Here is a 99555-nt window from a genome sequence, read left to right on the forward strand (position 1 = left end):
CCCGGACAGACCGACATCCCGCTGTTCCCGGCGACGGTCGACCTCACGGCGTTCGTTCAGGTGTTCCAGCAGGTCCCGTTCGCGCGGTTCATGTTCAACAGCCTCTTTTACGCGTTCACGGTGACGGTGTTCGTGCTCCTCGTCGGGAGCCTCGCCGGATACGCGTTCGGCCGCCTGGAGTTCCGGGGGAAGACGCCGCTTTTGTTCTCGCTTCTGGTGCTCAGCTTCTTCCCGCCAGCGACGCTTTTCATCCCGCTGTTTCGGGCGTTCAACCAGCAGGTCCCGATGCTGGGACTGTTCACGCTCCCGGTGGAGCTGTACGGGACGCCCGGAGCGGTCGTCACGCCGCTCAGCGCGTTCACCATGCCGCTGGCGATCTTCATCCTGACCACGTTTTACGGCCAGATTCCCGACGGGCTAGAGGAGGCGGCACGCGTCGAGGGGACGACGCGCATCGGCGCGCTGTTCCGCGTGATCATGCCGCTGTCGGCGCCGGGCGTCGCGACCGCCGGGATTCTCACCTTCATCACCGTCTACACCGAGTTCTTCTTCTCGTACCTGATGACCGGCAACAGCGCCGCGGAGTGGGCGCCGGTGGTCGACGGCGTCCTCGCGTTCCAGACGCAGTACACCGTCCGGTACGACCTCCAGGCGGCGGCGAGCCTGATCGCGATCGTCCCGGTCGCGATCCTCGTCGTCGTCGCACAGGACAAGATCATCAGCGGCCTCACGCAGGGAGCCCTCAAGGAGTGATACCAAATGGCACGAGTCAAACTCACCGACGTCACGAAACAGTACGACGACGTAACGGCGGTCGACAACATGAACCTCGACCTGAAGGACGGCGAGTTCATCTGCCTCGTCGGCCCGTCGGGCTGCGGGAAGTCGACGACGCTCGAAACGGTCGCGGGCCTCACCAAGCCCACGTCGGGCGAGATCCTGATCGGCGACCGCGAGGTGACGAACCTCCCGCCGAAGGACCGCGGCATCGCGATGGTGTTCCAGAACATCGCGCTGTTCCCGCACATGGACGTGTACGACAACATCTCCTTCGGGCTTCGGCTGCGGGACTTCCCCAAGGAGGAGATGGATGAGCGGGTCGACGAGGCCGCGCGGGTCGTTCGACTCCAGGGGATGTTAGACCGGATGCCGAGCGAGATGTCCGGCGGCCAGCGCCAGCGCGTCGCGATCGCGCGGGCCATCGTCCGTGACCCGGACGTGTTCCTGATGGACGAGCCACTGGCGAACTTGGACGCCAAGCTGCGCGTCAACATGCGGACCGAGCTCCAGCGGCTCCACAAGCAGCTGGACACGACGATCATCTACGTCACGCACAACCAGGCGGAGGCGATGACGATGTCCGACCGGATCGCGGTGCTCAACAAGGGGGAGCTTCAGCAGATCGCCGCGCCGCTGACCTGTTACAACCAGCCCGCGAACCGGTTCGTCGCCGGCTTTATCGGCTCGCCCTCGATGAACTTCTTCGACGCGACCGCCGGCGACGGCTCCCTCGACGCGAACGGCTACTCCATCTCCTTCGACACCGCGGCGGTCGACCGTCTGGGGGCCGACGACCCGGTGGAGGTCGGCATCCGCCCGGAGGACATCTACCTCGAGCACAACAGCGTAGAGGCCGAGGACCCGAGCCGGACGTTCTCGGTCGAGACCGACGTGCTCGAACCGATGGGCGACGAGATATTCGTCTACCTGAAGCCGATCCTCGAATCATTCGACGAGGAGACCGCCGACTTCGAGGAGCGCCAGGGGCTGTTGATGAGCGTGGACCCCGCGACCGACATCGGCGAGGGGGAGCACGTCGAGGTCGTCTTCGACCGGGCCCGGATCCACCTGTTCGACGACCAGACCGGCGACGCGATCTCGCACGGCGTCGTCTCCGACGCGGACGTCGAAGCCGGCGACGACGGCGTCCAGGTCGACTGAGCCGCTCACCCATCACCACCAGCTTTTAGAGCCGGTACACGGCGGCCTCGTACGGCCGGAACGCACTTCCCGTCGGGTCGGTCGGCGACTCGTCGTAGTTCCCCGCGAGCGTCTCGACGGCGGCCGACTCGATCGCGTCCGGTTCGATCGCGTCCGGTTCGAAGGTCGCGGCCTCGTCGGACCAGTTGAGCACGATAAACAGGCGGTCGCCGTCGAGGGTTCGGGTGTACGCGTAGATGCTGGGGTGGTCCGGCAGGAGGAGGTCGTACTCGCCGTACACGAGGGCGTCCTCCTCGTGTCTGAGCTCGATCAGTCGGCGATAGTAGTGCCAGACGGAGTCCTCGCGGCTCCGCTCTTTCTCGACGTTTATCTCGCCGTAGTCGTCGGTGACCGGGAACCACGGCTCGCCGTCCGTGAAGCCGGCGTGTGCCCCGTCGGACCACTGCATCGGCGTCCGGGCGTGGTCGCGGCTCCAGTAGTTCACGAGGTCCGCGACGTCAGCGAAGGAGTCGACGCCGTCGCGGCGGCGGAGCTCCTCGACCGACCCGATCGTTTCGACGTCGTCGATCTCGTCCAGGCTCTCGAACTCCGCGTTCGTCATGCCGATCTCGTCGCCCTGATACACGTACGGCGTGCCGCTCAGGGTCAGCAGGAACGTCGCCAGGAGCTTCGCGCTCTCCCGTCGGTACTCGCCGTCGTCGCCGAACCGGGAGACGATCCGCGGCTGGTCGTGGTTCCCGAGGAAGACGGCGTTCCACCCGCGGCCCCACAGCCCCTCCTGCCAGCGGTCCATCACGCGTTTGAACGTCGGCAGGTCGAACTCCCGCGGGCCGCTGGGGTCCCAGACCCCCTCGGCGCCCGCGTCGACCTCCATGTGCGCCGACTGGAAGAGCATCCCGAGCCCGACCCCGTCGTCGCCGAGGTAGCTCGCCGCCGTGTCGACGTCCGTGTGCGACATCTCGGCGACGGTCATCACGTCGTGCCCGGCCGTCGTCGCGACGATCTCGCCGAGGTACTCCTCCAGTCGCGGCCCGTTGAAAAAGTGCTCCTCGCCGACGACGTCGGCGTCGGGGTCGCCGTCCGGATACCCCGCCGGCTTCGAGAGGAGGTTCAGGGCGTCCATCCGGAAGCCGTCGATATCCTTGTCCAGCCACCACTGGATCATCTCCGTAACGGACCCGCGGACCCGAGGACTCCGCCAGTTCAGGTCCGGCTGGTTCTCGTGGAAGAGGTGGAGGTACCACGCGCCGCGCTCGTCGTCGTAGCTCCATGCCGAGCCGCCGAAGAACGACTCCCAGTTGTTCGGCGGTTCATCGGGAGAGCCCTCTCGCCAGTGGTAGTAGTCCTCGTACCCCGCTTTCTCGCGTCGCGACCGCTGGAACCACTCGTGTTCCGCGGACGTGTGGTTGACGACGAGGTCCATCACGAGGCGGATGTCGCGGTCGTGAAGCGCCGTCCGAAGCGCCTCCCAGTCGGCCATCGTGCCGAACTCCGAGTCAATCGCGCGGTAGTCCCGAATGTCGTAACCGTTGTCCTCCTGCGGCGAGTCATACACCGGACAGAGCCAGACGACGTCGATCCCCAACTCGTCGAGGTAGTCCGCTTTCTGCGTGATTCCGCGGAGGTCGCCGATCCCGTCGCCGTCGGAATCGTTGAAGCTCCGCGGGTAGACCTGGTAGACGACGCTCTCCTTCCACCAGGACCGATCCGGGTCCGTGACGTCCCCTCCGGAGGTCATTGACGGCGAGACGCGCCGCGATGGGTCGGTGTGGATCTCTCCTCGCGCTGTACCGGCGTGTGGTCGACGATGTGACATCGGGGCGAACTCATACAACTCACATCCGAGTATATTTGTAAAAACATACTGGTCGCGGGGGTAGCGCCCACGGACCGTACCGCTCGTGAACCGAGCACCGGCTGCTCACCCCACGCGCCCGAGGGTGTCGCCGGTCGATAGCGACCGTCGCTCCGACCTCAGCGCCGCGAGCGTGAGTCGCTCGGGGTCCGCTCGCGCCCTTGGCCGAATTTTTATATTTTTCATACGTGTGTCTCCGAGTATGGTAGCGCATGACGCGTGAGATCCTCGTCGCCGGCGAGACCCTGATCGATTTCATTCCGGACCGCCCCGGACGGCTCGCGGACGTGGAATCGTTCTCTCGACGAGCCGGCGGGGCGCCGGCCAACGTGGCGGTCGGGCTTGCGCGGCTCGACCGGACGCCGTGGTTCTGTACCGCGCTCGCCGACGACCCGTTCGGCTCGCATCTCGCGCAGGTGCTCGACCGCGAGGGCGTTCCGAACGACTTCGTCACGGAGGTTCCGGACAGCCGGACGGCGCTGGCGTTCGTCTCGCACGGTCCCGACGCCGACCGCGAGTTCACCTTCTACCGCTCGGACACGGCGGACAGGCGCCTCGACACGAGCGTCGTCGGCGACGACGTCCTTGAGTCGGTCGAGGTCGTCGTCGTGGGGGGCGTCACGCTGACCGTCGAGCCGGCGCGGTCGGCGACGTTCGACCTCGTCGAGCGGGCCCGCGACCGAGACTGCTGCGTCTTCTTCGATCCGAACGTCCGCCCCGAGCTGTGGGAGACAGATCCGGCGCCCACGATCGAGCGAATGCTCTCCGAGACGGACGTCCTCAAAGTCACCCGCGAGGACCTCGAGGGCGCCGGCCTCCCGACGACGATCACGGACGTCCTCGCTACCGGACCGGATGCGGTGTTCCTGACAGAAGGCAGCGCCGGCGCGCGGCTGGTCGCCGACGAGGACTCGCGGTGGACCGCCGGCGAGTGGCACCATCCCGGCTACGAGATCGAGGACGTCGTCGACACGACCGGCGCCGGCGACGCCTTTTCGGCCGGGGCGATCGCGGGACTCGTCGACGGCGACGACCCGGGCACGATCCTCGAGTTCGCCAACGCCGTCGCCGCCGCGTCGACAAAGCGCCGCGGTGCGATGGCCGCGCTTCCCGACCGACGGGTCGTCGAGGAGCTGCGCGACGGGTCGTGATCCGCTCTACGTGAGGACTTCGGATACGCTGCCGTCCGCGCTCACTCGGCGGGTTCCGTCCCCGCCCGTAGCGACGGGTAGTCGTCGACGTCCGTGATGTCGGTGATAACGATCCGAGTCGCCTCGACGTCTTCGACCACGGCGTTCCAACCGCCGACGCTGATCCGGTCGGTGCCGGTGTCGACGACCATCAGCACCTGCCCGGCTACCTGCGTGTCCGACTCTCTGTCGCCCACGTGCGACCGGACTTCTTCGACGGTCCCCGCGATCGTCCGCGGTTCGCCGGTGGAGACGTCGTTCCCTTCGACGCGGACGGTCACGGTCGCCTCGGACTCAAAGAGGGGCCGCGCTTCGCGCACCAGCTGACGGATGTCGACGTACTCGATCGGCAGCGTGTCCTGCCCTTCCGAGTATATTGTCGTCCCGTGTTCCCACAAACACGTCATGAAGAACCAGTGGAAGACGAAGGTGTACTCCTCGTCGTTGACGAGGACGCCGGTCTGATTGACCGCGTCCGGGTGATGGGAGAAGCAGGCGCTCTGTCGGTCGACGGACGCGACGAACGGCGCCGGGAGGCCGCGGTATCGCGCCTCCCGACAGATCCCGGCTAGCGATTCGACTGTTGGCTGATCGCCAGTCGATTCCGTGTTAACAAGAATATACACGGCGACGCCCCGCTCGTGCGCCCGTTTTAAGGGATCACGAAGCTTCTCGAGTTGCTCGGCCGTCACGGAGACGTACACGCGGGTTTCCGCCTGTTCGATGAACAGCCGCGCGCGGTCGAGAACTGTCTGGAACTGCTTAACGATGCTGGCAGTGGATTTTTCGAGCGGCGGCTGTTCCCATCGATCCTCTATTTCGGTAGTCGCCCACTCCAACTGGTCGATCCTGTTTTCGAGGTCTTCGAGTACCTTCGCAGGGCCGTGTGCCCGCACTTTGATGGTCCCCTGCTCGTATTTCTCGACGTAGCCGCGCTCGGCCAGAGCGTCGATCACGTCGTAGACGCGCGGCGTCGGGATGTCGCTCTCGTTGGCGATCTCGGTCGCCGTCGCGGTCCGCAGATCGAGGAGCGCGACGTAGACCGCCGCTTGGTACGGTGACAGGCCGGCGTTTTCGAGCGTCTCCGTCAGGGAGTCCGCGTCCATACCTCCCTCTACGCGGGTAGCGAATAAGTATCATCGTACCCGACGAGACAGGGAGAGGGGTGGCACGCACCGCGAGCGAACGTCGGGACCCGGGACGTGTCATGTCGCACTGAACTCGGCCTCACTCTTTTGGCACACCGGAACGACTCGGCGCGTATGCCCTCCGAGAGCCGAAAACCTTCCGCCGCCGACGCCGTCGACACCGCCGAGAGCGTCTCGGCAGTCGACGACGGCGGCGGTGTGGCCGAGGGGTCCGAAATCCCCCGCGACCCCGAGACGACCGCCGAACGCGATCCGATCGAGTGGGGGCCGGTCCGCCACGACCGTCTCCGCTCGCTCGCGGCCGGGGCGACGGCCGGGGTCGTCGGGGCGGTCCTCGTCTCGATCGGCGCCGTCGGGGGCGCCGCGCTCACGGGCGCCGCCGCCGGCGAACTCAGCCTGCCGAGCGTCGGGGTCGCCGAGGCCGCCGTCGGCGTCGGGTTCCTGTTCGCGCTCGCGGTCGCCACCCTCCCCGCACTGTACGTCTGGTACCGCGAGACCTCGGTCGACGAACTAACCGCCGCTCGGCTTCGCGAGGCCGCCGGCGCGCTCAGCCCGGGCTGGACGCTCGCGGGATTCGGCGGGGTCGTCGCCGCGGCGTTGGCGCTCCCGACCGACTTCCTGCCCGCCTTCTGGTCGCTGTTCTGGCTCGTCTGGTTCGTGCCGGCCGCCGTCCAGTCGTCGGGCGTGGCCGTGCGGGTCGACCCGGCCGAGCGGACGGTCGAGCGGACGTATCCACGTCAGGATCGGACCCGGAGCGACGACCTCGGCTCCGTGGTCCGAACGCGTCGGCTCGACCTCCCGTGGACGACGCTGTTCCTGCTCGCGTACCGGGGGAACGCGTGGTACCGGTCGACGCCGTGGCTGTTCGTTCCGGTCGAGCGCGCCGACGAGGTCGAGTCGACGCTCGACGCGGTGCTCTCGGCGAGCGACGGCCCGGATCGCGCGAGCGTCCCGGAGCGGCTCACCCTCGCGGCCCTGGGCTCGTTCTCGCTCGTCGTCGGCATCTTGATGGCGGTCGCGACCGGCGAGGGCGCCGGCGGACTGGCGCTGTCGCTGCTCACGGCCCCGTTCTCGCTGCTGTTCCTCGCGCTGGCCGCGCGGCTGTGAGCCGGCGACGAGCCCGGGCCGCGGTCGCGCTCGGCACCGGACGTGACACCCCTCACCACGCGACTCATATAGCCGCGGCACGTAACGCGAGCATGGACAGACAGCGTCTGGAACGCGCACTCGAAGACGAGTTCGGCGGGACCGAGCCCGAGCGGCGCGCCGTCTCGCGGTCGGCCCGCGACCTCGTCGACTCCGGGCGGCCCTCCGAGGACCGCGGCCACGGACTGACCGTGACAGGGGTGGTCGGGCACATGGAGGACGCGCCGGACGGCTCCTCGCTGGTCGAGCGGTGGAACTGGTGGATGGGCGCGCTCGACGCCGCCTACGGCGGGTACGACTACTTCACGGTTCGGTTCGTCGAGGGCGACGAGGCGACCGGCCTCCGCCGGTAGGGCGAGGACGGTTTTTCGACCGGCGACCGCCGGCGATCGGAATCGACCGAGAGCGGTGCGAAGCTGTCCACTTTCACTTTCACTCCGCGGATGGCTCGCTTATAGGTGCGTTCCGGACCGACGTGGAGACATGAGCGCAGTCACCGCCGACCGACCGCGGTACGCGACGCCGACGCGCGTGGACGTCACCGACTGTCGAACCGACCGCCTGCCGGACCGGGTCCGGGCGAACCGCGTCGACGGCAGCGAGGTCCACCTCGAGCGCCGCGGCGGCCGGACGTTCCTCGTCACGCGACCGAACGAGTGACCGCCGCTTCCGAGCGGTAACGAAGCGAGAGCGATAAGAGAGCGAGAACCGTCAGCGAGGACCTCAGTCGTCCGCCGGCAGCTCAGCGCGAGCGAGTTCGCCGTCGCCGAGCCGGCTTTCGAGGCCGACGCCGAGCGACTCGTTCGTGCGCGCGACCGACTCGGCCGCGTCGACGTCGCTCGCCATCGCGCGGATCGCGTCGACGTTCTCGGGGACGACGTCGGCCTCCTGGTGGACGTTCTGGAAGAGGTAGAGGTCTCGGCCCGTCACGCTTATCGACTCCTCCCAGACGCAGTTCTCCCAGAGGTCGCCGCGCGGGCGGCCGGCGTCGGCGGCGTACTCCTTCAAGGCGCCGGCGCCGTCGATGCCCGCGGCCTCGGGGACGAGGAAGATCCGGCTCTCGTCGGCGAGCAGGTCGCGGACGGCCCCGGGGTCGGGGGCAGTCTCTACGGTGACGTTGACGCTGTGGGTGTGCATCCCGGTGACCGGCGCCCTCAGGGCCGCGGTGTCGACGGTCACGTCGGGGAGGATCTCGTTCACGTCCGGGCCGTGGTGGGAGGGGACCGTCGCCGGGTCGGGGACGATGTCGTTTATCGGGCCGCGGTCGGTCTCGTTCGGGTCGCCGCCGCGGCGCACGAGCGTGACGCGCGCCTTCTCGACGCCGTACGTCTCGTCAAGCGGCGCGAGCAGCCGCGAGAGCGCGGTCGTGTTACAGGAGACGACGCGGACCGAGTCGGCGCCGCGGGCGGCCTCGAACCGGCCGCGCGCGTTGAACGAGGCCTCCGCGACGTCGGCGTCCTCGCCGCCTTGGAACACCGCCCGCGTGTCGTGCGCCTCATAGATGGGCGCGTTGCGCTCGCCGACTCCGGAGGGGGCGCAGTCGACGATCACGTCGACGGCGTCGAGCAGGTCGCCGAGCGCGCCGGCGAGGCCGACGCCGGCGGCCGCGAACTCGTCGACGCGGTCCTCGACGGCCGCGTACAGGTCGTATCCGCGGCGGGACGCGGCCTCGACGCCGTAGTCAGGCGACGCCTTCGTCACACCGACGAGCTCCATGTCGGGCTGGGCCGCGACGGCGTCCGCGACCCGCTTACCGATCGTGCCGTAGCCGTTGACGCCTACGCGTATCATACCTCCTTGTCGCTCGGGAACCGGTATAATCTTTTCGAGGTTCGCAAAATGAAATTAACTACCCCACGAGTAATCGATCGGTTAATTCGACGCCGAGCGGCACCGGACGTAAATAATTCAATTACGGAATGGAGTAAAATCGTCGATGACAAGGCCTAACGCCCGGCCGAACGGAGTCGCGGCCATGGCAGCCGATCTCTCCGACGCCGCGGCGACCGCGGTCGAACAGTGTCTGAACGTCTCCCCCGACGAGTCGGTCGTCGTCGTCACGGACGACGAGCGCGAGCCGATCGGCGAGGCGCTCTACGCGGCCGCGAGCGACGTCACGGACGACGCGACGGTCCTGCGGTACCCGCCGGCCGAGCAGCACGGGACGGAGCCGCCGGCGCCGGTCGCGGCCGCGATGAAGGCGGCCGACGTCTTCCTCGCGCCGACGACGAAGAGCCTGAGCCACACCCGCGCCCGCGGCGCGGCCTGCGACGCCGGCGCGCGCGGCGCGACGCTCCCGGGGATCACCGAGGACGTGTTCACGACCGGGCTCGACGCCGACTACGCCGCCATCGACGCCGCCTGCGACGACGTACTCGACCAGGTCGCCGGCGCCGACGAGGTGCGCGTCACCGCGCCTGCGGGCACGGACATCACGTTCGGGATCGGCGACCGCGAGTGGCTCGCGGACACCGGCATGGTCCGCGAAGCCGGCGACTTCTCGAACCTCCCCGCCGGCGAGGTGTTCATTGCCCCCGAGACCGCGACCGGCACCTTCGTCGTCGACGGGACGATGATGCCCCACGGCCTGCTCGACGACGGCCAGACGCTCGCGTTCGAGGTCGAGGACGGCTTCGTGACGGACATCGCCGACGACGCGATCCGCGCCGACGTGGAGGCCGCCGACGACGAGGTCGGCGACGCCGCGTACAACCTCGCGGAGCTTGGAATTGGGACGAACGGCGGCGTCGACGAGCTGGTCGGCTCGGTCCTCTTAGACGAGAAGGCGGGCGGCACCGTCCACATCGCCATCGGCGACAACGCCGGGATCGGCGGCGAGACCGACGCGCCGCTCCACCTCGACGGCATCATCCGAAACCCGACCGTCTACGCCGACGGCGAGCCGGTCGACCTGCCGAGCGCGTAAGACGGCCCAGATTGAGTGTCTGATTTTTCACTTATAAATAAACGGTGCGGTGGCGCGTGCCGACGAGCGCCCGGAGGGCGCGAGTCGCACGCGCGAGGGAGTCAGTCGGCCGGAGCGAAGCGGAGGCCGACTGACGAGGCTGGGGAGGTGGGAGGTGCGGTTGCGGTGCGGGGCGGGACTCAAAGGGGCGGCCGTGAGGCGGGCGCAGGCGACGTAAGCACCACAGCGAAGGAGCGATAGCGACTGAGCGAGGAGCGCAGCGAGCGTGCGCCCGCCTCACGGCCGGGGATTTGGAGGTGGCTGCCACCAGTTTACTGACTTTCATTTATATCCGAACGGCCGGGGCCTTGGAGGTGGCTGCCACCAGTTTACTGACTTCCATTTATATCCGAACGGCCGGGGATTTGGGGACGGTCGCCCACAATTCGCCGGCAGCCATTTATAAGAGGCCGACGCCAGACACGGAAGATCTCAATACCCGATCAACGACTTATTCCACGACCGCGAGCGCCACGCCGTTCACGTCCCTGACGCCGACCACTTGGTGGCGCCAGCCGTCGCCGGCGTCGACACAGAGCGTCCCCGCCTCGGTGACCGCGACGGAGACGCCGGGCCCGTAGCCGAGCGCCACAGCGGCCTCGTCAACGGGTAGCTCCGCGACCGCCCACGTCTCCTCGCCCCACTCACCGGACGCGTCCGAGTGAACGAGCAGGTCCCCGTCGACGACCGCCATCGCGTGGCCGTCGCCGTCGGCCGCGACCGCGTCCGCGGCGGCCTCCCGAGCCGTCATCCAGCCGTTGCCGAGCCAGTAGAGCCCCGCGCCGGTCGCTGCGAGCGGCATCCCGGCGCCGGCCACGTCGCGCGCGTCGTCCAGCCCGACGTCAGTGAGCCCGTCCTCGCCGACCCGAAAGACCCCGTCCGCGGCCGCGACGAGCGCGCCGTCGACCGCGCGCGGGTCCGCGACGCTCCCAAAACGCGTTGTCGACGCGATCGCTACCCCATCGTCCGCGAACGCGACGCGCTCGATCGCGCCGTTCTCGCGCGCGACGATCACCCCCTTACGACCGCTCGCGACACCGACCGCGACCGCCGGATCGTCGTCGACGAACGCGAACTCCGGGTCGTCGCCGACAGCGGCGACAGAGAGACCGTCGGGCGCGGCCGCGACGACGAGGTCCGTACCGTCACCGCGCGCGAGGACGGCAACGTCGCGCGCGGGGTCCCGTGCGACCATGTCGAACGCGCCGATCTTGTCGGCCGACAGCGAGACCCGGACGATCCCAGCCCCGGTCGCGACGTAGGCGTCGGTGCGGCCGGCGCTGCCCGCGTACACGCGCTTTTCGTCGATCGAGATGTCGTCCTCGGCGGGAGCCATCGGGAGGCCGTTCTCCGCGGCGGGACATAAGCCCCGCGCGAGCGTTCCGACGGCCATTTGGTCGCCCCCGACGAACCGCAGTCCGTGCAATCGGTCGCCGCCGACCTCTCGACCCTGCTCGCGGACGTGGTCCCCCGGCTGGCCCGGATCACGGCGTTCATCGCGGGCGGCGTCTTCGCCGCCAACGTCGCCGTCGCGTTCGGGCTGGTCCGGTACGTCGCCGGGATCGCGGGATGGCTCACGCGGCCGGCAAACCTCCCGGACGAGGTCGGCACGGCGATCCTCACGACCGCGGCGTCGACGACCGCGGGCTACGCCACGCTCGCGGAGTACCGCGAATCGGGGCTGCTCGACGACCGGGCGACGCTCGTCGCGGTCGTGATGAACACGTTCTTCGGCTTCGTCCAGCACGTGTTCACCTACTACGTCCCGGTGTTGATCCCGATTCTCGGCGTCACTACCGGCGGCGTCTACGTCGGCGCGCGCGCCGGCATCGCGCTGCTCATCACCGTTACGGGCGTCCTCGCGGGCGGACTCCTGCTCTCCGAGTCCAACGTCGACCGCGCCGCGCTCGCCGACGTCGACGCGACCGGCCCGGAGGCCGACGAGCGCACCTCCCGAGAGCGCGTCCGCGACGCCGCCGGGAAGTCGTGGAAGACCCTCCGCCGGATCGTCCCGCGGCTCGCGGTCGTATACACGCTGGTCATCTGGCTCGTCACGACGTACGACGTGACGGCGCTGACGAGCGTCGCGGAGCCGATCACGAGCGTGCTGGGCCTCCCGGGCGCTGCGGTGCCCGTCATCGCGGTGTTCACGCTCGACACGACCGCGGGCGCGGCGACGCTCGCCGGGGCGGAGGCCGGGGTCTTCACCACCCGGACCGCGGTCGCGTCGCTGCTCATCGGGAGCATCCTCTCTTTTGCCGTCTCGACGTTCCGGCGCTCGATCCCGTTCCAGTACGGGATCTGGGGCGCCTCGTTCGGCACGAAGGTGATCGTCGTCAACACCGCCCTCAAGCTCGTCTTCATCTCGGCGACGGTCGCGCTGCTGCTCGCGCCGGTGTGGTGAGGCGGTCGCCCGCGGGCGCCGACGATCGCGCCGACGGCGGCGACCGACCGCGCCGGCGACGCCCGAATCAGTAGGTTCAACACCGCCCCGGACCGATCGGCGCGCATGGCCCTCGAAAAGGACGTGGACTGTCCCGCGTGCGGCGAGACCCGTTCGTTCTACCGGACCGCGGCGATGACGCTTCACCTCGGCGAGAAGACGAAGTGGCGCTGTCCCGACTGCGGGTACGGCTACGTCGAGATCGACGGGATCGACACGCTCCCGGCCTGACTCGGCTGGCACCCGCCCTTCCTCGTCACCCCACCACGCCACAACACTCAGTAGCCCCGCGGCTGAGTCGGATCGCATGAACCGGACACGGCGACGGTCCGCGGAGGCGAGAGCGTGTGGTCGGTGAGGCGCGCGACCCCGAGAGCGACGTGGGCCCGCTCGACGGGCTCACCGTGCTGGACCTCTCGCGCGTGCTCGTCGGGCCATTCTGCACGATGCAGCTCGGCGACCTCGGCGCGGAGGTGATCAAAGTCGAGCGACCCGGGCAGGGCGACCAGACGCGGACGTGGGTCCCGCCGGCGTTCAGCAAGGGCGACGACGAAGGGAAAGAAAGCGCCTACTACGTCAGCGTCAACCGCAACAAGCGCTCGATCCAGCTGGATCTCACGACCGAAGCAGGCCGTGCGGTCGTCCGCGACCTCGCGCGCGAGGCCGACGTGCTCGTCGAGAACTTCCGGGTCGGCAAGACGGAAGAGTGGGACCTCGGCTACGGCGACCTCGTCGACGAGAACCCCGGACTCGTCTACTGCGCGATCTCCGGCTACGGCGAGTGGGGGCCCGACCGCGACAGGCCCGCGTACGACATCATGATGCAGGCACGGGGCGGCTTCATGTCCTTCACGGGCGTCGAGGGCGGCCCGCCGGTCCGGATCGGCGTCGCGCTCGCCGACGTCGGGGCCGGGATGTACGCGACGCAGGCGATCCTCGCGGCGCTGCTCGAACGCGAGCTGGGCGACGGTCGGGGACAGAAGATCGACGTGAGCCTGCTGGACGGGCAAGCCGCCTGGACGAGCTACATGGCGACGAACTACTTCGCCAGCGGCGAGCCCCCGGGCCGGATGGGGAGCAAACACCCGAACATCGTCCCCTACCGGGCGTTCGAGACTGCGGACGACTACGTCGTCGTCGCCTGCTCGTCGGACCGGTTCTGGCCGCCGCTGTGCGAGGCGATCGACCGCCCCGACCTGCTCGCAGACGAGCGGTTCGAGACGAACGAGGGGCGCGTCCGGAACCGCGAAGAGCTCGACCGCGAGCTTGAGGAGACGTTCGCCGCGCTGTCGACCGACGAGGCGGTCGAGCGGCTGGACGAGCACGACGTGCCCGCGAGCCGCGTCCGCGACGTGAGCGAGGTGTTCGCCGACCCGCAGATCGAGGCGCGCGGGATGCTCGCCGAGGCGGAACACCCGACCGCCGGAACCGTGCGGTTCCCCGGCTCGCCGATGCACTTCTCGCGGACGCCGACGACGGTCCGCCGCCATCCGCCCGCGCTCGGCGAACACACGGAGTCGGTGCTACGGGAGTACGGCTACGGCGACCGCGACATCGACGAACTGCGGAGCCGCGGCGCGATCTCGGAGTAGCGATATCGGAGTAGCGATACCAGCGAGCGCACGGCGAAAAAGAAGAGCGCACGGCAAAAATGATGCCCAGATGCCGCGGCGACCGCGGGGACGCCCGGCTTACAGGATCCCCGCCTGCTCGGCGCGCGCGACGATGCCGCGGGCCATCTTGTCGGTCGCCTCGTCGACCATCTCGCCGTCGACCGAGACGGCGCCTTTGCCCTGTTCTTTCGCCTCCGCGTAGGCGTCGACGATCTGACGCGCCTTCTCGGCCTCCTCGGGCGAGGGCGCGAACGTCTCGTTGGCGGGCTCGATCTGGCTCGGGTGGATCGCCCACTTGCCGTCACAGCCCAGCTGGCTCGCCCACCGACAGGAGTCGCGGAACCCCTCCGCGTCCTCGATCTCGGCGTACGGGCCGTCGATCACCTGTAGCCCCTGCGCCTTCGCCGCGTGGGCGATGCGCGCGAGCTGGTAGTGCCAGTAGTGGCCGGGGTAGCCGCCGCCGGAGCCGATGGTGAGCCCGGCGGCGCCGACGTTGGCGGTGTAGTCGCCGGGGCCGAAGACGAGCGACTCCAGGCGGTCGCTGGCGCGGGCGATGTCGGCGACCTTCGTCATCGCCTCCGGCGACTCGATCTGCGCCTGGAGGCCGATGTCGCCGACCGGCAGGTCGTTGTTCTCCTCGACCTGCGTCAGCAGGTTATCGACGGTGGCGACCGTCTCCGGGTTGTTCGCCATCGGCACCATGATCGTGTCGAGGTACTCGCCGGCGCGCCCGACGACCTCGATCACGTCGTCGTAGAACCACCTGGTGTCGACGCCGTTCATCCGGTAGCAGGGTCGGGTGTCGGACCAGTCGTACTCGATTAGCCCCTCGATGACGTTCTCGCGGGCGTCGACCTTCGCCGCGGGCGCGACGGAGTCCTCCAAGTCGAGGAACGCCTCGTCGGCGCCGGAGTCGGGCGCCCGCTCTATCATCTTCGGGTCGGAGCCCGGCGTCGCCAGCTGGCTCCGCCGGAGCGTGACGTCGTCCGGCCCGCCCATCAGTCGTCGCCCTCCGAGGCCGTGATCGGGTCGTTCTCGTCTTCGGTGAAGCCGGCCGACTCCTCCTGGCGCCGCCGCGCCTCGGGGTCGAACTCGGCCTCGACCTCCTGATACCGCGGGACGAAGGATAGCTCGTGGTGGCTCTCGGTCTCGTGGCCGATGTACCGCTCCTCGAGGTCGAACTGCGCCGCCTCGTCGTTCTCTGCTATGTTCGCGAAGTCCTCGTAGGCGGCGTGGGCGCCGGAGTGGAGCCCGTACAGCGTGATGAAGATGTACTGGTAGCCTAAGTCGCCAAGCTCCTCGAACGTCAGCGGGTCCTCTTGGGCGCCCCACTCGAACGAGGAGGAGTAGTTGAAGGCGAGATCCAGGTCGGGGTGGGTCTCGTGGATCGTCTCGGCGTACTCGATCGCGTCCTCGCGCGAGGGGTCGGGCATCTCGGGCCAGACGAGGTCGACGCCGGCGTCGGCGTAGATCCGGCCGCGTTCGAGGTGCTCCTCCCAGTCGCCGTTCGCGGAGCCGTACGCGTCGGTGCGGGCGATAATGACGGTGTCATCGCTCTGCTTGGCGTCGACGGCCGCCTCGAACCGCGAGCGGGCCTGCTCGCGGGAGACGATCTGCTTGCCCGCGATGTGGCCGCAGCGCTTTGGCGAAGTCTGGTCTTCGATGTGGACGGCGGCGACGCCGGCCTTCTCGTACTCGCGGACCGCGCGCCGGACGTTGTGGACGCCGCCGTAGCCAGTGTCGCAGTCGGCGATGACGGGGAGGTTCGTCGCCTCGACCATGCGCTTGGCGTTCTCGACCATTTCCGACATCGTGACCATCTCCAGGTCGGGGAAGCCGAACTGGCCGAGGACGGTCGAGTAGCCGCTCATGTAGGCCGCGTCGAGCCCGGCCATCTCCGCGAGGCGGGCGTCGAGCGCGTGGTAGATCCCGGGCGCGAACGTGTACTCCTGCTCCTCGAACAGCTCGCGGAGCCGCCGGCCGGCCGGGTTGTCGATATCTCTCGTGAAGACGTCGTCGTCGAGTTCGTTGGGATTCATCGGATTACTGCGTGGAATCGTCGGCTGCGGTACGGTTCGTCGTCGCGCGTCGCCCGTCGGCTGCGGTACGGTTCGTCGTCGCGTGTCGCCCGTCGGCGCGGCGGCCGCCGTCGGTGCGGGCGGCCGATGCGAACGTCGTCGGATCCGGTCGCGGGCCGTCGCCGGTGCCCACCATGGGGACGGAACGGCGCGTCGCGTTCGCCCTCATCGCGACCCCCCGTCGGTCCGCGTCCGCGAGGCGGGACGCAGATCGGGGACGAGCGGCGCGTCGCGCTCGCCGTCTGTCGGCGGACGCGTCGGCCGACGGTCGTCGGTCGTCGTCGGCTGTTGAGTGTCGGTCGCCGGCGAGGAACCGGGCGTCCGCGTCCCCGTCGTTCGGCGGGTCGGGATCGTCGGGACCAGCGGCGCACCGGCCTCCTCGGTGAGGGGCGTGCGGCCGGGGATCGTCCGCGGAGAAGTAGTCGTCGCGTTCGACTCGGTCGGTCGATCGGTCGTGTTGTCGGTGCGTCGGGTCGTGTCGTCGGGCGTGTCGTTAGGTGTCGTCATCGGGTCGTGTGGGCGGTTGCGGCGGTCGTCTGGTGATCGAGTCCGTGCGTTGGGTCGCTGCGTGTCCGTGTACGGATACTACCATTGCGACCGAAGCAAATCGGAGGAGGATAATAAACATAATGATTGATAATGATAATATTCGTTATGTTGTTTTATCCGATTAAATGTTCCATGACAACACGCATCGTGATTTGGAGATTCGGTGCGCGTGACGGGAGCGCCGGCGACGTCGTTGGCGGTGTCGGCGGCGCCGGCGGCGAGGGCGACAGCGGCGAGAGCGCCAGTGGCGTGGGCGACAGCGGCAAAGACGCCGGTGGTATGGGCGACGGCGGCCCGGACCGATCGCTTATTGGCTCCACGCGCGGAGCGTGGGGTAGTGAACGAGCGCGACGCCCTCCGGGCCCTCACGGCCGACCTCTCGCACGCGGGCGACGACGCGGCCGTCGTCGACGGGACGGTCATCACGACGGATATGCTCCACGAGCGGACCGACTTCCCGCCCGGGACGACGCGGTACACCGCCGGCTGGCGCGCGGTGGGCGCGTCGCTGTCGGACGTGGCCGCGATGGGCGCGGCCGCCCGGGCCGCAGTCGCCGTCTACGCCGACGAGGGGTTCGACCGCGAGGAACTGACGCGGTTCGTCGCGGGCGCGGTCGACGTCTGCGAGGCGGTCGACGCCGAGTACGTCGGCGGCGACCTCGACGAGCACGTCGAGTTCACGACCGCGACCACCGCGATCGGGGACGTGACCGACGCAGGGCCGGTCACTCGCGACGGCGCGCGGCCGGGCGACGCGCTCTGCGTCACCGGCGGGTGGGGCCGGTCCGCGGCGGCGCTGCGGCTATTTAAAAAGGAGGACGACGAGGCGTTCGAGCGCGCCAACGAGCTGTTCCGGTTCACGCCGCGCGTGGCCGACGGGCTGGCGCTGGCCCCGAGCGCGACGGCGATGATGGACTCCTCGGACGGGCTGGCGCGCTCGTGTCACCAGCTCGCCGAGGCGAGCGGGGTCGGGATCGAACTCGAGCGGGACGCGGTTCCGGTTCATCCGGCGGTCGAGGAGGTGGCCGCGGATTCGGCGGAGCGGTTCGAACTCGCGGCGCACTTCGGCGAGGACTTCGAGCTGTTGTGTGCGGTGCCGGAAGCGGAGGTTGATGCGGTCGAAGCGGCGTGTCCCGCCGGGTTGACGCGGATCGGGACGGTGGTCGAGGAGTCTGATGAGGGGGGCCCGCGCGTCCTCGCGGACGGCGAACCCCTGCCCGACCGCGGATTCACGCACGGCGACGAGTAAGTCGGCGAAGTCCCGGTCACTCACTTATAAATGATCGACCGCAGAGCGACGGTGAACATCACCGAAGCCCCGGTCGCTCGCTTATAAACGGTTGACTGTGGATCGGCGGCAAACACCTCCAAAGCCCCAGCCGCGAGGGACCCGTACGCTCGCTGTGCTCCTCGCTCAGTCACTACGCTCCTTCGCTGCGGTGCTTGGCGTCGCCTACGGGTCCCTCGCGGCTGCCCCTTTGAATCCCGCCCCGCACAGCAACCGCACCTCACACCTCCCCAGCCTCGCCGCTCGCGCCTTTATAAGGCGCTCGCGGCGTCCCTCGCGCGTGCGGTTCGCGCCCTTCGGGCGCTCACCGGCACGCGCCACCGCAGAAATTCACCGCTTTTCGCGACGTCTATCGCAGGAACTCGATCGCGGCGCCCTGCCCGAAGCCGACGCAGAGCGTCGCGAGGCCGCGCTCGGCGTCCTGTTTTTGCATCTCGTGGAGCAGCGTGACGGGGAGCCGCGCGCCCGAGGCGCCGAGCGGGTGGCCGAGCGCGATGGCGCCGCCGTTGACGTTGTACTTGTCCTCGTCGATACCGAGTTCGCGCCGCGAGTACTCGCACTGGGAGGCGAACGCCTCGTTGAGCTCGACCAGGTCGTAGTCGTCGATGTCGGTGCCCGCGCGTTCGAGCAGGCTGCGAGTGGCGGGCACCGGGCCGATCCCCATCACGGTGGGGTCGACGCCGGCGACGTTGTTCGTACCGACCTCCGCGAGCACGTCGAGGCCGTGCTCCTCGGCGAACGCCTTGCTCGTCACGACCGTGAGCGACGCGCCGTCGGAGATCTGCGAGGAGTTCCCCGCGGTGACGGTGCCGTCGCCGGTGAAGGCGGGCGAGAGGCCGGCGAGCTTCTCGGCAGTCGTGTCCGGGCGGATCCCCTCGTCCTCCTCGACCAGTCCGTCGTCGGTCTCGACGGGGACGATCTCGTCGTCGAAGCGGCCCGACTCGGTCGCCTCCGCGGCGCGCTGGTGGCTGCGGGCCGCGTACTCGTCTTGCGCCTCGCGGCTCACGTCGTGCTCCTCGGCGACCTTCTCCGCGGTCATCCCCATCTGCAGCTGGAAGATGTTGTACGCCTCGGACAGCTCGGGGTGGAGGTGCTCGTAGGAGTCGCCGTCCATCGGGACGCGGCTCATGTTCTCGACCCCGCCCGCGATGATACACTCGCGGTTGCCCGCGGCGATCGCGTCCGACGCCGAGATGACCGCCTGCATCGAGGAGGCACACCACCGGTTGATCGAGGTGGCGGGCACCGACTCGCCGAGTTCGGACAGGAGGGCGATGACGCGCGCGACGTTGTTGTCCTGCTCGGTCCGCTGCTGGGCGACGCCCCACATCAGGTCGTCGACGTGGTCGCTGGTCAGCCCCGTCTCCTCGAGCGCGTGGTCGATGAGCGTCGTCGAGAGGTCCTCGCTGCGGACGTCGGCGTAGACGCCCCCGTCTCTCCCCTGCGGCGTTCGGTATGCGGCCGCGATCACGGGCGTAGTCTCGTCTGTCATGAAAGATAACAGGTGAGTCGGCCTATTAAAACGCCGTGGAACGAGCGGGAATCGATCCGAAGTTTATCGTTTATTTTCGAGGAGGCCCTCGCCGGTCATCTTCGCGGGGTGGTCGAGCCCGATCAAATCGAGCAGCGTCGGCGCGATATCACAGAGCGAGCCGCCCTCGCGGATCGCGTTCCCTCCGTCGTCCCCGTCGGGCGTCAGGTAGACGAACGGCACTGGGTTGAACGTGTGGGCGGTGTGGGGATCCTCGGGAGTTCCCATGTCGTCGGCGTTGCCGTGATCGGCGGTGACGAGCGCGTGGCCGCCCGCGTCGGCGACGGCGTCGAGGAGGCGGGAGAGCTGCGCGTCGACGGCCTCGACCGCCTCGATAGCGGCATCGAAGTCGCCGGTGTGGCCCACCATGTCCGGGTTCGCGTAGTTGAGCACCATCAGGTCGGGGTCCTTCTCGTCGATGATCGCGAGCGCCTCGTCCGTGAGCTCCGGCGCCGACATCTCCGGCTGCCGGTCGTACGTGGGGACGTCGGGGCTCTCCACGATCTCGCGCAGCTCGCCGGGGAACTTCACCTCGCGGCCGCCGTTGAGGAAGTAGGTCACGTGGGGGTACTTCTCCGACTCCGCGATCCGGAGCTGCGTGAGCTCCGCGTCGGCGACGACCTCGCCGATCGTGTCCTCGGGGATCGCCGGCGGAAACGCGACCGGGAACGTGAACGTCTCGTCGTACTCGGTCATCGTCGTCATCCGAACGTCGGGCTGGTCGAGGTCGAACGGCCACTCGGGGCGAGTGTCGGTCAGCATCCGGACGAGCTGGCGGGCGCGGTCCGCCCGGAAGTTGAAGAAGATCACGGCGTCGCCGTTGTCGAGCGCGGGCTCGCCGTCGACCAGCGTCGGCACGATGAACTCGTCCGTCTCGCCGCGGGCGTGGGCCTCTCGGGCGGCCGCGACCGCGCTCTCGGCGCGGGAGGGCGCGTCGCGCTCGACGATCGCGTCGTACGCCTTCTTCGTCCGCCCCCAGTTCTCGTCGCGGTCCATCGCGTGATAGCGCCCCGTGACGGTCGCGACGTGGCCGGTGCCGCGCTCGTCGGCCTTCGCGGTCACCTCGGCGAGGAACTCGTCGGCGATCTCCGGGGCCGTGTCGCGCCCGTCGGTGAACGCGTGGCTCGTCGCCGGTACCCCCGCGTCGGCGGCGGCGTCGATCAGCGCGAGCAGGTGTTCGACGTCGGAGTGGACGCCGCCGTCGGAGACCAGTCCCATGAAGTGGACCCGGCCGCCGGTCGACTTCGCGTGCGCTACGGCCTCTGCGATGGCGTCGTTGTCGGAGAGCGATCCCGCTTCGAGCGCGTCCGTGATCCGCGTGTACGCCTGTTTGACGACCCGGCCCGCGCCGATGTTCAGGTGACCGACCTCCGAGTTCCCCATCTGTCCCTCAGGGAGCCCGACGCGCCGCCCGTGAACGACGAGCCGACCGTCGGCGCCGCGGGCGGTCGCCTCGTCGAACGTCGGCGTGTCGGCGACGGCGACCGCGTCTCGACCCGCCGGGCGTCCCGAGGGGTCGACCGTCTCGCCGTCCTCGCCGTCGCCGCCTCCCGCGCCGCTCCCGAGTCCCCAGCCGTCGAGGACGATGAGTGCCGTCTCCATACGACCCGTTTCGCTCCCCGGACTAACTACTCTTCGCTCCGGCCGACCGGTCGGCGAGGACGCCGCGACCCGTCGTTGCCGGTCGCGGCGTGGGAGTCGCGGATTCCCTCGAGGGCGTGGGACCGGAACCGCGCACCGGACCTATCACCTCTACGTAACTATCCGATATTCTTATTATCCGAAAATCGAACAATTTTCGCATGTCAGAACCGGTCCCCTCGATAACTCGTCGCCGACTGCTACAGACTGCCGGAACCGGAGCCGCGGTTTTGGCCGGTTTAACGCCTTTTACCGGGAGAGTTTCGGCACAGGACGGCGGCGGGAGACTCGTTTTCGAGCAGCAGGAGTCGGACGGGGACTCGATCACCGTCACGTCGGTGTCGGTTGAAAGTGAAGGAACACTGATGATTCAGGATCAGGTCGAGAGCAACAACACCATCTTCGCGACGGAGTCCCTTCCGGCCGGAACGGACGAGACGGACCTAGCCGTCGAGTTGGACGAGCCGCTCGAGGAGACCCAGGTCCTCGAGGCCTGGCTCTGGGACGGAGCGGTCCACGACTCGGAGGTGATCACGGTGAAACAGGCGTTGGTCGCCGTCGGCGAGGAGCTCGACGAGACGGTGGGGATCAGCCTCGTCGAAGCGGACCCCGAGTCCGGGTTCAACTACCCGTACTACCTCTTCAGCCCGACCGAGGCGCGCGACGGCTCCATCCCGATTCTCGTCGAATCGAACAACACGGGGACCGCGACGGACGACTTCGAGGAACACAGGTCGGCGGCCAAATCGCTCGTTCGGCGCGGGTCGTCGAGGCCGATCAGCGAGGCGCTCGGAGTTCCGCTCTTGGTGCCAGTGTTCCCGCGTCCGACCGAGGAGCCGGTGGACTGGTCGCACTACACACATCAGTTGGACAGGCAGACGGTAGCCATCGACGGCGGTCCGTTGGAGCGGATCGACGAACAGCTCCTGCGGATGGTCGAGGACGCGAAGGACCGGTTGGCGGGCGACAAGTACGCGTTCACCGACGAGATCATGCTCAACGGGTTCTCCGCGTCCGGGAACTTCGCGGACCGGTTCGCGGTGTTACACCCCGATCGCGTGCTGTCGGTCACCGCCGGCGGACTCAACGGCATGGCGCTGCTTCCACGCGAGGAGTGGAACGGGCACACACTGGAGTACCACGTCGGCATCGCGGATCTGGAGGCTCTCACCGGGGAGCCCGTCGACGTCAGCGGGCTCGCCGAGGTGAACCAACTGCTGTACATGGGGGCCGAAGACACCAACGACACGATCCCGTACGACGACGCTTGGAGCGAGGACCTGCGGGAGTTGGCTTTGGCGGTCTACGGCGAGGACATGATCAACGACCGGTTCCCGCGGTGTCAGCGGGCGTACGACGACGCCGGCATCGAGGCCCAGTTCAGGATCTACGACGACCGCGGGCATCGCCCCGCGGACGCCGAGGACCTCGTCGAGTTCCATCGGCGGAGTCTCGCCGGAGAGGACGTCGGCGAGTTCGGGGAGCGGCTCGGGATCGTGGGCGACATCCAAGCCGCACCGACCGAGCCCCGCGTCGGCGACGCCGTGACGTTCGACGCGAGCGACTCCCGACCGAACACGGGCGAGCTCGTGAGCTACTCGTGGGAGTTCGGCGACGGAGAGACGGCGGCCGGTGAGACCGTGACGCACGCGTACGAGGAGTCCGGGTCGTACCGGGTGACGCTCTCGGTGACAAGCGATCAGGGGACGACGAGGGAGACGACGCTGGAGATGACCGTCCGGACCGCGGACGGTGACGGCGACACAGAGGATGCGTCCGCCGAGCCGGAGATCACCCCATCGTTCACGGTCTCCCCGAGTCGGCCGTCGGCCGGGGAGGAGGCGGCGTTCGACGCCGGAGAGTCGAGCGCGGAGGGCGGCGAGCTCATCAGTTTCACGTGGGACTTCGACGACGGGAACACCGCCGCGGGCACCGACCCGCGGCACGCGTTCGGCGACCCCGGCACGTATCGGGTCACGCTCTCGGTCGTGAGCGACGACGGGGGCTCGGCGGAGACCACGAACGAGGTCACCGTCGAGGAGGCGACGGACGGCCGGCAGACCGAAGACGCCGACGGGTCCGACTATTCGACGCCCGGATTCGGGGTTCCCGGGGCGCTCGCGGGCCTCGGCGGAGCGGTTCATCTGCTGCGGCAGCGGTTGGTCGAGGCGGACGACGACCGGTCCGACTGATCCGTCTCGGGTAGATCAGCCTTTTACCTTCTCGACGCTAACCAGACGTTAATGGACTCCGCGGTACTGCTCGATCTCCTCGGCAACGAGAACCGGCGGCGCATCCTCCGGCTTCTCGCCACCAAGCCCTGCTACGTCACGGAGATCTCGGAGTACCTCGACGTGAGCCCGAAGGCGGTGATCGACCACCTGCGGAAGCTGGAGGAGGCCGGTCTTGTCGAGTCGACGACGGACGACCAGCGGCGGAAGTACTTCCGGATCGCGCGCAGCCTCCGCCTGGAGGTGAGCGTCTCGCCGTACGGCTTCGGCGCGAAGAGCGCGTACCCGGCGAAGAACAGCCTCGACATGTCGGGGCGCTGTCCCCACCTCTCTATCGAGACCCCCGACGGGTCGGGGGAGACCGGCGACCTCGCGGAGCTCGCCGAGGAGTTCGCGCGCCTCCAGGACCTCGACCGCGAGCTCTCGCTCGCCCAGCGGTGGGTCCAGGGGCGCGTCGAGGACGCCCTCGCCGAGATCGACGAGCGCCTCGGCGGGCAGGCCGACAGCCGCTTCTTCGCGGCCGTCATCGCCGCGGTGGTCGAGACCGACGGCACGCCGGCGGCGGTCGCCGACGAGGTCGGCGCGCGGGAGTCGACGGTCGAGGGCGCGCTCCGCCAACTCTCCGACGTCGGCGTCGTCGCGCGCGACGCCGACGGATACCGGGTCCGGTAGCGGGCCCAACCCCCCGCACCCGTCCGGGCGAATCCAGCGAACCGAACCGCTTCCGGAACCTTTTGGCGCGCCGCCGGGAGAGAGCGGACGTGAGCCGCCTCAGAAATCTCTCGCTGTTCTTAGTCCTCGCCGCCGTCTGGGGGTCCGCGTTCGTCGCGATCAAGGCGGGGCTGGCGTATTTCCCGCCGGTGACGTTCGCGGCGCTCCGGTACGACGTGGCCGGCGTCGTAATGCTGGCCTACGCGGCGTACGCGGTCGACGACCCGATCCCCCGCGGCCGCGACCAGTGGCTGGAAGTCGCCTCCGGCGCCGTGTTCATCATCGCCGCGTACCACTCGTTCCTGTTCATCGGCGAGACCGACCCGGCGGTGACGAGCGCCGTCGCGGCCGTCATCGTCAGCCTCTCGCCGCTCCTGACCACGGTGTTCGCGCGCGCCCTCCTGCCCGCGGAGCGGCTGACCGCCGTCGGCGCGCTCGGCCTGGCGATCGGGCTCGTCGGCGCGGTCGTCCTCGCGAACCCGGACCCCGCGAACCTGACCGGCGGCGGCACGGGCGCGAAGCTGCTCGTGTTGCTCGCGGCCGCCTCGTTCGCGCTCGGCTCCGTCCTCTCGCGGGCCTCCAAGGCCGACATCTCCATCGAGACGATGGAGGCGTGGTCGATGCTGCTCGGCGCCGGCCTCACCCACCTGCTCGCGTTCGGCCTCGGCGAGTCGGTCGTCGACACGGTCTGGACGACGGAGTCGCTGCTCGCCCTAGGCTACCTCTCGGTCGTCGCCAGCGGGATCGGCTTCCTCATCTACTTCGACCTGCTAGACCGGCTCGGCCCGATCGAGATCAACCTTGTCTCCTACGTCGCGCCGGTGTTCGCCGCCGTCGTCGGCTGGCTTCTCCTCGACGAGGGGATCACCGCAACGACGGTCGCCGGCTTCCTGATCATCTGTGTCGGCTTCGGCCTCGTGAAACGCGACGCTATCCGCGACGAACTGCGGGCGGCCGGCGTACTCGGCTGACCGCCGCGGCCCCGACGCCCTCCCGGCCCGCTGCCGTCCCGCCGCAACCGTCTTGTCGGCTCGGCGACGACTCTCACGGCGTGAGCGCCGACCAGATCGATCCACAAGCGAAGCGCGCCGCGGCCCGAAAGTCGCGGATTCCCCTCCCGCACGGAGGCTACAAGCTGAAACTGCTCCGGCTCCTAACCGACCCCCTGACGCGGCTCCAGAACCGGAACCCGCCGAGCGTCGGCGCGACCGAGTCGGTGAGCGTTCCCGGCCCGGAAGGGGATCTCGACGCGCGCCTGTACCTCCCCTCCGGCGACCCGCCCTATCCGACCGTCGTCTTCTTCCACGGCGGCGGGTTCGTCCTCGGGAGCGTCGAGACCCACGACCGGCTCTGCCGCCACCTGACGCGAGAGAGCGGCTGCGCCGTCCTCTCCGTCGAGTACCGCCTCGCACCCGAACACCCGTTCCCGGCCGCCGTTGAGGACGCGTACGCCGCGGTCGAGTGGGCCGCGGAGTCGACGGACCGGCTCCGCGGGACCGGCGACGTCGCGGTCGCGGGCGACTCCGCCGGCGGCAACCTCGCGGCCGTGACCGCGCTGATGGCCGCCGAGCGGGACGGTCCCGATATCGAACACCAGGCGCTGCTCTACCCCGGAATCGGCGTCGACCCCGAGCAGGAGTCGGTCCGCGAACACGCCGGGATCGTCCTCTCGCGGGAAGATATCGAGTGGTTCTCGGCGGCCTACTACCGGAGCGATATCCACCGCCGGAACCCGTACGCCGACCCGATCAACGCCGGCGACCTCTCCGGCGTCGCGCCCGCGACGGTCGTCACCGCCGGGTTCGACCCGCTCCGCGACGGTGGAAAGGCGTACGCCGAGAAGCTCGTCGCGGACGGCGTGGCGACGCGGTACGAGACCTACCCCGCGATGGTTCACGGGTTCATGACGATGCGGGAGGTCGACCGCGCCCTCGACGCGGTCGCGAGCGTCGGCGCCGACCTCGCTGACGCGCTCGACGGCTGAGTCCCCGACGTTCGACGCGAGCCTCCGAGCTCGTCGTGCGAACGGTTCTCAGAGCGCCGGTGGGTTTTATTCGCGCGTCGTCGTCTTCGCCGGTATGTTCCCGGAGACGATCGAGACGGACCGACTCCGACTCGAGGTCGGCGGCCCCGAAAACGTCGACCTCGACGAATGCTACCGGATCTGTTCGTCGGATCTCGGCATCGACGAGGTGACCGAATACGTCACCTGGGACCCCCACGAGACGAAGAAGGAGACGCTGGAGTTCCTCGAACGGAACCGCGAGCGGTTCGAGGAGGGTGAGGCCGCGGGCTACGTCATCCGACCCCGCGAAGGCGAGGACGGCGCCGGCGAGATCGCCGGCTTCGGCGGCTTCCACGTCGACTGGGAGAAACGGACCGCCCTTCTCGGTACGTGGCTCCGCAAGCGGTTCTGGGGCCGCGGCTACTCCGGCGAGCGCGCCGCCGCGCTCGTCGAGGTCGCGTTCGACGACCTCGACTTAGAGGTCGTCGCCGTGAGCCACCACCTCGACAACGAGAAGTCGCGGCGCGCGATCGAGCGGTACGTCGACAGGCTCGGCGGGCGGCGGGAGGGGCGCCTCCGCAACGCGCTCGCCTTCCCTGACGGCAGCGTCCACGACGAGGTCCGGTACACGATCTCGCAGGCGGAGTGGCGGGAGGCGACCGCCTGATCGGCGACGGATTTCGCCGCGATCAGGAGGTTTCGACCGTCGTTCCCGTTGAATTACGGTGTCGATCCCGACCCAACAAACACTTACGGCGCCCGAAACGACAGCGAGCGCATGTCCCCGTCATCACCCGGTGGAACGACCGCGACGACCGGTTCGGATCCGAGCATCACCCGAGAGGCGACCGGGGGTGCGGTCGCCGGCGCCGCCGCCTACCTCCTCGGCTACCTGTCCGTCTACCTCACGCAAAGCGGCCGGATTGAGGAGGGGCTCTCCGGGCTCAACTTCCTCGCCGACCTGTTCGGGGGCGACCCCATCTCGGCGTGGCAGGTGTCGGGCTGGCTGTTCTACAACGCCCACTTCGTCGAGACCGTGTCGCCCGGAGTGCTCGGCGGCACGTCCTCGCGGAACCTCCTCATGGAGGCCGAGGGCGCGGGGTTCCTGCTCTTCGTCCCGCCGGTCCTCCTGTTCGTCGCGGGCCTCGTCGCTGGTCGGGTCGCCGGCGCCGACTCGCCCCTCGACGGCGCTCGCTCGGGCGCGCTCGTCGCGGCCGGCTACCTCCCGCTCGCGGTCGTCGGCGCGTTCCTGTTCCGGTACTCTGTCGGCGACGGGAGCGTGGCCCCCGACATCGTCACCGCCGTCCTCCTCGCCGGCGCCGTCTACCCGGCCGTCTTCGGCGCGATCGGCGGCGCGGGCTCGTCGCTGTTGAGCGACTGAATCGGACCGTCGACACGCCCCCGCGCCGTTCAACGCCTCAGTACGCCTCGTCTTCGGGGTCGAACCGGTCGCCGTACTCGCGGGCGGGGTCGACGGGCTGCCCCTCGTCGGTCTCGGGCGCGACGTAGTTGATGAACGACTCCACGTCCGGCTCGCGGACGCGTACCTCGACGTCGATCTCGCCGAGCTCGTCGGGTTCGCCGACCGCAAAGTTGACGACGCCTTCGAGCGCCGCCTGCTTCTTCAGGGAGAAGGCGAACCCCTCGTCGGTGCTGTTCTGCCGGAAGACGCGCCGGGCGGTGTCGAGGATCTCCTGTTCGTGGAGGACGTCGGAGAACGCGTCGAGGCTGTGCGTCTCGGAGACGAGCCGCCCCTCTTTGTGGACCGGCTCGGCGTCGGGGAAGACGTTCTCGACCGCGTCCGCGACCCGGTCGGTCACCTCCGTGTCGTGGACCGGCGCCTCGATCCGGACGTCGACGCTGTAGATCACGCGCCGTCACCCCCGGCCTCGGGCGCCTCGGGGTCGGCGTCGACGGCGTCGGGAGTCTCGCCGGCGTCGGCGTCCTCGACTCCCAACACCTCGCGGACGCGCTCGCGGAACGCCGCGAGGCTGTCGGTGTTGTCGATCTCCACGTCGGCCAGCTCTAAGGTCTCGCCGAGCCCGAGGTCGATCTCGCGTTCGTCGCGTTCGCGGAGCGCCTCCAGGTCGGAGTCTGAGTCGTCGCGGCCGCGCTCGTCGAGGCGCTCGGCGCGGACCTCGAACGGGGCACGGATCGCGACGAGCGTGAAGTCGTCGCCGAACGCCTCGCGGAAGCGTTCGAGCTCGACGGTCGAGCGGAGGCCGTCGACGAGGACGGTCTCGCCGCGGTCGCTCTCGGCCGCGGCCTCCCGAATGCGGGGGAGCGTCCGCGCGGCGATGGCGTCGTCGCCCTCCTCCTCGCGGAGCGTGCCGGCCATCCGCCCGTGGTGTTGCGCCGGGTCGAGCCCGCGGCGGCGACACTCGGCGCGGATCACGTCGCCCATGACGACGACGGGGATGTCCGCCGCCTCGGCCACGTTCGCCGCCTCCCCCTTTCCGCTGCCGGGGAGGCCGACGGTTCCGATGACGTTCATTACCGGCGGATACTCCGCTCGCGGACTTAGGTCTGCTGTTGGCCCGCGGGCGGCGCGAACCGCGGGCGTTTTTTAGACTGGGGGATCAGGAGTTGATGAGGGCACATAGCTCAGCCCGGATAGAGCGTCGGACTTCTAATCCGACGGTCGTGGGTTCGAATCCCACTGTGCCCGTACAGCGAGGAGCGAAGCGACGAGCGAACCGGCACGCAGGGGATTCGAACCCTATCAGTCGCGCGCAGCGAGCGGTGCGAGGTGCGAGCGAAGCGAGCACCTCGAAAAGCGAGCGGCGAAGCCGCGAGCAGTGAGCGAGCACGTCTGATTTTGGTTCGAATCCCACTGTGCCCGTGCCGAAACCGTTGGTTCTTGGGTTGTCCCAAACTCCAATAAACGGCTTCAAAAGGCGATTTACTACTATATTCTCAATCTGAGCTAGAATCCGTTATTTGGATTCTGTCCATCAACTTCCCCTCGGATCCGACACTATCTCGGCCATTTTTTCGACTCTGGAGTCGTCAGTCGCTCCAAGCGGTCGACGACCTTGCGGTCCGTGAGGTCCGCCGGAAGCCGATCAAACAGTTTTGTGATGAGTGTGTTCTTTGCTGTGTGACTCGGTTATTGGTTCCTACTCAGCGCTTTGGGCGACCGAGATGAACTAGGATATTCCCAGAGACTTTTCACGTTCCGCTGAGTCTCTTTAGATAACCAATATGTCTAATCGCCCGGAAGAAATCAAGAACGAGCTTCAAGGAGACGGCTACCTGAAAGATCTGAGAGAGAGGGTCAACGAATCGGTTCAGGAAACAAGTGAGAAGGCGATTGAGAAGTTCGAGGAGAATAATCGTGAAATTACAGCAGAGTACCTCCAAAACCATTTTAGTGAAGTCATTATCGGCCTAATTGGCTATGAGACGGATATCTTCGAAAGTAGGTCAAATGAGGTCTATCCTCAAGCTCTGGTCAAATTTCTTGAAGAGGAATACAACTCCGGACAAGCTACTGTCTCATCCTACGCAAAATCTGGAGACCCTGAGCTTACGGAATACTCCGCAATTCGAGAGACGTTTCGCGACATTGAGCAAGAGTTCAACGCTCATGACGACTTCTCGGAAGTTTTCAAGCGTGCGATCCCGGAACTCTACTACTTGATCAAGCCAATTGTCCAGTCTGCGGGCCAGTCCAGTTTCAAGCGTGCTGGGGGCGCTTTTCGACAGCAATTCATCAACCTCGTAGAGATATCTGGCTATAATCTTCGGTCACAGACCAGTGAGGGGAGTGGTTATATTCTAATATTCTCTCCAGAAAATGAAGACGAAGCAAAGGAGATTTATTTTGGATTCCATACAACTCTCAAGGATCGTTTTCGTGCTACCTTGCCTGGCCCCGACAACATGCCGAACTATCTAGTCACAGCGGCGGGGGCAGATGCAATCAGTAACAACGATTCTGAAGATATCACCGCAGATCGGTTGGACCAAATCGCAGACGCAGGCGCGAAATTAATCGCAATTGACAAAGAAGCCGATCGGTATCCAAACAGGAACAAAATTATCAGCTACGAGACGTTTATTACAGAAGAACTGCCCAGCTATTTCGATTAGTCCTCTAAAACAGCGAAACCACATAGATAAAAAATAGGACTTCGGACGAAAACCGTTATACCTGGTCGGAGATTATCGATTGGTAGCATGGGCGAGTCGCTGACGTGTATTGACTTATTCAGCGGGGCTGGTGGGCTCAGTCTCGGTATGCAGCGGGCAGGCCTCGAGGTGCTTGCCGCCACAGATATTCACGAGACTGCAGCGAAGACTTATAAGGAGAACATTGGCTCGGAATGTGTCACCAAAGATATCCGTGACCTCTCTCCTAACGAGTTCTTTGAGCGTGGAAACTTCGAACCAGATGAAGTCGATCTGGTTGTAGGGGGCCCGCCCTGTAAAGGATTTAGCACAGCCGGCCCATTTGATGTTGATGACCCGCGGAATGACCTCTTTCGCCAGTATTTGGAAATTGTTGAGGAGATTCAACCAGATGCCATCCTGATGGAGAACGTTAAAGGGATACTGTCAATGCACGATGGGGCTTTTAAACAACAAATCCTAGAACATACAGACGAACTCGGCTACAATACGGACTATATGAGGCTCAACGCGGCGAATTACGGAGTCCCTCAACTCCGAGAACGGGTGTTTTTCATCGGATATCAGAATGGTGAGAAAGTTTCTCGGCCAGAACAGTCACATACAGGATCAAAGCAGAAGCGTGTTACAGAGTACGACGCTGATAGCGATTTTAAACCATACGTCACAACTAAGTCCGCAGTTAACGATCTGGCATTCCTTGGGGTGGGCGAAGAGAGTTTAGAATATAAGCGAGACCCTGAAACAGATTATCAAGAGCGAATGCGAGGTGACCAATCCGAACTATATAATCACAAAGCGCCCAATCACAGTGAGCGAATACAGGAGCGATTCGCCAAGTTCAGGCCGGGTGAATCAGTGGATGATGTCGAATCCAGAATTGGGGCCGATAAGATCAAGACTAAGAAACACACCATTCAGAAGTGGGATCCAGAGGCTCCGACAAATACAGTTACAACGCTACCAGAAGACTTCATCCACTACGAGCAGAACCGAATTCCGACCGTGCGTGAGTTAGCCCGTATACAATCATTCCCCGACTGGTTCGAGTTCAAAGGCCCGAGAACAACGGGGGGTAAACGGCGGAGTACAGCATTACCACAGTATTCTCAAGTTGGAAACGCTGTGCCACCCCTCCTCGCAGAAGCCCTTGGAAGAGAGATTCGTGTAACTCTACTTGGAGAGAAAAAGGTCGCACAGTCATAGATTAGGATTGCGAAGCTGCCGCCTGTAGGAGTTTGGAGAATTTATGGAAGTACGGTTAGAATATCACGCAAAATATAAGTGTTTAAGAAACTGTTAAATATGGTATGCCAGAGATATCGGACTATATCCAGGATATAAACAAGAGAATCTTCCTTCCCGGACTCCAACGAGAGTATGTCTGGTCTGAAAAGCAGACGGAGAAACTCTTTGACTCTCTAATTCGTGGGTATCCAGTCGGCCAAATTACGCAGTGGGACGTCGCACACACCGATACCGATTATTATCCGTATAAGTTCATCCAGAAGTACGTCGACGATCGACGCGCTGTACCAGAATCCCTACGGGAGAAGGGCTACAGGAAATATAATGAGGAGGCGAGCAAAGACCAATCAAACCTTAGTTATCTCGTAATTGACGGTCAGCAGCGTCTAACATCTCTATTCATTGGACTTGTTGGACAGCGAATCCGATATACAAAGGGAAAGGGAGGAAAACGCTCGAATATCCAACACTGGTCATCTAGAGAACTGTGTGTCAATCTTCTCGGTCATCCAGACTTTAATGACGATCAACTATCTGGTGATTTTGAGTTTGAATTCAAACACACAGATGATTTTGATGACAAGTCTGGTTTCGGATTTACAGAGAATACTAAAGGAATAGAACGATATTGGTTCCCCCTACCTAATATGATGAATGAGAATCGTGAGGTCAAAAGCTCAAAGGAATTGATGGATATTACAGATGAAGAACTAAATAAGGCGAATTTATCGGAGGAGCGTCGACGACATTTGAAAGAAATTCGATCTCGCGTCATCCCCGAAATCAAATCCCAAATACTAAATGAGAAAATTAAGAGCGAAGAAGTGAAAAAAGAGGCGTCCGATATTAAAGAGATATTCCAACGTATCAATATCGAGGGTGAGGACCCTGATCCCCACCAATTGCTCCTTTCTAGGATGATGAGCACCTGGCCTTTCTCAGAACCCGAGGACGAGAAAATAAATCCCAGAGAACTGACCGAGAAGTGGGTACCAAGCTTCCAGCAGGAATATGAAGCATACAATACGAAAATTGACCGAGAGCTCTTTATGCGGTACTCGATGTACATTATTGGAAAGACACTAAAGACAAATCCGGTCACAGAACTTGGTGAATCTGAGTTACTTGAAATCAGGGATAAATGGCTTAGAGATGGTCCTAAAGTCTCTAAGCATGAGTCAGGAGACGGAATATGGTTCTGTTACGGTCTCGATGCAGCATTGAAATCAGTTACCAAACTCGGATTCACTTCCGGCTCAATGTCCACAATGGCGATCATCGCTGCACTCGGCAAATTCTATTACTACAATCCTAATGCAGATCCTGATAATGAGGAGAATCTCAGATCAATATACAATCTCCTCTCGAGACTACTACTATTGAAATCCTCCAAAGGTTCAATTAGTCGGGTTGAAGCAACTCGCATCTCTAATTTTATCCACGAAAATATAGACAAGGATTACACGATATTCCCAACTGATGAAGTCTTAGACTATCTCATGGACTACGTGGACGCTGAGATCACCGCTGAGATAGTGGAAAATATTGTTGAACAAGCAGAGTACCAGAATGCCACCTCAAGCAGTATCTTCTCAAATTGGGATGTCGCAGCTATTCTGGATTTATCGACCCCGTACGCACAATATACGTCAGTCGACAAACTCGAAGTTGATCACATCTACCCCGAAGCCAGAGCAAGCGAGATCGCCAACGAGCTCGGTGTTGATGAAGAGGAGATCAACATCCACCGCATCGGGAACCTACAATTGCTACCCCGTGAAAAGAACCGCCAGAAGAGTGATAAACCACCCATCAAATGGCTACAGAATGGCCTTGGTGACGTAGAGAAGGACGAAATCAAACGGGTCAACAACTTCCCTGACGAGTACCCCTCAGTCGAGAATTATCAGGAATTCGTCGAGGCTCGTGAGAAAAAAATAATTGAAGCCGTCACAGAAGAAGTTCAGTCATAGACTCTGGATACTTCCGTTACTATTGGGGTACAAAATAGCTTCACCATTAGCGGACTCCAGTAGTATCATTTTCGTATAACAATCAGAGATATCGACTGGAAAACCGACGCTGCCTGACGGTTGTGAACAGTTCGAAAGCAACGACTCCGACAGCGATGGGCCTGTTGTAGAAATTACCTCAGTCCGCCGCGCTCGGCGTCCCCAAGTACTTCTCGTTCAGTTCGTACTCGCCGTCCTCGCCCTCGACCAGGTACTCGCCGTAGTAGGGCACGCGGTTCGCTACCACTTCCTCGAAGGTTGCCGCGATTTCCTCGCGGGTCATCTCGCCCATCGAGCGGAGGTCGTCGTTGCGGTTGAGACACCCCTTCAGGTAGCCCTCGTGGGTGACGCGGACGCGGCCGCAGTTGGCGCAAAACTCCTCGTTCTCGACGGGGTCGACGATCTCGACCATGCCGCCCGTCTCGTCGTCGCTCTCCTCACCGACGAAGTAGCGCTTCCGGTCGTGCATCTCGCGGTGTTCGACGCGGTCGGCCTTCTCCGCGAGCCAGTCGTGGACGCGCCCGATGTCGACGTTCCACTCCGGCTTGCCGGTCAGCTCCGGCATGTACTGGATGAGCTGGAGCTGGAGCCCCTCGTTGTCGGCGACGTGCTCGACCATCTCCTCGACGTAGCCCGCGGTGTGCGTGAACACGACCATGTTGAGCTTCACGGGGTCGAGCCCGGCGTCGACGGCGGCCTTCACGCCCTCGAGGACCTTCTCGTAAGCGCCCGATTTGGTCACCTCTGCGAAGTCGTCCGGGTCGAGCGCGTCCTGCGAGACGTTGACGCGGTCGAGGCCGGCGGCCTTCAGGTCTTCCGCGCGCCCGGGGAGGAAGGTGCCGTTCGTCGTCATCGAGACCTCCATCGAGTCGGGCGTGCGCTCGATGATCTCCTCTAAGTCCTGTCGGAGCATCGGCTCGCCGCCGGTGAACTTCACGGCGTCGACGCCGTACCCCTCGACGACCTCTAAGAAGCGGACCACGTCGTCGGCGCTCATCTCCTCGTCGCTTGGCTCCATCGGCCCGCGCGTGTCGCCAAGCCCCTCGTTGTGGCAGTAGACGCAGTCGAAGTTACACCGGTCGGTGAGCGAGATACGCACCCCCGTCACCTCCCGTCCGAAGTCGTCCGCGAGTAGGCCGGCCATGGCAGAGGGAAGCGACTACGCGCGCTTAAATATCCGGGTCGAACGTGTGAGTACGTAACAGCCAGTGGTTACGTCGCGGTCACAGCGCGGCGAGCAACCGGCGACGAGTCCGACCTCAAAGCTCCACGCGGAGCCCGTCGGTCGCGGCCCGCACCTCGCCGTCGAAGCCCGCCTCGCGGACGCCGTCCGCCATCTCGCGCTCGCGGCCGCCGGTGTGCGGGTAGAGGTGCGAGAGGAGGAGCGTCCCGATCTCCGCGTCCGCGAGCGACTCGCCGAGGCTCGTCGGGTTCGGGTGGTTCGACACGTCGACGTCGTCCGGGAACGAGCAGTCGTGAACCAAGAGATCCGCGCCGTCCGCGAACCGCGCCATTCCCGCGAACGCTTCGGTGTCGCCCGAGAGCGCGAGCGGCCCCTCAGCCGGCGCCGCGTCCGAACTCGGCGGCGAGAAGCGGTAGGCGAACCCGTCCATCGAGTGGCGCGTCTCACGGGCCGCCACGTCGAACCCGCCGGCGGCGAACGGGCGCGACGCCGACACCTCGCGGACCGCTAGGTCGATCCGCCCGTCGAGGTAGTCGTGAACGTCGAGCAGGCCGTCGACGAGCGACTTCGTGCCCGCGGGGCCGACAACTTCGAGGTGCTCCTCGCCGGCGAGCCAGCGCGCCTTCAAGAGCGGGAGGAGCGCCGCGACGTGGTCGAGGTGGTGGTGGGTGAGGAGGACCGTCGAGACGCCCTCGTAGCCCGTCTCGGTGCCGGCGAGGCGCTGGAGGACGCCGCTGCCGCAGTCGACGAGCAGCGACCGGTCGCCGTCGTCGAGGAGGTAGCCGGCCTGCGCGCGGTCGGGGACCGGCATCGCGCTGCCGGACCCGAGCACGGTGAGTTCCATGGGGACGGATCGCGGCTGGACCCACCTAATTGGCTCGGACGCGCGGCGAGCGGCCGGGGGGCGGTCGGTCCGCTCGGGGACGCCTGACGAGCGGACTACTTGATGAGGAACACCGGCACCGACGCGTCGTCGGCGACGCGGTCGGAGACGCTGCCGAGCGACTGAATCCGCTCGCGCGGCGTCTTCCCCTCCGGGCTCATCACGATCACGTCGATCCCGTTCTCCTCGGCGTACGCGACGATCTCGGCGTCCGGCGTGCCGTGCGCGACGTGCGTCTCGGCGTCGAGGCCGGCCTCGCTCGCCGCGTCGGCGACCGCCGCGACCGCGGCGTCGCCCTGCGATTCGAGGTCTTCGACTATCTCCTCGTGGAGGTCTCCCGAGTTGGCGGTGGTGACTCGCTGGTCGACGACGTACAGCGCGTGGATCGTCGCGTCGTGGTCCGTCGCGAGCCGGAGCGCGTGGTCGAGCGCGCGGTCGACTGCTTCGCTTCCGTCGGTCGGCACCAGAATCTCGTCGTACATGCGCGAGCGTTCGCCCGGTATCGGCTTAACGGTGGGGCCTCGGTGTCGGCGTTCGGGAGCGCCGCGCCGCCGAGCTGCCGTCCGGGAGCGCCGCGCCGCCGAGCCGGCGCCGGAGGCGGGGCGCGCTACTCGCCGCGCCAGCGGCCGCCGAGCGCCCCGCGTTTCATCGTGTCGGCCTCGCCGTCGCGGAAGACGCTGACGCGGCCGGTCTCCTCGCTCAGCGTCACCGTCGCGACGACCTCCGGCCGGACGGAGGTCTCGATCGCGCTCATATGCCGCGATCCCATCCACGGCTCGTAGCTCACGTCGTCGACGAGGTCGGCCTCCTCGTCGCGAGTGCCGAGGTCGCGGAACCGAACCATCTGACTTTCGACCTCGCCGTCGACCGCGACGACGACGCCGCCGTCCTGCGCGACGCTCACCGACTCGGCCGCGGCGGCGACCCCGTCCGCGTCGAAGACGGACTGGCAGGTGTCCCGCGGCCAGCGGTTGTCGCCCATCGGGTCCGCGTAGGCCCCGTAGTCGCTGTCGCCGATGACGGCGAAGTACAGTCCCGGCCCCTTCACGTGCGGCTCACCCCACCCGTCGAAGGAGACGCTGACGTGTTCGGCGCAGTAGACCAGTCGGTCGACGACCTCGCGCACCCGCTCGTGGTCGCCATAGTCGATGGCGAGGTCGCTCATCGCCGCCGGTCCTCTCGGTTCGGTCGTCCGCCGCGATTGCCGCCGTCGATCACGATCGGAAGAATGCGACCCCGGTATATAAGGGCAACCGAGTCGCGCGAGCGTTACGCTTCCCCGGACTTCCGCTACCGCCGCCACTGCGTGAACAGCCGCGTATCGAAGCGCTCGGCGCGGACGAGGCCGACGCCGAACGCGGCCGCGACCGCCGCGGGCAGGAGGTTCCCGAACCAGAGGTTGATGCCACCCCAGAGGATCACGAAGCTCACCATGTCGTCGAGCATGAACTCGCAGTCGCGGAGGCGCTCGCGGATCCCGACCGCCGCGAACGCGCGGTCGAGCGTGACGACCGCGACGATCGCGGACAATACCCACCCGGCGTAGTTCGAGAGCGGCACGCCGTAGAACGCGCCGCCGCCGAAGTCCCAGAACCCGAGCGACACCGCGCCGGGGTCCAACACGACGTCCATCGCGACGACGACCGGGATCACCGTCGCTAGCCGGACCCACACGCTGTCGGCGCGCGGCCCGAGCAACAGCAGACACAGCAGGTAGGCGTTGGTCACGAGCGGGATGAAGAAGACGGGGAGCGCGACCGGCACCCCGCCGAGCATCGGTCCGAGGTCGACCGTGTACGCGAACTCGCCGTACGGCCACCCGGTGGCGACGCCGACCGACTCGATGAGGTACGTGTACGCGGTCAAGACGCCGATCCAGCCGAGCGCGCGACGGTCGATCGTCGGTAACACGCCGACCACCAGCGGCGAGCGCATCACGATCACGCCGAACAGCACGAACCACGGATGGAACGCGAACGGCTCCGGCACCCATCCCTCGGCGCTGCCGACGAGCGCGATCGCCCCGACGAGCGGGAAGACGACCGCGATGGTGAAGCGGTTCTCGCGGACGATCCGGTCGAGCAGCGCCTCGGCCTCCCGGCGCGTGTCCGGCGCGCGCTCGCGGAGCGCGTCGAGCCCGGGGGCGGTCCCGGGGGCGGCGGCGCTCTCGGCCGATCCGGTCCCCGCCGAGCCCCCCTCCGACCCCCCGCCGTCGCTGTCGGTCACGGCAGCGCCTCCCAGAGCGGGTACACCCGCCAGAGGCCGCCCATCGACAGCAGCGTGCCGACGACGGTGTTCAGCGCCGGGAACCACCAGTACGCGCGGTCGACCGAGACGGATGAGCGCGCGACCCACGCGACGAAGACCGGGTACACCGCGAGCAGCGCGCCGAGGCGCGGGTCGACGAGCCAGAACGCGGCGGCCGCGGCGGTCCACGCCGCGAAGCAGTAGGCGTACGTGCGGCTTTCGCCGAGGAACGTCGCGGTCGTGTCGATCCCCGCGGCCCGGTCCGGCTCGATGTCCGGGATCGCGGAGAACGTGTGCATCCCCATCGTCCAGAGCCACGCCCCGGCGAGCGCCGCGAGCGGCGGGTGCGCGCCAGCGACGGTCGCGTACGCCGCCGCGCCGGGGAGCGCATACAGTCCGTTCGACAGCGAGTCGAGGAACGGCGTCGTCTTGAATCGGGCGGGCGGCGCACTGTAGCCGACCGCTAAGACGAGGAAGCCGAGCAGGTACGGCCACGCGACCCGCGGCGTGATAGCGAGCGTCGCGAGCCCCAGCGCGCCGGACGCGACGACGGCGGCGACCACCGGTCGGCTCCCCTGCCAGCGCGCCTCGCGGCCCGCCTTCTTCGGGTTCAGCTCGTCGATGTCGGCGTCAAACACGTCGTTGACGCCGTAGAGGAATACGTTCGCGGGGACGAGGAAGTAGAGCGCGAGCGCGACGGTGGTCGGGGTGAACAGGCCGCTCACGTCGCCGATGCCGTAGGTGACGCCGACCGCGACCGGGCCGGCGAGGTAGAGCCAGAAGCGCGGCCGCGACAGCACCAACAGGTAGCGGAGGCCCTCGCTCCCGCTCCCGGCGGCCCGCTCCCGATCCTCTCCGGCGGGTCGGTGCTGCTCGTCGGCGGGTCGGCTCCCCTCGCCTTCGGCGGATCGGTTCTGGTCGCTCACGGCGCTGGTCACACGTCGTCGTCGGCCATCGCTTCCGCGGTCAGCCCCCCGCTGATGAGACACATCGGGACGCCGATACCGGGCGTCGTCGTCGACCCAGTGAAGTAGAGCCCGTCGACCGCGTCGGAGGTGTGCGGCGGGCGGAGCAGCGACGTCTGGGTGAGCGTGTGCGCTAACCCGAGCGCGCTGCCCGCGTAGCTGTTGTACCGGTCCGCGAAGTCGTCGACGGAGAACGTCTCCTCGACGACGATCCGACCCCGGAGGTCGGTGTCGGTGTTCGCCGCGATGTCGTCGATGACGAGGTCGCGGTAGCGGTTGCGGATCTCGGGGGTGTCTGCCAGCCCCGGCGCGATCGGGACCAAGGCGAAGAGGTTGCTGTGGCCCTCCGGCGCGACCGTGTCGTCGGTCTTCGAGGGGACACAGAGGTAGTAGGCGGGGTCGTCGGGCCACTCGGGGTCGTCGAATATCTGCTCGAAGTGCTCGTCCCAGTCGGTCGGGAGGACGAGCGTGTGGTGTTCGAGGTTCGGCACGTTGCCCTCGACGCCGAGGTACAGCAGGAACGCGGAGGGGGCATACGTCCGCGACTCCCAGTACTCCTCGGTGTACTGCCGCTTGCGCTCGGGGAGCAGCGCCTGCTCGGTGTGTGCGTAGTCGGCGTCGGAGACGACGCGGTCCGCGAGGTAGCGCTCACCATTCTCGGTGTCGACCGCGAAGGCGCCGTACCGGCCCTCGATGCCCGTCACCTCGGCGTCGGTGACGAACTCCACGCCGAGGTCCTCGGCGAGTTCGACGATGCCGTCGACGACGGCGCCGATCCCGCCGTCGGGGTAGTAGACGCCCATGTTGTAGTCGACGTGGCTCATGAGGTTGTACAGCGCCGGCGTGTTCGTCGGCGAGCCGCCGAGGAACACGAGGGTGTACTGCATCAGCTGCTGGAGCTTCGGGTGGTCGAAGTAGTCCTCGACGTGTCCCTGCATCTTGCCCAGAAGCGAGAGTCCCCACGAGTAGCGGAGGACGTCTTTGTCCACGTAGTCGCGCAGCCGCGGGCGGTCCTCGTAGACGAAGTGCTCCATCCCGATCTCGTAGGTTCGCTGGGACTCCTCGAGGTACGCGTCGAACGCCTCGCCCGCGCCGGGCTCGTACGACTCGAATATCTCCCTGTTCTTCTCGCGGTCCGGCAGCACGTCGACCTTGTCTCCGTCCTTCCAGAACACGCGGTAGTGCGGGTCGAGCCGCTCTAACTCGTAGAACTCGTCGGGCGAACGGCCGAAGTGGCCGAAGAAGCGCTCGAAGACGTCCGGCATCAGGTACCACGACGGCCCCATGTCGAACCGGAAGCCGTCGACTTCGAGCCGGCTGGCGCGGCCGCCGAGCTGCTCGTTTTTCTCCAGTAGGGTGACGTCCGCGCCGCCGTCAGCGAGGTAACAGGCCGTCGAGAGACCGCCGAATCCGCCGCCGATCACGACGACCGACTCGCCGGCAACGCCGTCGATGTCCGGGACCACGTCCATAGGCGATCGTAGGAGCGGCGACGGTATAAATCCGGGCAGACGCGGCGAGGGGGACGCCTCGTCGCGCCGCGCGGAAGGGCGCCGACGCCCGCCCCTCGCACTGAGTGGATACCACTAAGTCGCCGACGCGCGTACTCGTTTCCACATGGATCTGACGGTCGCGATCACCGGGGCAACGAGCGGGATCGGACGAGCCGTCGCCGAGGCGTTCGTCGACGAGGGGGCGTTCGTCGCCGTCTCCGGACGCGACGGCGCGGCCGTCGATCGGACCGTCGCGGCGCTGAACGGCGAGGGCGGCGACTCCGGCGACGCGAGCGGCGATGGCGACGAGACGGATGACGGCGACGAGGCCGACGGCGGCTCGGCGGGCGAGGCCGGCACCGAGCGCGGCACCGCCTGGGGCGACCGCGTCGACGTGCGCGACGAGTTCGACCTCGAGCGCTTCTTCGAGCGCGTCGCCCGCGAGGCCGGCCCGGTCGACGTCGTGTTCGCGAACGCCGGCGTGTTCCACGGCGCGCCGGGCGAGCGGCCGACGACCGAGGTGGCGTACGCCGACTACGACGACACGATGCGAACGAACGCGCGCGGCGTGTTCGCCACGATACGCGAGGCCGTTCCCCACCTCGCCGACGACGCGCGCGTCCTCGTCCCGTCGGGCGCGGTCGCGGCCGAGTCGAAGCCCGGGATGGGCGCGTACGCGGTCTCGAAGGCGGCCGCCGAGGCGGTCGCGCGTGGCTTCGCCGCCGACCTCGACGCGACGGTCGGCGTCGTCGACCCCGGCCTCGTCGCCACCGACCTCACCGGGAAGGAGCGCGCCCGCGACCCCGAGAGCGTCGCGCCGCTTTTCGTCTGGGCCGCCACCGAGGCGCCCGCCGAGGAGTTAAACGGCGAGCGGGTGGGGCTGCGCGAGTGGAAGTCCGCGACGCGATAAGACTGGATTACGTTCGGATCGGCGAGAGAGAGTGTTACTGTCCCAACCGCTCGCTTATAAATGATTAACCAGAGGTCAGAGACGAACACCTCCAAAGCCCCAGTCGCTCGCTTATAATATCTGATCGCAGATCGGCGGCGAACACCTCCAAAGCCCCAGTCGGGAGGCGGGCGCACGCTCGCTGCGCTCCTCGGTCGCTCACTCCGTTCGCTCCCTGCGGTGCTTACGTCGCCTGCGCCCGCCTCTCGACTGCCCCTTTGAGTCCTCCCCGACTGCGACCGCACAGCAGCCTCACGCCTCCCCAGCCTCGCGGCTCCCTCCGCTTCGCTCCGGTCGCCGCGTCCCTCGCGCGTGCTCCTCGCGGCCGCCGGGGGCGGCCGCTCGCAGGCACGCGCCACCGCAGTTGATATTTATAAGATATCGTCGCCCCGCTCGTCGGTATTTAAATATCGCATCGTCGATTCCGCGCTCGACCACCGAGAATTATCCCGCGGTCGGTCGAACAGGGGGGTATGGCACTCGCGGACCCCGACCTCTCGGGCTCGACGGCGTTTATCACCGGAACGACTCGCGGCATCGGCAAACAGATCGCGCTCGCGCTCGCCGAGCGGGGCTGTAACGTCGTCTCGACGGGCAAGACGACCGACGACGACGACTCCGAGCTGGCGGGGTCGATCGAGCAGACGGCGCGCGAGGTGCGCGAGATCGGGTCCGAGGCGCTCGCGCTCGAACTCGACCTCCGCGACGCCGAGCGCGTCGAGGCGGTCGTCGAGGAGTCGATCGACCACTTCGACGAGGTCGACATCGTCATCAACAACGCGAGCGCGATCCAGCTGGCGAACATCGCGGACCTCCCGGCGGACCGGTTCGACCTCCTCACCGACGTGAACGTCCGCGGCACCCACCTCGTCGCGCACGCCTTCGCCGACCACCTCGCGGGCCTCGACGGGGCGTGGCTGCTGTCGAACTCGCCGCCGATAACGACCGACCGCTCGCCGGGCAAGGCGCCGTACGCGTGGTCGAAGCTCGGGATGTCGTTCATCACGCTCTCGCTCGCCGAGGAGCTGGCGAGCGACGACGTGGGCTGTAACACCTTCTGGCCGGTGACGACCATCGACACCCGCGCGACGCGCTACTTCGGCCTGGGGACCGAAGACGACTGGCGCACCCCCGAGGTCGTCTCCGACGCGGTCCTCGAAATCCTCGCGCGCGACCCCGCCGAGTGTACGGGCAACAGCTTCTACGACGAGGACCTCCTCCGCGAGGCGGGCGTGACTGACTTCTCCGAGTACAACCTCACCGAGGGCGACCCGGCCCCGATGTCCGCGCGGCTGTTCGCCCCCGAGTTCGAACGCGAGGAGTAGGGGCTCGTCACTCCGCGACGCCGATACTCCGTCACGCCGCTACGCCGCTACTCTGTCACCGTCTCCCGCAGCGCCGCGGCCGCCGTCTCCGGGTCCTCGGCGGCCGTGATCGCCGACAGGACTGCCACGCCGGTCGCGCCCGCCTCGATGACGGGTGCCGCGTTGTTCGCGTCGATGCCGCCGATCCCGATCACCGGGAGCTCGACCGCGTCGGCGACCGCGGCGACTCGCTCGGTCCCGATCCCGTCCCGGTCGCCGGAGACGTCCTTCGAGTCGGTGCCGTAGACGGCGCCGACGCCGAGGTAGTCCGCGCCCGCCGCCTCGGCCGCCCTCGCCTGCTCGGCGGTCGAGGCCGAGACGCCGACGACGGCGTCCTCGCCGAGCTGTTCGCGGGCGACGGCGACTGGAAGGTCGGACTGCCCGAGGTGGACGCCGTCCGCGTCTATCGCGGCGGCGAGGTCGATCCGGTCGTTGACGAGCAGCGGTACTCCCGCGTCGGCGGTCAGCTCGCGCAGTTGGAGTCCGGTCTCGTAGCGCTCCCGCGCGCTCGTCGCCTTGTCGCGAAGCTGAACGACGTCGACCCCGCCGTCGAGCGCGGCCCCGACGACCTCCGGGGTCGTCCGTCCCGCGGAACGGCTCTCGGCCGTGACGAGGTACGTCTGCCACTCGGTGGTATTCATACATGGTTTTCGCACGCGAGTGGGTGAAAACGGTTGCGCTACGGTCGCGTCCCTGTCCGGGACGGACAGACACAAGCCCGCCCAGAGCGTATCACTGTCCAATGCTATCCCGGCTCCGGAACGGCGCCGTCCGCGTCGGCGAGGCGGTCGCGGGCGCGCTCGACCGGGCCGGCGTCATCGACCGGTCGCGGCTCGACGAGACGATGGGGCTCGCGTGGCCCCGGATCGTGACGGGGTTCGCGATCATGTCGAAGAACACCGTGGACCTCGCGGTGATCGGCTACGCGGTCGGCGTCTCGGCGGTTGCCGGGCTCGGGTACGCCTTCGCGTTCTGGCAGCTGGCGAAGTTCGTCTCCATCGGGCTCGCGGGCGGCACCGTCTCGCTCGTCTCGCAGAACTACGGCGGCGACGAGCGCGGGCGGGCGGGGCTCGTCGTCAAGCAGTCGCTGATCGTGGCCGCGCTCCTCGTCGCGCCGATCGTCGCGGGCTACGTCCTCGGCGCGGAGCGGCTGGTCGCCCTCGTCGGCGGCGAGGGAGCCGCGCTGTCCGCCGGGACGACCTACCTCGTCGTCACGGCGCCCGCGCTCGCCTTCGAGTTCTTCAACATGATCGCCAGCCGGACGTACGCCGGCGTCGGCGACACACGCACCCCGATGGTCGCGCGTGCCGGCGGCGCGCTGTTGAACGTCGTCCTCACGGTCTGGCTCGTCCTCGGCGCCGGGCTGGGCGTGTTCGGCGCGGGCCTCGGCACCGCGGTCTCCATCGCCGCCGTCGGGCTCGTGCTCGCGTGGGGGATGACCGGCCGCTCGTACTTCGGCCGCGGCGCCTCGCCAGTCCCGGTTGGGCGCTCCGGGCCGTGGTTCGACGCCGGACTGACCCGACAGCTCCTCCGGGTCTCTGCGCCCCTCGTCGCGCGCCGGGTGGCCGAGGGGGTCGTGGTGTTCCCGCTGCTGTGGATCGCCTCGTCGTTCGGCTCTGCGACGGTCGCCGCCCTGGAGGTCGGCCGCCGGGTGCGGGCCTTGCTGGGGAGCTTCAGCTGGGGCTTCTCGATCGCCGCGAGCACGCTCGTCGGCCAGCGGCTCGGCGCGGGCGAGGAGTCGCTCGCGACCGCGTACGGCCGCGACGTGATCGCGCTGTCGGCGGTCGTCTACGTCCTCGCGTCGGCCGCGGTGATCCTCGCCGCCACGCCGATCGCCGACGTGTTCGTCGACGACCCGGCCGCGGTGGGCGCGACCGCGGCGTTCGTCGTCGCGGCCGCGGTGAGCGCGGTGCCGCTCGGCGTCGACGGGTCGATCACGGGCTCGCTGCGCGGCGCGGGCGACACGCGGTGGCCCTTCGTCGCGTCGATGATCGGGCTGTACGCCTTCGCGCTCCCGGTCGCGCTCGTCGGCCTCGTCACGCCGCTCGGCGTCGGCGGCCTCTACGCGGCGCTGGTGGCGGAGAAGCTCGTGCCGGCCGGCCTGAACGGCTACCGGTTCCGGTCGAACCGGTGGCAGGCGGTCAGCCGGCAGTACCGGCCCGACGCGGGCGACGTCGAGGAAGAGGTCGGGTAGGTGGGGTGCGGTCGCCGCTGCAGCCTACTCCTCGGCGGCGACGTCTTCGATCACTTCCACGCTCCCGGTGAGCTGCCGGTGGACGTACGGCATGTCGATGCTGGCCTCGTCGAACGCCTCCTTCACCGCGGTGACGTACTCGGAGCGCACGCGGACGAAGTCGCCGCGGTCAGGGTCGGCGATCCACCAGCGCGACTGGAGCCCGACGGCGGAGTCGCCGAGCTCGACCAGCCGGACCGAGACGCCGGGGTCGTCGAGTATCTCCTCGTGGGCCTCGGCCTGCTCTACGATGATGTCCGTCGCCTGCTCGATGTCGTCGTCGTAGCCGATCCCGAAGACGAACTTCTGTCTGAGCGTGTCGTAGGCGACGGGGTTCGTGAGCGCGTTGTTCGCGAGGTCGCTGTTCGGAACCGTCACCAGCTCGTTGTCGAACGTCCGGACGCGCGAGACGCGCAGGTCGATCTCCTCGACGCGACCGGCGTTATCGTTCCACTCGATCCAGTCGCCGACCTCGAACGGCTTGTCCTTGAGAATGAAGACGCCGGCGACGAAGTTCCCGAGGAGGTCCTGGGCCGCGAAGCCGACCGCGAGCGCGATGGCGCCGCCGAACACCGCGAACGCCGAGAGGAAGCTCCCGTAGCCGGCCACCGCGAAGCCGATCGCGACCGCCGCCACCCAGACGACGGTGTTGAGGACGTTCGTGCCGAGGCTCAACACGGCCTCGTCGAACCCGCGAGCCCTGATGATCCGCCGAAGCCCGGGAAGTAAGACGAGCTTTCCGAGCAGCAACACGACGACGAAGCCGGCGACGAACCGGAGCGCCGTCGTCGCGATCGCCGCCACGTCGACCGCGTTCGTGACCGCGTCGGCCTGTAATGGGTACATCGTCCCGTCTTTACGTCGAATATATAAAGAAGGTACTGGCACCGCGGTTGTTTACGTCCGGTACGGCGGGCGACTGCGGCGTGAGCGGCCGATCGGGCCCGCGGAGCGTCAGTCGCTCCGCACCGCGAGCGGCCCGTCGCCGCGCGCGACCGCGCGCAGCCGTCGCCCGTGGACGTCGTCCGCGGCGATCCGCTCCCGGACCGCCGCCGGGATCCACGCCTCGCGGCCGTCGGGGTCGGGCGCGGAGCCAGCGCCGGCGGGCCGGACGTCGTCCGGGAGGTACCGGGCGTACGTCGGGAGGCGCTCGCGGAGCGGGGCGCCGCCAGCGTCGGCGACCGCTTCGAGCCCGCGGAGGTCGGGCCACTCGTACGCCGGGTTGATGTAGTCGTCCGTTACCGGCGAAACGCCGCCGAGGTCGTCGATCCCGCAGTCGACGAGGTCGGCCGCCGGGGAGAGGTTCGGCGGCACCTGAACCGACACCTCGGGCGGGAGCGCCGCGCGGGCCATCGCGACGACCCGCCGCATCGTCGAGAGGTCCGGCTTCGGGAAGTCGGAGCGCTCGTTGGGGACGACGTTCTGGACTATCACTTCCTGGACGTGACCGTGTCGCTCGTGGAGCTCGCGGATCGCGAGCAGACTCTCGGCGCGGTCGCGCCAGTCCTCGCCGATCCCGACCAATATTCCGGTCGTGAACGGGACGCCCTGCCGGCCCGCCGCGCGGATCGTGTTGAGCCGCTGGCCCGGCGTCTTCCGTCTGCCCCCCGAGTGCGCGTCGACGTCGGCGGTCGTCTCTAGCATGACGCCCATCGACGCGTTCACCTCCCGGAGGGCGGCGAACTGCGACTCGGTCAGGTCGCCGGGGTTCGAGTGCGGGAGCAGCCCCTCCTCCAAGGCGATCTCGCAGGCCCGGTAGAGGTAGTCGTGGATCGAGTCGAACCCCCACTCGGCGAGCGTCTCGTGGACCGCGGTGTACCGGTCGTCGGGCTCGTCGCCGAAGGTGAAAAGCGCCTCCGTACAGCCCGCGTCGGCGCCGACGCGGCACTGCTCGCGAACCTCATCGGGCGACAGGAGCGACGCCTCGCCGGGGACGTCGTAGTAGGTGCAGTACGTACAGGTGTACCGACACGCCGTGGTGAGCGGGATGAAGACGTTGCGCGCGAAGGTGAGCCGATCCGCGGCGTCGACGTCGCCCGGGCGGACCGAGAGCAGCCGCTCGACCGCCCGCTCGTCGACCGCGACGTCGACGTCGTACTTCTCGGCCCCGGCGAACACGGGCGACACTCGCGGTCGGCGTTTAAAAAGAATCGCGGTTGCGGATCCCCCGTCGATACCGGATCCGGTTACGTCGCGGCCGCGGGGGGAGAACACGCATCGGCCGACGGCTCGGGCGGAACGTCCGGTCGCCGCGCGAGATAGGACGCGTGCGGTTCGAAAGCGAGCCGAAAAGCCGATACACCGCGTCTCCCAATCGTAGGAGCATGCCCTCCCGCCGCTCCGTTCTCCGGGCGATCGGTGTCGTCGCGACCGGTGCCTCCGCCGGCTGCTCGCGACTCCGATCGCGCGACGCCCGGGTCGACGTGACCGTGTTCAACCAGACGGACGTCTCCTACGCCGTCGAAGTGGTGTTTTACGAAGACGGTGCGTCGGAGGCCGCGGCGAGGGAGTTCAGTTCGTCGTTCGACGTCGGACCCGACGGAACGGCGGCGGACGAGGGAGTCGTCGAGGCGCGACGGTATCTCGTCCGCTATCGCGCGTACGAGGAGAACTCGAAACTGACCGACGAGGGTCACGTTCATTTCATCCCGTCGGGAGACGGGACGGAGGCCATTACCTTCGACATCCAAGAGACGGGCGAGCTAACTCGGCGGTGAACGCCGCCGGGACGGACACACGTCTGACGCAGTCCAGCGGCGGCTCAGTCTCGAACCGCCGCCACGCGCCCCTCGGACGCGTCGAGTTCGAAGCCGGCCTCGCGGAGCCACGACGCCGCCCGCCCCTCGCCGTGGATCAGCACCTCGGCGAGGTCGTCGGGCTCGTCGACGTCGGTCCCGAGGCGCCGGGAGTCGACCGCGGCGAACGCCGCGCCGATTTCGCTCGCGATCTCGCGGTGGTCGAGGTACGACGCGCCGTGGTAGTCCACCCGGAACTCCGGGTGCGAGGCGACGAAGGCGTTCGTGCCGCCCCCGCGGCCCGGCGCCATCGCGACGTCCGTATCTCGGCCGGCTTCGAAGAGCCGGTCGAGCGCCGCCGGGGTCGCGAGCGCGAGGTCCGCCATCACGACGGCGACCGGCTCAACAGCTTCTCCGCGTTCGCCGTCCGCTCCCAGCCGCGCGTCCAGCGCCGCGTTGACGGCGGTCGTCAGCGGGCGGTCGTCGACGGTGACCGGGGGCTCAACGTCGACCGCGTCGGTGGCGAGGACTCGGGGGTCGCCCCCGGCGGCGGCGACGGCGTCGAGCACGTCGTCGAGCATCGCCCTGGCGAACTCGCTTCGCTCGTCCGGCGAGAGGACGTCGGAGAGTCGGGACTTCGGACGGTCGGTCGAAAAGGGGACGATGACCTCCATCGCGAGGAGCGGAGCGCCTTAGAACAGGGATTCCAGCTCGTCGCTGTCGTCGCTGACGAGCTCGTCGAGGTTCTCGTCGCTCTCCTCGCGGATCTCGTCTAAGTTGTCCTGCGCCTCGATGGCGACCTGCTGGAGCTCCTTGATCCGCGGGACGTTCGTGACGCCCGCGAGCAGGATGACCGTCGCGACGAAGCCGGCGCCGCGGTACGGGTAGTCCCCGCCGCGGACCTCCATCGAGCCGGTCTGCTCTTCGAGCCACTTGCGGCCGCGCTCGATGCCCTTCCGGTTGAGGTACTCCGGCGGGCCGGCGAGCACGAGCAGCGCGCGCTCCGCGCCCTCGATCTCGCAGGGGAGCGTGAGCCGGCCGAGCGCCGCCTTGCGGACGAGGCTGGTGATCCGGTTCGTGGTGTGTGCGCTGTCGAGCTCTTCGTCGTTGCCGTCGTCGCGCAGCCGCGAGAGCAGGCCGCCCGAGGAGCGCTCCTCGACCTCCTCCTCGGCGTAGCCGACGGTGGAGACGCCGCCGCCCGATAGCGTGTTGATGATCTCGGAGGAGTCGACGACGCTCTCGGCGATCTCCTGTCCCTGCTGGATCTCGCCGGCGCCGAACAGAATTCCGAACCGCCGGACGATCTCCTCGTTGATCTCCTCGTAGCCGCCCTGGACGGACTCGCCCGTCTTCCGCCAGGCGTCGTTGTCGAACACCATGAGGTTGTCCACCTCGCGGACGAACGTCTGGAACGAGCGGGCCGCGTTGAGGGTGTAGATGCCCCCTTCGTCGCTGCCCGGCAGGATGCCCAGCCCGTAGACTGGCTCGGTGTAGATCCGCTTGAGGTGTTTCGCGAGCACCGGTGCGCCGCCGGAGCCCGTCCCGCCGCCGAGCCCGGCGACGACGAGGAAGGCGTCGACCTCGTGGACCGGGATCGAGTCGATCGCGCCCTGAACCTCATCGATGTCCTCCTCGGCGATCTCCGCGCCCAGCTCGTTGTCCGCGCCGACGCCGTGGCCCTTCACCCGGGACTGGCCGATGAGGACGCGCTGGTCCTCGGAGATGTGTTCGAGTCCCATGAGGTCGGCCTTCGCGGTGTTGACGGCCGCCGCGGCCCGAACGATCTCGGAGCCCGTCCGCTTATCGTACTCCAAGAACTTGTCAACTACTTTACCCCCCGCCTGTCCGAATCCGATCATTGCGAGTTTCATCGTGTGCTCCCTCCGCGTTTGAACTGAACAGAGCGCGATCTCGTATATAAGCCTTCGGTTGCCGTTACCAGCGCTGAGATTAGCGCAGTTGACACGTTCGGTCCACCGGTCATCGGATCCCCGGTCATCGGATCCCGAGGTGTTCGCCGAGCGTCGTCAGTTCGGCCGTGTCCGCCCCGAACGCCTCAACGTCGTTGTCGGCGGTCGTGTTGTCGAACTTCAGCGACCGGTACTGGTCCGCTCCCATCGGGAAGCCGGGGACCGCGCCGAGGACGGAAAGCCCGATCTTCGCGAGCGGCATGGGGAGCGGGACGATGGTGACGCCCTTCTTCTCCGCCTCGTAGACGAGGTCCGTCACCTGCCGGAGCGTGAGCACCTCCGGGCCGCCGATCTCGTACGTCTCGCCGGCGTGCGCGTCGTCGGTCACCGCGGCGGCGATCATCGGGACGAGGTCTTCGACGTGGATCGGCTGGAAGCGCGTCTTCCCGCCGCCCGGAAGCGGGTACAGCGGGACGCCCGGCGCGAACATCCCCTTCAGGCGCTTGGTGAACGAGACGAACTCCCCTCCCTCGCCGAAGACGACGGAGGGGCGGAAGATCGTCCAGTCGAGGTCGCTCTCGCGGACGATCTCCTCGGCCTCGCCCTTCGCGCGAATGTACGCGGTGTCGCCGTCCGGGTCCGCGCCGAGCGCGCTCAGCTGGACGAACCCGTCGACGCCGCCCGCCTCCGCCGCGCGGACGAGGTTCGCGGTCCCGCCGCGGTGGATCCGGTCGTGCATCCGGTTGCCGCCGTCCGGTTCGAAAAGCGGCGAGAGCGCGACTAAGTTCACGACCGCGTCGTGCCCCTTGACCGCCGACTCGATGGAGTCGTAGTCGGTCACGTCGCCGGTGACGCCCGACACGCCGTCCGGCGTCTCCTCCGGCGAGCGGGAGAGCGCGGTCACCGCGTGGCCGTCGTCCGCGAGCGCCCGACAGAGGTACGATCCGATGAACCCGGTCCCGCCGGCTACCAACACTTTCATGCGATTCATATCGCGTGGAAGCCCCGTAAACCTACCGCGGCGTCAGACGCTCCCGAAATCCGACGCGTTGGCGGCCGACGCGAACGCGAACGGCCGGACTACTCCCCGTCTGGAACCGGGACCGTCAACACCGGCACGGGGGCGCTGCGGAGGGTGCGCTCGGCGACGCTCCCCAGCAGGTACCGTCCCACGCCGGTCCGGCCGTGGGTCCCCATCGCCACGAGGTCGACGCCGGGGTCGTCGACGTACGCTCGGATCCCGCGCGCGGCCGAGGAGGCGACTTCGACGGCGCCGACCGCCTCCAACCCGGCGGCCTCGACGCGCTCGACGCCCGCGGCGACCGCGTCGTCGGCGTACTCCGAGAGGACGTCCACCTCGACGTGGTCCCCGATGCCGATCCCGCCGGTGTCGACGACCGAGAGGACGTGGACCGTCGCGCCCGCGCGCTCCGCGACCGGGAGCGCGCGGTCGAGCGCGGCGGTCGCGGCAGGGCTCCCGTCGGTCGGTACCAGGACGTCCTCGTACGGGTACGGGACCGATTCGTCGCCCGGGCGGAGGGCCAGCACTGGCACCGGCGACCGCCGGACGACGCGCTCGGTGGTGCTGCCGACGAGGCGCTCGACCCCCTGCCGCCCGCGCGTCGACATCGCGACGAGGTCGGCGTCGACCTCCTCGGCGTACGCGGCGACCGTCTCGGGGACGCCGCCCTGTCGGACAGCGGTCTCAGCGTCAACGCCCGCCTCGGCGGCGCGGGCGGCCGCCTCCTCGACGATCGACTCGCCCTCGCGCTCAAGCACGTCGACCACGTCGCCACCGATCCGCGTCACGCTGTCGCGGGTCGTGTCCGCGACGTGGAGGAGGTGGACCGTCGCGCCGTGGTCGGCCGCGACCGCCAGGACGTGCTCGAAGGCCGCCGCGGCCGCGTCGCTGCCGTCGGTGGGGACGCAGATCCGGTCGAACATACGCGACCGGTCGCGGCCACAGGTGAAAAACGCTCGCGTCGTCGCCGCGCCGCGGGACCGTCCGGTCCCGGTCACGGGAGGGCCCGCTCGACGCCGTCAGGCCGCGTCGTCGCCGGGGGCGTCCGCGTGCTCGGCGGCCGCCGATCCCTCGGGGTCGTCGCGCCGCGTGACGCGGACCGTCGAGATGCGCGCGCCGTCGACCGCGGTGACCTCGAAGGCGAACCGCTCCGTCTCCGCGACGTCGCCCACCTCGGGCGAGCGCCCGATCCGGTCGAGGACGAACCCGCCGAGCGTCTCGTAGCCGTCGCCGCTGAGGTCGGTGCCGAGCGCGTCGTTGACGTCGGCGAGCGCGACCGACCCGTCGGCCTCGTGCGTCCGGTCGCCGGTCCGCTGGACCGTGTGGCGGCGCTCTGCGACGTCGAACTCGTCGCGGAGGTCGCCGACGAGCGCCTCGGCGACGTCCTCGACGGTCGCGATCCCCTCGAAGGCGCCCCACTCGTCGATCACGGCCGCCATCTGCCGGCGCTCGTCGCGAAACTGGACGAGGAGGTCGCTCGCGCTCGTCGTCTCCGGGACGACGAGGATCTCCCGCGCGAGGTCGGTCGCGGTCGCGCCGTCGTCGCCCGCCTCGGTCGCGCGCAGCACGTCCTTCACGTCCACGAAGCCGACGACGCGGTCGGCGTCGTCGTTCTCGACGACCGGGTACCGAGTGTGGCCGGCGTCGAGGACCGTCCCGCGGATCGCCGAGAGCGACGCGTCCGCGGGCAGCGAGACGACGTCCGGGCGGGGGACCATCAGCTCGCGGGCCGCGGTGTCGTCGAGCTCGAAGACGCCCTCGATCATCGCGACCTCGGACTCGTCGACGTGGCCGGCCTCGCCGGCCCGAGCCAGCACGCGCCGGATCTCCCGCTCTTCGAGCGTCTCGTCGCTCTCCGAGGCGGGCGGCACGCCGATCAGGCTCGTGAAGGCGTTCGCCGTGCCGTTGAACACCGCGATACCGGGCGAGAAGATCAGGTACGAGAGCTTCATCGGCGGCGCGAGGAGCAGCGAGATCCGCTCCGCCTGCGCGATGGCGATGGTCTTCGGCGCGAGCTCGCCGAAGACGACGTGGAGGAAGGTGATAAAGGAGAACCCGATCGCGAACGCGACGAGGTGAACCAGCCCCTCGGGCAGCAGCGGGCCGAGGACGGGTTCGATCAGCGCCGCGACCGCGGGCTCGCCGATCCACCCCAGCCCGAGCGACGCGAGCGTGATCCCGAGCTGGGTCGCCGCGAGGTAGTCGTCGAGGTTGGTCATCACCTCCTGGAGCGTCTCCGCGCCCGCCTTCCCCTCCTCGACTAGCTGGTCGACCGAGGTGGCCCGGATCCTGACGAACGCGAACTCCGAGGCGACGAAGAAGCCGTTCAGAACGACCAACACGAGGGCGGCCGCCACCCGCGAGAGCGAGACGGCGACGGCTACCATCCGTCACCTCCGAACGCGCGAGCGGCTGACGAGTCGACGACCATGCGGGCCGTTCGGGGAGGGGTAACTAAAAAGATGGTCGGGCGGGGCCGGCAGGCGCCGTCTCGACCCGGGCCGTTTATTCCTCGCCGCGGCGGAACGCGACCATGCTGATCACGCTGGAGGGGCTCGACGGCAGCGGCAAGACGACGGTCTGGGAGGCGCTCCACGACGTGTACCCCGACGCGACGTTCACCCGCGAACCCACCGACAGCTGGTACGGGGAGGCTGTGGGGCGCTCGATGGGCGACCCGGACGCCGACCCGCTCGCGGAGCTGTTCTTATACACCGCCGACCACGCGAACCACCTCTCGGAGACGGTGCGGCCGGCGCTCGCCGGCGGCGACCTCGTGGTCTCCGACCGCTACTCGGACTCGCGGTTCGCCTATCAGGGGGCGACGCTCGCGCGCGCCGACACGGAGATCCAGCGCCCGCTGGAGTACGTCCGGGGGATCCACGCCGCGTTCTCGCGTCCGCCGGACGCGACCATCTACCTCGACGTAGACCCCGAGACCGGGGCCGAGCGCGCCGGCCGGAGCGACAAGTTCGAGCGCGGCGGCTACCTCGCCGCCGTGCGCGACAACTACGAGCGCCTGATCGACGCCGACCCCGGTCGGTTCCACCGGGTCGACGCCGCTCGCGCGCCCGAGGACGTGGTGGCGCGCGTCGAGGACATTGTGGCCGGGCTGGTCGACCGCTGACGCCGTCTCGTCCGAGGATTCTCAGCGCGTGTCTGGAAGCTCGTACTCGTCAGGCGACGGGACGTAGAGGTAGTCGATAGCGACGCCGAGCGCCAGCGGAAGCGCGATCAAAAGCGCCAGCAGGATCGTCGAGCTCCCGACGTTGATCCCGGTCCCGACGCCGAGCGCGCCGGTGAACACGAGCGTCGAGACGAGCAACAGCAGGGGGGTCAACACGAGCGTGTAGACGACCGACCCCCACGACGTCGAGAGCTGAATCCGAAAGAACCGGGTCGCGACCCCGGCGAGGAACGTGTGGAACGCGACCAGGGCGAGGAGGCTGCCGAACCCGAACAGCGCGAGCATGGTCGCCGTACGGACCGGCGACACTTCCCGCTATCGGCCGCACCCGGACCGCCGTCGCTCGCCTTGGGCGGACCTCCATCAGATCGGACCGCCGTCGCTCGCCTTGGGCGGACCTCCCTCAGACCGGACCGCCGCCGCCCTGCTGTCGCGCTGCCGAGAGCAGGTCCGAGACGGGCTCGGTGTACTCGTACCCCGGGATCACTCCCTGAACGTACGTCCCCTCGACGAAGTCGATCAGCGCGCCCGCGTCGTCGACACCCCGCCGCTCGTTGATATCCGTGAGCGCGTACGCGACCGTGATCTCGTCGACCTCGCCCTCGACGACCGGGTCGAACTCCCGATCCGTTCGGGTGACGCCGCCGACGTCGACGACGCGGCGTTCGAACGTGTCGGCCCAGCCGTCCCCGACCACGTCGGCGACCTCGTCGGCGGTGACCGCCGAGAGCGTCGGCACGCGGACGGTGACCGCAAAGCGGATCCGGCCCTCCTCGGCGGGCGCCGCGCGAACGCGCCCGTCGAACGCGGTCGTCGTCGAGACCCAGCCGTCCCCGTCGCGCTCGAAGGAGCCGTGGTCTGCGAACGCCCGCCGGACCCGGTCGGGGAGTTCGTCCGTCGGGTCGGGCTTGTCGCCCGCGCCGTCGTCGCGCTCGGCGTCGTCGTCCTCGGTTTCGCTCATACCGATCCGGAGGCGACGCGCCGTGAAAAGCCGCTCGCGTCGCCCGCGCGAGCCGCGACGCCGACGCGGTTCGCGCCGGCCCCGTCACCGATACGGGCACTCCGGGCCGGTACGTCGGGCCCTTTTGTGCGTCGACCGCCGAGACCGGGTATGGCAGACACGTTTCGGTCCACGGAGGGACTGATCGACGCGCTCGCGGACGCCGACTTCGACCGCCCGCCGGCGCTCGTCAGCAACGCGCACATCACCGGGCTCGGCGTCGCTCGGGCGCTCGACGCCCACGACGTGCCCGTGATCGCGCTCGACCGAGCGGGCGGGGACGCCGGCGGCGCGGGAGCCGAGACGGGGACCGTCACGCACGACGGGCTCGCGCCGCCCTCGGACGCGGTCGACTTCGCGGGCGCGGTGACGTACCCGCTCGACGACCTCGACGGGTTCCGGGAAGACGTGGAGGCGATCGTCGACGCCGCGGGCGCGGAGGCGGTCGCGTTCGGCTGTATGGACGAGTGGGCGCTCTCGTACGCCGAGGCCGACCCCGACGGCGTCCGGCTCCCCTTCGCCGGGAGCGACACGCTCGACGACGTATTGAACAAGTCCGAGCTGTACGCGACCTGCGAGCGGCTCGGCGTCCCCTATCCGGAGACGTACCGGCTGGCGGAGACCGCGGCGGCCGGGACCCGCGAGGCGGACGCGACGGTCGACGAGGCCGCGGAGGCGCTCGGCTTCCCGCTGGTGGTGAAGCCCGAGCTCAAGCGCGATTTCGAGGAGGCGTTCGGTACCAACGTGATCGAGGTCGCGGACCGCGGGGAGTTCGCGGACGTCGTCGCGGCCGCGAGCGACGCGGGGATCGCGGTGATGGCCCAGAAGCGCGTCGACATCGCGACCGGGAGGGACCACTCGCTGGCCTCCTACGTCCCCCCGTCCGGGCGCGATGACGCGCTCGCGGTCGTGGGCAACGCCGCGGTCCGGTACCCCCGCAACTTCGGCACGTCCTGTCTCGTGGAGACGGCCGACGAGCCGGCGATCGAGGAGCGCGCGCTGGCTGTCCTCGACGACGCGGACTACCACGGCATCAGCGAGGCGGAGTTCGTCTACGACGAGGCCCGCGGGGAGTTCCTGCTGCTCGACGTCAACACCCGGCCGTGGAAGTGGATCTCGATGCCGGTCGCCGCGGGCGCGAACCTCCCGATGGCCGCCTACGCCGCGGTCACAGACGCGAGCTACGAGTCCGACGGCGTCGAGCTGACGCGGTGGGTGTACCTCCGCGACTACCTCTCGCTTTTAGCGGGCGACGACGCCTTCTGGGACCAGCTGTCGGCGGCCGACTGGCGCCGGCTCGTCTCCGGCGCGTTCGAGCGCGAGGGGAACCTCACGACCGGCGTCTACCGGCCCTCCGACCCGGGCCCGGCCGCGAAGCTGTTCGAGACCGAGTTCGTTGACCGCGAGTACTACTGCTCCTGTTGACCCGGTCGACCGAGTGTGGCCCGCCGGGGGGAGCCGGTCAGTTCAACGTCTTTCGCATACAGACGGCGGACGCCGGACAGAGGTCCGCGAACTCCGTCGTGTTCCGGATCGCCTCCGGAGCGTCCGTCCGCTCTATCGCAGCGTATCCCCGCTCGGAGAAAAACCCCGACGCGGTCGTCGTGAGGAGGTAGAGCTCTTTAACCCCCCCCTTCCGTGCTCTCGTTTCCAACGCGTCACAGATCGCGCTCCCGTAGCCGACCCCGCGCTTCCGGGCGTCCACGACGACCGATCGGAGGAGCCCCACGCGACCGTACGGCTCGATCCCGCCGACCCCGATCCGCTCGCCGCCGACTGTGGCCACGTAGAAGTTCGCCGGGGAGTCTCCCACGTCCTCGGCGGGGAGCCCGTTCCGCTCCAGAAGCGTCTCGACGTAGTCGAGCTCCCCCGCGGCAGCGTCGAGCCGTATCGACGACACACTTGCCATGGGCGGCCGATCGTATTCAACCCAAGGGCGATCGGCGGCGGTCGGGGCTGGTCAGCAGGCGGAGTCGGTCAGCAGGCGAAGTCGGTCAGCAGGCGAAGTCGGTCAGCAGGCGAAGTCGGTCAGCAGGCGAAGTCGGTCAGCAGACGGAATCGGTCAGCGGGCGGTACGAACACACCGGCGGTCGACGCGCGCGACCACTGTGAGTCGCCCTACCGCGGAACACAACGGTTAGTGCGCCCGCCGACGCAGGGCGCGTATGGGCTTCTTCGAGACGCTCGCGGACCGGATTGACGCGGTCGACAGCGTCGTCTCGGTCGGGCTCGACCCCGACCCGAGCCGGCTCCCCGAGACCGTGATCGACGCCGACCTCCCGCGGTGGGCGTTCAACCGCCGGATCATCGACGCGACTCACGAGCACGCCGCCTGCTACAAGCCGAACGCCGCCTTCTACGAGGACCCCGACGGCTGGCGCGCCCTCCGGGAGACCGCGGCGTACGCCGAGGGAAAGGGCGTCCCCGTCCTCCTCGACGCGAAGCGCGGCGACATCGGAAACACCGCGCGTCAGTACGCCGAGGTCCTCGACTGGGTCGACGCGATCACCGTGAATCCCTACCTCGGGCGCGACTCGCTCCAGCCGTTCCTCGACCGCGCGGACAAGGGCGTGTTCGCGCTCTGTCGCACCTCGAACCCGGGCGGGGCCGACCTCCAGGACCTCGAACTCGCCTCCGGCGAGCCGCTCTATGAGCGCGTCGCCGCGCTCGCGGACGTGTGGAACGCGAACGACAACGTCGGCCTCGTCGTGGGCGCGACGACGCCCGAGGAGCTGGAGGCGGTCCGGGAGATCGTCCCGGAGATCCCCTTCCTCGTCCCCGGCGTGGGCGCGCAGGGGGGCGACGCCGAGGCCGCGGTCGAGCACGGGTTGGCCTCGCGGCCGGACCTCCCGGTCGACGTCGGCCTCGTGAACTCCTCGCGCGGGATCATCTTCGCCGGCGAGGAGTCGAGCCGCCCCGGCGACGAGGCGACGTACTTCGGCGCCGCCGGCGACGCGGCCAAGCGGCTCACGAAGCGGCTGAACCGACACCGCTAGGCTCGCGTGCCGCTCGGGGGCCCGCTACCCGCGTCCGGCGGCACACCCGGAACAGGCGCGGGCCGACTCGTCCCAGTGGTCGTCGCAGACGGCGCGGCCGCAGCGGTCGCAGGTGCGGGTCGCGGTGGCCGCCTCGCAGACCTGACAGAGTCCGGTGAGGCTCACGGCGGCAGTTGGGTCGCACGCCTTATCAGGATCGGGGGCGAGCCCCGGATATGCGCCAGTTCGTCGTCATCGGCCGCGACGTGCCCATCGACCCCGACGCGATCTCGCTGTCGGACGTCCCGGGCGCCGGGCGGCTCGACCTCCTCTGTCGGTGCGTCAGCGCCGGCGTCTTCCTCTCGCACGGGATCCGCGAGTCGGTCCGGGTCCACCTCGTCGTCGCCGACGAGTTCACCGTCACCTTCGATTCCGACACGCTCCGGCACCTCCACCCCGACGAGCGCAACGTCGCCGCGCGGGTCCGCGACGCGCTCGCCGCGAAGGCGGACGCGATCGGGCACATGCCCGCGGACGTCTCCCCGGGCGTCGAACTCCGCCGGATGGGACTCGACGCGACGCTCGACCGACTCGTCGGCGACGACGGCCGCGGCCCGGACGGAACGCTCGTCCACCTCCACGAGGAGGGCGACCCGCTCGTCGACGCCGAGCCACCGACCGACCCCGTGTTCGTGCTCTCGGACCACCACGACTTCGCCGACACGGAGGCGGCGGCGATCGCCGACCGCGCCGAGCGACGGCTGCGCGTCGGGCCCGAACTCCTCCACGCAGATCACACGATCACGGTGGTCCACAACTGGCTCGACACCGACGGGTACGCCGAGTACTGACCCCGAGACCGATGCCGACCGATTCCTCCGACCCCTCCGACCGCGAGACGACGCCGCCCGCCGACCGAAAGACGACGACCGCCCCGGACACCGACCCGCGCTTCGAGGTCCCCCTGCGCGGAATCGACGTCGACCCCGAGACGCGCTGCGCGCACTGGGACGCCCCCGTCGACGTGGTCGCGCTCCGGTTCGGATGCTGTGAGACGTACTACCCCTGCGACGCCTGTCACGACGCGGCCACCGGCCACGAGGCGGTCCCGTGGCCCCGCGAGCGCTTCGACGAGCCGGCGGTCCTGTGCGGCGTCTGCGGGGCGACGCTCACCGCCCGGGCCTATCTCGACGGAACAGACGCCTGTCCCGCGTGCGACGCGCGGTTCAACCCCGGTTGTCGAAAACACCGCGACCGGTACTTCGAGGTGAAAGGGTCGGACGGCGGGGAGGACAAGGACGATTTATAAGTGACGAGCCGGTGCGGTGGCGCGCGCCTCCGAGCGCCCATCGGGCGCGAGGAGCGCGTGCGAGGGACGCGGTGAGCGCTCGCAGAGCGCGAACCGCGAGGCTGGGGAGGCGTGAGGTGCGGTCGCGGTGCGGGGCGGGGCGGGGCGGGACTCAAAGGGGCAGTCGCGAGGCCGCAGTAGGCGTTCACGAGAGCGGAGCTCTCGTGAGCCAATCAGAACGCGAGGCGTTCTGATGACGACGTAAGCACTGGAAGGAGCGAACGGAGTGAGCGACTGAAGCGCGCAACGAGCGTACTGCGGCCTCGCGGCTGGGGCTTTGGTGGTGTTCGTCGTCGATCAGCAGGCATCTACGTATAGCCGAGCGGCTAGGGCTTTGGTGGTGTTCGTCGTCGATCAGCAGGCATCTACGTATAGCCGAGCGGCTAGGGCTTTGGTGGTGTTCGTCGTCGATCAGCAGGCATCTACGTATAGCCTCGCGACTGGGGCTTTGGTGATGTCCACCGACGATCCGAGATCACCCATTTATAAACAACTGAAAGTGACCTTGGCTCTGTCACCTGTCGATCTGCGTTCTATCATTTATAACTAAACTGCCTGACTTTTGGCGGTGGCCGTGGCTGCCGCCAATTTGCCCGGTCCTCACCGATTCTCGTTCTATCTGATCTTCTCTGATCGCCCCCCTTTCGGAAGGATTAAAAGAACGAGCGGCCTTCTGTCGAGTGCGGGCCGGTGGGGTAGCTTGGTATCCTTCGGCCTTCGGGTGGCCGTAACCACGATTCAAATTCGTGCCGGCCCACTACCCCCTTATACTTTTTCCAGCCTCAGAGACCTCTCTTCGCCCGGCAGTCCAGCTGTTTCGCCAGCTGGACCGCCCGGCAGTCCGCCCGCTACTGCTGGCAGACCGCCCGACGTGAGCTCCCGCCTTCTCTCCAAGCGGTCGGCAACCTTGCGGTCCGTGAGGTCCGGCGGACCCGGACCGAACGGTGCCGACCGCGCACCGGCGACCGGAGGGAGCCGAACGGGTGGCGGTGCGGTCCGCCTTGGCCTTCCAAGGAGACTAACTCTGTAAACGACTGTACCGGCTGTTTTCAGGCACTTCAGGAATTTACAGTACAGAATACAGTAAGAGATAGTTATTTACGGTATCGGGCGATTTGTTCACCCGCATGCCACCTGAAGGCTACCAGTCGATCACGGTCTCCGACGAGACCGCCAACCTGCTCGCACAGGTCATGATTTCCGGCGATTTAGACAACATGTCGGAGGCTGTCACGGTTTCTGCCAAGGCCGCTCTGGACCAAGATCTCGGTCGTGGCCCCGACCTCGAAGACGTCGACGACCTCGACCGGACGCTTCAGCAACTCCATGAGGCGCATCTACAGATCGCCAGTAGCCTCGGAGAGCTACAAGAGCGCCTGTGACCCTGTTGTGGGGGATTCGGTGGTAACACCGAACCCACCCACCTGCCGACCCACCCATACCCCCTGTCGGCCGCCTGCGGCCCGAGACGGCCCGCGTCGAGGGGCGCGGGCCCCCCTCAATGGGGGGTCCGCGCCGCCGACCGGGCAGGTGGTGGTCTCTCGGTGCCCTGGACTCGTGCTATCTCTCTGTACACCCGTTAGAGCCTGTCACGGTCGATTTCTGTCGTAATTCCCCGTCGTGCCGGCCCACTTCTCCCGCACTTTGTTCGGAGCCGACGAAACCGCAACACAGCGTCGGCTCCGACATCACAGCACCGCACCGCCGTGGTTGATTCGAATCGCGTCGCAACCTGGAGTCCCCGCGTTCATGGGTTTTGCTCTGGAGTCGAACAGCGATCGCGTTCGAACCATAATAAACCGTCACACAGCCTGATCCCTCGTGTTCAGATAAGCTGATTCCATGCGAGCGCGAACGATCTCAGCCACTCGTCAGCAGTTTCTGCTTCGGCGTTGTTGAAACAGTTTGAAAAGTGGTAGTTCTACGTTTTACCTCACGAAAGACACGTTCGACGCTGTTCCGATTTCCATGTCGTTCGTATCTGAAATCGAGGCCACGGTTTTCACATGCTCGCTGAAGTGGAACCGCACCATCAACGAGAAAGATCGCGTCATCCACGTCGTGTTTTTCGCGGCGTTCCGCGAAGAACTGATCTGCGATCACGTTCGTTCTTGTCGGCTCAAGCTTTGTGTAAAGTAAATCGTTTGAGTCAGGATCGACGGCAGCGTACGGCCAATATTTTTATCGTCAAGCTGAATCACCGTTTCATCAACCGCAACGTGATTCGGGCTCCGACCAGATTCCGGCTGTCGATCGGCCTTGTGAACCCAGTTATGAACAGTGGATCGAACCCGATCAACACCAAATACCCCAAGAAACGAAACAGTATTCGAAAGCGATAATCCAGACAAGTGTTGCTGAATACTGAGCTTCATCAACAGTTTCGGTGTTGCCTCGCGCTCCACAAACTCTAAGCTGATCCCGTTTAAACAGCCGTTGAGACGGTCATTTTCGGGCATAGATCACAACCACCCCCACATGTGGTACCGCGAGTTCCGCGAACTCGTGTTAACCACCGCAGTCTACAACCCCGGGCAATCGCTCAAACAGTGCCCCGGGGCCGGCATCGGGTTCACCAAAACAAACAGTTCTCAAAAACGAGAACCCGACGAGAGGCGTTAAATAGCGGATCGAGCAGTATCAAGATATGGGCTTGGAAAACACCGAATCGGCGCTTCAGCAGTACATAGAGAACACGCCGAATGGCACAGAGATTCCTGACGAGACATTCAGCCGGCGGCACATCGGTGTGTTGGCGTTCACGCTCGCGTTGCTTCCGTTTGTCTTCGGAGTCAGCCGGATGACCGGAATGGAGTCGATCACTGGTGCCGAATTACCGGTCATCCCACTGCTCCACTCCGTTGTTGGCACTGGTATCGTGTTTGGATTGGTGGTGATAGCTGTACTCCCGGTACTCCCTCGCAGAATTAGCGCAGCTACCGGCTCGATTGCGTTCATGGTACAAGGGTCGGTGCTAGCCTACTTTACAGGCGGATTCATCGAGGCACATTTCCTCTACTTTGTGGGAGTCGGGCTTGTCGCACTCTACGAAGACTGGGTGCCGTTCGCGATCACAATCGGATATGTCGCCCTCCAACACAGCGTCTTCGGGCTCCTAGAGTGGTTCACAGTCTACAATCATCCGGCAGCGATGGCTAACCCAATCGTCTGGGGCGGGATACACGCTCTTGGGGTGCTGATGCTTGCGGGGACAATCACGTTCCTTTGGCAGTCGCTCGCGATTCAGCGACAACAGGCCCGCGAGAAGGTCCAAGAGAAACTGGAAGAAGCAAAGGAAGCGAGAGATCGCGCCAAGGATAAAGAAGAGGAGGCGGCCGAACAGCGCCAGGAGATGCAGGAGCTTAACGCGGAACTTGAGCAGGCCGCTGCCGATTACCAGTCGGTCATGGTCGAGTGTGCAGCCGGTGATTTCACCCGGCGACTCGATACCGACGTGAGCAACGAGGCAATGGGGGACATCGCCACCACGTTCAACGATATGGTAGAAGATCTTGAACTGACGTTCGCGCAGATCCAAAATTTCGCAGATGAGGTGGCGTCCGCAAGTGAAGACGTGAGTTCATCGACGGCAGAGACACAGCGTGCGAGCGAGCAGGTCGCGGACTCTATCCAAGCGATTTCGGCAGACGCGGATACACAGCACGGGCAGAGCCGAGAGGCGTCGAACGAGATGCAGAATCTCTCTGGGACAGTTGAAGAAGTTGCGTCCTCAGCAGACGAAGTTGCTACAGCCTCGGAGGATGCAGTTGAGCTCAGTAATAACGGCCAAGCCGCGGCGTCAGAAGCGATTGATGAGATGGAAGATATCGAGTCTCAGTCTGAGCAGACGGTCGATCAGGTCAACACGCTGGCGAGCGAGCTCGATGAAATTGGAGAGGTTGTGGAGTTGATCGAGGATATTGCTGGGCAGACGAACTTGCTCGCGCTGAATGCCTCGATAGAAGCGGCTCGTGCTGGTGAGGCCGGGTCAGGGTTCGCGGTGGTGGCGGACGAAGTGAAAGGGCTTGCAGAGGAGACTGCGGAGGCGGCGGATGACGTTACTGAGCGTATCGAGCGCGTCCAGTCTAACTCCGATGAGACTGTTGAGGATATGGAGGCAATGCAGGAGCGGGTTCGTTCGGGTGCTGACACGGTTGAGTCGGCTCTCACTGCGCTCGATGGGATCACAACTACCGTCGAAGGAGTTAATGATGGTATCCAAGAGATTAGCGACGCAACAGACAGTCAAGCTGCCTCTACAGAGGAAGTCGTGAGCATCGTCGAGGAGGTCGCTAACGCGGCAAATGAAGTGAACAGCGAATCCGATAACGTTTCAGCAGCAGCCGAGGAACAAACCTCATCGCTTGCGGAGGTCTCTCAGAACGCAGAGAATCTCACAGAGCGAGCAGAGAAGCTTCAAGACCGCCTCAGTGGGTTAACTATTGATGTGGACCCTCAACGGGGTAGTGCTGCAACGGGCGAACAGGTAGGGATTCAAGCCGGTAGTTCGCTCACGGCAGTGGGTGACGGTGGCAGCATGGAGTGACGTTCAGCTACTGAACGCCCTGCGGGCGTTCCCGGCACTCATGTGTGTGAGTCGAAGGCTGAGAGGGTCGCAGTAAGTTAGTACCAACATGGCTACAGTCATGCGATTTCTCTGAAGTGTTCTAGAATGTTGTAGCTGATCGTGTTCTGACGATCAACGGGAAGGAGAACTGAGAAGCTATATCCTGTTTCTCCCGGAGCTACTACCCGTCTTGAGTATATAAATTGGTTTTCCCAACTCGCAGGATACTCTCGCAGTCTTGCGTTTCTGCTTAACTTAACGCGATCGCCCACTTCTCCCGCACCTTTTAAATAGACGAGCGATAGCGCCCTCCCTCGTTCGACGCACCGAACCGGTTGAGTGTCCAGAGCCCGAACCGGTTAGCGATGCCAACCAAGACCGTCGCGGGCGTCGACTGGGCGGGCGGCGCGTGGCTCGCGGTCGTGTTCGACGGCGACAACGAACCAGCGGCGCGCCTCGAACGCGACCTCGAAGCGCTGTGGAACGCCGGCGTCGACCGACTCCTAGTCGACGTGCCGATCGGGCTCCCGGACGACGCGGAGACCCTGGCCGCCCGCGAGGCGGTCGACTCGGCCGCGCGGTCGGCAGCGGAGCGCCCGAGCAGCGTCTTTCCCGTTCCGTCGCGGCGCGCGTGCGAGGCCGCGATGGAAGGGGCGGACTACGAGGCGGTGAACGAACGGAACCGCGCGGACCTCGACAAGGGACTCAGCCGCCAGTCGTACCACATCGCGCCGGCGGTGGGCGAGGTGGACGCGTTCCTCCGGCGCGACGAGGCGGCCCGCGAGAGCGTGATGGAGGCGCACCCGGAGGTGTGCTTCCGCGGACTCAACGGCAGCCCGCTCGAACGCTCGAAGACGACGGCGCCGGGCGTGGGCGAGCGACTCGGCGCGCTCGACGGTCACCTCGACGACCCGGGCGCCGCGCTCGGCCGGATCTGCCGACAGCTCACGGACGCACCGGCCGATGTCGCGGCCGACGCGGACCCGACAGTCGACGACGCCGTCGACGCACTCGGGCTGGCGGTCGTCGCTCGCCGCCCGGTCGACGACCTCCGGTTCCTCCCGGAAAGAGAGACGCACCGCGACAGCGAGGGAATTCCGATGCGGATGGCGTACTGGAGCGCGGCGCCGCTGGCGTGAGACGGAGCGGGAACCGAGGCATACGGCCGCGTGTCGGAGCGGGAAACGAGGCATGCGGTCGCGTGTCGGAACGCGCGGTCGATCCGATCCCGGCGTTGGTAAGGTTCAAGACCCTCTGTCACCCGCTACGACACGAATGAAACTCTTCTCCTCGCGGGCGGACCGCCGGCGGGGGATCGCGGCCGCGGTCGGCGTCGCGGTCCTCGCGGTCGGTCTCTACGTCGTCGTGAGCCGCTACGCGGGCTTCATCACCGACGCGCGGGCCCTCCGGACGTGGCTCGACCAGTTCGGCGTCTTCGCCCCCATCGTCTTCATCGGCATCCAGGCCCTCCAAGTCATCGTCGCCCCGATTCCGGGACAGGTCGTCGCCCTCGTCGCAGGCTACCTCTTCGGCCCGGTGGCCGGGACCGTCTACAGCCTCACCGGCGTCCTCATCGGCAGCGCGGTCGCCTTCTCGCTCTCCAAGCGCTACGGTCGCTCCTTCGTCGAGAAGGTCATCCACGAGGACGTGATCGAGCGGTTCGACGGGTTCGTCGACACCGTCGGGATCCCCGGGCTGTTCGCGTTCGTCATCATCCCCGGGCTCCCCGACGACGCCATCTGCTTCCTGAGCGGGCTCACCAAGTGGTCGCTCCCCACCTTCATCGCCGTCATCGCCGTCGGCCGCCTCCCGGCGTACGTCCTGACGGTGTACGCCGGCGGGGAGCTCGCGAGCGGGCGGTTCATCTCGGCGATGGCGCTCGTCGCGGTCGTCGTGGTCGCGTCCGCGGTCGGCTACTACAAGCAGGAGGCGGTCCGCGACCTCGTCGAGCGCGTCGAGCCCCGGCTCCCCTTCTGAGGGGCTCGAAACGGGCGTGGCCGTGTCACCCCGACGCTGTCACCCCCACGTCCACTGCGAGTCGAGCACGAAGCGGTAGAGGCCGCTGACGACGATCGCGATCACGTTCGCGATCAGGTACATCACCCCGCCCCACTCGACGAGCGCGGCGAGCACGCCGAGCTGGATCGGGATCGCGGTGCCGCGGACGAGGTTCGTCTTCAGCAGTCCGGCGAAGTACTCGGAGACGCCCGTGTTCTGACTCGCGCGGAACGTCCACGCGTTGTTGAGGACGTACGAACAGATGATCGTTATCTCGATAGCGATCGTTGCGCCGATGATGTAGTTCAGCCCGGCGACGTCGACGAACAGCCACAGCAGCGCCAGCTGGAGCCCCGCGGTGAGCGCGCCCACGACGAGGAACCGGCGCATCTGAACCGCGATCGGCCCGCTCGCGAGGTCGCGAAGGACCGATCGAATCATCACTTATACCCGAGCGCTTCGAGGCGAGCCTCGAGGTCTTCGTCGACCTCCTCCTCGCCGCGCTCGGCCGCGGCCGCTTCGGCCGCGGCGCCGCGCTCACGGAGCAGCTCCGCGTGGGCGTCGACGACCGGCGCGAACCGGTCGATGACCGCCTGTTCCTCCTCGTTCGGGTCGACCGCGAGGTTCTCCTGTTGGGTGGGGTCGGCGGGGCGGTGGTATAACTCCCGCTCCCCGGCGTCGACGTTCTCAATGTACGTCCAGTCGTCGTCGCGCGCGCTAATGAACAGGTCGCCGTCGGACAGCGACCGGGGGATCGGCTGCTGGGTCACCTCCTCGCCGCGGACGGTCACCGAGACGACGGGGTCGTCGGGGACGCTCGTGCCGTCGTCGACGTCGTCGGTTTCGGACCCGGCGTCATCGACGGCGGCGGTTTCGGACGCTGCGCCCTCGGCGTCGGCGGTTTCGGGCGAAGCCCCGTCGCCAGCGAGCGCCGGCACGAGCGACTCGCCGTGCCACTCGGGGGCCGGGTCGACGCCGAGCAGGTCGGCGACCGTCGGCGGGATGGCGTCGAGCCCGACGTGGCCGTCGACGCGCCCGCCGTCGAGCCCGGGCACGTCGGCCAGGAAGGGGACGTGGATCAGCTCGTCGTACAGCTTCGGGTAGTGGGCGAGGTGACCGTGTTCCTGGAACTCCTCGCCGTGGTCGCCCGCGAGCAGCACCGCGGTGTCGTCGGCGACGCCGGCGGCGTCCAAGGAGTCGAGCAGCCGGCCGATGCTGGCGTCGACCTGCCGCACCGTCGCCTGGTACAGCGTCCGGAGCTCGCGGAGGGTCCGCTCGCCGACTTCGAGGCCGAGGCTCGTCCGGGCGTGCGCGTGGAGCATCTGATGGGTGCCGACGAGGCCGTCCGACACCTCGCGGATGTACCGCGGCGCGGGGACGTACGGGGTGTGGGTGTCCATGTAGTGGACCCACAGGAAGAACGGCTCGTCGGTCTTGTCGACGAAGCCGGTCGCGGCGTCCTCGACGTCGAACATGCGCGAGGCGTCAAGGAACGGGCGGTCGTCGCTATCGCCGCGGAGCTTCGAGCCCAGCCGCCGGATCGGCGAGGTCGCGAGCTGGATCCACGCCTCGACGGTCGGGTGCGCGGCCAGATATCGGCTGTAGACGCTGGAGCCGACGCTCGTGACGAACGGCTCGAACTCGTCGAACCCGTCGGGATACCCCCAGTGGTCGGTGAGGAAGCCGTTCGCGGCGTTGAACCCGCCGGTCGCGATCCCGGCGTCGGAGAGCACCTCGGCGAGCGTCACCGACTCGTCGACACCGATGTCGCCCGTCCTGGCGAACACCGGCTCCGAGGCGAGGATCGAGGGGAACGAGAACGGCGTCCAGTTGCCGGTCGCAAAGGCGTGGTCGAACACGGTCCCGCCGTCGGCGAGGCCGTCGATGACGGGCGAGCGGCGCTCGGGGTCGTACGGGGAGACGGCGTCCGCGCGCAGCGAGTCCACCGTGACGAGGACGACGTTGGAGACGGACGCGTCATCGCTCGACGCGTTTGCGTCAGCGGCTGAAGGGGTCGACGAATCGGATGTCATAGGGTACGGTGCGAACCCCGGGAGAACGCGCTCACCGCGGGCGGACGCCGGAATTCGCGAATATACCCGGAACGGCGGTTGCCAGCGGCTTGAGGATTTCGATCCCCGGCATCCCCCGGCGAGCGTACCTATTTGGCGGTGCCGACGCACGTGACCGGTATGGACGACGCGCCCACGGGCCGACCGGTCGACGAGGCGGCGCTGCCGGAACCGATCCCGGACGACGAGATCCCCGAGTCGGTTCCGGGTCGGTCCCGCGCGATAGAGGCGAACGGCGTGCCGCTCCACGTCGTCGAGGCCGGCCCCGAGGACGGGAAGCTCCTCGTCCTGCTCCACGGCTTCCCCGAGTTCTGGTACGGCTGGAACGAAGCGATTGCGCCGCTCGCGAACGCGGGCTACCGCGTCGTCGTTCCCGACCAGCGCGGCTACAACTGCTCCGCGAAGCCGCCGGCGGTGCGCGACTACCGGATCGGCGAACTCGCGCGCGACGTCGTCGGCCTGATCGACGCCTATGACCGCGAGACGGCGGCCGTCGCGGGCCACGACTGGGGCGCGGCGGTGGCGTGGTGGCTCGCGCTCCATCACGAGGACCGCGTCTCGGAGCTGGTCGCGGTCAACGTCCCGCACCCGAGCGTCTTCGAGGAGGCGCTCCGGAGTTCGTGGGACCAGCGGCTCAAGAGCTGGTACATGCTCGCGTTCCAGCTGCCGAAGCTGCCCGAGGCGGTCGCGAGCGCGGGGAACTGGCGGCTCGCGACCAACGCGTTACGCGACACGAGCGCGCCCGGCACGTTCACCGACGAGGACCTGCGGCGGTACCGACAGGCGTGGGACCGCGACGGCGCGTTCGAGGCGATGGTGAACTGGTACCGGGCGATCGTCCGCGACCGCCCCGAGCCGGCGAAGACGGAGGTGGCCGTCCCCACGCTCGTGATCTGGGGCGGCAGGGACCGGTTCCTCGCGCGTCGGCTGGCCAACGAGAGCGTCGAGCGCTGCGCCGACGGGCGGCTGCTCGCGATCGACGACGCGACACACTGGGTCGTCCACGAACACCCGCACCGCGTCGCCGAGGCGATCGCAGACCACGCGGACCCGCTGCCGCCGGGCGCGCGGGAGTGAGCCGGCGGGATCGAATACTGTCCCCGCCGCGCCGCCACAAAGATTATATCTGCCCTCGACCAAAGGACAGATATGAGCAAACACTTCGAGGACGCGCGGTACTACCTCGGTCGAGCGGCGGAACACGCGAAGGCGGGCGTGGTCGAGGAGTTAGAGCCGGTGGAGGCCCGCGTGAAGGAGCTCGTCGGTCGGGAGGACGAGGAGCCGGAACCGGAGCCCTCGCGGCTGGACAAGCTTCAGGCGGACTTAAAGGAGCTCGAAGAGCGCGCCGAGGGCGAGGCCCGGGAGGCGGTCGCGTCCGCCCGGAAGCGCGTCGCCGAGTACCGCGGCAAAGACGCCGCCGCGGAGTAATCGCGTCACGGAGTAGTCGCGCCGCGAACGACTTCTGAGGATGTTGCCAGCCACGGCGGTATCGCTCGGTTCGACATCGCTACTGCCGAGATGGCCGCAGTCCTCCATCCCGATCAGATTGAACAGGTCCTCGTTGAGGAGTTCGATAATATGGGAAGCCAGATAGTGCTGGTGGCGTCGACATCCTCGGAGACGGGTTGCTGTTGACCGACGGCGAGCGATGGCAGCAACAGCGGTCATGGCCTCAGCCACTGTTCTATCGCGAGCGGATCGAAACGTATGCCGAGACGATGGGGGCGTACGCGGCCGCGGCGGCCGACGAGTGGTGTGGTGCTGACGGCCCCGTCGACGTCGCCGATGCCACGGCCGAGTATACGCTTCACGTCCTCGGCAAGACGCTGTTGGGTATCGAAACGGATGACCGCCGAGAGGCGGCCGGGCTGGTGCCCGGGCCATCCGGGAACGCAGCAGCGACACGCCGGGTTGCGTCGCCGTTCCGGAGTGGCTCCCTCCGCCCGGCAATCAACGGTATCACCACGGTATCTCCCGACTCGAGTCCGTCGTTGATGAGCTCCTCGCCGAGCGGGAGTCGACCGCCGACGGCGAAGACCTCCTGTCGCTGTTGCGGGCGGCGACCGGTCCCGACGGGCCGAGCGAGAACGAAATTCGGAGTCAGCTGGCGAGGGTCCTGTTCGCCGGCCACGAGACAAGCGCGACGGCGCTCACGTGGCCGCTATACGAGATCTGTCGGCGCCCGGAGATCGCGCTCGCGACGTTCGTCCACCGCTGTCGGGTCGACACGATATCTGCGAGGTCGGCGCCGACATCGGCTCGACCGTCCGGCCGGCGACCGAGATTGACGCGCGTCTCAGTCCGCGGTCGCCAACCGAGGCCCCCTAGCCTGGGAGCCGTCGACGACGGTTAGCGATCGATGGTCGCCTCGAACTGCGGCCGAGCGGGACGAACTGAGCGCTTGCTCGTCTCAGAATCGAATCACGACTTCGTGGGTTCTGAGGGCGTAGACGGTCATCTCTCGGCCCTTCTTCGAGTACCACGTCTCGGTGGGCTCGACGAGGTCCCCTTCGACGAGGCGGTCGAGGTGATAGCTCGTGTTCTGGAGCGATGTCCCGACCGCCGTAGCGATCTCGGAGGCCGGTTTGGGGCCTTCCTTGAGTGCGGCGACGATTTGCCGTGCCGTCGTCGAGGATAGCAACTCACAGATTGTCGCGGACTCCTCGCCAGTGACGGAGAGTTGTACCCGCTCTCGCGGTGCGTGGTCGACCGGCGGCTGTCGCGGTAGCACACTATTCATTGTCACGTCTCGGATGGTCGGTCACCATCGGCTTGGGTGGTCGTGACGGGCACGATTTGCATAAAAATCGATCCAGGGCTTCTGAGCCAGAGACTGCGCCTGTCTTCGTCATTGGTCGCTGTGGGTACCGTCGTTCTCGGTCGTCGACCGTACCGTGACCGACACCGTGCCCGACTCGACCGCCACGCGAAGCCGATCTAGCCGCAATCGGTACGTTTCACAGTGGTGTCCGTCGGGGTCGACGTACAGCCCGGTCGCGACGAGCCCGACAGCTTCGAGCCGGTCAAGCCGACGATAGATCGTCGCCCGCGACGCCTCGCATGTGTCTATGAGGTCTCGTCCGCGCTGGGGCCCCCGACAGAGCGCTTTCAGTATATTCCGCGTGTGCTCGTTGTCTAACAGTTCGAGCAGCCTCGGGGCGGAACCGGCCTTCCGACACCTGTCGGACTCTCCCGCGGACATACTCTCACCGTCCGGTGACGGTTCGGTAGCCACATCGGCAGTCGTCGCCATCGTACCACACCGTTGTCGCTCTCCCCCCCTAGCCCTGCTGGCTACGTGTACTACCGGTGACCGCCAGACGGGGCTATTCAGATAGCTGTGAGAGACGCTGTCAACGATCCGCGTCGATTGCGTATTTAACTGAACGGGCGGTTCCGGTCACATGACTGAACGCGAGTCGCCGAGCGGAAAACAGGAGTCGGAACTCCGGGGACAGCACCGGATCGGACATACTTTCATCGTCGAGCCAGGTCCGGAACCTACCCGAGAGATCCCGCCGACGCCGCTCGTACGCCGAGAGCGCCTCGTTTATACCTGACGCGTTCGCGAGCGCCGTCGCGAGCGCCCAGGCCGTTTCGATGTCCGTGCTGGGCCCGAGATGCGTTCCGGGGAGGGCCGTCCGCGCGGACGGCCCGACGAGCCCGATCCGGCCGGTCGCTACGGACGCCGGCGCGGCGAGACGTACCCGCCGGTACTCGAATCCGCTATCTCTGAGCGCCCGTCCGAGGTCAGCGGTCGGCGGACCGAGGTGGCTGAACCGATCGACGATGTCGTCGACCGATACGGCCGCGCGAGCGGGGGTCTCCGCCGTCGTAACCAGCCGCAGGGAGGTGCTGTCACCGGTCGGAGTCGCGAACGCGGCCGCCGAGGCGCCCCACGACTCGGTCGCTTTCGCCGTCGTTTCGAGCTGGTGACATTTCCACGTGTGGACCCGCCCGTCGGGTTCCGGCGCATGGTCGGCGCTGAGGGACCGATCCGCCGTCACCGCGACGTCGAACGACTCTGTCTCTTCGTGATCGAAGGTCGCCCTGACCCCCGATGCGGCCGACTCGAGTGCCGTCACGACTCGGTCGGTCTCTCGAGCACGGCTCCGGACGGCCTGATCGAGGAGGGCCCGTAGCTGGTCTCGGCCGACGGCGACCAGTGCGATCTCGCTCGACGCGTCCGCCTCCCAAGACTTCTCGCTGCCGGGCCGACCGAGCTCAGTCACCCGGGTACCACGCCGTTCCACCGACCTCCGGAGCCCCAACCGTTCCAGGACGCGCAACCCGGGCTCCCAAACGACGGTGACGCGCGGCGGTGACCGGTCGCTCGGCGACGGAGCGACCAGCGGATCGAACCCGGCTCGGTCCAGCAGTCCCGCCGTGACGAGCGCTGCGAGGCCGGTGTCGGCTATCAGGATCTCATGCTCTTGAGTGCGGTGTGTGCCAGAGACGGCGTCGTCGTACCGCGGCGTGACGACGGGCGGTGTTCGCGTCGACCGTTCCTCTCCGGTCTTCATTGCCGGTCACACAGGGATCGAAGCATCCGATCGCTCGGACCGGTACGGCACGCAGATCGACTGGACGACAGCATATACCGGTCGATGGACGACGGCCTCCCTAAATCGGCGACCGCTGTTTCTGTCAATGAGAGGGTGACGGTTGACATCCTCCCCGCGCTAAAGCACGGGGCTTTCTCCTCGCACTTCCGTAATATGAATAGCCCCGTCACTCCGTCCCAATCAGTTCAGACTGCCAGTACGCTTGGGTGATGCGACGTCGTTCTAGTGTCTTATGACGGCGCACTCCATACCGGCCGACCCGGATGAAAAAGCAGACACTCCCGGTACCGACGCGAACGGCGCCCCGGAGGCCTCGGCGGAAGAGTTATTCGCCCTGTTCGGAGACGAGTACACGTGCGACATTCTCACGTCACTCGAGCAGGAGCCGAAGCCCGCGCGGGCGCTAGCCGAGGACTGTGGGATGTCACGTCCGACCGTATACCGGCGTCTCAACCGCTTAGCCGACGCCGGCCTCGTCGACGATCGGCTGCGGGTTGCCTCGGACGGTAACCACCGAAAGGAGTTCCACCTCGTGGTTTCCGCCGTCTCGTTCGACCTGAGTGAGGACGGATTCGCCGGCTACCTCGATCCCTCCGGCCGGGACATCGACTAACCGTCGCTCGGGTCGAGATGAGCCGGAGCGAGGCGACCACGCGAGCCACTTACCCCGACTCCGTGTCGCCGAACAGCAGGTCGAACACCTTACGCTCGCCGAGGCGGATGTGCTTGTTCACCGTCGGCTGCGTGATTCCGAGCGCGTCCGCCACGGCCTCCCCGCTGCTGTCGCGGGGCCAGTTGAAATACCCCATCGCGTGACCCGTCTCGAGAGCCTCGTGCTGCCGCTCGCTCAACCGCTCTTCGAGCCGGCTTCGGATCCCTCCGGGGGTGCGATCGGTCTGGCGATGCTGGCGTTGGGCGGTGAGTTCGAACGCCGGGAACGAGTCCGTAATGCGATCGACGATCGTGCGAGTGTCCGCTTCTCGCGGAAGTTCGACGATCAGTTTGACGGTCTCCGGCGTCGCTCGGCTGTGACGAACGACGCCCCCGTACTCCGGAATCTGGGACCCGAACCACGACGAGCCGCGACGTTCGAGGACGGTCTGCCCCCCGCCACGTGACACGACGGAGACCGTTCCGGGGAGTAGCTCGTCGGCCCGTTCCTCGATATTCGACGGTGGATCCGACTCGAGCGCGTAGTAGACGCTTATCGACTCGTTTTGCCGCCGGACCGTCCGTTCGAGCCGGACCGGACACTCGAACTCCCGGGCGAGCCGAGCGAACGGGAGGTCCGTATCGCTCCCCTGGAACTCCAGTTCCAGCGTGTCGTCAGACTCCAACGCGCGACGCCGTTCGATAGCGGTGATCGCGTACCCGATCGAGGTGCCAAGCTGTGAGAGGATATCTCTCTCCCGGTCGCCGAACGCGTCGGTCTCGTCGGCGATGACGGTCAACACGCCATAGGTGATACCGTCGTACGCGAGCGGCACCGCACAGACCGCGCCCGATCCCGCACGCAACAGGTCACGCCGCCAGTCGCTCCGGCGACCCCCCGCAGCGGGATCGGTCACGACGCGCGGCTCGCTCTGTCGCCACGCGTCTCTCGCCGGATGGGGGTCCGATCGATCACGGTCGCCCCCGAGGGCTTTTTCAACGTGTTCGCGCGTCGTGCCGACGACCGCTCGAGGCGTCAGTCGGTCAGTTCCTATCTCGGCCGTGGCGACCCACGCTGCGGTAAACGGGCCCGTCTCCACCAGCTCTTCACAGACGGCCTCCTGAATCCCCTCTTGGGAGGAGCGAGTCGTAATTGCGGCCTCGACACGGCTCGTTACCTCTGTGATAGATTCCAAGCGTTCGGCACGCGCCGTCTGTTTCGCCAACTCTTCACGTCTGTCTGCCAGTTTGCGCTCTCCGTGAAGCCGATTCAGTGCGGCCTCGAGTGTCGCGGCGACAATGCTCGCGGCCTCCGTATCAAACGCCTTATCGGACCTCCACACGGCGAGGATGCCGTTCCCGCCGAGCGGGACCAACAACACGGTCTCGTCACTCTCGATGTCAAGCACGGGTGCCGCCTCTGTTTCCACGTGCCGTATAGTTTCGTCGACGAACACCTCCCAGACTGCGGTATCGGCGGCCGTTACCGGGTCTAACTCGCTCGCGGGCGGCGCCTTCGGGCCCGTTGCCACCGGCTCGAGCTCTCCGGCCGCCGATCCGTAGTGGTAGACGGCGGTCGTTGGCATATTAAACACCGCTGCCGCAGCTTCGGCCGCAACGGTACCGGCCTCGGTCACGGTTTCGGCCGTGGTCAGCTCCGCGGTCGCGTCGTGGAACGACTCCAATGACCGCTCGCGTTCTTTCTGCTGCGTGACGTCGCGGCTCACGACGACGACTCGCGGCGGCCCACCCTCCCACTCGGTCGGATAGAAGTCTGAGCGGACCCATCTTCTCTCTCCGTCGGGCCGTTCTATACGGAACTCTGTCGTGTACCGCTGGTCCGCGTCGCCCCGCGCGGCGGCGTCGCTCACGCGCTCGATGAACGCTATGTAATCCTCGTAGTCGTCGGGGTGGAGCGTCTCGAAGAACCCCTCTTCGTGTGTCCGTTGGATTTCGTCGAGCGATCGCCCCCAGATCTGGTCATATCCGGAACTGACGAAGTCCGGGGCGGGCTCCGGCTCCGTCAGTTCGGCGGCCGGTGCGAGGAAGATGGTCTCGTCGATACGGTCGACGATGGCCTCAAGTCGGCGTTGGTTCTCTCGAAGCTGCTGGGAGTTCGCGACACGCTCTAGCGCACCGGCGACATGGCCGGCCAGTACCTGCATAATGTCCACGAAGTACGACGCGTACTCGTCTCGGTGTTCGTGTCCCGCTGCCAGCAGTCCCCGGTTGGCCAGTGGGACGAGGACCGCGGCTGTCAGCGGGTTGTGGTCGCGATGTTGGCTGGGATCATACGTCGTCGCCTCCCCACGCTCGAAGAGCCGGTACTCGTGGTCACCGGGCCCGAATGAGACGGGACCGATCGGCATCTCCTCGGCGGGCTCCGTTCCGGCAACGTACTCCAGTCGTTGCCGATCGTCGTCGAGACGCCAACACGCTGCCATCGGTAAGTCGAGCACGTCACTGGCCGTTTCGACGGCGATCTCGTACACCGCGTCCGCCGTTTCCGCGCCTTGGAGGCGTTCGGTGGCCGCCTGAAGCTGCTCGACCGCCCGTTCCCGCTGGCGGCGCTCGGTCACGTCCCGAAGCGTCGCCAGAGTCGCCGGCGCGCCCTCGTGCTGAATACGCGACACCGACGTTTCTAAGGTCAGCCGCGTTCCGTCGGGTCGTTCTACCTCGAGATCGTACTTGTTCGGCGGCGTCTCTCCCGCCACCCGTCGGCGGTAGCGTTCCGTGACCAGATCGCGGTACTCCTCAGTGAACACCCGTTGGAACGGTAGTCCGAGAAGTTCTGACTCCGCTCTGCCCGTCATCGCCGCGAACTGCTCGTTGACGAAGACGTATTCGCCGTCTCTGACGACGACGACGCCGTCGGTGCTCTGCTCGACCAGCGTCGAGTACTTCTCCCGTTCCTCCTCGATGGTCCGTTCCCGGCGCTTCCGCTCCGTGATATCGGTGTACCAGACGTACGCATGCCGTCGATCGTCTACCTCGAACGGCAGCACGCGAAGCAGGAAGTCTCGGATCCCGTCGGCCGACTCCCGCCGGACTTCCGTCTCCACGGGATCGCCGTCGATAACCCGGCGGCGGATCGCCTCGTACCCCTCCCGTTCAGAGTCCGGGACGACCACGTCGGCGATCGGTCTGTCGGTCGCCATCTCGCTGTTGACGCCGAAATCGGTTTCAAACGCCGAGTTGACCTCGGTGATGTACGGCTCACCGTCGATAAACTCGACGGCCATGATCGGGTCAGGCGTGTTCTCGAAGAGGACGGAGCGCCGGTCCCGCTCGGCCTCGAGGCGCCGTTGCCGTCGCCGCCGCTCAGTGATATCTCGCGAGATTGCGAGGAACCGCTCCTCGCCGTCGATAACCGCGCTCGTCGGATTAATCTCTAGCCACCGACGCTCGCCGTCCGCCGTCTCGACGGCTTGCTCGTACGGTTCGACGTCTTCTCCGTCCGCGACTCGCTCGATAACCCGCGGTATCCGATCGGGAGCAAACGATTCGGCCGCGACCGTAATTCCCTCCGCACCCCGTTCTAAGAGCGTCTCGCGGTCGTACCCCGTTATCGAACACAACGTCTCATTGACTCTCAGCAGTTCCCCAGTCTTCGGGTCATGGACGGCGATTGCGTCATTTACCCCGTTGAATATCTGTTCGTACTCCCGTTCGCGTCGTTTTTGCTGTGTAATATCCCGTTGAATAGAGAGCACTCGGGAGTTGCCACCGATCGTCGCCGGCGCCAACGTCGCTTCCAGCCACAGTTGCTCTCCGCTCCGGGTCTGCCCGCGCCACTCGACCGTCACTGAGTCGCCGGTCTCCGCGGCCTCCTCGATGAGCTCCCAGCCTCTGTCTGCCGTGTATCCCTCTTCCGAGACGCTGAGGCCGTCGATTCCGAGTTCGCGGATCGTCTCGATGTCGTCGTACCCGAGTAGCTGGTGGTAGGACTCGTTGACGTCTGCGAACTCTCGATTTTCCGGGTCGAACACGACGATGGCGTCGTTCACGCCGTCGAATATCTGCTCGTAGTCCCGACTGCGGCGCTCGCTCTCCCTCTGCTCTGGCGCCGTCATCTCGCCGTTCGACGCGCTACGCTCACGCGCCCGTTTCCGATCAGCGATCGTTTTCAGCCGCTCAGCCGCCACCCTCGGGCTCGTCGAGACGAGCGACCGCGGGATATAGGCCGTCGCACCGGCCCGGATCGCCGTCTCGACGGCGCCCGTCTCCGCGGTAACCGCGACGACGGGAGGCCGCGATACCGCGTCCGCGAGCCGGTCGATAACCGACTCCCACGACGCCGACGCGAGGCCCTGCTGAACGACGACGGAGTCGATGTCGGAAAGCCGGCCGGTATCGGGGGACGGCGACAGCGACACCACCTCTACGGAGAAGGCGTCGGGATCGACCGAACGGAGGGGGTTCCCGACCGCGGCGTCTCCGACGACACCGATCCGGTACTGCTGTGAGACGTTGCTCATTGACGCGAAACCGAGTTGGGCAATATGTTCGCTCGGTATACAAAAATTGTTGCCAATTGAAACGTCGCCGTGACCGCCTCCGCTCGCTGCGTGTCACTCCCCCGCGTTACCGGGACTGAGCGTTAACTCCGCCCAGCGCGCGCAGATCCATCCCCCTGCCGTCAGGACGTTTAGCCCGAGTAGCAGAACGAACGCTCCGAGTACCGACAGCAGCAGCGCTCCGGGAAGCGTCGAGACTTCCCACGACGTGAGACGTACGATGAACGAGATCCCGACCTCGAACTGTTCCCAAGGGACGACGAGCGAGAGCTCCCGCTGAATCGGTTCAGGCAGGAAGAGCCCGACCGAGGCACCGGGCATATCGTAGTACAGTGGCGCTCCGAGCAGCGACAGTCCGAGCGAGAGGACGACCACAACAATCGTGAACGCGGCGACGCCGACAGCCAGTTTGGAGAGGACGAAAATAAGCGACCCCCACAGAACGGGATTCGTCAGCACCGTCAGCACCTGGTCGCGCAGTCGAGACGCTTCCGAGAGCCCCCACGATGGTGCGGGGATGTTGGCGCCGAGCAGTCGTCGCGCCATCACTCGTTCACCAGCGGCGACGAGCACGACGCCGCCGACAGTCGCCGCGAGAATCGGCAGGCCGACCAGGAACACCGACAGGCTGATACCGAGCGACAGTCCGACGACAGCGCCGACGAAGTACCCGATTCCGAGCGGAAACGCGAGGGCGAGATACAGGACCACCCCGTACGTCCGGAGTCGGAACGGAACCAACAACAGCTGTCGAACAGACAGGAGGGTGGTCGAGACGTTCGATACCGGGTCTGAGAGGGCCATTAACGGTACGTTTGGATTGTCTTCCGGTATAATACTCTCGCCTCGTGTCGACCCCGACCGTTTCGGCGCCGGTCAGGCCCGAAGCATGACATCTCCGTCGTTGGTGTGCGCCCGAAGCGGCGTGGTCCCGTCGCCGACGACCGCCTCCAGTTCGGAGTCACTCTGGCGCTGGATCTGAACTCCGGGGGCCACGTCGCTGACGAGTATCTCGCCGTCGGCCGTGCCCACCGTGAGCACCGTGTCGAGCGTCTCTCCTATCCGGAGGAGGAGGTCGCCGTCAGACGACTCTATCTCAGCGTCATCCGCCACGGCAGGAACGTCTGTCATGACGTCCCCGTCTCGGGTGCTGATCTCGGCGACACGCGCCGGGTCCCGAACCTGTATCGACCCGTCCTGCGTTACCGCCGAGAGCGTGCCGCCCGTCCCGTTGACGGCGATGTCCCCGTCGTTCGTCTCCGCGGAGATCTCGCCTCGGGCGTCGGTGATCTGAATCGCGCCGTCCCGGCTCTGGAGTACCGCGCCGTCCGGGACGCGCCGTGCCGTCACCGCCCCGTCGGTGGTCTGGAGCCGATCGACGGCCATCCGTTCGGGCACGTACAGTTCCAGCGACACGCTCGCTCCGCCGAGACCGACGACGTCCGGCTTGTCGGTGGTGATCTCGACGCGGTCGGCAGTTTCCTCCACATCGACGCGTAACTCGTCGAGTGAAACCCCGCCGAACGCCTCCTTCTCGGCGATGAGTTTGATGTCATCGCGCTGCTCCGCGGTGAAGGCAATCGCGTCCGTCGCATCGACGACTGAGAGCGTTGCGTCCGCCGGTGCGTCGACGATCCGCTCGTCGGTCGTTCCGTCGCGTTCGATCTGTACGACCGACCCGCAGCCGGCGAGCGCGCTCGCGATCCCGGCGCCGGCCGCACCGAGGACCCGCCGGCGCGAAACGGGGCCGTCAGTGTCGCGGTTAAACATCGGAATCACCCGTCACGGCGGTTGTGGAGCCGCCAAGTAGCGCGTTCGTGAGGAAGCCGCCGAAGCGGGCGAGCCCGTTGAGGACGTGGAGCGATACGAGGAGGAGGACGACGCCACAGCCGGCGCCGACCACCGCCTCGGCCAGCGTGTCGACGACGTACGGCCCGACCGTGTAGGTCACGCCAGCCGCGTCGTAAAATATCGGTAGGGACAGTAGCGTCACCGACATCGCGCCCGCGGTGACGACGGCAGTGAAGGCGACGACGCCGAACACGAACTTCAGCCCGACGAGCAGCAGTCCGGTCCACGTCGCCGGGGTCTTGACGACGCGTTTCGTCGTCTCGATGACCTCGTCGACCGATCCGAACGCCAACTCGACGTCCGGGGCCGACCGATCGACGTCGACGTTGAGGAGCCACCCAGCCAACCGGGCCTCGAAGGAACCGATACCGAGCGTCACCGCGAGCGTCCCGACGATGATCGGGACGCCGAGCAGCGTCACCACGAGGCTGAGGCCGGTCGAGAGCCCGGTCGTGATCACGGTGAAGTACGCGATCCCGAGCGGGAACGCTAACAGGAGGTACGCGAGGTTGCGATACGTCTGCCGCTGAAACGGCACACCGATGAACTGCGCAAGCGCGTCGATCGGTGAGCTTGGGGACCAAGCGGGTTCGCTCATGTTGCGACTCAATCTTGTGGCGAGACCCACGTATAAGGAACTGAGCGCTACAGTTCGGGCAACGCTCCCAAAAATATAAGTATGAGATTGGAGGCTCCTACTGTGCTGAACCGGGGTTGAGGCCCGGTTTGTCCCCTCCAAGCAGGTGAAATCGGGAGCGATGAACGATTTTTACCACAGTTCTCTGGAGGTGGTCTGCCTTAGCGGCTGTTTCTGTCGCTGAAACAGTAGACGCAAACTGAAATTTTGTTCGAACAAACAGCCGGGCATGATATCCATACCAGAAGCGATAGGGCGCGTGACGACCGGCGAAGCGGACACGCGTGTAAGAGCGACGTGGCGAGGTGTCGTTCCCTGGGGCCTGAGCTTCGGAATACAGCTCGTGTTGCTCTCGGGGATATTTTTGGCTATCCGTAGTGTACTCGATATCTCTGAACTCAGTACCGTCTCTGCCTCGCTGCTCGAGTTTACGCTTCTCGGGGTAGTCTCGGCCATTGGAATCGTCTTTGCACTCTTCTTGGCCACACGACTCGACAAGCGCTCGGTTTCAGCGTACGGTATCGCCGCTTCCCGCGAGCAACTAGTTGATTTGGTGGTCGGGCTCGGTATCGGCGCTCTCACGTACGCGGTTCCCACGGCAGTTCTCATCCGATTCGGTGGGGCCGAACTAACGGCAACCTCTCCGTTTCCCGCAGACTCTCTCAGCGTCGTTATGCTTGGTATCGCCGTCGCCGTGTTCGCGTTCCTGTGTCAGGTCGGGTTCGAGGAGATCGCGTTCCGCGGCGTGATGCTGAAGAACTTCGCCGAAGGGCTGACGGCCCGGCGCGGGTCGCAACGGTCGTCGGTCGTGCTTGCGCTCCTTACCAGCAGCGTCCTATTCGGAGTCAGCCACGTTATCGCGCAGGGGGGCGGTGGTACCGAAGGGAGATCCGTACAGCTCGTGGTTACGAGCACGCTGCTCGGGATACTATGGGGTGGCAGTTACGTGCTGACAGGCTCATTATCGATCCCGTTTGGCCTCCATCTCGGGCACAACCTCTGGCCAGCAGTCGTTCTACAGCCAGCAGAAACCACGCTGCTGGCACCTGCTCTGGGACAGGTCTCGTACGGAGTAAGTCAGTACACACTGGCCGCCGGCAAAGTGCTGGTCGGCAGTATTTGTCTGATGGTTTGGTTGTACCTCAGCCGTGGAGAAATCACGATAAGAGAGGAGGTCGCCAACCGTGTCGCGAATAGTACGGACTTGACATCCTCCCCGCGCTAAAGCACGAGGATTTCTGCCCGATTTTCTGTAACCCCGTAGGTGACTTGTATCTGTAAGCGCCGGGGGGTATTTTTCACCGGTGAACACGAGGGGCTCGCGAGCACCCGGCAACAACAGAAGCCTATTCTCAGGCCCACCCGCTGACCGGGTAAGGGCCTGAAAGGTCAAAACAGCGTTTGATCTTCCCCCATTTTGATGGGGTCGCTCGCGTAGCGATGACCTGGTGTCCTCGTACAGATGCGTCACCGTTCACAGCACTCGTCGGTCGAGGAGCGCGATAGCAGGGTGGCTGCGTTCGTCGATCGGTACCAGCTGATCGCGTTCATCGCACTGACGTTCGCGTGGTCGTGGGGCGCGTTCGTTCTGCTCATTCAGCCGCTCGGTTTGGCTGCGACACAACTCGCCCAAGTCGTGTTCGCGTGGGGGCCACTCGTTGGAGCCGTCGTCGTGACTGCCGTGTCCGGCGATTCCGTCCGAGAGTGGGCGGCCCAGATCGATCCGCGAACCACCCGACTGCGATGGTATCTGATCGCGCTTGCGACGCCCCTGCTCCTCACCGACGGGTCGCGAGTTCTCGCGTGGATCGCGGGCGCACCGGTGACGGCGGCCGAGATTACGGTCCTCGAGTTCCTGTCACAGTTCGCGGTCACGCTCGTGGTCGCCGGCGCGCTCGAGGAGTTCGGATGGCGGGGATTCGCACAGCCCCGACTCCAAGAGCGATGGTCCGCGCTCACTGCGGCGCTGCTGATCGGCCTCGTCTGGGCGCTCTGGCATTTCCCGCTCGTCTACGGCGGCACGGGAGCGGGGTACGGCGCCGGTGCGTTCGTCGGGTTCCTGATCGGTCTCCCCGTGTTCTCCGTCGCCATGGCGTGGATATACAACGGCACGAGCGGCGGGCTCCTGTTCGTCATGCTGTTCCACGCGATGATCAACGCTCCGTCACCGCTTCAGATCGCGGACACCGCACCGTCGTGGGCCCAAACCGTCGGTGAACTCGGACAACTCGGGTTCCTCTTGGTCGTCCCGCTCGTATTGACGCTCTACTACGGAAGGGAATACCTCGCAGCGTCGCAGCCGACACCACTGATACCCGGGCGTCGCCAGTGATATCGGTGACCATATCCCTTTTCGCAACCGCGGAATTTCCGAGTCTCCACTGTTAAGAGGTCACCGACCGCGCCAACGCCCCGAGTCCCGCTAAATGGGCGACCGTGACGCTGAGGACGGTCACCGCGTCTGAGAGCGAAAACAGCGGTGTCAGGACGTAACTGATCCCGTACGGTACCACGGCGATACACACGACGCCGACCGCCAGCAGCAGCATCGTCCGGCTCTCGTTGCGACGGTGACCGTCGTACGCGAGATACCCGACGTACGCCCCGAGACAGGCGGTCGCAACGCCCCCTGCCGTCGCGATTACGGACAATGTCATCGATACACCACCCCGAGGATGACGAGCAGCCCACAGAACTTGCTCGCCGTCACCAGAATCCGCCGCTCGGTTCCCGTCACCGATTCGATGTTACCGAACGCCAACCGGAGGAACATCGGGAGCGGAGCCAACAACAGCAGCCCGACCGTGAGGTACAACAGCGGGCGCCGACGCGTCCGCAGGTAGCCGCGCGCGAAGCGGTACGTGACAAACGCTGCGAGGACAACAGAAAGGAAGAACGCAACGATCGTGACGGCCGCCAGCGCGGCGTTATCGCCGACGAGCTCGACCTGTGCGGGGAGCGCCGACTGCTCGGCCTCGACGAGTTCTGCCACGGTGAGATGGATAGGCGTCATCCGGAGAGTTCCTCGTACAGTCTGGTCAGTCGGTCGGCGGCCGTTTCGTCGACGTACTCGACGTCGACCTCGAAGCCCGCTGCGGTCAGATCGATCGAGACGTGATCGAGGCGTGCGGCATACACCTCTTGAGGGCCTTCGTTGGGGTCAATTTCTTGGACGCTCTCGACGAGCTCCTGCTGTTGGAGCCGTTCAAGCCGGCGATAGACTGTTGCCTCCGACGCGTCACAAGCCTTACAGAGTGCACTCGCCGAACGCGTTTCCTCATACGTTTCGATGAGGATCTGTCTGGCGTACTCGTCGTCAAGCAACGAGTACACTTCGGGGGTATCGACCACCGGCTCGGGGACCATCCGCCGGGGAGTTATTTGGACGTAACTTAACACTCCCGACCCGACGGGCTTTCTCAGAAGATCCCCTCAAAACACCGTTCAAAATCGTAGATATTAGTCTTAGATTTTCATCTAAGATGTTTCTGAAAGGGCCTGGAGTCGCTTCGGGAGCATACTCTCAGGTACGAACACCCCCGTCGTGTTTCTCATACTGAGACAGTGGAATACCTTTCATGATGCTTTCGTCACAATGAACACGTAGCCGCCGACCGGAGGCGGTTGTCATAATATCCGGTTGCTCGGTCGCCCCCCTAAACCCCTGCCCCGGTGGGATCGCTCTCCCCCGCTCGGTCCCATCGGTTGCTCCCCCCTGCCGTTTCGGCCCTCCTTCGATCTGTTCCCTCACCGCTGTCAATCGGCGATATACAGATTTTAGTTACGGAGATTCGAGGAGAACGCCTCGCGCTTTAGCGCGGGGAGGACGTCAAGGGGGTTACGATTATGTTCAGCAGACCGAGGCAGTTCGCGATTCGGTCGAAGTGGACGCGACTGTCACAGACGTCGCCATCGAGACCGACTGTGGCACTTCGTCGAACCCCGGCGTAAACTACGATCCGACGATCGAATTTGAGTACGCGCACAACGGGACCGAGTACACGGGGACGAAACTCTATCCAGCGAACATCGTGCAGACCTACGATACCCGAACGGCGGCCGAATCAGAAGTTGAGGAGTACGACCAAGGGACACGGACGGTCGCGTACGTTCCCTCTGAACGGCCGGATGACGCGTTCTTAAAGAATTAAACGTCTAACGCTCCTTTCGTAGCGATCGGACTCGGTGAGTTGTTCACACTCTTGGCGACCCGTTCAGCAGTACAAAAATTCTGAGTCAATATCCTCCAAGCCATATTTTGACTCAGATTTAAGAACAAATATACCAAATGACTAGACCCCACTTATTTGATTGGACAGGATTAGAATCTGTCTGTTTAACAGAAACCCATGATCCCCCACTACGAGGACAAGTATGGTGCCGAAGCGCTGTTCTCACCGCAAGAAGCTGTCGTAGAACAGGGTGACGGGTTGCCAGACGTCCCTCCTGCTGTGATTCTCGGCTATCAGACCGAACTGACGGATGCGGTACAGGCGCGAACTAGCTCTCAAACTACGATCGTCCGGGGACAGCAGATGGATCTGATCTCCGAGTCAGTCGGGTACGTCCCGGTTCACGAATCAGGTATTGGCGCTCCAGTTAGCGCGATCATCACAGAAAATGTCATCGCTGCTGGAGCGGACGTAGTTGTGATGTTAGGCGGGTGTGCCGCGCTCCAACAGGATATTGCTCCGGACGCTGCTATCCTCCCGACTGATACCATCCGCGATGAAGGGGTGTCGCACCACTATCTCCCTGAAAATGAACCGGTGATAGCAACGGAATCGCTTGTCGATCGCCTCGATGATTCGCTCTCGGACGCTGGTTTCGACACTCCACGCGGGAAGACGTGGACGACCAGTGCAATGTATCGTGAAACGATTCCCGAAATTGAACAGTACCGTGATGCGGGTCTTGTTTCCTTGTGTATGGAATCAGCAGCGATCTGGTCGGTGTGCCAATATCGCAACGCAGATACAGCGACAATTCACGAAGTTGGTGATTATCTCGCTCCTGACGACTGGGTACCTGACGCAGAGGCTGACCGAGGATTACGGGAAATGCTCGACCCGACTGTAAGGGCTTTGGAAAACCACGTGGCTAGTGAGTAGCGACTATTCTAACTTGATTATGTGCTCTGTCCAGTGCTCCAGTTATCGCTTCTATTCAGGATCGTTGATAGATTCTATCTAGACCAGTTGACCCCCAGGGGTTACAGTTCAGTTGTCTGTGTCGCGTTCACCGGGTCCGGCGTCTTGCGATTCGGGGGCTGCTGTTCATCCCGGAGTTGGAGGTACGCTGAGGCGATGATCGCATAGTAGGGCACAAAAAAGACCGTCGTGAGGACAACCGTCGCGACGTCGGACGCAACCGGGGCATTGGCGAGATCCAACAGCGGTGCTACGGCACCAATGATGGCACCGAAGACTCCCGAAGCAACGACTAAGAATCCCAGTTTGAGTCTCGCTCCTTTGGCTAACCCCCAGCTTCGTTTGAGACTCCCGAGAATGCCTCGATTTTCGACAGCCACTGCGAAAATGAAAAACAGGAAAGAGGCTGCGAAGAATAGCCCGGGGACCAGCAAGAACACAGAACCGATCATTACTACGATGCTCACGAAGGCGCCGCCGACCAGCGCACTCACCGTCGCACGCCCGAGTCGGTCCGTCACTGCTGCGGGGAATGAAGAGCGTTCGGTGAGCGGTTGTGCGAACGTTCGAGAAGTCACGACAACAAACGCGGCGGTCAAAATACCAAGGATACCGAACAGTGCTAGCCCGACCTGTCCGGTAACGGGAATTGTGAGCCCCGCATTGCTACTGAACTGCTCTGCCGCCGCTGGTGGAAGATATCCCAAGACGGTGCTATTGACTGCTGTCTGAATTCCAAACTGGAGTACGAGGAATCCCACAAAGAGGAGTCCACCAGTACGGGATACTGTCCGTCGAAGACCGTCACTAACGGCATGGCTGAGTTGGAGGGCCATACACCGTATATTCGACAACACAATCAGATAAAATTCCCGAAACCAATTGAGAGAGATTGTTGCGCTGGGAAAGTTGATTTCCGCTCTTGTGTAGAAACTCGGAAAAGCACGGTAGAGGGGGGCTGTTGGTGTGTTTTCTCGCTAAGGTAACTTCTGCCGTGGTCGGGCATCAAACTACCCATTCAGCACACAATTCTTATCGCCGATCGGGCGTTTTCCGCAGTTCTACACGAGAGCGAGAGCGTCTTTCGCACACAGATCAGTCAACAAAACGTGCTCGATGGCACGAAATCCTAGTCGGGCTTTTGCGCCCCATGTCTTGCTTCAGGCTCCGCTAGGGTAGCAGCGTTTTCATCAAGTCAACTCAGCCGTGGGTGTGTATAGTAGTGTTTAGAGAACTTTGAGGAGTATTGGGAGACAACACGGTGTACCAGATGGACCGCAATCTCAGTAAACCGGAGAATCTGCGACTTCGGGAGGGCCTTTATTTTGTGGAATCACAAGCCAATGACATAATTCTCTGAGTATTTTAACAGATGGCGAATTATAGACATTAATATTTTGTGCTTTTATTGAAACATTAATAATATAATTAGGTTGACGTAAAATCTCCCGGTTTCCTAAACTTTAATGTTCTTATGTCGTTTTGTTAACATAAAATACGATAATGGCTCACACACCGACCGTTCTTATCGTGGAGGATGAGAAAGAATTAGCCGATTTGTACGTCAATTGGTTAAATGATGAGTACAATACACGGACAGCGTATTCAGGTGAAGACGCACTGACTATAGCTGATTCAGATATTGATACTGTATTAATGGACCGTCGAATGCCAGGTCCTTCGGGAGATGAAATTTCTCGTAAACTCCGTGAACACGGGCATAATTATCCTATAGCGATGATCTCAGCGGTTATACCGGATCTTGAGATTGCCAACGTACCAGTCGATATTTACGTCACCAAGCCCGCCCCTCAAGACCAGCTTCAGGCGGTGGTTGAACTATTGTTAACACTCAGAGAGTACGACAAACAACAGCGTAGAGCCTTTGCGCTCGCTCAAAAAAAGGCTATTCTTGATGATGCGACAACCTTCAATAGCAGAAAGACCAGTACTGCGTATTCAGAACTGACAACGGAGTTAAATGAACTTTCGGGTGAGTTACAGCAAATTGTCTCGAAAATAGATACTGATGCTCAGCCCATCAAGTTTTCGGAAAGTCTTGAGATATCGTAGACCGTAGGAGTAGTATAACCGAGAGAGGATCAAGTTAAGAGTCAGTTCCTGAAATTCATTTTTATAATACCGGCATTCACCGCATTTTGAAGCCATTCTGATCCACTGTCTGTTATCGCCTACCCCGAACACAGGACCTGTCTTTGCTCATCCGTTGATTTGCCTCACGTTTCAACCGAATAATCGTTCTCTTCGGCACTAGATAGTTCTAATCTCGATACATCTAATTCCGATGGAAAGCCAGATATTGAACGGTTCGCAGATACAGCATCGCCGTAGCTGAGAGCGGTTTGCTGCCACAATCATTTGATTGATCATGCGATTCTATCACACATGATATCTGGCGGATTAGTTATTTTATACTGAAAGTCACTTTCGTTGCCATATGCCAAACGGACTGTTCGCGGGGATTCGAACGAGTTACGGCGCAAAACTCGCGTTGTCGCTTATCGGTGTTATGGGGGTATCAGTTTCATACGGGGTCATCGTGTACTTGCGTGCCGCCGAACTCGGCACTGCGGGTGCTGATCTTCAGTCTGGGCTCGTCGGAATGACGTTACTAGCGGTGATCGGACTCGCACTCATCGGGGTTACCGTGGGGTCGAACACGGTCATATCGCTACGCCAGCTGACAACGAAAGCCGAACGGATGGCCGAGGGTGACCTCAACGTGTCCCTTGAGACGGGGCGAGCCGACGAGATCGGCCGGCTGTTCGAGGCATTCGACGCTATGCGCGGGTCGCTCCGTGCCGAGATCGACGATGCAAAGACCGCCCGTCGGGAAGCCGAGACAGCGCGTCGTGAGGCGACTAAGCGTGCTGAGATAGTCGAACGCAAGGCGGGCGAGTACGAATCAGCGATGCGGGCGCTCGCAGATGGTGACCTGACACAGCGAGTCGATCCTGACAGCGAGAATCAAGCAATGGCGCGCATCGGGACCGCGTTCAACGAAATGGCCAACGAGCTTGAGGGGACCGTCGCTTCTGTCGCAACCGTAGCTGAGGACACCGCAGATGTCGCAGGAACCGTCGACGATCGGACCGAGAGTTTGCGGGCGACAACCGGGACGGTCTCTGCGGCGGTTGAAGAGATTGCTGAGGGCGCACGCACACAACGAGACGATCTCCAGGCAGCGACTGACGAGGCAGAGAACCTCGCGTCGTCGGCTGAGGAGGTCGCTTCGACCGTCGGCGACGTGGCTGAGACGGCCGAACACGCCGCGGCGGTCGGCGATGAGGGACGTGAGGCCGCCGAAGAGGCGCTCGCCGAAATGGATGCCATCGAAGAAGCGACCGCTGAGACGGCTACAGAGGTTGAGGCGCTCGCAGAAGAGATCAAGGAGATTGGTGAGGTGGTCGATACCATCTCAGAGATCGCCGAGCAGACAAACCTGCTCGCGCTCAACGCCTCCATCGAGGCGGCTCGTTCGGAGGCAGATGGGGCAGGTTTCGCGGTAGTCGCCGAGCAGGTGAAAGAGCTTGCTGAGGAGACGAAAGAGTCGGCGAGCGAGATCGAAGAACGGATCCGTTCTGTCCAGGAACGGGCTGAGGTTGGAGCCGACGCGATGGATCGCACCGAAGCCCGGATCTCTACGGGTGTCGAGACCGTCGAGACATCGATCGACGCGCTAGAGCGACTCGCGGAGGCCTCCGAACGGACCGACACGAGCATGACCGAGATCACCCGCGCGACGGAAACACAGGCGGATTCGATTGATGCGGTCGTCGGACACGTGGAAGACGTTTCGACAATCAGCGCACAGACTGCGAGTACAGTCGGCGATGTTACCGGTGCGGTCGACGAACAGGAGCGCACCCTCGGCGAGGTTGAGGCCGCCGCCGGGTCGCTCTCCGACCGGGCAAGCCGCCTGCGTAACGCTGTCGGTGGCTTCGAGTTCACGGCCGACGCCACGCTCGCGGGACGCTCAGACGGCTCGGAAGCGACTCACTCGGTGGTTTCTGACGGGGGGACCGCGAGTGGTCTGGCTGATAACTCCGACTTCTCGTCCAGTGATAGCGCGACCGCTGACGGGGCCGTCGGGGAGGGGGTGAACTGAGATGTTGGCAGACATGACGGTTTGGGCGTGGCTTGGCGTCCTCGCAATGAGCATTGGGACAATCCCACCACTATGGAACTGGACCACCCAGCCGTCAGCAACCGATGAGTCTTACGCACGGTACTACGCTACACTCTCCAGCGTCACTGGGGTCGCCGCGCTCGCGTATCTTGTGATGGCGCTCGGGTTCGGCACCGTTGTCACACCCGGCGGCGACCTTCCGGTCGCCCGCTATCTCGACTGGTTGATAACGACGCCGCTGTTATTGTTGTATCTTGGCCTGCTCGCACGCCCACCGCGCCGTCTGCTGGCCGGGTTAATCGCGGTCGATGTGGTGATCATCGCCGGTGGCGTTGCCGCCGTTGCCACGATGGGCCTCGTCTCGTGGGTCTTTTTTGGTATTGCCGCCGCCGCATATGTGGTGCTAGTCTACGGGTTGCTTGTCATGCTTCCGCGGTCAGTGTCAGAGAGGGCTGACCGTGTGCGTGCCGTCTTTGGAACGCTCCGGAACATCACGGTCGTCCTTTGGACGCTATACCCAGTCGTTTGGGTGCTTGCGCCGACTGGACTCGGGTTGGTGACGCCATCTACAGAGATGCTCGTTTTCGTCTATCTTGATATCGTCTCGAAGGTTGGTTTTGTGATCGTTGCAACCGCGGGCTCAGACGTACTTAAACAACTCAACACATCGAACACCTCCCGCCAAAAAGACGAGAGTACACCCGACGAAGTCGGCATATGAATGGGTGATGACTGACTCCCAGCGTGATGTCTCGCCTGATACCGTGTGCCGTCCTGTGAACTACCCTACCCTACTCGCTCACGGCTGACGCCGTTCGCTCCTTGAGGGTAGGGCTTCCTGTTTCCACGACGCGCTTTACAGACACCGAATCGGTGTCCGTAGGGAGCGCAGTCTCCACAGGCGTTGATTCGGAGTATCCCACTCCTACGTCTTCGAGGCCGCGAGAAAGAATGTTCCACGCCGCGTTCGCGTCCCTGTCCGCCTCAAACCCGCAGGCGGGACAGGAGTGTTCACGGACCCACAACGGCTTCTCCGTCGAGACGCCGCAGGACGCACACTCTTTGGTCGTCCCTCTCGGGTTGACTGCCACGAAGTGCGTCCCCTCGCGCTCACACTTGTATTCGAGCAACGAAAAGAACGTCCGCCATGCTGCCGACGCGGTGTTGCGGCTGTTCGACGGCGACTCCATCATCCTCTTCACGTTCAGGTCTTCGACCGCCACGAGGTCGTACTCCCGAGCGTAGTAGTTCGAGAGTTTATGGAGAAAATCACGGCGCTTCCGTCGGAGATCGGCGTGACACTCCGCGACGCGACGCCGTTGCTTCTCGTAGTTGTTCGACCCGTGTTGCTTCCGCGAGAGTTTCCGTTGCTCACGCTCCAAGCGTTCACGCTCGTCGGAGAGATCGAGCGACTCGATCGCCGTGCCGTCGGTGTCGTGGGCGTACTTGAGAATCCCCACGTCAATTCCGACGCACTTCTCGGAATTTTCGGTGGGTTCGGGCGATTCACGGTCGATTTGGACGCCGAACGTGGCGAACCACTCGCCCGTCGGTTCCTTCTTGACCGTGACCTGCTTGAGGTTGGCGTCGTCGGGGATGTTGCGGTGGAGTCGTATCGGAATGTCCGCGAGTTTCGAGAGTGACAGCACAGTCTGACCGCCCTTCTTGTCGAGCTTGAAGCCAGACTGACTGTACGTGAAACTGCGGAACTCTCGTGGTGGTTTCCAGTTGAGTTTCCCGACGCCGTAGCCGTTCTCCTTGAGTTTGGAGAGGCTGTTGAGGTTATCGAACAGCCGTTCTACGACGGTTTGGAGAACCTTTGAGTATACGTCTGAGAGACCGTCCCACCATTTCTTAAGATCGGGGAGTTCCGACCGTAGCGTGGTCATGGACGGTAGTTCGCCGTGTTCATCTTGGTACTCGTTAAGCCGATAGAGCGTGTGATTGTACAGTTGCCGACAAATATCGCGGTGGCGGTCCAACTCCTCTCGGTGGGCGCCGGACCACTAAAAAAAAAACTTGTAGGCGTAGTACATCAGTTCTCCCGCTGGTCTTCGACATACTGTTTCAGCACATCCAGCGACACCTGCCCCGTCGAGATAAGACAGTACGAGTCGTTCCAGAACGAGTCGCCCCACAGTTCGGTCTTCAGCTCATCCTCGTACTCGTTTCGGATACGGCGAGCAGTCGCGCCCTTGACTGTATTAATGAACTTCACGAGGTTTGTGGTGGGTTTCGCTCGGAACAGGATGTGAACGTGGTCGTCCTCTCCGTCGAGGTTCGTCAGTTCGACGCCGTAGTTGTCCGTGAACCCGCTGATGACCTCGCGAATGAATTGGGTTCGCTCCTCGGTTAGCACTCCGCGCCGATACTTCGTGGTGAGTATCAGGTGGTAGTGTAGGGAATACGTCGAGTGCGCTCCCGAATCGAGGTCGTACTCCATTGGGTTCATACTGTAATACAATACCCAAATGTAAAATCATTACGACAGCGTTGGCCTGTGGGCCTGTAACCGTATCTTCAGATGAACAGGTGATGACGGCGCTGTATCCCCACCCTACTCCGCTCCCTTCGGTCGCTCCGTTGAGGGTGGGGGCTTAGCGCCTATATCAAGCTAAACAGCGTCTCGCCGGTTACGTCTCTGTCTTCGTACTCCGGTCGAAAATTCTGATCGCTGCCTGTCTGTTCAACGGTAAATTGGCTCCCGGAGAGGTCAATTCCAGTGAGACCTGAGTCCTGTGTTGTGTCCATTGATTTATCGACAGCACTCTTGTTGGATAAATACCTGATCGCAACTTCTGGATCTGAAACAGGCCGGCCTTCCTTCCAAAAATCGGACTCTTGACAGTCTGACTGCTACGCAATGAGGATCGCGTAGAGTACAGTACACAACCCAATGACGGTCACGAGGCCTCGGACAAGCAGGACAACGCCGTTTCCTGCTCCAATCACAGCGGTGGTGACGGCAGCGAGGAAGACACCAGTCGTTAACAACCCGATGCCGATAGCCAGCGCACGCATCTTCGTGGACCCGTTCCGTCGATAGCCACGATAGGCCAGGGCGGCGACAAACAGTCCACCGATGGCGGTCACGCCGCCGGCGATGACGCCGACACTGAATGGGTCTGTGAGTTGTAGCACTCCGAGTAGCATTATACTTCACCCCTGTACACTGTCCAAACGATTGTTCCAAGTCCGAGCAGTTCACAGCCGGTAACAACTGCTGACTGACCGATAGTCTCGACACCAGTTGCCGTTGGTAATCCGACTCGGAGCACTTCTGGAACCGTTATTAAGAGGATAAGCCCGATGGCAAGTAGCAGCATTCCACGGTGACTCGGTCCCTGCCGGTAGCCGTGAATCAACACAGCCGCAATAATCAACGATAACACCACTGAGACGACAGACAGAGCGAGGACAGCGAGTGCTACCCACGGGTCTGTCCCGGTCGCCTCGAATTGTGATAAGGTCATTTTATGATAACCCCTCGAATAGTTCTGTGAAGCGGTCTGCGGGGTCGTTAGCCGACCGCGTGACCGTCACTTCGTATGTCCCGTCAGCAAACATGATGGAAACGCGCTCGACAGTGGCCACGTACCGTTTGAAGTGGTGGCCATCAGGATCCAGTTCCTGTCGTTCGGTCACGAGGTCGACCTCCTGTAATCGGTTGAGACGACGGTACACCGTCGAGTCTGATATCTCACACGCTGTACAGAGTTCATCGGCTGACATCGGTTCGGCCGTGAGGTGAGCGAGGATCGCACGAGCGTACTCGTCGTCGAGTAACGCCATGACCGCATCCTCGTCCTCGTCCATGCGTGTCCCAAACCCGGGCAGTCAATAAAAGGGTAAACACAGTTTCACGATCGGAAGCCGTGTACGAACCTCTATTTCTGCCCCCTCGGGTTTTCGGCGGATCCCAAGATGAGAAACCGACGGCCTTCAGATGTCAGATTGGCTGAATCGGACGTATCCGAAGACAGCGGGGACGACCCCCCACGCGACCAGTGTCAGTCCGGCGAACCAGTTCGTCAAATAAAACGGCAGCGCGCCGGGTACCCGGTTCGCCAGCCGCCGTTGCTCTGGGGTCGTCCCCTGCGGGATCTGTTCGAGCCCAACCTGGAACAATGACCCGAGTCGCCCGCTCACGAACCCGTCAGCGATCGCTCGGAACGCGCCGACGGGGCTGAGCCGCTTCAGCAGGAAGTACCACGCCTCGACTTCGAGGCCGGGAAGCGACCCGGTCACGGCAGCGTAGACGCCGGCGGCGGCGGCGTCCCACACGAGGAGGAAGACGAGTAGCGACCCGATTGCGAGCGCCATCGCTCGCCCTCGCGTCCCGACGCTGGCAGAGATTCCGACCGCGACGCCGGTGAACGCGACGCCGAACAGGACGATCGAACCGATAAGACCAGTAGTATTTCCGATGTCCGGTGCCGCAACAAGCATCGTCGCAACCAGCAAACTCAGTGTTGACCCAACACCGAGCGCAATTGCGATCACCGCACTACGACCGAAGAGCTTGCCGAACACGATATCACGCCGTGAATGGGGATACGTCAATAGCACTCGCAGGCTCCCCGAACGACGCTCTCCCACGACCGCCATGTATCCAACGACGAGCGCCACGAGTGGCACGAACAATTGGCTCAACTGCGCGGTCAGACCGAGAGCGGCATCCCCTAGGGCGTCCGCCCCGTCCGTGGCGCTCAACGCCACCAGCATGACGAATCCCATGAAGCCAACAAACACCCCGATAATTCCCCAGACCATCCTCGAACGAACCGCGTCCTCGAAGTCCTTCTGGGCGACCTGGCTCAGCGTCATGTGGCCACCTCCTGCTGCGGTGTATTTCGTTCGGTAGCCGTTTCTCCATCGTCATGAGCGGAACCGCCGCGGACGTAATCTCCGAAAATCTCACTGAGGGATGCCTCTTCAGATCCGACGTCGATCGGATTGTGTCCGCGCTCGACGAGACGGGCGATAATTTCTGCTTTGGCACGTGCGTCAGCACACGTAACGCGCAGTTGTTTCCCTCGTACGTCGACAGCGGATACTCCGTCGCTTCTCACAACGTCGGGCGACGGGGGATTCTCCATTGTCAGTGTGAGCGTTGAACTGGCGCCTGCCGTCTCACGCAGCCCGGCGACGGTGTCGACGGCGACGAGTTCGCCGTCGTCGAGGATACCGACGCGGTCGCAGACTGCCTCGACTTGGCTCAGCACGTGACTCGAAAAGAACACCGTAGTCCCGTCGCTCGCCTCCTCTCGGATGATGTCTCTGAGACGCCGTATCCCGTTCGGGTCCAGCCCCGAGGAGGGCTCGTCGAGCACGAGGAGGTCCGGATCGTCGACGAGCGCCATCGCAAGTGCTAACCGCTGTGTCATTCCTTTTGAGTAATCACCAACGGGGCGATCAGCGTCATCGGCATCGAGCCCAACCCGCGCAAGTAGGTGCGCGGGATCGTCACTTGCGTTCTGCCACTCGATCGCGAACTCTAGGTTACGACGTCCCGAAAGCCGATCGTAGAGCCCGTACCCTTCGGGGACGACACCGACCCGTCGGTCGATAACTTCTGGATTTTCCTGAATATTTTCACCGAAAATTTCTACGGTGCCTTCGGTGGGATAGCTGTAGTTGAGCAGCATGTCGATGGTCGTCGACTTCCCAGCGCCGTTTGGGCCAAGAAAGCCGTACACTTCTCCGCGTTCGACGGTCAGATCGAGATCGCTGACCGCAGTCACATCGCTGCCAAACAATCCGCCGCTGTATCGCTTCGATAGACCGCGCGTTCGAATCGCTACCATCGTACTACTCCGTTGTCACTACTCGCCGGTATAACCGGATCCACAGCTTCCGAGTCAGAAGCTCTCAACCAGTCTCTACGACGTACGCCGTCGAAACGCGTACGGATTCGGGCGGAAGAAGGCTCAGATTCCGATTGAACTATCACTCTATTTTTGTTTTGCTTTCATTTACGAATGAGTTATTCACCCGTCATCGTTCGGCAGCGACTGTGAGGAGACCATTCGCTACCCGTGACATCTCTCCCACCGAAACGCGATGGCCTGCCGGTCTTGGGAAGCGCTCTCTCGTTTCGCCGCGACCCGTACGCGTTTTATTCTATCGGTGGTCCCAGCTCGGCGGCCGCATCGCCGCCGAGGCGCTGCTCCGCGGGGAGCACGGCGTACTCGATATCGGCCCCCTCGAACAGCGACCGCGTCCGTTCGACGCCTCCCTGCGCGTCGACGTCGGTCGCGCGGTAGTGTCGGATCGGGTGGCGGATCCACGACGGCTCCCAGTGCGCGTACACGTCGGTCGTCGCGCAGTTCGGACCGACGTACAGCGCGAGGTGGAGCTGGTGGTCGCTCGCGAGCGCGCCCTCGGGATACCGCACCCAGCTCGCGACGGTCGTCTCTGGGGGCGTCGCGTACGCTCGGTACTTGAGCGAGGATATCAGGTTACGGACGAACCCCAGCCGGTGAAGCCGCGCCTCGACGATCGGGTACGGCTCGCGGAGCGTGAACGCGTACTGCTCGCGGGGCGTCTGCCGCTCGGCGTAGAGGCCGACGAGCGACAGCGGCGCGTGAAGGAGGCTCGCGACGCCTCGGCGGAGGCGTTCGAGGAAGCGGAGTTCGTGGGTCACGGGGGGGATCCGGGCGGGTGCGGGATGAACCGTTCGGCGGAAGGTAACTCTTAAGTCCGGACGTCGGATACCTCGACACGAGCGGGTTGGTGGTCTAGCCAGGTTATGACGGCTCCTTCACACGGAGCAGGCCGGCGGTTCGAATCCGCCCCAACCCATACGTAGTACGCACGGACCGTAACCGTGCGAATTCCTCACCTTCAGCCCTCCTAGCGACTGAATCGTGATTTTGGCGGGTGTTTTCGGGGGGTCGGAAACTTCCTAACTCAACCGGTCGCCGTATGCTGGTCGCCTCCGTCCGGGAATCCGGTTATATCACTCGGATCTATACATAAGTATCTAGCGGCGTCGCCGACCTCCGCGCCCGACGAGATAGAGGGGCGGTAGCGATCGTGTCAAAGGGAATCCGTCAGAGGCCGCCGATACTGAGGAGCACTCCGAGCAAGACGAGGGCGACGACGCAGACCGCGCCGACGGCGAGCGGCGTGTTCTCCATCGCCTTCTCGTAGAACGGCATCGATTCGTACTCCTCGCGGAACGCGTCCCGGTTCGCCGCGTCGTAGAAGTACTTCGTTTTGAACGCGAAGCGCTCGGTCACCGCGCACCCGGTACAAACGGGAGTACCCTCTAGACGCTCCGTCTTGATGTGCGAGTTACAGTTGATGCTTCCGCAGTTCGCGCAGTACGTGTAGGTCGTGTCGGCCCCAGTCGTATCGCAGTGGACGCACCGGTGAATCCCGTCCTCGCTCGTCACGCGTGACGGCCCCGCCGCGAAGTACTCGTACGGATACGTGTACTCTCCTAGGTCGGTCGTGTGCCGAACCTGCGGGAGGTACACCGGCTCGATCGATTGGACCGAGATGTCAGACCGGTTCGGCTCGCACGTCTTCGTGTACGTGACGTTGTTGTCTCCGGTGTAGGAGACGGTCGTCGTGTGATGGTCTCGGAGTCGGTCGACGGCCCAGTCTTTGTACTCGGTCTGCGTTTGCCCAAACCGTCGCTCCTCAACCGCGTCGAATTGACCTTCGAACCGGTCCGCTTCGAGTTCGACGGTCGCGTGAAGGTTCCCCACCACGAGGTTCGAGACGTCACCGGACGCGGTTTGCGGGCGGCCGCGTTCGGCGTGGACGACGAACCGGGACCGATCGTTGACGCGGTGAATCACGCCGACCGACGTCTCGAAGACCGCGTTCGTGTCCGCGGTCACGGCGACGACCGGTCGGAACGTAACGCGAGAGTGCGGCGCGGGAAGGTCCGCCGACTCGATGTTGTCGATGTCTTGGAACGCCTCCTCGACGGGTGCGGCAACCGACGTCGCCGGGTCGAACGGCCGAAGCGTCGCGTCGCACAGGATCTCGATCCGCCCGTTGTACAGGTCCAGCCCGATCTCGTCCGCGATCTCGCGCAGGTCCTCGCCGTCGATCAGCTCGATCGGGTACGGGTCGTCGTTCCGCCGCAACCGGTCGGCATACTCGATAGCCGGGCCGGTAAACCGACCGGTCGTTACCACCATCCCGCGTTTCGGCCCGTCGAACTCGAACGTCGCAATCGCCGAGTGTAGCTTCTGGACCACCGGCCGTCCGACCGTCCCCGTGTGCTTACACTCGACGACGACGCCGCGCCGCGTCCCGTCGACGACCTCTTCCATCAGGATGTCTCGTCCTTCGTCAGCCGTCCGCTCAGCCTGCCGCACGTTTTCGTAGCCGAGATTCCGAAAGATGTCCTCCGTAACGTTCTCGAACTCAAATCCAGAGAGATCGTCAAGGATGGCCATCCGAGTTCACTCTAATCGTGCCATTTCGCCCGTAAATACGTTCCTTCGGTTCTGTCGAAACTCCGTGCCAACGATATCTCGGTGGAGACACCACTCTCAAGCTCACGCAGACGCGCGCCGTTTTGAGTTGGGAGCGCTCGGTACCGGTGATCCAAAGAGTAGTGATTTTGCTCTACAAACTAACGTTTATTAATATAAAAGGAGTCTGCCACACTAATGCTAGTTGACATCCTCCTCCGCGTGAACGCGGAGGAATCCCGACCGCGTTTGGGATATTAGGGTTTGCAGTCTACCACTTGTTCCTGCGGTTGGAATCCGCTGGACAAGTCGTATAGGTGGACTGCGGGCTGTGCCAACCAGCCGGTACTCCTATCTCCGAACGACTGTCCGGGAGACTCGGAGTTACTTTTCTCGTTGATATTGAGTCGGATGTTCTCCGCTCCGTTCACGTCCGCGTTGAACGCCGCATCGCACTCCTCACAGACATACAGGCCACGCTCGACGCGCTGGCTGTCCTCCTCTCTCCCGCACATACAACACGTCTTGCTCGTGGCACTCTCGTCCACTTCCACAACTTCGATCCCCTCGACCTTCGCTTTGTATTCGAGGATGTTGGTGAAGCGGTTGAATGCCCACCCGTGTAGATCGAGGTTGCCGTGCTTGCCCCAGTTTTTCGAGTTGCCGTTCTCGTCCTCACGGACGCCCTCCAAGTTACCGATATTGATACGGCCAACACCCTTCTCGATACATCGTTGAACGATGTGTTTGGCGAGACCGTGGAAGAAGTGGGTGCGGCGTTCCGACCATTTCGCATGGAGACGTGTGGCTCGTTCACCACCGCTGTCGTCGCACTTGGCAATTTCCTTCGGGAAGTAGTACCCGTCCTGTTTCAGACGGGTTCCGGGGTACAGGTCGGCGTCTTCGGTACTGTAGGCGACAGCGGCGAAGTTGCTGATGCCGAGGTCGATGCCCGCTGTCTCGGTACCGGGAGCGGTGGGTGTCTTGGTTTCGTCTGTACAGACGAGGTGTAGTTCCCACCGCTCTTTCGCTTGGTCGTAGACGGCGCGAACCTGTTGAAGGTTCTCGACGGTGACGCCGGGACGCGTCTCGTATTCAACAAGGATGTATTCCCGCGCTCGGGGGTGTTCCTTGTGGTTCGCGCCCTTCGAGAGTCGCACTCGATTGTTCTTGGTGTCGTGGCGGATGCCGTTCTGCTTCCACGTCACCGTGCTACGCGGGTGTTCTTCGTGGACGCGGTTGCCGTCGGTGTCGTAGTAGTTGCGTTTGCGGTAGCCGGGCGGATTCGCCCTGTCGTCGGACTTCCTCTTTTCGTACCACGAGTTGAAGGCTTCAGCGAGTTCCTCCAGAACGCGCTGACTGGACTGCGAATGTAATCCCTTGTACTTGTTGTGGGTCTTCAACTCGTCTTTGAGGTCGCCGTGATCGGGAATCTCCCCGGTTTCTTCCCAGACTTCTCGGGAGTGGTAGTTGGCGACGTTCCAGAGTTTGCTGGCGCTCCACCCGTGCCGGTCGAGTATCTCAGCCACTTGATTGTGGTTAAGAATTTTGGCGCGGTGGGTGCGGTGAACCTCCAGCATTCTGAACGCCTATATAACCTGTTATACGAGCTTTTCTTGTAAAGGTTCGGCTGAGAGCGTGGAATATCCGGCCTTGCTATCGGCGGTGGATTGTTGAACGGGTTGTCGGATTCATCCCGCGCCTAAAGGCGCGGGTATTCTCCTTGCGATTTATAAT

At 65.3% G+C, this 99555-nt stretch carries 97 protein-coding genes, 3 tRNA genes and 3 pseudogenes (1 of these 103 cut by a window edge); 47 read left to right on the forward strand and 56 right to left on the reverse strand.

Annotated features, from left to right (window positions below; all coding sequences use genetic code 11):
* Together F3H13_RS07750 and F3H13_RS07755 are read left to right on the forward strand one after the other, a co-directional pair.
* Positions 1-753, forward strand: the 3' portion of a protein-coding gene (locus F3H13_RS07750) for a carbohydrate ABC transporter permease (protein WP_149798468.1). The gene continues 225 nt to the left of window position 1, outside the view; only the last 753 of its 978 coding nucleotides appear in the window; its start codon lies off the left edge, out of view; its stop codon occupies positions 751-753.
* Between the two features lie 6 nt (positions 754-759).
* Positions 760-1941, forward strand: coding sequence for an ABC transporter ATP-binding protein (locus F3H13_RS07755; RefSeq protein WP_149798469.1), 1182 nt, complete (start codon positions 760-762; stop codon positions 1939-1941).
* A 25-nt stretch (positions 1942-1966) separates the two neighbouring features.
* Here the strand turns inward: F3H13_RS07755 and F3H13_RS07760 are convergent, their stop codons facing one another.
* On the reverse strand, positions 1967-3679 hold the full coding sequence (locus F3H13_RS07760) for a glycoside hydrolase family 13 protein (protein ID WP_149798470.1): 1713 nt from the start codon (positions 3677-3679) through the stop codon (positions 1967-1969).
* Between the two features lie 329 nt (positions 3680-4008).
* Here F3H13_RS07760 and F3H13_RS07765 point away from each other — a divergent pair, with 329 nt between their 5' ends.
* Entirely contained in the window at positions 4009-4947 is a 939-nt protein-coding gene (locus F3H13_RS07765; protein WP_149798471.1) for a carbohydrate kinase family protein, read from the forward strand.
* Between the two features lie 41 nt (positions 4948-4988).
* Here the strand turns inward: F3H13_RS07765 and F3H13_RS07770 are convergent, their stop codons facing one another.
* Complete coding sequence (locus tag F3H13_RS07770; protein ID WP_149798472.1) at positions 4989-6092, reverse strand: TrmB family transcriptional regulator; 1104 nt, start codon at positions 6090-6092, stop codon at positions 4989-4991.
* A 156-nt stretch (positions 6093-6248) separates the two neighbouring features.
* Here F3H13_RS07770 and F3H13_RS07775 point away from each other — a divergent pair, with 156 nt between their 5' ends.
* The 3 genes from F3H13_RS07775 to F3H13_RS16180 all read left to right on the forward strand — a co-directional run bounded on the left by F3H13_RS07775 (position 6249) and on the right by F3H13_RS16180 (position 7940).
* Positions 6249-7241, forward strand: a complete 993-nt coding sequence (locus F3H13_RS07775) for a hypothetical protein (protein WP_149798473.1) — start codon at positions 6249-6251, stop codon at positions 7239-7241.
* Positions 7242-7333: 92 nt separating this feature from the next.
* A complete protein-coding gene (locus tag F3H13_RS07780; RefSeq protein WP_149798474.1) occupies positions 7334-7633 on the forward strand; it encodes a hypothetical protein in 300 nt (99 codons plus the stop codon).
* A gap of 130 nt (positions 7634-7763) precedes the next feature.
* Positions 7764-7940, forward strand: a complete 177-nt coding sequence (locus F3H13_RS16180) for a hypothetical protein (RefSeq protein WP_017344528.1) — start codon at positions 7764-7766, stop codon at positions 7938-7940.
* Between the two features lie 63 nt (positions 7941-8003).
* On the opposite strand, the gene F3H13_RS07785 is transcribed toward F3H13_RS16180, so the two are convergent.
* Positions 8004-9071 carry a type II glyceraldehyde-3-phosphate dehydrogenase gene (locus F3H13_RS07785; RefSeq protein ID WP_149798475.1) on the reverse strand — a complete coding sequence of 356 codons (1068 nt, stop codon included), beginning with the start codon at positions 9069-9071 and terminating at the stop codon, positions 8004-8006.
* A gap of 184 nt (positions 9072-9255) precedes the next feature.
* Between F3H13_RS07785 and F3H13_RS07790 the strand changes: the two genes are divergently transcribed.
* Positions 9256-10206, forward strand: coding sequence for an aminopeptidase (locus F3H13_RS07790; protein ID WP_149798476.1), 951 nt, complete (start codon positions 9256-9258; stop codon positions 10204-10206).
* 490 nt (positions 10207-10696) lie between these two features.
* On the opposite strand, the gene F3H13_RS07795 is transcribed toward F3H13_RS07790, so the two are convergent.
* Positions 10697-11581 carry an HVO_0234 family beta-propeller protein gene (locus F3H13_RS07795; protein WP_149798477.1) on the reverse strand — a complete coding sequence of 295 codons (885 nt, stop codon included), beginning with the start codon at positions 11579-11581 and terminating at the stop codon, positions 10697-10699.
* 84 nt (positions 11582-11665) lie between these two features.
* On the opposite strand from F3H13_RS07795, the gene F3H13_RS07800 reads away from it, so the two are divergent.
* The 3 genes from F3H13_RS07800 (at position 11666) to F3H13_RS07805 (ending at position 14280) form a co-directional block, all read left to right on the forward strand.
* The gene (locus F3H13_RS07800) at positions 11666-12649 is read left to right on the forward strand and encodes a nucleoside recognition protein (protein WP_149798478.1); all 984 of its coding nucleotides are present in this window, start codon (positions 11666-11668) and stop codon (positions 12647-12649) included.
* 105 nt (positions 12650-12754) lie between these two features.
* Positions 12755-12919, forward strand: coding sequence for a DUF7838 family putative zinc beta-ribbon protein (locus F3H13_RS16185; protein ID WP_007345976.1), 165 nt, complete (start codon positions 12755-12757; stop codon positions 12917-12919).
* A 116-nt stretch (positions 12920-13035) separates the two neighbouring features.
* Positions 13036-14280, forward strand: a complete 1245-nt coding sequence (locus F3H13_RS07805) for a CaiB/BaiF CoA transferase family protein (protein WP_149798479.1) — start codon at positions 13036-13038, stop codon at positions 14278-14280.
* A gap of 99 nt (positions 14281-14379) precedes the next feature.
* On the opposite strand, the gene F3H13_RS07810 is transcribed toward F3H13_RS07805, so the two are convergent.
* The 3 genes from F3H13_RS07810 to F3H13_RS07825 all read right to left on the reverse strand — a co-directional run bounded on the left by F3H13_RS07810 (position 14380) and on the right by F3H13_RS07825 (position 16886).
* Positions 14380-15300 (reverse strand): HpcH/HpaI aldolase/citrate lyase family protein, encoded by a 921-nt coding sequence (locus F3H13_RS07810; RefSeq protein ID WP_149798480.1) that lies wholly within the window; start codon positions 15298-15300, stop codon positions 14380-14382.
* Positions 15300-16340, reverse strand: coding sequence for an isocitrate lyase (aceA, locus tag F3H13_RS07815; protein ID WP_149798481.1), 1041 nt, complete (start codon positions 16338-16340; stop codon positions 15300-15302). Before aceA ends, F3H13_RS07810 begins: the two co-directional genes overlap by 1 nt.
* Before the next feature lie 204 nt (positions 16341-16544).
* On the reverse strand, positions 16545-16886 hold the full coding sequence (locus F3H13_RS07825; RefSeq protein WP_149798483.1) for a hypothetical protein: 342 nt from the start codon (positions 16884-16886) through the stop codon (positions 16545-16547).
* Between the two features lie 379 nt (positions 16887-17265).
* Here F3H13_RS07825 and thiL point away from each other — a divergent pair, with 379 nt between their 5' ends.
* Complete coding sequence (thiL, locus tag F3H13_RS07830) at positions 17266-18177, forward strand: thiamine-phosphate kinase (protein ID WP_149798484.1); 912 nt, start codon at positions 17266-17268, stop codon at positions 18175-18177.
* Between the two features lie 388 nt (positions 18178-18565).
* On the opposite strand, the gene F3H13_RS07835 is transcribed toward thiL, so the two are convergent.
* Together F3H13_RS07835 and gpmI are read right to left on the reverse strand one after the other, a co-directional pair.
* Positions 18566-19708 (reverse strand): thiolase family protein, encoded by a 1143-nt coding sequence (locus F3H13_RS07835; RefSeq protein WP_149798485.1) that lies wholly within the window; start codon positions 19706-19708, stop codon positions 18566-18568.
* A gap of 63 nt (positions 19709-19771) precedes the next feature.
* Positions 19772-21349 carry a 2,3-bisphosphoglycerate-independent phosphoglycerate mutase gene (gene gpmI / locus F3H13_RS07840; RefSeq protein WP_149798486.1) on the reverse strand — a complete coding sequence of 526 codons (1578 nt, stop codon included), beginning with the start codon at positions 21347-21349 and terminating at the stop codon, positions 19772-19774.
* 200 nt (positions 21350-21549) lie between these two features.
* On the opposite strand from gpmI, the gene F3H13_RS07845 reads away from it, so the two are divergent.
* The 6 genes from F3H13_RS07845 to F3H13_RS07870 all read left to right on the forward strand — a co-directional run bounded on the left by F3H13_RS07845 (position 21550) and on the right by F3H13_RS07870 (position 27716).
* Positions 21550-23580, forward strand: a complete 2031-nt coding sequence (locus tag F3H13_RS07845) for a PKD domain-containing protein (RefSeq protein WP_149798487.1) — start codon at positions 21550-21552, stop codon at positions 23578-23580.
* Between the two features lie 51 nt (positions 23581-23631).
* Positions 23632-24291, forward strand: coding sequence for an ArsR/SmtB family transcription factor (locus tag F3H13_RS07850; protein ID WP_149798488.1), 660 nt, complete (start codon positions 23632-23634; stop codon positions 24289-24291).
* Positions 24292-24380: 89 nt separating this feature from the next.
* Positions 24381-25301 (forward strand): DMT family transporter, encoded by a 921-nt coding sequence (locus tag F3H13_RS07855; protein ID WP_149798489.1) that lies wholly within the window; start codon positions 24381-24383, stop codon positions 25299-25301.
* Between the two features lie 80 nt (positions 25302-25381).
* Entirely contained in the window at positions 25382-26314 is a 933-nt protein-coding gene (locus F3H13_RS07860) for an alpha/beta hydrolase (RefSeq protein ID WP_149798490.1), read from the forward strand.
* A gap of 94 nt (positions 26315-26408) precedes the next feature.
* Entirely contained in the window at positions 26409-27002 is a 594-nt protein-coding gene (locus F3H13_RS07865) for a GNAT family N-acetyltransferase (RefSeq protein ID WP_149798491.1), read from the forward strand.
* A 111-nt stretch (positions 27003-27113) separates the two neighbouring features.
* The gene (locus F3H13_RS07870; protein ID WP_149798492.1) at positions 27114-27716 is read left to right on the forward strand and encodes a transporter; all 603 of its coding nucleotides are present in this window, start codon (positions 27114-27116) and stop codon (positions 27714-27716) included.
* A 37-nt stretch (positions 27717-27753) separates the two neighbouring features.
* Here F3H13_RS07870 and F3H13_RS07875 read toward each other — a convergent pair whose 3' ends face one another.
* Both F3H13_RS07875 and F3H13_RS07880 read right to left on the reverse strand, forming a co-directional pair.
* Entirely contained in the window at positions 27754-28206 is a 453-nt protein-coding gene (locus F3H13_RS07875; protein WP_149798493.1) for an RNA-binding domain-containing protein, read from the reverse strand.
* Entirely contained in the window at positions 28203-28829 is a 627-nt protein-coding gene (locus F3H13_RS07880) for an AAA family ATPase (protein ID WP_149798494.1), read from the reverse strand. Before F3H13_RS07880 ends, F3H13_RS07875 begins: the two co-directional genes overlap by 4 nt.
* Before the next feature lie 99 nt (positions 28830-28928).
* Between F3H13_RS07880 and F3H13_RS07885 the strand changes: the two genes are divergently transcribed.
* The 4 genes from F3H13_RS07885 (at position 28929) to F3H13_RS07900 (ending at position 33690) form a co-directional block, all read left to right on the forward strand.
* Positions 28929-29003, forward strand: a tRNA-Arg gene (locus F3H13_RS07885).
* 536 nt (positions 29004-29539) lie between these two features.
* Positions 29540-30430, forward strand: a complete 891-nt coding sequence (locus F3H13_RS07890; RefSeq protein WP_149798495.1) for a PDDEXK family nuclease — start codon at positions 29540-29542, stop codon at positions 30428-30430.
* An 87-nt stretch (positions 30431-30517) separates the two neighbouring features.
* Complete coding sequence (locus F3H13_RS07895) at positions 30518-31675, forward strand: DNA cytosine methyltransferase (protein ID WP_149798496.1); 1158 nt, start codon at positions 30518-30520, stop codon at positions 31673-31675.
* 104 nt (positions 31676-31779) lie between these two features.
* Positions 31780-33690, forward strand: a complete 1911-nt coding sequence (locus tag F3H13_RS07900) for a DUF262 domain-containing protein (RefSeq protein WP_149798497.1) — start codon at positions 31780-31782, stop codon at positions 33688-33690.
* Between the two features lie 178 nt (positions 33691-33868).
* Here F3H13_RS07900 and moaA read toward each other — a convergent pair whose 3' ends face one another.
* The 7 genes from moaA to F3H13_RS07935 all read right to left on the reverse strand — a co-directional run bounded on the left by moaA (position 33869) and on the right by F3H13_RS07935 (position 40479).
* A complete protein-coding gene (gene moaA / locus F3H13_RS07905; RefSeq protein WP_149798498.1) occupies positions 33869-34873 on the reverse strand; it encodes a GTP 3',8-cyclase MoaA in 1005 nt (334 codons plus the stop codon).
* 115 nt (positions 34874-34988) lie between these two features.
* Positions 34989-35756, reverse strand: a complete 768-nt coding sequence (locus F3H13_RS07910; RefSeq protein WP_149798499.1) for an MBL fold metallo-hydrolase — start codon at positions 35754-35756, stop codon at positions 34989-34991.
* A 95-nt stretch (positions 35757-35851) separates the two neighbouring features.
* On the reverse strand, positions 35852-36277 hold the full coding sequence (locus tag F3H13_RS07915; RefSeq protein ID WP_149798500.1) for a universal stress protein: 426 nt from the start codon (positions 36275-36277) through the stop codon (positions 35852-35854).
* A gap of 125 nt (positions 36278-36402) precedes the next feature.
* A complete protein-coding gene (locus F3H13_RS07920) occupies positions 36403-36960 on the reverse strand; it encodes a diadenylate cyclase (RefSeq protein ID WP_149798501.1) in 558 nt (185 codons plus the stop codon).
* A gap of 125 nt (positions 36961-37085) precedes the next feature.
* Positions 37086-38021 carry a bisanhydrobacterioruberin hydratase gene (cruF, locus tag F3H13_RS07925; RefSeq protein WP_149798502.1) on the reverse strand — a complete coding sequence of 312 codons (936 nt, stop codon included), beginning with the start codon at positions 38019-38021 and terminating at the stop codon, positions 37086-37088.
* The gene (locus F3H13_RS07930) at positions 38018-38980 is read right to left on the reverse strand and encodes a prenyltransferase (protein WP_149798503.1); all 963 of its coding nucleotides are present in this window, start codon (positions 38978-38980) and stop codon (positions 38018-38020) included. The genes cruF and F3H13_RS07930 overlap by 4 nt, the downstream gene beginning before the upstream one ends.
* Positions 38977-40479 (reverse strand): phytoene desaturase family protein, encoded by a 1503-nt coding sequence (locus F3H13_RS07935; RefSeq protein ID WP_149798504.1) that lies wholly within the window; start codon positions 40477-40479, stop codon positions 38977-38979. Before F3H13_RS07935 ends, F3H13_RS07930 begins: the two co-directional genes overlap by 4 nt.
* A 145-nt stretch (positions 40480-40624) precedes the next feature.
* Here F3H13_RS07935 and F3H13_RS07940 point away from each other — a divergent pair, with 145 nt between their 5' ends.
* A complete protein-coding gene (locus F3H13_RS07940) occupies positions 40625-41410 on the forward strand; it encodes an SDR family oxidoreductase (RefSeq protein ID WP_149798505.1) in 786 nt (261 codons plus the stop codon).
* 512 nt (positions 41411-41922) lie between these two features.
* Positions 41923-42774, forward strand: a complete 852-nt coding sequence (locus F3H13_RS07945) for an SDR family oxidoreductase (RefSeq protein ID WP_149798506.1) — start codon at positions 41923-41925, stop codon at positions 42772-42774.
* A 47-nt stretch (positions 42775-42821) separates the two neighbouring features.
* Here F3H13_RS07945 and thiE read toward each other — a convergent pair whose 3' ends face one another.
* Complete coding sequence (gene thiE / locus F3H13_RS07950) at positions 42822-43454, reverse strand: thiamine phosphate synthase (protein ID WP_149798507.1); 633 nt, start codon at positions 43452-43454, stop codon at positions 42822-42824.
* 101 nt (positions 43455-43555) lie between these two features.
* On the opposite strand from thiE, the gene F3H13_RS07955 reads away from it, so the two are divergent.
* Entirely contained in the window at positions 43556-45007 is a 1452-nt protein-coding gene (locus F3H13_RS07955) for an MATE family efflux transporter (protein WP_149798508.1), read from the forward strand.
* 24 nt (positions 45008-45031) lie between these two features.
* Here the strand turns inward: F3H13_RS07955 and F3H13_RS07960 are convergent, their stop codons facing one another.
* Complete coding sequence (locus F3H13_RS07960; protein ID WP_149798509.1) at positions 45032-45892, reverse strand: mechanosensitive ion channel family protein; 861 nt, start codon at positions 45890-45892, stop codon at positions 45032-45034.
* Between the two features lie 108 nt (positions 45893-46000).
* Positions 46001-47164, reverse strand: a complete 1164-nt coding sequence (gene cofG / locus F3H13_RS07965) for a 7,8-didemethyl-8-hydroxy-5-deazariboflavin synthase subunit CofG (RefSeq protein ID WP_149798510.1) — start codon at positions 47162-47164, stop codon at positions 46001-46003.
* 206 nt (positions 47165-47370) lie between these two features.
* Between cofG and F3H13_RS07970 the strand changes: the two genes are divergently transcribed.
* On the forward strand, positions 47371-47763 hold the full coding sequence (locus tag F3H13_RS07970; protein WP_149798511.1) for a hypothetical protein: 393 nt from the start codon (positions 47371-47373) through the stop codon (positions 47761-47763).
* Positions 47764-47807: 44 nt separating this feature from the next.
* Here the strand turns inward: F3H13_RS07970 and cofC are convergent, their stop codons facing one another.
* From cofC to F3H13_RS07995, 5 genes are all read right to left on the reverse strand, one after another.
* On the reverse strand, positions 47808-48455 hold the full coding sequence (cofC, locus tag F3H13_RS07975) for a 2-phospho-L-lactate guanylyltransferase (RefSeq protein WP_149798512.1): 648 nt from the start codon (positions 48453-48455) through the stop codon (positions 47808-47810).
* Between the two features lie 18 nt (positions 48456-48473).
* The gene (locus F3H13_RS07980; RefSeq protein ID WP_188128026.1) at positions 48474-49652 is read right to left on the reverse strand and encodes a tubulin/FtsZ family protein; all 1179 of its coding nucleotides are present in this window, start codon (positions 49650-49652) and stop codon (positions 48474-48476) included.
* A 124-nt stretch (positions 49653-49776) separates the two neighbouring features.
* Positions 49777-50673: a complex I NDUFA9 subunit family protein gene (locus F3H13_RS07985; RefSeq protein ID WP_149798513.1), complete on the reverse strand. Its 897-nt coding sequence runs from the start codon at positions 50671-50673 to the stop codon at positions 49777-49779.
* Between the two features lie 98 nt (positions 50674-50771).
* Positions 50772-51635, reverse strand: coding sequence for a universal stress protein (locus tag F3H13_RS07990; protein ID WP_149798514.1), 864 nt, complete (start codon positions 51633-51635; stop codon positions 50772-50774).
* Positions 51636-51731: 96 nt separating this feature from the next.
* Positions 51732-53099: a hemolysin family protein gene (locus F3H13_RS07995; RefSeq protein ID WP_149798515.1), complete on the reverse strand. Its 1368-nt coding sequence runs from the start codon at positions 53097-53099 to the stop codon at positions 51732-51734.
* 146 nt (positions 53100-53245) lie between these two features.
* Here F3H13_RS07995 and tmk point away from each other — a divergent pair, with 146 nt between their 5' ends.
* Positions 53246-53839, forward strand: coding sequence for a dTMP kinase (tmk, locus tag F3H13_RS08000; protein ID WP_149798516.1), 594 nt, complete (start codon positions 53246-53248; stop codon positions 53837-53839).
* Between the two features lie 21 nt (positions 53840-53860).
* Here tmk and F3H13_RS08005 read toward each other — a convergent pair whose 3' ends face one another.
* The gene (locus F3H13_RS08005) at positions 53861-54184 is read right to left on the reverse strand and encodes a hypothetical protein (RefSeq protein WP_149798517.1); all 324 of its coding nucleotides are present in this window, start codon (positions 54182-54184) and stop codon (positions 53861-53863) included.
* A gap of 118 nt (positions 54185-54302) precedes the next feature.
* Positions 54303-54860 carry a DUF5813 family protein gene (locus tag F3H13_RS08010; protein WP_149798518.1) on the reverse strand — a complete coding sequence of 186 codons (558 nt, stop codon included), beginning with the start codon at positions 54858-54860 and terminating at the stop codon, positions 54303-54305.
* 150 nt (positions 54861-55010) lie between these two features.
* Here F3H13_RS08010 and F3H13_RS08015 point away from each other — a divergent pair, with 150 nt between their 5' ends.
* Positions 55011-56324 (forward strand): carboxylate--amine ligase, encoded by a 1314-nt coding sequence (locus F3H13_RS08015; protein ID WP_149798519.1) that lies wholly within the window; start codon positions 55011-55013, stop codon positions 56322-56324.
* A 37-nt stretch (positions 56325-56361) separates the two neighbouring features.
* Here F3H13_RS08015 and arsN2 read toward each other — a convergent pair whose 3' ends face one another.
* Complete coding sequence (arsN2, locus tag F3H13_RS08020; protein WP_149798520.1) at positions 56362-56808, reverse strand: arsenic resistance N-acetyltransferase ArsN2; 447 nt, start codon at positions 56806-56808, stop codon at positions 56362-56364.
* A gap of 256 nt (positions 56809-57064) precedes the next feature.
* On the opposite strand from arsN2, the gene pyrF reads away from it, so the two are divergent.
* Positions 57065-57895 carry an orotidine-5'-phosphate decarboxylase gene (pyrF, locus tag F3H13_RS08025; RefSeq protein ID WP_149798521.1) on the forward strand — a complete coding sequence of 277 codons (831 nt, stop codon included), beginning with the start codon at positions 57065-57067 and terminating at the stop codon, positions 57893-57895.
* A gap of 24 nt (positions 57896-57919) precedes the next feature.
* On the opposite strand, the gene F3H13_RS16190 is transcribed toward pyrF, so the two are convergent.
* A complete protein-coding gene (locus F3H13_RS16190; RefSeq protein ID WP_188128027.1) occupies positions 57920-58060 on the reverse strand; it encodes a hypothetical protein in 141 nt (46 codons plus the stop codon).
* A 50-nt stretch (positions 58061-58110) separates the two neighbouring features.
* On the opposite strand from F3H13_RS16190, the gene trmY reads away from it, so the two are divergent.
* From trmY to F3H13_RS08045, 4 genes are all read left to right on the forward strand, one after another.
* Positions 58111-58725 (forward strand): tRNA (pseudouridine(54)-N(1))-methyltransferase TrmY, encoded by a 615-nt coding sequence (trmY, locus tag F3H13_RS08030; RefSeq protein ID WP_149798522.1) that lies wholly within the window; start codon positions 58111-58113, stop codon positions 58723-58725.
* An 11-nt stretch (positions 58726-58736) separates the two neighbouring features.
* The gene (locus F3H13_RS08035; protein ID WP_149798523.1) at positions 58737-59183 is read left to right on the forward strand and encodes a CHY zinc finger protein; all 447 of its coding nucleotides are present in this window, start codon (positions 58737-58739) and stop codon (positions 59181-59183) included.
* Between the two features lie 723 nt (positions 59184-59906).
* A tRNA-Pro gene (locus tag F3H13_RS08040) sits at positions 59907-59979 on the forward strand.
* Positions 59980-60349: 370 nt separating this feature from the next.
* Positions 60350-60604 (forward strand): hypothetical protein, encoded by a 255-nt coding sequence (locus F3H13_RS08045; protein WP_149798524.1) that lies wholly within the window; start codon positions 60350-60352, stop codon positions 60602-60604.
* 443 nt (positions 60605-61047) lie between these two features.
* Here F3H13_RS08045 and F3H13_RS08050 read toward each other — a convergent pair.
* A pseudogene (locus tag F3H13_RS08050) lies at positions 61048-61681 on the reverse strand (IS6 family transposase).
* Positions 61682-61869: 188 nt separating this feature from the next.
* Here F3H13_RS08050 and F3H13_RS08055 point away from each other — a divergent pair.
* The 3 genes from F3H13_RS08055 (at position 61870) to F3H13_RS08065 (ending at position 65766) form a co-directional block, all read left to right on the forward strand.
* A complete protein-coding gene (locus F3H13_RS08055) occupies positions 61870-63768 on the forward strand; it encodes a methyl-accepting chemotaxis protein (RefSeq protein WP_149798525.1) in 1899 nt (632 codons plus the stop codon).
* A 386-nt stretch (positions 63769-64154) separates the two neighbouring features.
* On the forward strand, positions 64155-64928 hold the full coding sequence (locus F3H13_RS08060; RefSeq protein WP_149798526.1) for a DUF429 domain-containing protein: 774 nt from the start codon (positions 64155-64157) through the stop codon (positions 64926-64928).
* 136 nt (positions 64929-65064) lie between these two features.
* The gene (locus F3H13_RS08065) at positions 65065-65766 is read left to right on the forward strand and encodes a TVP38/TMEM64 family protein (protein WP_149798527.1); all 702 of its coding nucleotides are present in this window, start codon (positions 65065-65067) and stop codon (positions 65764-65766) included.
* Between the two features lie 39 nt (positions 65767-65805).
* Here the strand turns inward: F3H13_RS08065 and F3H13_RS08070 are convergent, their stop codons facing one another.
* On the reverse strand, positions 65806-66228 hold the full coding sequence (locus tag F3H13_RS08070; protein WP_149798528.1) for a GtrA family protein: 423 nt from the start codon (positions 66226-66228) through the stop codon (positions 65806-65808).
* On the reverse strand, positions 66228-67820 hold the full coding sequence (locus F3H13_RS08075; RefSeq protein WP_149798529.1) for a sulfatase-like hydrolase/transferase: 1593 nt from the start codon (positions 67818-67820) through the stop codon (positions 66228-66230). The genes F3H13_RS08070 and F3H13_RS08075 overlap by 1 nt, the downstream gene beginning before the upstream one ends.
* A gap of 159 nt (positions 67821-67979) precedes the next feature.
* Between F3H13_RS08075 and F3H13_RS08080 the strand changes: the two genes are divergently transcribed.
* The 3 genes from F3H13_RS08080 (at position 67980) to F3H13_RS16645 (ending at position 70212) form a co-directional block, all read left to right on the forward strand.
* Positions 67980-68936 (forward strand): alpha/beta fold hydrolase, encoded by a 957-nt coding sequence (locus tag F3H13_RS08080; RefSeq protein ID WP_149798530.1) that lies wholly within the window; start codon positions 67980-67982, stop codon positions 68934-68936.
* 72 nt (positions 68937-69008) lie between these two features.
* Entirely contained in the window at positions 69009-69287 is a 279-nt protein-coding gene (locus F3H13_RS08085) for a DUF7553 family protein (RefSeq protein ID WP_004598964.1), read from the forward strand.
* A 454-nt stretch (positions 69288-69741) separates the two neighbouring features.
* Positions 69742-70212 carry a cytochrome P450 gene (locus F3H13_RS16645; protein ID WP_149798560.1) on the forward strand — a complete coding sequence of 157 codons (471 nt, stop codon included), beginning with the start codon at positions 69742-69744 and terminating at the stop codon, positions 70210-70212.
* Positions 70213-70269: 57 nt separating this feature from the next.
* Here the strand turns inward: F3H13_RS16645 and F3H13_RS08095 are convergent, their stop codons facing one another.
* From F3H13_RS08095 to F3H13_RS08105, 3 genes are all read right to left on the reverse strand, one after another.
* On the reverse strand, positions 70270-70599 hold the full coding sequence (locus F3H13_RS08095) for an ArsR/SmtB family transcription factor (RefSeq protein ID WP_149798531.1): 330 nt from the start codon (positions 70597-70599) through the stop codon (positions 70270-70272).
* Between the two features lie 108 nt (positions 70600-70707).
* Positions 70708-71112, reverse strand: a complete 405-nt coding sequence (locus F3H13_RS08100; RefSeq protein WP_149798532.1) for an ArsR/SmtB family transcription factor — start codon at positions 71110-71112, stop codon at positions 70708-70710.
* Between the two features lie 100 nt (positions 71113-71212).
* The gene (locus tag F3H13_RS08105; protein WP_223174393.1) at positions 71213-72091 is read right to left on the reverse strand and encodes a Rossmann-fold NAD(P)-binding domain-containing protein; all 879 of its coding nucleotides are present in this window, start codon (positions 72089-72091) and stop codon (positions 71213-71215) included.
* 565 nt (positions 72092-72656) lie between these two features.
* Here F3H13_RS08105 and F3H13_RS08110 point away from each other — a divergent pair.
* Entirely contained in the window at positions 72657-73037 is a 381-nt protein-coding gene (locus F3H13_RS08110) for an ArsR/SmtB family transcription factor (protein ID WP_149798534.1), read from the forward strand.
* A gap of 49 nt (positions 73038-73086) precedes the next feature.
* Here the strand turns inward: F3H13_RS08110 and F3H13_RS08115 are convergent, their stop codons facing one another.
* From F3H13_RS08115 to F3H13_RS08130, 4 genes are all read right to left on the reverse strand, one after another.
* A complete protein-coding gene (locus tag F3H13_RS08115) occupies positions 73087-77553 on the reverse strand; it encodes a PAS domain S-box protein (RefSeq protein WP_149798535.1) in 4467 nt (1488 codons plus the stop codon).
* A 93-nt stretch (positions 77554-77646) separates the two neighbouring features.
* On the reverse strand, positions 77647-78396 hold the full coding sequence (locus tag F3H13_RS08120; RefSeq protein WP_149798536.1) for a sensor domain-containing protein: 750 nt from the start codon (positions 78394-78396) through the stop codon (positions 77647-77649).
* Between the two features lie 72 nt (positions 78397-78468).
* A complete protein-coding gene (locus tag F3H13_RS08125; protein WP_149798537.1) occupies positions 78469-79362 on the reverse strand; it encodes a DUF4097 family beta strand repeat-containing protein in 894 nt (297 codons plus the stop codon).
* A complete protein-coding gene (locus F3H13_RS08130; RefSeq protein WP_188128028.1) occupies positions 79355-80041 on the reverse strand; it encodes a sensor domain-containing protein in 687 nt (228 codons plus the stop codon). Before F3H13_RS08130 ends, F3H13_RS08125 begins: the two co-directional genes overlap by 8 nt.
* 268 nt (positions 80042-80309) lie before the next feature.
* Here F3H13_RS08130 and F3H13_RS08135 point away from each other — a divergent pair, with 268 nt between their 5' ends.
* Entirely contained in the window at positions 80310-81305 is a 996-nt protein-coding gene (locus tag F3H13_RS08135) for a CPBP family intramembrane glutamic endopeptidase (protein ID WP_149798538.1), read from the forward strand.
* 242 nt (positions 81306-81547) lie between these two features.
* Here F3H13_RS08135 and F3H13_RS16520 read toward each other — a convergent pair whose 3' ends face one another.
* Entirely contained in the window at positions 81548-81676 is a 129-nt protein-coding gene (locus tag F3H13_RS16520; RefSeq protein WP_262488594.1) for a hypothetical protein, read from the reverse strand.
* An 85-nt stretch (positions 81677-81761) separates the two neighbouring features.
* Here F3H13_RS16520 and F3H13_RS08140 point away from each other — a divergent pair, with 85 nt between their 5' ends.
* Positions 81762-82412 (forward strand): CPBP family intramembrane glutamic endopeptidase, encoded by a 651-nt coding sequence (locus F3H13_RS08140; protein WP_188128029.1) that lies wholly within the window; start codon positions 81762-81764, stop codon positions 82410-82412.
* 52 nt (positions 82413-82464) lie between these two features.
* On the opposite strand, the gene F3H13_RS08145 is transcribed toward F3H13_RS08140, so the two are convergent.
* The 3 genes from F3H13_RS08145 to F3H13_RS08155 are packed head-to-tail and all read right to left on the reverse strand — an operon-like array spanning position 82465 to position 83446.
* Positions 82465-82737, reverse strand: a complete 273-nt coding sequence (locus F3H13_RS08145) for a DUF7521 family protein (protein ID WP_149798540.1) — start codon at positions 82735-82737, stop codon at positions 82465-82467.
* Positions 82734-83093 carry a hypothetical protein gene (locus tag F3H13_RS08150; RefSeq protein WP_223174394.1) on the reverse strand — a complete coding sequence of 120 codons (360 nt, stop codon included), beginning with the start codon at positions 83091-83093 and terminating at the stop codon, positions 82734-82736. The genes F3H13_RS08145 and F3H13_RS08150 overlap by 4 nt, the downstream gene beginning before the upstream one ends.
* Positions 83090-83446, reverse strand: a complete 357-nt coding sequence (locus tag F3H13_RS08155) for an ArsR/SmtB family transcription factor (protein WP_149798541.1) — start codon at positions 83444-83446, stop codon at positions 83090-83092. The genes F3H13_RS08150 and F3H13_RS08155 overlap by 4 nt, the downstream gene beginning before the upstream one ends.
* 518 nt (positions 83447-83964) lie before the next feature.
* Between F3H13_RS08155 and F3H13_RS16715 the strand changes: the two genes are divergently transcribed.
* Both F3H13_RS16715 and F3H13_RS08165 read left to right on the forward strand, forming a co-directional pair.
* Positions 83965-84231, forward strand: a complete 267-nt coding sequence (locus F3H13_RS16715) for a DUF3592 domain-containing protein (protein ID WP_449405060.1) — start codon at positions 83965-83967, stop codon at positions 84229-84231.
* Between the two features lie 198 nt (positions 84232-84429).
* Entirely contained in the window at positions 84430-85191 is a 762-nt protein-coding gene (locus F3H13_RS08165; RefSeq protein WP_149798542.1) for a nucleoside phosphorylase, read from the forward strand.
* Between the two features lie 101 nt (positions 85192-85292).
* On the opposite strand, the gene F3H13_RS08170 is transcribed toward F3H13_RS08165, so the two are convergent.
* Complete coding sequence (locus F3H13_RS08170; RefSeq protein ID WP_149798543.1) at positions 85293-86066, reverse strand: hypothetical protein; 774 nt, start codon at positions 86064-86066, stop codon at positions 85293-85295.
* A 368-nt stretch (positions 86067-86434) separates the two neighbouring features.
* A pseudogene (locus tag F3H13_RS08175) lies at positions 86435-86554 on the reverse strand (IS5/IS1182 family transposase); the annotation flags it as partial.
* Positions 86555-86733: 179 nt separating this feature from the next.
* Here F3H13_RS08175 and F3H13_RS08180 point away from each other — a divergent pair.
* The 3 genes from F3H13_RS08180 (at position 86734) to F3H13_RS08190 (ending at position 90101) form a co-directional block, all read left to right on the forward strand.
* Positions 86734-87303 carry a response regulator gene (locus tag F3H13_RS08180; protein ID WP_149798544.1) on the forward strand — a complete coding sequence of 190 codons (570 nt, stop codon included), beginning with the start codon at positions 86734-86736 and terminating at the stop codon, positions 87301-87303.
* A gap of 385 nt (positions 87304-87688) precedes the next feature.
* Positions 87689-89359, forward strand: a complete 1671-nt coding sequence (locus F3H13_RS08185; protein ID WP_149798545.1) for a methyl-accepting chemotaxis protein — start codon at positions 87689-87691, stop codon at positions 89357-89359.
* A 1-nt stretch (position 89360) separates the two neighbouring features.
* Positions 89361-90101: a bacteriorhodopsin gene (locus tag F3H13_RS08190; protein ID WP_149798546.1), complete on the forward strand. Its 741-nt coding sequence runs from the start codon at positions 89361-89363 to the stop codon at positions 90099-90101.
* Positions 90102-90171: 70 nt separating this feature from the next.
* On the opposite strand, the pseudogene F3H13_RS08195 reads toward F3H13_RS08190, so the two are convergent.
* The 8 genes and pseudogenes from F3H13_RS08195 to F3H13_RS08230 form a co-directional block, all read right to left on the reverse strand.
* Positions 90172-91416: pseudogene (locus F3H13_RS08195) on the reverse strand (RNA-guided endonuclease InsQ/TnpB family protein).
* Complete coding sequence (tnpA, locus tag F3H13_RS08200) at positions 91416-91823, reverse strand: IS200/IS605-like element ISHko3 family transposase (protein WP_017342214.1); 408 nt, start codon at positions 91821-91823, stop codon at positions 91416-91418. Before tnpA ends, F3H13_RS08195 begins: the two are co-directional and overlap by 1 nt.
* Positions 91824-91984: 161 nt before the next feature.
* Positions 91985-92131: a hypothetical protein gene (locus F3H13_RS16195; protein WP_188128030.1), complete on the reverse strand. Its 147-nt coding sequence runs from the start codon at positions 92129-92131 to the stop codon at positions 91985-91987.
* Between the two features lie 105 nt (positions 92132-92236).
* Positions 92237-92533 (reverse strand): DUF7521 family protein, encoded by a 297-nt coding sequence (locus F3H13_RS08205; protein WP_149798547.1) that lies wholly within the window; start codon positions 92531-92533, stop codon positions 92237-92239.
* Positions 92534-92854: 321 nt separating this feature from the next.
* Entirely contained in the window at positions 92855-93196 is a 342-nt protein-coding gene (locus F3H13_RS08215; protein WP_149798549.1) for a winged helix-turn-helix domain-containing protein, read from the reverse strand.
* 126 nt (positions 93197-93322) lie between these two features.
* A complete protein-coding gene (locus tag F3H13_RS08220) occupies positions 93323-94207 on the reverse strand; it encodes an ABC transporter permease (RefSeq protein WP_149798550.1) in 885 nt (294 codons plus the stop codon).
* On the reverse strand, positions 94204-95187 hold the full coding sequence (locus F3H13_RS08225) for an ABC transporter ATP-binding protein (protein ID WP_149798551.1): 984 nt from the start codon (positions 95185-95187) through the stop codon (positions 94204-94206). Before F3H13_RS08225 ends, F3H13_RS08220 begins: the two co-directional genes overlap by 4 nt.
* Before the next feature lie 311 nt (positions 95188-95498).
* The gene (locus F3H13_RS08230; RefSeq protein WP_149798552.1) at positions 95499-96026 is read right to left on the reverse strand and encodes a hypothetical protein; all 528 of its coding nucleotides are present in this window, start codon (positions 96024-96026) and stop codon (positions 95499-95501) included.
* Positions 96027-96109: 83 nt separating this feature from the next.
* On the opposite strand from F3H13_RS08230, the gene F3H13_RS08235 reads away from it, so the two are divergent.
* Positions 96110-96184: transfer RNA gene (locus tag F3H13_RS08235), tRNA-Val, on the forward strand.
* Positions 96185-96435: 251 nt separating this feature from the next.
* Here the strand turns inward: F3H13_RS08235 and F3H13_RS08240 are convergent.
* Together F3H13_RS08240 and F3H13_RS08245 are read right to left on the reverse strand one after the other, a co-directional pair.
* Positions 96436-97800, reverse strand: coding sequence for a restriction endonuclease (locus F3H13_RS08240; protein WP_149798553.1), 1365 nt, complete (start codon positions 97798-97800; stop codon positions 96436-96438).
* A 275-nt stretch (positions 97801-98075) separates the two neighbouring features.
* A complete protein-coding gene (locus tag F3H13_RS08245) occupies positions 98076-99398 on the reverse strand; it encodes an RNA-guided endonuclease InsQ/TnpB family protein (RefSeq protein ID WP_149798125.1) in 1323 nt (440 codons plus the stop codon).
* Positions 99399-99555 lie beyond the last annotated feature (157 nt).

This window comes from Halorubrum xinjiangense, from assembly GCF_900102375.1.
Classification (GTDB): Archaea; Halobacteriota; Halobacteria; order Halobacteriales; family Haloferacaceae; genus Halorubrum; species Halorubrum xinjiangense.

Excerpts from the sequence above, each read along its gene's own strand:
- F3H13_RS07755 (WP_149798469.1), top strand. The coding sequence starts at position 760 with ATGGCACGAGTCAAACTCACCGACGTCACGAAACAGTACGACGACGTA.
- F3H13_RS07760 (WP_149798470.1), bottom strand. The coding sequence starts at position 3,679 with ATGACCTCCGGAGGGGACGTCACGGACCCGGATCGGTCCTGGTGGAAG.
- F3H13_RS07765 (WP_149798471.1), top strand. The coding sequence starts at position 4,009 with ATGACGCGTGAGATCCTCGTCGCCGGCGAGACCCTGATCGATTTCATT.
- F3H13_RS07770 (WP_149798472.1), bottom strand. The coding sequence starts at position 6,092 with ATGGACGCGGACTCCCTGACGGAGACGCTCGAAAACGCCGGCCTGTCA.
- F3H13_RS07775 (WP_149798473.1), top strand. The coding sequence starts at position 6,249 with ATGCCCTCCGAGAGCCGAAAACCTTCCGCCGCCGACGCCGTCGACACC.
- F3H13_RS07780 (WP_149798474.1), top strand. The coding sequence starts at position 7,334 with ATGGACAGACAGCGTCTGGAACGCGCACTCGAAGACGAGTTCGGCGGG.
- F3H13_RS16180 (WP_017344528.1), top strand. The coding sequence starts at position 7,764 with ATGAGCGCAGTCACCGCCGACCGACCGCGGTACGCGACGCCGACGCGC.
- F3H13_RS07785 (WP_149798475.1), bottom strand. The coding sequence starts at position 9,071 with ATGATACGCGTAGGCGTCAACGGCTACGGCACGATCGGTAAGCGGGTC.
- F3H13_RS07790 (WP_149798476.1), top strand. The coding sequence starts at position 9,256 with ATGGCAGCCGATCTCTCCGACGCCGCGGCGACCGCGGTCGAACAGTGT.
- F3H13_RS07795 (WP_149798477.1), bottom strand. The coding sequence starts at position 11,581 with ATGGCTCCCGCCGAGGACGACATCTCGATCGACGAAAAGCGCGTGTAC.
- F3H13_RS16185 (WP_007345976.1), top strand. The coding sequence starts at position 12,755 with ATGGCCCTCGAAAAGGACGTGGACTGTCCCGCGTGCGGCGAGACCCGT.
- F3H13_RS07810 (WP_149798480.1), bottom strand. The coding sequence starts at position 15,300 with ATGGGCGGGCCGGACGACGTCACGCTCCGGCGGAGCCAGCTGGCGACG.
- aceA (WP_149798481.1), bottom strand. The coding sequence starts at position 16,340 with ATGAATCCCAACGAACTCGACGACGACGTCTTCACGAGAGATATCGAC.
- F3H13_RS07825 (WP_149798483.1), bottom strand. The coding sequence starts at position 16,886 with ATGACGACACCTAACGACACGCCCGACGACACGACCCGACGCACCGAC.
- F3H13_RS07835 (WP_149798485.1), bottom strand. The coding sequence starts at position 19,708 with ATGACAGACGAGACTACGCCCGTGATCGCGGCCGCATACCGAACGCCG.
- gpmI (WP_149798486.1), bottom strand. The coding sequence starts at position 21,349 with ATGGAGACGGCACTCATCGTCCTCGACGGCTGGGGACTCGGGAGCGGC.
- F3H13_RS07845 (WP_149798487.1), top strand. The coding sequence starts at position 21,550 with ATGTCAGAACCGGTCCCCTCGATAACTCGTCGCCGACTGCTACAGACT.
- F3H13_RS07850 (WP_149798488.1), top strand. The coding sequence starts at position 23,632 with ATGGACTCCGCGGTACTGCTCGATCTCCTCGGCAACGAGAACCGGCGG.
- F3H13_RS07865 (WP_149798491.1), top strand. The coding sequence starts at position 26,409 with ATGTTCCCGGAGACGATCGAGACGGACCGACTCCGACTCGAGGTCGGC.
- F3H13_RS07870 (WP_149798492.1), top strand. The coding sequence starts at position 27,114 with ATGTCCCCGTCATCACCCGGTGGAACGACCGCGACGACCGGTTCGGAT.
- F3H13_RS07880 (WP_149798494.1), bottom strand. The coding sequence starts at position 28,829 with ATGAACGTCATCGGAACCGTCGGCCTCCCCGGCAGCGGAAAGGGGGAG.
- F3H13_RS07890 (WP_149798495.1), top strand. The coding sequence starts at position 29,540 with ATGTCTAATCGCCCGGAAGAAATCAAGAACGAGCTTCAAGGAGACGGC.
- F3H13_RS07895 (WP_149798496.1), top strand. The coding sequence starts at position 30,518 with ATGGGCGAGTCGCTGACGTGTATTGACTTATTCAGCGGGGCTGGTGGG.
- F3H13_RS07900 (WP_149798497.1), top strand. The coding sequence starts at position 31,780 with ATGCCAGAGATATCGGACTATATCCAGGATATAAACAAGAGAATCTTC.
- moaA (WP_149798498.1), bottom strand. The coding sequence starts at position 34,873 with ATGGCCGGCCTACTCGCGGACGACTTCGGACGGGAGGTGACGGGGGTG.
- F3H13_RS07910 (WP_149798499.1), bottom strand. The coding sequence starts at position 35,756 with ATGGAACTCACCGTGCTCGGGTCCGGCAGCGCGATGCCGGTCCCCGAC.
- F3H13_RS07915 (WP_149798500.1), bottom strand. The coding sequence starts at position 36,277 with ATGTACGACGAGATTCTGGTGCCGACCGACGGAAGCGAAGCAGTCGAC.
- F3H13_RS07920 (WP_149798501.1), bottom strand. The coding sequence starts at position 36,960 with ATGAGCGACCTCGCCATCGACTATGGCGACCACGAGCGGGTGCGCGAG.
- F3H13_RS07935 (WP_149798504.1), bottom strand. The coding sequence starts at position 40,479 with ATGGACGTGGTCCCGGACATCGACGGCGTTGCCGGCGAGTCGGTCGTC.
- F3H13_RS07940 (WP_149798505.1), top strand. The coding sequence starts at position 40,625 with ATGGATCTGACGGTCGCGATCACCGGGGCAACGAGCGGGATCGGACGA.
- F3H13_RS07945 (WP_149798506.1), top strand. The coding sequence starts at position 41,923 with ATGGCACTCGCGGACCCCGACCTCTCGGGCTCGACGGCGTTTATCACC.
- thiE (WP_149798507.1), bottom strand. The coding sequence starts at position 43,454 with ATGAATACCACCGAGTGGCAGACGTACCTCGTCACGGCCGAGAGCCGT.
- F3H13_RS07955 (WP_149798508.1), top strand. The coding sequence starts at position 43,556 with ATGCTATCCCGGCTCCGGAACGGCGCCGTCCGCGTCGGCGAGGCGGTC.
- F3H13_RS07960 (WP_149798509.1), bottom strand. The coding sequence starts at position 45,892 with ATGTACCCATTACAGGCCGACGCGGTCACGAACGCGGTCGACGTGGCG.
- F3H13_RS07970 (WP_149798511.1), top strand. The coding sequence starts at position 47,371 with ATGCCCTCCCGCCGCTCCGTTCTCCGGGCGATCGGTGTCGTCGCGACC.
- cofC (WP_149798512.1), bottom strand. The coding sequence starts at position 48,455 with ATGGAGGTCATCGTCCCCTTTTCGACCGACCGTCCGAAGTCCCGACTC.
- F3H13_RS07980 (WP_188128026.1), bottom strand. The coding sequence starts at position 49,652 with ATGAAACTCGCAATGATCGGATTCGGACAGGCGGGGGGTAAAGTAGTT.
- F3H13_RS07985 (WP_149798513.1), bottom strand. The coding sequence starts at position 50,673 with ATGAAAGTGTTGGTAGCCGGCGGGACCGGGTTCATCGGATCGTACCTC.
- F3H13_RS07990 (WP_149798514.1), bottom strand. The coding sequence starts at position 51,635 with ATGTTCGACCGGATCTGCGTCCCCACCGACGGCAGCGACGCGGCCGCG.
- F3H13_RS07995 (WP_149798515.1), bottom strand. The coding sequence starts at position 53,099 with ATGGTAGCCGTCGCCGTCTCGCTCTCGCGGGTGGCGGCCGCCCTCGTG.
- tmk (WP_149798516.1), top strand. The coding sequence starts at position 53,246 with ATGCTGATCACGCTGGAGGGGCTCGACGGCAGCGGCAAGACGACGGTC.
- F3H13_RS08005 (WP_149798517.1), bottom strand. The coding sequence starts at position 54,184 with ATGCTCGCGCTGTTCGGGTTCGGCAGCCTCCTCGCCCTGGTCGCGTTC.
- F3H13_RS08010 (WP_149798518.1), bottom strand. The coding sequence starts at position 54,860 with ATGAGCGAAACCGAGGACGACGACGCCGAGCGCGACGACGGCGCGGGC.
- F3H13_RS08015 (WP_149798519.1), top strand. The coding sequence starts at position 55,011 with ATGGCAGACACGTTTCGGTCCACGGAGGGACTGATCGACGCGCTCGCG.
- arsN2 (WP_149798520.1), bottom strand. The coding sequence starts at position 56,808 with ATGGCAAGTGTGTCGTCGATACGGCTCGACGCTGCCGCGGGGGAGCTC.
- pyrF (WP_149798521.1), top strand. The coding sequence starts at position 57,065 with ATGGGCTTCTTCGAGACGCTCGCGGACCGGATTGACGCGGTCGACAGC.
- trmY (WP_149798522.1), top strand. The coding sequence starts at position 58,111 with ATGCGCCAGTTCGTCGTCATCGGCCGCGACGTGCCCATCGACCCCGAC.
- F3H13_RS08035 (WP_149798523.1), top strand. The coding sequence starts at position 58,737 with ATGCCGACCGATTCCTCCGACCCCTCCGACCGCGAGACGACGCCGCCC.
- F3H13_RS08045 (WP_149798524.1), top strand. The coding sequence starts at position 60,350 with ATGCCACCTGAAGGCTACCAGTCGATCACGGTCTCCGACGAGACCGCC.
- F3H13_RS08055 (WP_149798525.1), top strand. The coding sequence starts at position 61,870 with ATGGGCTTGGAAAACACCGAATCGGCGCTTCAGCAGTACATAGAGAAC.
- F3H13_RS08060 (WP_149798526.1), top strand. The coding sequence starts at position 64,155 with ATGCCAACCAAGACCGTCGCGGGCGTCGACTGGGCGGGCGGCGCGTGG.
- F3H13_RS08065 (WP_149798527.1), top strand. The coding sequence starts at position 65,065 with ATGAAACTCTTCTCCTCGCGGGCGGACCGCCGGCGGGGGATCGCGGCC.
- F3H13_RS08070 (WP_149798528.1), bottom strand. The coding sequence starts at position 66,228 with ATGATTCGATCGGTCCTTCGCGACCTCGCGAGCGGGCCGATCGCGGTT.
- F3H13_RS08075 (WP_149798529.1), bottom strand. The coding sequence starts at position 67,820 with ATGACATCCGATTCGTCGACCCCTTCAGCCGCTGACGCAAACGCGTCG.
- F3H13_RS08080 (WP_149798530.1), top strand. The coding sequence starts at position 67,980 with ATGGACGACGCGCCCACGGGCCGACCGGTCGACGAGGCGGCGCTGCCG.
- F3H13_RS08085 (WP_004598964.1), top strand. The coding sequence starts at position 69,009 with ATGAGCAAACACTTCGAGGACGCGCGGTACTACCTCGGTCGAGCGGCG.
- F3H13_RS08095 (WP_149798531.1), bottom strand. The coding sequence starts at position 70,599 with ATGAATAGTGTGCTACCGCGACAGCCGCCGGTCGACCACGCACCGCGA.
- F3H13_RS08100 (WP_149798532.1), bottom strand. The coding sequence starts at position 71,112 with ATGGCGACGACTGCCGATGTGGCTACCGAACCGTCACCGGACGGTGAG.
- F3H13_RS08110 (WP_149798534.1), top strand. The coding sequence starts at position 72,657 with ATGACGGCGCACTCCATACCGGCCGACCCGGATGAAAAAGCAGACACT.
- F3H13_RS08115 (WP_149798535.1), bottom strand. The coding sequence starts at position 77,553 with ATGAGCAACGTCTCACAGCAGTACCGGATCGGTGTCGTCGGAGACGCC.
- F3H13_RS08120 (WP_149798536.1), bottom strand. The coding sequence starts at position 78,396 with ATGGCCCTCTCAGACCCGGTATCGAACGTCTCGACCACCCTCCTGTCT.
- F3H13_RS08125 (WP_149798537.1), bottom strand. The coding sequence starts at position 79,362 with ATGTTTAACCGCGACACTGACGGCCCCGTTTCGCGCCGGCGGGTCCTC.
- F3H13_RS08130 (WP_188128028.1), bottom strand. The coding sequence starts at position 80,041 with ATGAGCGAACCCGCTTGGTCCCCAAGCTCACCGATCGACGCGCTTGCG.
- F3H13_RS08135 (WP_149798538.1), top strand. The coding sequence starts at position 80,310 with ATGATATCCATACCAGAAGCGATAGGGCGCGTGACGACCGGCGAAGCG.
- F3H13_RS16520 (WP_262488594.1), bottom strand. The coding sequence starts at position 81,676 with ATGAGCAGAACGAACGCGCCCCACGACCACGCGAACGTCAGTGCGATG.
- F3H13_RS08145 (WP_149798540.1), bottom strand. The coding sequence starts at position 82,737 with ATGACATTGTCCGTAATCGCGACGGCAGGGGGCGTTGCGACCGCCTGT.
- F3H13_RS08150 (WP_223174394.1), bottom strand. The coding sequence starts at position 83,093 with ATGACGCCTATCCATCTCACCGTGGCAGAACTCGTCGAGGCCGAGCAG.
- F3H13_RS08155 (WP_149798541.1), bottom strand. The coding sequence starts at position 83,446 with ATGGTCCCCGAGCCGGTGGTCGATACCCCCGAAGTGTACTCGTTGCTT.
- F3H13_RS08165 (WP_149798542.1), top strand. The coding sequence starts at position 84,430 with ATGATCCCCCACTACGAGGACAAGTATGGTGCCGAAGCGCTGTTCTCA.
- F3H13_RS08170 (WP_149798543.1), bottom strand. The coding sequence starts at position 86,066 with ATGGCCCTCCAACTCAGCCATGCCGTTAGTGACGGTCTTCGACGGACA.
- F3H13_RS08180 (WP_149798544.1), top strand. The coding sequence starts at position 86,734 with ATGGCTCACACACCGACCGTTCTTATCGTGGAGGATGAGAAAGAATTA.
- F3H13_RS08185 (WP_149798545.1), top strand. The coding sequence starts at position 87,689 with ATGCCAAACGGACTGTTCGCGGGGATTCGAACGAGTTACGGCGCAAAA.
- F3H13_RS08190 (WP_149798546.1), top strand. The coding sequence starts at position 89,361 with ATGTTGGCAGACATGACGGTTTGGGCGTGGCTTGGCGTCCTCGCAATG.
- tnpA (WP_017342214.1), bottom strand. The coding sequence starts at position 91,823 with ATGGAGTACGACCTCGATTCGGGAGCGCACTCGACGTATTCCCTACAC.
- F3H13_RS16195 (WP_188128030.1), bottom strand. The coding sequence starts at position 92,131 with ATGGACACAACACAGGACTCAGGTCTCACTGGAATTGACCTCTCCGGG.
- F3H13_RS08205 (WP_149798547.1), bottom strand. The coding sequence starts at position 92,533 with ATGCTACTCGGAGTGCTACAACTCACAGACCCATTCAGTGTCGGCGTC.
- F3H13_RS08215 (WP_149798549.1), bottom strand. The coding sequence starts at position 93,196 with ATGGACGAGGACGAGGATGCGGTCATGGCGTTACTCGACGACGAGTAC.
- F3H13_RS08220 (WP_149798550.1), bottom strand. The coding sequence starts at position 94,207 with ATGACGCTGAGCCAGGTCGCCCAGAAGGACTTCGAGGACGCGGTTCGT.
- F3H13_RS08225 (WP_149798551.1), bottom strand. The coding sequence starts at position 95,187 with ATGGTAGCGATTCGAACGCGCGGTCTATCGAAGCGATACAGCGGCGGA.
- F3H13_RS08240 (WP_149798553.1), bottom strand. The coding sequence starts at position 97,800 with ATGGCCATCCTTGACGATCTCTCTGGATTTGAGTTCGAGAACGTTACG.
- F3H13_RS08245 (WP_149798125.1), bottom strand. The coding sequence starts at position 99,398 with ATGCTGGAGGTTCACCGCACCCACCGCGCCAAAATTCTTAACCACAAT.